Source organism: Marinomonas spartinae (assembly GCF_016461715.1).
GTDB lineage: Bacteria > Pseudomonadota > Gammaproteobacteria > Pseudomonadales > Marinomonadaceae > Marinomonas > Marinomonas spartinae_A.
In genome coordinates, this window is the sequence record NZ_JAEMUI010000012.1 from 1 (window position 1) to 115,343 (window position 115,343).

Sequence of the window (115,343 nt, forward strand, 5' to 3'; positions counted from 1 at the left end):
AAGTGATACAAAAAAAATTAAAAAAAACATTGAACTGTGTCTCTTTTTGGTTCATCTTATAATGGCTGATCATGACTTAGATCAATGTATCGCGTCTTTAAGGCTGACAAATAAAAAAATAAACCGTGCGTTAAACAAATAGTGAGTTAGGTCAAATGTCCAATAGTCTATATAGCATGCTAGATGTTCATTCACCGGCCAATGGTGTACAGCAAATTCAGTTACATCGTCCTGAAGCGCTAAATGCATTGACAACCGCCATGCTGGGTGAGTTGGCGCTGGCATTAGATGAAGCTGAAGCGAATGAGTCAGTGAAAGTTGTCGTACTAACTGGTTCTGCCCGTGTGTTTGCGGCAGGGGCAGATGTAAAAGAAATGGCCGAGCGAGATATGGTGGGGATTCTAAAGGACCCTCGTCAACAAAGCTGGCAAAGTATCAGTCGTTTTCCTAAGCCCCTTATTGCAGCCATTAATGGTTACTGTTTAGGGGGTGGCTGCGAACTCGCAATGCACGCCGATATTCTTATCGCCGGAACCGATGCCAAATTTGGTCAGCCAGAGATTAATCTAGGCATCATGCCCGGAGCTGGTGGTACCCAACGCCTTGTACGCGCCGTCGGTAAATCCCTTGCCATGCAAATGGTACTGACAGGCCAGCCGATTAACGCGCTTCAAGCAAAAGAGGCGGGTCTTATTAGTGAAATTACCCAACCAGAATTAACCCTTACCCGAGCGATGGAAGTCGCCTCCCAGATTGCTAAGAAAAGTCCATTGGCATTACGTCTTGCGAAAGAGTCCATACTAAAAGGCATGGAGACAGACCTCAGTACGGGTCTACGTTTCGAAAGGCATGCTTTTACGGTATTGGCTGGCACCAAAGACCGTGAAGAGGGCATTGCTGCTTTCTTAGAAAAACGTCCTGCCAAATTTACGGGTCAATAATTTAGAAGAGGCCTTTGCACTACGCCGTGTTCAAAGTGTCCAACTATAATAATAGGAGCGTTATCTTAATGAGCTTCCAACATATCTTATATTCAGTGGACTCGGGTGTGGCATTGCTTAGCCTGAATCGTCCTAAATCACTTAATAGTTTTAATGAGGCCATGCACTTAGAGGTGCGTGAGGCGTTTAAACAAATTAAAAGTGATAAACAAGTGCGTGCCTTGGTTTTGACTGGGGAAGGTCGAGGATTTTGTGCCGGACAGGATTTGTCTGATCGCAATGTGGATCCCACTGCTGATGCACCCGACCTAGGTCTCTCAATCGAGAAATTTTACAACCCTCTGATTAAAGCCATTCAAGCCTTGCCTATGCCTGTTATCTGTGCGGTGAACGGTGTCGCAGCGGGGGCCGGTGCTAACCTTCCTCTAGCCTGTGATCTGATTATTGCGGCGCGTTCAGCCAAGTTTATCCAAGCGTTTTGTAAAATTGGGCTGATTCCAGACTCGGGTGGTACTTGGTTTTTGCCGCGCTTAGTAGGGATGGCAAAGGCAAAAGAAATGGCGTTATTGGGTGAACCAGTCAGTGCCGACGCCGCGTTGGAAATGGGATTAGTCAACCGCGTTGTGGATGATGAATTACTTCGACAAGAAGCCTTAACCCTGGCTCAGCATTTGGCGACGCAACCTACAAAAGGGTTGGCTTATATTAAGCGGGCGTTAAATCAGACATTTGATCATGGCTTTGAAGAGCAATTGCTTTTAGAGCGTGATTTGCAGCGCTTAGCGGGACAAACCCAAGATTATCGTGAAGGGGTGGCTGCTTTTATGGCGAAACGTACTCCTGAGTTTAAAGGAGAATAATGATGGCTGCTTTAGACAAATCAATGATGATTGGTGTGATTGGGGCTGGTGCCATGGGCGCTGGCATTGCCCAAGTAGCGGCTCAATCAGGTCATATTGTGAAGCTTTATGATAATCGTGCTGATGCTGCAAAAGAAGCCATCGCTTCCATTGAAAAGCAACTGAAGCGCTTAGTCGAACGTAAAAAATTCACCCTAGAGCAAGTTCAGCAAACAGTCGCCAACCTACAAGTAGCAAATGAATTAGCGGATTTTGAACATGCTGGCCTAGTGATTGAGGCGATTGTTGAAAATAGGGACGTGAAGCAAGCGGTCTTTGCGGAACTAGAGTCTATTTGCTCTGCACAATGTATTTTAGCGACAAACACCTCGTCTATTTCCATTACCCGTTTAGCAGCGGGAATGAAACATCCAGAGCGTATGGTGGGAATGCACTTCTTTAACCCCGCCCCGATTATGAAGCTGGTGGAAGTGGTCTCAGGTTTGGTTACCTCGAAAGAGATCGCGACAACGGTATTTGATACAGCAGCCGCTTGGGGGAAAGTCCCTGTGTATGCGGCATCGACACCGGGGTTCATTGTGAATCGAGTGGCACGTCCATTTTATGCAGAAAGTCTGCGACTAAAGCAGGAACAGGTAGCCGATTGTGCGACGTTAGATGCCTTAATGCGCGAGGCGGGAGGCTTTCGAATGGGGGCCTTTGAACTGACTGATTTAATTGGTCAAGATGTTAACTATGCTGTGACCTGTTCGGTTTTTGATGCTTATTATGGTGACTTTCGTTTTCAACCTTCCTTGATTCAAAAAGATTTGGTCGATGCCGGTTACCTTGGTCGTAAAAGTGGCGAAGGCTTTTACTCTTATAAAGAAGGTGCGGTAAAACCTGAGCCGCATTGTGTTCCTCCTTCCCATCATCCTGCGCCTTCATGTGTGGCTATGGGGAACCTTGATGCTCTGTCTGCATTAGTTATGCGTCTCAGTGGTGCGGGCATTACCATCGAGCAAAACCCTTCATCAGCGCTTAATGCTTTAAAAATCGGCGATGCGACAGTGGTATTGACCGATGGACGCATGGCAAGCGAGCGAGCCAATAGCGAGTCGCTAGAGAATTTGGTGCTAGTGGATCTGGCTTTGGATTATCAAAAGACAACACATCTTGCTTTATCACGTGCTCACAATACGCCAGATGATGTTTTTCAACAGGTCGTTGATGCGTTCTTTGCCGCAGGGATTAAGGTTTCCGAGATAACGGATTCTCCTGCTTTGGTGGTGATGCGTACCGTTGCCATGTTGGCGAACGAAGCAGCGGATGCCGTACTAAATGGTGTGTCCAGTGTGGAAGGGGTCGATAACGCGATGCGCTACGGCGTGAATTATCCACTAGGGCTACTGGCATGGGCTGATCGGATTGGTATTGACCGTGTCCAGCAGGTGCTTAATGCCTTGCAATCTTCTTACGGGGAAGATCGTTATCGAACCTCTCTACTGTTGAAGCGATTGTCAGATCAAGGGAAAGGGTTTTATGAAAACAAATAACGATACTCAAACCGATGCACTTGTGCTGGCAAAAGAGTGCGCTCAGGAACTTTATCGCCGTGATGTGGCAACACAACATCTGAACATTGAGTTGCTGGATTCGGCACCTGGCGAGTCTTTGGTCAAAATGACCGTGCAAGACTTTATGCTGCAAGGGCATAAAACCTGTCATGGTGGCTATATGTTTACCTTGGCGGATTCGGCCTTTGCGTTTGCTTGTAATACCTATAACCAACCGACCGTTGCCCTTGGTTGTTCCATTGATTATGTCGCTCCCGCTTTTCAAGGGGATGTACTGACAGCAAGATGCCATGAGAAAAGTCGTGGTGGCCGTACCGGAAATTACGATGTCGAGATTCATAACCAACAAGATCAATTGATCGCTCTATTTCACGGTAAATCTTACCGCCTTAAAGGTGAAATACTTTCACAGGAGAACGTAAATGACTGATGCGCTTATTATTGATGCTATTCGTACGCCAATCGGACGTTACGGTGGTGCGCTTTCTAAAGTCAGGGCAGACGATTTGGGGGCCATTCCTATTAGAACACTCATGGAACGAAACCCGACAGTGGATTGGTCAAAAGTTGATGATGTCTTGTATGGCTGTGCGAACCAAGCTGGTGAAGACAATCGCAATGTGGCGCGCATGTCTTCCTTGTTAGCAGGGCTGCCACATAATGTGCCAGGCTCGACGATAAACCGTTTGTGTGGTTCTGGTATGGATGCGGTTGGCGCGGCGGCCAGAGCCATTCGCGCTGGCGAAGCGGGATTGATGATTGCCGGTGGCGTGGAGTCCATGTCGCGAGCTCCGTTTGTTGTAGGAAAAGCGGATCAAGCTTTTTCTCGTCAAGCAGAAATGTATGACACGACCATTGGCTGGCGCTTTGTGAACAAGCTGATGAAGGAGCAATATGGCGTCCACTCTATGCCTGAAACCGCTGAAAACGTGGCGGAAGATTTTCGCATTTCCCGTGCTGATCAAGATTTATTCGCGGTGCGTAGTCAGCAAAAAACCGCAATTGCTCAAGAGAATGGGCGTTTATCGCAAGAGATTGTGCCCGTTGTTATTCCGCAACGTAAAGGTGACCCAGTCGTAGTGAGTCAGGATGAGCATCCTCGCGCAGACACTAGCTTAGAAGTATTGTCGAAGCTTGGAACGCCTTTTCGAAAAGATGGCAACGGATCCGTTACCGCAGGAAATGCGTCGGGTGTGAATGATGGGGCTTGTGCTTTGTTGTTGGCAAGTGAAGCGGTCGCTAAGGCCTACGGCTTAAAAGCCCGTGGACGAGTATTAGGGATGGCGGCGGCGGGGGTTGAACCGCGCATTATGGGAATCGGTCCCGCTCCGGCGTCTAAAAAGGTGCTCGAACAAGTCGGTCTTACCCTAGCAGATATGGATGTTATTGAATTAAACGAAGCCTTTGCATCGCAAAGCTTGGCGGTATTGCGTGAACTGGGTTTAGCCGATGACGATGCTCGAGTCAATCCAAACGGTGGTGCCATTGCATTAGGTCATCCACTGGGAATGAGCGGTGCGCGACTGATCACAACGGCGTTGAATGAGTTGGAAGTTAAACAGAAGCGTTATGCCTTGTGCACTATGTGTATTGGTGTAGGGCAGGGGATAGCAATGGTGATTGAGCGCTTAAATTAAGGCTCTGTTCGTGACGTCGTGGCGTTGTGGGCCACGCCGTAGTCGTAAAAAATTAATGAATCTAGACGTCAAAATCATGAGGTTGTATTACCAAGAGTGAATGCAACCGTGAAGACTGAATTCTAAAAATAATAAATAGAGAGAGTGTAATAATGGATATTCGTAGCCGGTTTAATCCAGATCAACTTGACCCAATGGAAGTTGCTAGTATTGATGAGTTGCGAGCCCATCAATTAGAGCGTTTGCAGTGGTCGGTGAATCATGCCTATAACAATGTTCCTATGTATAAACAGCGTTTTGATCAGTTGGGGTTGCACCCAGACGATATTAAAACCTTGGACGATCTTGCCAAACTTCCTTTCACTACCAAATCAGATCTACGTGATAACTATCCATTCGGAATGTTTGCCACACCCGTGAATCAACTGGTTCGCCTTCACGCTTCAAGTGGTACAACGGGTAAACCAACGGTCGTTGGATACACCCAAAATGACATCGATAATTGGGCCAATATTGTGGCTCGCTCGATCCGTGCTGCGGGCGGACGCAAAGGGGATATTTTGCACAATGCCTATGGTTACGGTTTGTTTACTGGGGGCCTGGGGGCACATTATGGTGCCGAGCGTCTTGGTTGCACGGTAATCCCTATGTCTGGTGGGCAAACCGAAAAGCAAGTGCGTCTGATTCAAGATTTTCAGCCTGACATTATTATGGTGACGCCATCTTATATGTTGAATTTGCTGGATGAAATGGAAAAACAAGGTATTGATCCCCTCGGCCTTAAGCTACGCCTAGGCATTTTTGGTGCTGAGCCGTGGACGCATGAGTTACGCCGTTCAGTTGAAGAGCGAGCCGGTATCCGTGCCATGGATATTTATGGCTTGTCGGAAATTATGGGACCAGGGGTGGCGATGGAATGCGCAGAAAGTCAGGATGGACCAACGGTATGGGAAGATCATTTCTATCCTGAAATTGTTGATCCAAATACGGGTGAAGTATTGCCAGATGGTGAGATGGGAGAATTGGTGTTTACCAGCCTCAGTAAAGAAGCTCTGCCAATGATTCGTTACCGTACACGGGATTTAACTCGCTTATTACCGGGCACCGCTCGTCGCATGCGCCGCATTGACAAAATTACTGGCAGAAGCGATGACATGATGATTATTCGTGGGGTGAACGTTTTTCCAACGCAAATCGAAGAAGAAGTGATTAAAGTAAATCATTTTTCAGAGAGCTATGAAATACATTTGTATCGCAAAGGGAATATGGATGGTATGGATGTGCATGTTGAACTGCGTCCTGAATGTGCGGATTTTGATGAGCAAAAAATCAACGACGCAATCAATCAGTTGCGCCACCATGTGAAGTCGTCTGTGGGCATTAGTATCAACGTTAAGCTCAGAGAAATAGGCACTATTGCTCGTTCAGAGGGTAAGGCCAAACATGTTTATGATGAGCGAGCGTCCGCTTAACGATCTTTTTCTTGTTTGATAGTAGAGAGTTGCCTCTTTTGAGGAAGAAAGAGGCTTTATTATCGATTATTATGATACATTAATTTAAAAAAATATTGTTTTATTGTGTCGTTAATGTATTCTTATAAGAAAGCAATAGAGTTCATTGCTACGACTTTGCGGAGGTTTGTATGTATGCACAACAAGTTGAAACAGGGGTGAAAGCGGTAAAATCCTTGGCTGAAATGGGGCCAGAAGAAAGGGCCTTTCAGGAAAAAATTGATGCCGAGATTAAAATCGAGGCAAAAAACTGGATGCCAGATAACTATCGTAAGACCTTGATTCGTCAAATTTCGCAACATGCTCACTCAGAAATTGTGGGAATGTTGCCAGAAGGTAACTGGGTCACACGTGCCCCAACCTTGAAACGTAAATTGCAACTGATGGCGAAAATTCAGGATGAAGCCGGGCACGGTTTGTATCTGTATAGCGCAATGGAAACCTTGGGCGCAGATCGTGATGAAGAGATCGAAAAGCTTCATTCCGGTCGTGCTAAATACTCCAGTATTTTTAACTATCCCACCTTAAATTGGGCGGATATGGGAGCCGTGGGTTGGCTAGTCGATGGTGCTGCTATTGTCAATCAGGTGGTGTTGCAGCGTACGTCCTATGGTCCTTATTCACGTGCCATGATTCGTATTTGTAAGGAAGAAAGTTTCCACCAGCGCCAAGGTTACGAAATCCTTTTGCATATGATGCGCCACGGCACGCAAGCGCAAAAAGACATGGTGCAAGACGCAATCAATCGCTTGTGGTGGCCATCGCTAATGATGTTTGGTCCAAGTGATGCGGAGTCGCCAAACTCAGCCCAATCCATGGCATGGAAAATCAAGCGTCACACCAATGATGAACTGCGTCAACGCTTTATCGATCAGACGGTTCCTCAGTTAGAAATATTGGGTTGTACAGCGCCAGATCCAGACTTGAAGTGGAATGAAGAGCGCGGTCATTACGACTTTGGAGAAATCCAATGGGAAGAGTTCTACGAGGTACTGAAAGGTAATGGGCCTTGTAATCGCGAACGCTTGGAAACACGCCGAAATGCCATCCAAGACGGAGCGTGGGTACGTGAAGCGGCGGTCGCTCATGCCAACAAAAAACAAAAACAACAGGCTGCAGCCTAACGAATTTGAGGTATTTACCATGTCTGAATGGACACTTTTTGAAGTCTTTATCCGCAGTAAGCACGGTCTTAATCACAAGCATGTGGGCAGTGTGCATGCAGCCGATGCTGAAATGGCCATTGAAAATGCACGAGATTTGTACACACGCCGCAATGAAGGTGTGAGTATTTGGGTTGTGCCATCCGCCGCCATTACGGCAACGGCGAGTGATGAGAAAGAGCCTTTGTTTGATCCAGCAGAAGACAAAGTCTACCGTCATGCCAGTTTTTATGAATTGCCCGATGAAGTCGGACATATGTGAGGTGGTTATGACACAGTACGATGAATTAACCGAGTTTTTACTGCGCCTCGGCGACAGCGCCTTGATCCAAGCTCAGCGCTTGTGTGAATGGACAGGCCGCGCCCCAGCTATTGAAGAAGAAATGGGGATGATGAACGTTGGGCTTGATTTGGTAGGCCAAGCGCGCAATTGGTATGAATATGCGGCTGAGCGTATTAACGATGGCACCGATGCCGATGTATTAGCGTTTCGTCGTGATGAGCGTGCGTTCCGCAACTTGTTATTAGTTGAACAACCAAATGGTGATTTTGCCGTCACCATGACAAAGCAGTTTTTTTATGACGCTTGGCAATTTCACCTACTGACAATACTTAAAGACGCAAAAGACGAGCGCATTTCAGCGATTGCCACAAAGTCATTAAAAGAAGTGATCTACCATTTGCGTCGTTCTTCTCAATGGGTTGAGCGTTTAGGAGACGGTACTGACGAAAGCCATCAACGCATGGAAAAAGCGATTGATGCGGTTTGGCGCTTTACTGTTGAGTTGGTTGAGAAAAACGCTGCCGAGATGGCTTTAGCTGAGTCGGGTGATATCCCATCCCTTGCCGAGCTGCCTGAGCAATGGTTAGCGACAGTCAATAAGGTCTTCGCTAAAGCGACCTTGACGGTTCCTGATGCACCAAGCACTTTCTATTTGAGTGCGCGAACTGGCATGCATACTGAGTATTTGGGCATCTTATTAGCAGAAATGCAATTCTTACAACGAGCATATCCCGATGCGAGCTGGTGAGTTAATTACCACCGACCAACAGGGTCGTTCTGGAGGCGAGGCCGATATCCAGCAAGCCTACAAGGTGCTGGAAGAGGTAATGGATCCAGAAGTGCCGGTGGTGAGTGTCATGGACCTTGGTATCGTGCGGGACGTCAGTTGGGTTGATGGGCACCTTAAGGTGGTTGTGACACCAACTTATTCAGGCTGTCCCGCGACGGAATATATCGAAACATCGATACGGGATGCGCTGCAAGAAGCGGGTTTTGCTCATCCGAAAGTATCCCAGCGCTTAGACCCTGCTTGGACAACGGATTGGATTAACGAACAAGGTCGAAATCGCCTTAAAGCATACGGCATCGCTCCCCCAGTTGGGAGCTCAAATAAGCGCTCTTTGTTGTCGGGAATAACACAAGTTGAATGCCCACATTGTGGCAGCAAAGACACGGAGCAAATCAGTGAATTCGGCTCGACAGCCTGTAAAGCGTTATATCGCTGTAAGTCCTGTTTAGAACCGTTTGACTATTTTAAATGCATTTGAGCCATAGATAACAATAATTTGGCCGTGGAGACACAGATGAATCAATTTCACCCACTTACTGTTTCAGATTTACGCCGTGAAACGCGGGACTCTATTTCCCTAGCTTTTGACATCCCTGCGGATTTAGCAAAGGCCTATCAATTTAAACAAGGTCAGTATTTAACATTACGCACTCATCTTGATGGTCAAGAAGTGCGCCGTTCTTACTCCATTTGCAGTGGTGTTCACGATAATGAAATGCGGGTGGCCATTAAGCGCGTACCTGATGGACTGTTTTCTACGTTTGCGAATGACTCGATTAAAGTGGGTGATGTTATTGAGGTCATGCCTCCGTTAGGGCATTTTTATTCAGAGCTTGATCCCGCTCGTCATGGTGACTATTTATTGGTTGCCGCAGGCAGCGGTATTACCCCGATCCTGTCCATTGCGAAAACCACCTTGGCCACCGAGCCGCACAGTAAAGTCACCCTGTTATATGGTAACCGCTCCACGTCTTCTACCATGTTCCGAGACCAACTTGCCGATCTCAAAAACGCTTATATGGATCGCTTGAATTTGATCTTTGTATTGAGCCGTGAACAGCAGGATATCGACTTGTATAACGGCCATATTGATGCGGATAAATGTCGTGTTCTATTTGATCGTTGGCTGGATGTGAAAGCGCTAACAGGGGCGTTTATTTGTGGCCCTCAATCCATGACAGAAACCGTTCAGGATGTCTTGAAAACGTTAGGTATGCCAGACGAAAACATTCACTTTGAACTGTTTGCCGCCGCTGGCAATGAGCGCAAACGAGAAAAACGTGCTCAGGCTGCCGCCCATGCAGATATGTCAGAAATCACCGTTATTCGTGATGGTCATGGGATGACTTTTGAGTTGAAACAAAATACCGAGAACTTGCTGAATGCGGGCAACGAACACGGTGCAGACCTACCGTTTTCATGTCGAGCAGGCGTGTGTTCTACCTGTAAATGCAAGGTGGTTGAAGGCGAAGTGGACATGGACATTAGTATTGGTCTTGAAGACTACGAAGTGGAAGCCGGTTACGTGCTTTCTTGTCAGTCTTACCCTGTGTCCAAAAAGGTTGTGTTGGATTTTGACCAAATCTAATTCAGCTTGATCGTTCGTCTTATTGCATAGAAAGCATAAAGACAGTTAACAACCGAACAATACGATCAGTACATCATAATAACAAAGATGACGGTGGTACTAAGCCACCGATGGAGAGAGAACATTATGAGTCAAAGTCCTATCTTACAAAGTTTTATTGCAGGCGAGTGGTTAGGTAACCAAGCTGGACAAGCGTTAGTTAGCCCTGTTAACGGTGAAACGATTTATCATACCCACGCTGAAACCATTGATTTTGGCTGCTCCCTGAAATTTGCTCGTAGCAAAGGTCGCGCTGCTTTGATGGCGATGGACTTTCAGAGTCGGGCGTCTTGTTTACGAGATTTAGGTAAATATTTACTCGAACACAAAGAATCATTGTACGCGATTTCTTTATTAACCGGTGCCACTCGGACTGATAGCTGGGTAGACATTGAAGGCGGTGCGGGGACGTTATTTACCTACGCGAGTTTAGGGCGACGAGAATTGCCATCAGGCAACCTGATTCATGAAGACAATGCCTTTCCGTTAGGCCGAGAAGGACAGTTCTATGGCTCCCATATTTTGGTGCCACGTCACGGTGTGGCCGTACATATTAACGCCTTTAACTTCCCTGTTTGGGGCATGTTAGAAAAGTTTGCTGCCAATTTCCTCGCGGGGATGCCCTGTATTGTTAAGCCTGCTACATCCACTTCCTATTTGACCGAAGCGTGTGTGCGCCTGATGCAAGAGTCTGGTGTATTGCCAGAGGGCAGTCTACAGCTGGTAATAGGTCGTACCGGTGATTTATTGGATCGTTTGGAGGGGCAAGATGTGGTGACCTTCACCGGATCTGCAAGCACTGCCGCCAAGTTGAAAGCCACACCGAACTTAATTAATAACGGCATTCCTTTTAACGCCGAAGCGGATTCACTGAACTGCGCTATCTTAGCGCCGGACGTATCAGTCGACAGTCCTGAGTTTGATCTTTTTGTTAAAGAAGTGGCGCGGGAAATGACCGTGAAAGCGGGGCAAAAATGTACGGCGATTCGTCGTGTCTTGATCCCTGAAAATCAAGTTCAGGCGGTATCTGAACGTCTAACCGCCCGTCTTGCCAAAGTGTCGATTGGTGATCCCCATTTAGACTCGGTACGCATGGGTGCATTGGCGTCTTTTGAGCAAAAAGAGGATGTGTTATCTCAACTCAACCTGTTGTTAGAAAGCAGTCAGGTCGTTTATGGTCATAATGCCTCTTTTGAATGTCTTGGCAACGGCTCTGAAAAGGGGGCGTTTGTACAACCTACCTTGCTACTGAGTAATGACCCAGATGCCGAAGGCGGAGCGCACGACATAGAGGCCTTCGGTCCGATTAGTACGTTAATGCCGTATAAAGATCTTGATCACGCTATTGCGCTTTCTGCGCGCGGTAAAGGCTCTTTGGTCACAACCTTAGTCACACAAGACCCAGATGTTGCCAGAAAAGTGGTGCCTGCTTTGGCTGCGTATCATGGTCGAGTGCATATCTTGAATGAGGCCTCCTCAAAAGAATCCACCGGACACGGTTCGCCATTGCCCATGTTAAAACATGGTGGCCCTGGACGTGCTGGTGGCGGTGAAGAACTGGGGGGAATTCGTGGTGTAAAACATTATATGCAACGTGCTGCTATTCAGGGTTCACCGACCATGCTATCCGCTGTAACGGGAGAGTACGTTCGTGGTGGCGAGACCTATGAGACCGATGTGCATCCTTTCCGTCGTTATTTTGAAGACCTTCGCATTGGCGAGTCTCTACTGACTCATCGACGTACGGTCACGGAAGCCGACATCGTGAACTTCGGCTGCTTGTCTGGCGACCATTTCTATATGCACTTCGACGATATTGCCGCACGAGATTCTCAGTTTGAACAGCGTATTGCTCATGGCTATTTTGTGCTATCCGCTGCCGCGGGTTTATTTGTCTCTCCGGGCGAAGGCCCTGTATTGGCGAATTATGGCTTGGATACGTTGCGCTTTATTACACCTGTTCCAATGGGCGACACCATTCGTGCGCGTTTAACCTGTAAACGCAAAATTGATCAAGGCAAACTAAGTCCTAAAGGTGAGCCACAAGGTGTCGTGGTGTGGGACGTTCAAGTCACCAACCAGCGCGATGAGCTGGTTGCCAGCTATGACATTTTAACCTTGGTTAGAAAAGCGGGCTGATTGGTGGAGAATTTTAGCATCGTTGGCTAGGAAAGGATGATCTCATGTAATCCCGTGTAATTGAGTGATGGTGATGTTTTTTTTATCTTTCCTCTTGGGACAGATAATTGGCTTACGTTTCACTCAAATACACAACAAAGGGAATATCATATGTCATCCTTCCGACAGCTATATGCACGTTTGGCCTTAGATACGAGTACTCAACGCTCACTATTTACCGCATCATTTTTTGATGCTACAACGTTGACATTAACGCTAGATCCTTCAGCAGAAGGGACGGCTAACTTTGCTATTTTTCAAAACAAAAAAGCGGTTGTTGATAAAAGAGTCACCGCAGGGGAGTCCGTTACCTACACGGGTGGGGGGTTAACCTTTTACGTTAATTATTATGATGGGTCGGATTTGCCAAGGGTGAGCGTGACGGCAAATGCCTAGATAAAGGGAGTAAGAGGAGAGCGTTCGAAGCTTTCCTCTTACCTTTAAGTTGTTCTCAAGTCGTGACTATTTTACCACCTTATAAACCGCTGCGATGTCTTCATCTGCAAAACCTGCTTTCATGGCTTGTTTGAAGGCTTCGTTGGCAATAGCGGCCGTTGGCAGAGGCTGATTAAGCTGATCCCCTAACGCAACCGCAAGTCGCATGTCTTTTTGCATGTGTTTAAGAGGAAAGCTGGTCGTGTAATCTTCATTCAACAGCATGGCCCCTTTGCCTTTAAACATGGGGTTCGCCATGGCGCCAGCATCAAGGATGTCTAAAATCTGCTGGCCGTCTAATCCTGCTTTTTGGCCTAAAGACAGACCTTCGCTGAAGATGCTCAACATGCCGCCCATCATCATGTTCACCACAAGTTTCATGTTGGCCCCTTGGCCGACTTCGCCAAGATAGGGGGACATTTTACCCATCACGTCAAAAGCGGATTTGGCATCGTCATACAGGGATTGATCACCCGCCGCTAAGATGATTAACGTACCGTCTTCTGCGGGTTTTTTGGTACCAGACACGGGGGCTTCTAAAAAGCGGCCGCCTGCTTGAGTAATTAAATGCGCGATTGTTTTTGATGTGCCGTCATCTACGGTCGACATATCAACATAGCCACGACCTGAGCCAATGCCAGCAGCAACGCCATCTGGCCCTTGGCAAAGTGCCAAAGCGGCGTCTGGATCTGAGACCATGGCAAAGGTAATGTCACAGTTCGCAGCAACGTCTTTCGGTGAGATACCTTGATGGGCACCCTTAACGACTAATTCAGTACATTTTTCCGGGTTGCGATTCCAAACCGTCACATCAAATCCGGCGTTGAGTAAATTTAACGCCATCGCTTTACCCATAATGCCCAAACCTAAAAATCCAACACTAGCCATAAAACCCTCTTTCTTAGTGATATTTCCACCATTGTAACAAATAGAAAAAGGCAGAGTTTGTAAATAATGTTCTAACTGGAACCTTTGCACGATGTCGCGAGCGACGCTAAGATGCGGCAAAAACAGACGGCTTTATTCAACGCGGTCATTCCCTTTATAAACCGAGTGGAAGTCAGTACGTTGGCGAGGGGCGTTGCTAGCCTCCTGACTTTGTGTGTCTTAACGTTTATGGTTTCTCGCATAATGACGACATTCGACGATGCAATTGAGAATACGCGGGTCTCGTTCTCGACTGGCAAGGCACACCATGACCACGTGTTGCTTCATGTCTGGCATATTTTCTATCGACAAGAGTTTGATTTTATTATCAAAAACATGTTCTACGCGGCGCGGTAAAATGGCGTAACCAACGTTGCCACTGACCATGCTCATTAGCGAGAATATATCGCCTACTTCCATCACGACATTGGGTTGTATACTGGCACGCTGGAACACTTTTTGGGTGTCCTCTGCCGTAGCAAAGCCACTTGAAAGGGTGACAAAATTTTCGTTCTGAAACGTTTCTAACTTGATGCTGCGCTGCTTGGCAAGAGGCGAATCACGACTGACCGCCAGCATCAGCTCATCTTCAAACAAGGGCAGAGAGGTAAATTCGTCATCCTCCAATGTTTTTTCCGACGAAATAATGATGACATCGAGCTCGAAGTTCCTCAGTTTACTTAGCAAAGAGGAATTTGATCCGAGTGACAGTTCTATATTTAAGTCACTTTTGCGTCGTTTTAGCCCTGCAATCAGTTGCGGCAAGGTATTAATGGTCAGCGAGTATAAGGCACCTAACTTAAATTGATTGGAATAGATGCCCGCCACTTCCCGGGTGCTGGTAATGCCATCTTGTAAATCATTGAGCACTTGAGTGACTCGTTCTTCCAGCACTCTAGCGCTGGGCAGCGGCGTGAGCAGGCGTCCTTCTTGGCGAAACAAAGGGCATTTTAAGCCTTCCTCTAAGGAATGAATGGCTCTGTGTACACTGACAGAGCTCAGTTGCAATTGGTTGGCGGCTTCAGACAAGGTGCCTACTTTCATAAAAGTCAGAAAAATTTCCAGCTTTTTCAATGTAATCATTTCATCAAACATAAGGCATCCTAAATCTTGTAAGAGTGTTCTAGAGGAGAGAGTTGACTCTCTGTGGGCTGTTTAAACGATTATTAGCATGAGAGTAATGAAGCTTCAAGCAGCTTGATTGATGGCATCGTGTTTCCTTCATACTGTAAAAGAAAAAACAGGATGAAATGCGATGCAAATGAACACTGATTCTGAACGCAATTGGTTCAGTCGCCGTCAGAACAAAGAAAGTCGTATGTTAGAACTGAGTGATCTAGTCGACGGTTCTATCATTCCTACATCAAACATAGTCGCCGCCATGGAGCGACTAATAAAACCGAGCGATAAGGTGGTGCTTGAGGGGAATAACCAAAAACAGGCCGATTTTCTTTCTCGCTCTTTAGCGAGCGTCTCTCCCGAAAAAATCCATAATCTGCATATGATTATGCCCAGCGTCAGCCGTCCCGAACATTTGGACCTTTTTGAGGCGGGTATCGCGCGTAAATTAGACTTTTCTTTCTCTGGTCCACAAAGCCTACGCATCGGTCAATTGATGGAAGATGACCTTTTAGAGGTGGGGGCAATACATACGTATATTGAGCTGTATGCGCGTTTGTACGTTGATCTGAATCCCAATGTGGCGCTGTTGGCGGGTTTTAAGGCGGACAAACTAGGTAATATCTACACTGGGGCCAGTACAGAAGATACGCCTGCCTTGGTGGAAGCAACGGCCTTTCGTGATGGCATCGTGATTTTTCAAGTCAACGAGATCGTTGACGATGCCTCTGATTTACCCCGAGTGGACATTCCGGCCTCTTGGGTAGACTACATTGTACAGGCCGATCAACCTTTCTTTATCGAGCCTCTTTTTACACGGGATCCACGTTTAATTACGCCATTGCAAGTGTTGATGGGCATGATGGCGATCCGTGGCATTTACGAAAAACATCAAGTGCAGTCCCTTAATCATGGCATTGGTTTTAATACTGCGGCGATTGAATTGTTACTGCCAACCTATGGTGAGTCCTTAGGGCTAAAAGGCAAAATCTGTCGACACTGGACGTTGAACCCTCATCCGACTTTGATACCCGCCATTGAAACTGGCTGGGTCGAGAGTGTGCATTGCTTTGGTACGGAACTGGGCATGGAAGATTACATTGCCCAGCGGCCAGATGTTTTCTTTACCGGAAAAGACGGTTCTATGCGCTCCAACCGCGCTTTTTGTCAGCTAGCAGGGCAGTACGCGGTGGATATGTTTATAGGCTCCACCTTGCAAATCGATGGGGATGGCAATTCGTCTACCGTAACGCGCGGGCGTTTAGCTGGCTTTGGTGGGGCACCGAATATGGGCCACGACCCTGGCGGTCGTCGTCATTCCTCCCCCGCATGGCTGGATATGAAAGCAGACGACTCCTTGCTAACAAAAGGCCGCAAGCTGGTGGTGCAGATGGTGGAAACTTACCAAGACAGTAGTAAATCGACTTTTGTTGAAGAACTGGATGCTTTGGCAATGGCCCGAGATTACCGCATGCCCTTGGCGCCAGTGATGATCTATGCCAGTGATGTGACCCATGTACTGACCGAGGAAGGGATTGCTTATGTATACAAAGCCCAATCCTTGGAACAACGAAGAGCCATGATTGCCGCTGTGGCAGGGGTAACACCACTTGGGCTCAGCCAAGACCCGGAAGTAACCGCGCAATTACGTCGCGATGGTTTGGTTGCTTACCCGCAAGATTTAGGGATCAGGCGCAGTGATGCCAGCCGGGATTTACTGGCAGCTTCCAGTATTGCGGATTTGGAAACTTGGTCAAACGGGCTTTATAAGCCACCTGCAAAATTCCGGAGCTGGTAATGGGAAGCTATTTAAAAAAAGACACACAGCAAGGCATTGGTGGGATCTCGTTAAGGCGTCTTGACGCGGTGGATCTCGCTCACCTTGCTTACAACGCATTAGTGCAAGAAGCCACGCTAACGCCTAAACCTGCGTTGGTGGATCGTCGCGGTTCCGGTGCTCATTTGGATATGGACATGGCCCTGTTATTAATATCGGCCCGTTGTCTTCAACCTTACTTTTGTGAGATGGCGGATAAGGCGCTCGCATACCCCATAGGTCCTGAATTGCGTCGGCATATTGGTGCCATTGGGCGGGATGCTGAAAAGGCCATGTTACAAGAAACAAATGGCGTTAATACCCATAAAGGCGCTATTTGGGCGCTGGGATTATTGGTCTCAGCGGCAACACAAGCCAACACCCTTGATGAGCTGTTTGATCATGCCGCGCACTTAGCGATGCTACCAGACTCAGGCCTTAATACAGTCTATTTAAGTAATGGTTTACAGGTACGTCACCAATATGGTCTATCCGGCGCCAAAGAAGAGGCCCAATTAGGGTTTCCCCATGTGAAAGAACTTGGTTTGCCCATGTTGTTACAGAGTCGAGCCCGAGGCGATAGCGAATCCCATGCACAACTCAATGGGCTATTAGCCATCATGACGAGACTGTCAGACACCTGTGTAGCATCTCGTTCAGGGCTGGAAGGATTAGAGGCGATGCAGCAAGGCGCCAGTGCCGTGCTTAATGCAGGCGGCGTAGGCACCTCGTTGGGTCGTCAGTTACTAAGCGATTTAGAACACACACTCTTGTCATGTAATGCCTCGCCTGGTGGTGCCGCCGATTTACTGGCAGCCACGCTTTTTATCGATGGTCTGTTTGATCGACAGCCTGCTCAAACATCAAGCGAACCGCTAATTTAGGAGCTTCTATGAATACTTTTCATTTTACTCGTCCGGCCCGTAACGTGCCAATTGATCGAGCCCTAGTTGGCTATGTGGGATCAGGAGACCTAGAAGTCATGATCGACAACAGCGATCAGCCCCAAGCGGATATTTATATTCATTCATCCGCTGAGCAGGGAGAGCAACGTTGGTTAAGCATCATTGAGCGTCTTGAAGTGGCACATCCATTACCTGCAATGCGCATGGATATCCATGATTTTTCTGCTACACCGGGGGTGATTCGTTTGCGTTTAGAGCAGGCTTTAGAGCAAGCCTTAGCCAAGGAGTTGTCTTATGAGTAATGGAAATGATCCAAGATTGGCCATCAGTTTTGTTGAGCAAAGTGCGAGAAAACGCGTTGAACACATACTGGATGCGGGTTCCATGAGGGAAATGGTGACGCCGTTCGATCGTGTCACCTCTCATTGGTTAGAAATGCAAGGTATAGTGCCGCAGTTTGATGATGGTGTAGTGACGACTCGCGGTTCGATTGATGGAAAATCGGTGGTGGCCATCGCCGTCGACGGCAGTTTTCAGGGCGGTAGCTTGGGGGAAGTGGCCGGGGCAAAAATAGCTGGCACACTTGAGTTAGCGGTCGAGGCGAATCAAGCAGGGGAATCCATTGCAGCGGTACTGATATTAGAAACCGGTGGCGTGCGGCTTCAAGAGGCCAACTTAGGCTTGGCGGCGATTGCTGAAATTCAATCGGCGATAGTTGCCTTGCGTCAGTTTCAGCCAGTTGTCGCTTTGATTACAGGCCCCGTGGGTTGCTTTGGTGGCATGTCTATTACGGCAGGCTTATGTAGTTATCTATTAATGACCCGCGAAGGTCGCCTTGGTTTGAATGGGCCTCAGGTGATTGAGCAAGAAGCAGGAGTCAGCGAGTACGACTCTCAGGATCGCCCCTTTATTTGGGGATTAACAGGAGGTGAACAACGCGATGCTACGGGCTTGATTGACGATTTTATTGACTCGGATGTCATCAAAGTTCGCCAAAAAGTCCAAGAATATCTGAGTAAAGGTGTGCCGAAGGCATTTCGTAGCGAAGCAATTCAATCCTCTTTAGATCGACTGAAAAAGGTGGACACCCGCTCACAAATAACAGCGGAAATGGCCCGTGCGATCTTGTCTAAGGAGGCGTCCCTATGAATATATTGGCATCCCATCGTGGCCGTATTTGGTTTGATTTGCTCGCAGCACAAATGACCGTCAAAGAAGGTGCGGTGCCTTCTCTTTTGATTGGTGAGGGTGAGCTATCCGGACGAACCTGTTCTCTATTGTTGATTCAGCCCGATGCCCATAATCGCTATCCGCGAGCACGTCATGGGGAAGTGGGGCTGTTAGAAGGCTGGGCTTTAGCAGAGGCAGTTAGCCATATTGTGTCGCAAGAAGCGACGGTTGAGCCAGTACATAAATCGGCCATTATCGCTATCGTTGATGTGCCTAGCCAAGCTTATGGGCGTAGAGAAGAAGCATTGGGCATTCATCAAGCCTTGGCTGGTGCGGTATCCGCTTACGCCCAAGCGAGGCAAGCAGGCCATCCGGTTATTTCTCTATTAGTGGGGAAAGCCATGTCGGGGGCATTTTTAGCACACGGTTATCAGGCCAATAGTATTTTGGCGTTGAATGACTCAGGCGTCATGGTGCATGCCATGGGCAAAGCGGCCGCCGCACGCATCACTATGCGTTCGGAAGACGCGCTGGACGAACTGGCCAAAACCGTACCACCTATGGCTTACGATCTTAAAAGCTTTGCCACCTTGGGGCTTATCGACGACTTTATCGATGTTAGCAGTGCCATTGCTCCCTCACCTGAAGACATTGAGTTAGTACAAAGACAATTGGTTCAAGCGGTGAAAAACCTTGGTGGTGACACCCAAATCACTAAGCGATTGCAAGGGGAAAATCGAGGGGCATCCCGTTTGGTACGTGAACGGCTTCGTGCCCAATGGAAAAGCGCGGCACCAAAATGATGACTTGGCAGGCGCACGATTTACTTTGGCTTGATCGTTCTTCGTTGATTGCCAAAGACGAAACACAAGGCTTGCCTTATTGGGTAACCGAGGGAAATGGCCCTGTTGTCGTGCGCCGCGAAAAAATGGCAACAACCACGTTGATTGCCGTTGGTGTGCGTGGTGCCAATAAACGCCAGCGTTACGCCGCCTATGCGTCTGTGGGTGCTGTGCAATCAAGCATCACACCCTATGACATAGCCAAGGGGCAAGCTTGGATGGAGCATCCGGATCGATTCACCATGCCCGTGTTGCAGGCGTTGGCAAGCGTCGCCCCAGTGCTGGATGGATACGATTTACCATGGGGAATAACGGGCAGCCTTGGCTATGAGCTAGCGACAGGAGAGCAGCAAATACACGCGGACAGTGATCTTGATTTAGTGATCCAATCCCCTGAGCCATTAACCAAATCTTGCGCTCGGGACATATGGCAAAACTTCGGTGAATTACCCTGTCGCTTGGATATTCAAATCGAAACCCCTACGGGGGCCATCGCGTTATTGGAGTGGGCGGGGCAGAGTCAAACAGTGTTGCTGAAATCGGAAACTGGCCCTTTTTTGGTGAGGGATCCTTGGCGAGAAGAGGTGAGCTTATGACCACGGTATTTACTTTTCCCGGACAGGGGGCGCAGCGGCCATTGATGCTGCAACATTTACCCAAGCATTCACAAGTGAGGGAGGTGATTGAGCAAGCAGAAGAGGGGTTAGGTGTTTCGTTAGGCGCTCTAGATTCTGCTGAGGCATTAAAAGACACCGTGAATGTACAGCTGAGTTTGCTTATCTGTGGGGTTGCTTGGGGGCGTTACCTGCAAGCGAATGACATCACCCCCGCCTATGTTTTGGGCTTATCCATTGGTGCCTATCCTGCCGCTGTTGTGGCTGGCTGTTTGCGTTTTGCTGATGCCTTATCTTTGGTGAAAACGCGAGGAGAATTAATGAAAAGCGCTTATCCGTCTGGCTATGGCATGCTCGCCATCACAGGTACGGTGTTTGAACAATTGCAAGCGGTGGTAGAAGTACTCCAAAATCAGGGCAAGCGTATTTATCTAGCGAACTTAAATGCTCCGAAGCAATTTGTGTTAGCAGGCGATCAAGCATCACTCAAACAAGCGGCAGAGAGGGTTCGTAAAAAAGGTTCGGGGACCAGCTCGCTGCTTGATGTGGCCGTCCCGTCTCATTGCCCTTTACTCAGTGAGCCATCTCAGCAGCTGTTGGAAACATTTCAGCACATCGAGCTAAACGAGCCTGTTGTACGTTACGTCAGCGCCGCTAAAGCCAGAGTTATCAAACAAGCGAGCGCCATAAAGGAGGATTTAGCGCTTAATATGGCGCAACAACTGCACTGGCATGATAGCTGCGAAATGCTCGTCGAACGCGGTGTGAGCAAAGCCATTGAAATGCCGCCAGGGAGCACATTAACCAGTTTGTTTCGTAACACGCTTCGTCACGGTGTGTGTTACAGCGTCGAAAATACCAAGTTGAATACTTTATATTTTGGAGGAAGACAGTAAATGGAGGGAGAAAGCAAAGATAAACGGTAATGGACTCAAGATAAGGTAACGAAGAAGAAAACCTTTTTATCCAGTAAAACAAAAATTACAAAATTGGAGAGCAGTATGATTATTTATGGAGTGGCATTATTAGCAATCTGTACGTTAGTCGGTATCAGTATCGGGCAGGTGTTAGGGCACTTATTGGGCCTTCCTGCTAATGTGGGTGGTGTCGGCATCGCGATGATTTTATTGATTCTGTCTGGCAGTTATCTCAATAAAAAAGGGGTGATCGATCCAAAAACGGAACAGGGTGTTGAGTTTTGGAGTGCGGTGTATATTCCTGTCGTGGTGGCGATGGCGGCAAAGCAAAATGTATTTGGAGCCTTTAGTGGCGGTGCCATGGCGATTAGTGCAGGTGTGACCGCAGTTGTTCTTGGTTTTGCCTTGGTGCCAGTGCTCGATCGTATGGGCAAAGAGAAGACGCAAGCGTCAAAGTCCATTTCGTCTCCCTCTACTGACCGCGTCTAAGGTGGCACTATGTTTGAGTCTTTATTGTTAGTGAGCACAAAATACAGCTTAATCGTCGGTTTTGCCGTGATCGGTTTGACCATGTGGTTTTCTTACTGGCTGTCCGCAAAGTTCACCCGTGGACGGGTTCATGGCTCCGCCATCGCGATTCTCTTAGGTTTAACCATGGCGTACTTCAGTGGTGCCTTTACGGGTGGGCACAAAGGGGTGGTGGATGTTCCCCTGTTGTCAGGGATAGGTTTGCTGGGTGGCTCGATGCTGCGTGACTTTGCAATTGTCGCGACCGGTTTTGGCGTCAAAATAGAAGAAATCAAACGCGCAGGGAAAAGTGGCGTATTGGCACTTTTCTTTGGCATCTTTTCTTCTTTTATCGCTGGGGCAGCCATTGCCATGGCGTTTGGTTATACAGATGCCGTTAGCATCACAACCATTGGCGCGGGGGCGATTACTTATATAGTGGGCCCAGTGACAGGGGCGGCTATTGGCGCTAGCTCCGAGGTGATGGCGCTTTCCATTGCCGCTGGTTTGGTTAAATCTATTTTAGTGATGGTGGTGACGCCGTTCGTTGCTCCCCTTATTCAACTTAATAACCCAAGAACGGCGGTGATCTTTGGTGGTCTAATGGGCACGTCGAGCGGTGTGGCAGCCGGATTGGCGGCAACAGATGCGAAACTGGTGCCTTATGGCTGTTTAACGGCGGCTTTCTATACTGCTTTGGGCTGTCTTTTAGGGCCTTCTGTGTTGTTCTTGGCGGTAAGAGCTTTATTGCCAGGTTAGGTCTATCCTCTTTTAATGTCTGTGTTGTTATTGACACACATCATCTTTAAGCCCTTTGAAAATCCTCTCAAAGGGCTTTTTTGCAAAAACGCTAAACCAAAACAAAAAAAGATAATACTTCTCGTGAAAGCATCAATTTACAGTCTGCTTACTCTCTTATGGAGATCCTTCAATGAATAAAAATAAAAGGAATGAAGACGATGAAAAAGATCCTTTCTATGAGTTTGATTGCCAGTTGCCTCGTTGCGTCTGTGCCAGTGATGGCGGCAGGTGAAAAGATCGGTTTGCTGATGTCTGACTTGCGTCTTGAACGTTGGCAAAAAGACCGTGATTTTTTTACCACAGAAGCGGAATCCTTAGGAGCTAAGGTATATACCCAATCTGCCAATGGTGATGCCACTACCCAGATCTCGCAAATCGAAAACATGATATCACGGGGTGTGGATGTCCTAGTGATCGTGCCGCAAAATGGCGAAGTGCTAGGCAGTGTTCTTTCTGAAGCCAAAGCGGCAGGCATCAAAGTACTCGCCTATGACCGACTGATTAAGTTTGCTCACGTTGACCTGTATGTGTCCTTCGATAACGTTCGTGTGGGAGAAATGCAAGCGCAAGCCTTGTTGAATCGTGTCCCTAAAGGTAACTATTTCTTACTGGGCGGCTCCCCAACGGATAATAACGCCAAAATGTTCCGTGAAGGACAAATGAAGGTGCTTCAACCGTCTATCGATGATGGCAATATCAAGATTGTTGGAGATCAATGGGCCACCGGATGGTCGGCGCAAGCGGCAATGAACATCATGGAAAATGCGTTAACCGCTAATAATAACAAGATTGATGCGGTGGTTGCTTCCAATGACTCAACGGCGGGCGGAGCGGTTCAAGCACTTGATGCACAAGGCTTGGCGGGCAAAGTGGCGATTTCCGGTCAAGATGCCGATTTAGCTGCAGTGCGTCGTATTGTTGCTGGTACGCAAACCATGACGGTTTATAAGCCCATTAAAAAAGAAGCGACCATCAGTGCCGAGCTGGCGGTGAAACTGGCAAAAGGTGAAAAAATCAAAACCACTGGTACAGTGAATAACGGCAAAATGAACGTGCCCTCCGTCTTACTCACCCCTATCGCAGTGGATAAGAGCAACATCGACAGTACCGTTATTGCTGACGGTTTCCATTCTCATAAAGACGTTTACAACCCTTAATTTATTGATGATAAGGCGCTCATCTGGGCGCCTTTGCTTTCAAGAGAGTGTCGATATGAAACAACCCCTATTGGATATGCGCGATATAGTGAAGAGTTTTTCCGGTGTGCGGGCGTTAAACGGTGTCAGCATAACCCTTGGCGAAGGCGAGGTATTGTCGGTTTGCGGTGAAAATGGTTCGGGCAAGTCGACCTTAATGAAAGTGTTAAGTGGTGTCTGGCCCTATGGTTCCTATGAAGGCGAGATCTATTTTCAAGGTAAACTTATTCAGGCAAACGGTATTCGAGATACCGAAGCTTTAGGCATTGTGATCATTCACCAGGAACTAGCGCTGGTCCAAGAACTTTCCGTGATGGAGAATATTTTTTTAGGCAATGAAATCGGCTCGTTTGCACGTTTGAACGACGAGGCCATGCATCATCGCGCCAGTGAACTATTAGCGCGTGTGAAGCTAGACATACAACCCGATACCTTGGTGCGTGAGCTAGGTGTGGGCCAACAGCAGTTAGTCGAAATTGCCAAGGCACTGAACAAAAACGTCAAACTGTTGATTTTAGATGAACCGACGTCCTCTTTGACCAGTGCTGACATTCGCATTTTGCTCAATATTGTTGGTGAGCTGAAAGCCCAAGGGATTGCCTGCATTTACATTTCCCATAAATTGGATGAGGTGTTGGCATTGTCTGATTGGGTGGCGGTGATTCGAGATGGTGACCACATTGCCACCAAGGCGGCTTCTGAGCTAACGCAACACGACATCATCGCGATGATGGTGGGACGTCAGCTAGAGGAGCTGTTTCCCCGTGAGGATCATGAAATAGGCGAGGTGGTATTACGAGTTAATAAGGCCACTGCAATACAAGCTGGTGCCTTTCGACCGCAAGTTGATGAGGTCAGTTTTGAACTGCATCGTGGGGAAATTCTGGGCATTGCGGGTTTAATTGGTTCCGGTCGAACCGAGTTAATGCAGTGCTTATATGGCTGCTATAACGGTCAGTATCGAGCCAGCATTGAGTTAGAGGGGCAGACAAAACAGATTCGTTCCCAGCGTAGTGCCTTGGCGGCGGGTATTGCCATGGTGCCAGAAGATCGCAAGCGTCACGGCATCGTTCCCATTATGAGCGTTGGACGCAATATGACCTTGTCAGTATTGGATAACTACAAGGCGAATCATTTCAGCTCTGTGTTTGGGAGCGTGGATGAAGACAAAGAATATCAAGACATAGAAGAGTACATTGCTCGCTTAAAGGTCAAAACGGCCTCTCCTGAACTGGCCATCAAACATCTCAGCGGTGGCAATCAACAAAAAGCCATCATTGCCAAATGCCTGTTAACCCATCCCAAGATTTTGATTTTAGACGAGCCGACGCGTGGCATCGATGTGGGGGCGAAGTACGAAATCTACAAGTTGATGTATTCACTGGTGAAAGAGGGCGTGTCCATCATCATGGTGTCGTCTGAGTTACCGGAAGTGATCGGTATTAGTGATCGCGTGTTGGTCATGCACGAAGGGAAATTAAAAGGGGAATTTGATCACCAAGGGTTAACTCAAGAAATCATTATGAATTGTGCTATCAAAGAAGGTGCCTAGGATGTTTATAAAAATAAAAACCAACCAGCTACAGCTGTTCGCCATGGTGGCGGCGATTTTGTTTATTGTCGTGTTTTTTACCGTCATGACCGATGGGTCTTTTATTTCTCCTCGTAATATTTCCAATTTACTGCGTCAAACGGCCATTGTCGGCGTACTTGCGATTGGCATGGTATTTGTCATTGTCAGTGCGGAAATCGATTTGTCCGTCGGTTCCATGATGGGCTTGTTGGGCGGTATTGCCGCGATTTTCGATGTTTGGTTTCACTTTCCCATTGTGCTTACCATTTTGTTGACCTTGGGAATCGGTTTGCTTCTGGGGCTATTTAACGGCTGGTGGGTTGCCTATCAGCGGGTGCCATCGTTTATTGTGACCTTGGCAGGCATGCTGGCTTTTCGTGGTGTCCTAGTTGGTTTTACCGATGGCGTGACGGTGGCGCCGACATCCAGCGCCATGTCTGTGATTGGTCAAAGTTATATACCATTTAGCTGGGGCATCAGCGTGGTCAGCCTATTATGTTTGGGGCTATTGGCAAGGGTATATTCGCGTCGTAAGGCTAAACAACAGCACGGTGTGCGCAATCAATCCGCCAAGTTTGAATACAGCAAAGCCATTGCTATGGTGGTGGCACTACTGGCTTTAGTCTTTATTTTGGACCATTACCGGGGCATTCCAACGCCTATTTTGCTTATGGGTGGTTTGATCATAATCCTGACCTATGTTGCCAAACGTACGGCTTTCGGTCGTCGAGTCTATGCCATTGGCGGTAATATCGAAGCGACACGCATGTCTGGTGTGAATGTTGAGCGCACTAAAATGTTGGTGTTTGGGCTAAATGGCATCATGGTGGCGGTGGCCGCCTTAATTTTAACCTCTCGCTTAGGGGCAGGCTCGCCAGCGGCAGGAAACATGGCAGAGCTGGATGCCATTGCTGCGTGTGTGATTGGCGGAACCAGCTTGGCGGGCGGAGTTGGTACCGTCTTCGGTGCCATTATGGGGGCGCTTATTATGTCGAGCTTGGATAACGGCATGAGTATGTTAGATGTGCCAACTTTTTGGCAATTGATCGTGAAAGGGGCGATTTTATTATTGGCCGTTTGGCTGGATGTAAAAACCAAAAAAGCCCGCTAAGCCACGTTTAACTATTTGAGAAGAGAGCACAATTATGTATTTAGGAATCGACCTTGGTACCTCCGCCGTTAAAGTGATTTTATTGACAGAAGCAGGGCGTGTCGCCGCGAGTTACTCCGCCCCATTAAGTGTCTCAAGACCCCACGCCTTATGGTCTGAGCAAAACCCAGAGGCTTGGTGGCAGGCTACTGATGACGCCATGCTGGCCCTGGCGGCTGAACATAATTTGCAGGAGGTTAAATCCATTGGCCTGTCGGGACAAATGCATGGAGCCACTTTGCTAGATAAAGACAATAGGGTGCTAAGGCCTGCCATCTTATGGAACGATGGCCGTTCCTTTGACGCCTGCCAACGATTACTGCAACACTGTCCCGATGTTCAGGGGATTACTGGCAATCTAGTCATGCCAGGCTTTACTGCACCGAAATTGCTTTGGGTTAAACAGCATGAGCCGGAGATTTACCAACAAACCGCGAAGGTATTATTACCCAAAGATTATTTGCGCCTGCGCATGACAGGGGAATTTGCCACAGATGTGTCGGATGCCTCTGGCACCCTCTGGCTAGACATGGAGCAGAGAACTTGGAGTAAGCGCATGCTGGCGGCAACGGGTCTTACAGTAGAGCAGATGCCAAAAGTATTTGAAGGGCCAGAAATCACCGGAGAGTTAGATAAAACCTTGGCCCAGCGTTGGTCTTTACCCGTGGTGCCCGTGGTCGCTGGAGGAGGTGACAATGCCGCCGGCGCGGTGGGCATGGGCGTGGTGTCAGAGGGACAAACCATGTTGTCTCTGGGTACCTCTGGGGTGATCTTCTCTGTGAGTGATGGTTTTACGGCGAACCCTGCAATGGCGCTTCACAGCTTTGGGCATGCGTTACCCAATACATGGCATACTATGTCGGTGATTTTAAGTGCTGCCAGCTGTATGGACTGGGGCGCAAAACTCACAGGTTTTACGAGTGTGCCTGGGGCATTTCAAGCCCTAGAAGCACATCAAGGGGCTTTTCGCCCAGTAACGTTTTTACCTTATTTGAGTGGCGAGCGAACGCCCCATAATGACCCCAATGCTAAAGGCGTGTTTTGGGGGATGACTCACGAAACTGAGGCGCTGGATCTGGTCAATGCCGTATTAGAAGGCGTGACTTTTGCCTTACTGGACGGTCTGGATGCCGTGCGCTCGGTACAAAGTATTGGGGACAGTATTGATGTGATTGGGGGTGGGGCAAAAAGTGCCTATTGGTTGCAACTGCTAGCGGATATATTGGCTGTGCCCATGGATTACCGGCAAGGGGGTGACGTTGGCCCGTCTTTAGGAGCAGCCCGTTTAGCGGCACTGGGTGTGCAAGGCTTGGCGTCTGTTCATGAGGTTTGCTTTCAGCCGGAATTGATAAAACGTTATGAACCCCGTGTTCATATGCTGGATCAATACGAGGAAAAACGGGCTCGTTTTCAGTCTTTATATCAAGGAGTAAAAGGACTCTTATAAGTTTGCTTTAGCTGAGAAATTCAACTATCTATCACCGACGTTAATAAAAATAAGAGATGGAATATGTTTGAAAAACGTTATCGACTTAACTTGGTTTTTAATGCCAATAAGGTATACGACAGACAAGTAATCGAAGGGATTGGCGAATATTTGCAAGCGGCTCAATGTGATTGGGACGTGTACTTTGAAGACGATTTTCGTTATCGCTTAGATGGGCTCAAAAACTGGCAAGGAGACGGAATTATTGCTGATTTTGATAATCCAGAAGTGGAAGAACTCCTTAAGGACACAACAATTCCGATGGTCGCCGTGGGTGGCTCCTACCATCACAAAGAAGACTATCCACGTTTTCCTTATGTGGCGACCGATAATGGAGCCTTGGTCAAGCTGGCTTATGACCACTTAAAGCGTAAAGGTTTACCTCAGTTTGCTTTTTACGGCGTACCGAGTACCCCGTTTACCCGTTGGTCCAATGAGCGGGAATACGCCTTTGTTGAGCAGGTCAGTGCGGATGGCTTTGAGCCTTATGTGTATCAGGGGCTTTGTACCTCGGCGGAGTGTTGGCAAAGCGCCCAGCAGGATTTAGAAGGCTGGTTAATGAGCTTGCCAAAACCCATTGGCATCATTGCTGTTACGGATTCCCGTGCCCGTCATCTATTACAAGCCTGTGATCACCTGAATATTCTTGTACCTGAAGAAGTGGCGGTGGTCGGCATAGACAACGAAAACATGGCCAGATATTTAAACCGTACGGCTTTGTCATCGGTGCAGCAGGGTTGTAAGCAAATGGGCTACGAGGCCGCCAAAATACTGCATCGAAACTTGCAAGGATACGCCGCTGAAAAGGCGCTCGTGGTGGTCAGCCCTGTGGGCATAGAAGATCGTCAGTCGTCGGATTTTCGCGCATTAAAAGACCCTTATGTCATGCAAGCGATGCACTTTATTCGTCATAATGCTTGTCGAGGGGTGAAAGTTGCACAAGTCGTCGACTTTGTGGGCATTTCCCGTACCAACCTAGAAACCCGCTTTACTGAGGAAATAGGCTGTTCTATGCATGAACAGCTGCACATGACCAAGTTTTACCGCGCTTGTGAACTGATTACTTCCACCGATTTGCCCTTTGATGAAATCGCCCGCACCTGTGGTTACCCTTCCGTGCAATACATGTACACAGTCACAAGGAAAAACCTTGGCATGACGCCAGGAGAATACCGTGTGTCGTCGCGGCTTGCTAAGGAGTAAAGACATAGAGCAATTAGGAAGCGGTTTCTAATCCTCTGCGTGACTTAGCTGACACTTGTTTTCTCAAAGTCGCTTTGACCGCTAGTATGCCGATATCAGTGTATGCCAATGCGCAGCCGATAATGAAGATTGCAGAAAGCGTTAAATTTATTCGTTTTTCGTATTGGATGTCGGGGCTTGGAAATCTCCGTTCTTTGCTTATAAGTCATGCTGCTGACTCGTTTGATTGCTCGTGTTAGACGCGCTTTAACCTCTAAATAAGACTACTTCCTCCGAGTCATCCAATAGGTACAATCTACGCTTACGGATCGTCGTCTATATAAGCGAAACCGGAAAAATGACTTTATACCAACCCAAGTGACCCGAACAATATATTTGATCAAAATTGATCATCAACATCATGAGTCTAGATGACTTCGCGTCATCATCAGACTTCGTAAAATTCCTTCCACTCCTGTCAATTCAAGGCTTCCGTCAATTGGCATAGCCTGTGCTTATTGTCTTCTGCAGCTAGTGAAGTGTGCTGGCTAAACTCAATAAAAATAATCAAAGAGGCCACTTTTATGTCCAATTCCAAAGAGTCAAATATCGTCCAGCTTCCCGTCGACCCCAATGCCGCCATTATCGATCGCTACGGCTTAGAGGGCGGTCATATAGGTATCGGAGAAGACGAATCTCCGTGGGTTCCGTTTGGCGATAGCGCAGCAATTCGTCATCTCAGCTTCGATGTACGTACCGGAAGTGTATGCAATATCCTCTGGGTTAAAGGCGGGGGCAAAATCGGCACCCACCGCCATCGCTCGGCAGTATCGGCGGTGACCCTAGAAGGTAGTTGGGGATACTACGAATACGACTGGGTTGCGCGCCCTGGCAGCTATGTCTACGAACACCCTGGCGCAGCCCACACCCTCTATAGCGATGACCCTAAGGGCATGAAAGCTCTGTTTTGGATACACGGCCCCATCGAATTTTTTGATGATAATGGCGTGTATACCGAAACCACCGATGTATTCTGGTTCATCAATCACTACATCAGCCACTGCGAAAAACACGGATTAGCGATCAATAAGGCACTGTTTTTATGAGTAAGATGTGGACTCAACCAAATAAGGAGAATGGTATGAAATTTTGGCAGAGATTCTCAGTAGAGGGGTTGAGCTGTGTGGTTACGGGCGGTGCCAGTGGCATCGGCCTAGCCTATGCCGAAGTCATGTGTGATGCTGGCGCGCGGGTGACCTTGCTGGACATCGATGCCACGTCGTTACAGGAGCAGGTTCAGCGACTAACGAAAGCAGGCTACTCAGTTGAAGGGGAAGTGGTTGATGTCACCGATCGCGCCGCAATGTATGCCAGTTTTGCCCGCATCGGTGAGCGCTATGGCGGCCTAGACGTGGTATTCGCCAATGCTGGTATCGACGCAGGACCAGGTTTTCTTGACAGCGAAGGCCAGCGCTCCACTGATGGAGCCTTGGAAAACCTCACAGAGGAACACTGGGATAAAGTCCTTGCGATTAACCTCACGGCAGTTTTTATCACCCTGCGTGCTGCTACGCGCTTAATGAAACCCCAGGGACATGGCCGCATCATTGTCACCACCTCTAACGCTGCGATTATCAATGAAGCCATTGTTGGCACGCCGTACATGCCAGCCAAAGCTGGCGCAGCCTCACTGGTGCGGCAGGCAGCCATGGAATTGGCACGCTATGGTATTAATGTCAATGCCATTGCTCCCGGGCCATTTGTTACCAACATCGCTGGCGGCCGCCTGCACAATGAGGCCGACCGAAGCGCGTTCGCCAAGCGCGTACCGCAACATCGGATCGCTTCTACGGAGGAAATCAAAGGCCTCGCGTTGTTCCTCGCCTCGCCCGCCTCCAGTTACGTGACTGGCGCACAAATTGTTATCGATGGCGGGCAGATGCTCGGCCTAGTCGACTAAGGAGATTCTATATGCAAGCTATTGTATTCAACGAGCTACACACTCCCTTGCAGCTGGCTACTGTCGCGACACCACAACCGGCTGCCGACGAGGTGCTGATTGAAGTGTGTCGGTGCGGTATTTGTGGTAGCGACCTGCACATGACTGAAGATCCGTCGTTTGGAATCAGCCCCGGTAGTATTCTTGGTCACGAGTACTGCGGTCGTGTTGTGGAATGCGGCAGTGCAGTAGACCGCCTGCGGGTCGGCGACCACGTTGCTGTCGCGCCGTTACGCGGTTGTGGCCATTGCATTAGTTGCCTTCGAGGCGAACCAGCGTGGTGTAGCGAATTCAGTTTGCAAGGAGGTGGGTTCGCCCAGTTAGCCACTGCTAAGGTACATCAATGCGTGACTCTACCTGCGGGGGTGGGCTTAGCGAACAGCGCTTTGGCCGAACCATTGGCGGTAGCCTTACATGGTGTCATGCGTTCGGGACTGAAGCCTGGAGCCAAGGTGCTTATTCTGGGAACTGGGGCCATCGGCTTGGCTGTCGCTTTCTGGGCCAGACGATTAGGCGCAGCCAAAGTGGTCATTACCGATTTGGGCGAATGGCAGCGCGAGCGCGCTTTACAGTTGGGTGCGAGCGACTTGCTAGTGGACGATGCCAACCTGCCACGGCGCATTAATCAGCAGCTTGATGGATCGCCTGATATTGTCTTTGAGTGCGTTGGCCTGCCGGGGCTGATATCCCAGGCGATAGAGTACGTCAAGCCTCGAGGCAACGTGGTGATTCTTGGGTTGTGCACGGTAGCGGATAGTTTCATACCGTTTCGAGTGTTATCCAAGGAGGTCAATTTGCTGACCTCGGCGTTCTTCAACCATGCTGAATTCTGCGCTGCTATCGACGCACTGGAGGGCCCCCACGCAACACCCTTGGCATTGGTTAGCGACACCGTAAGCTTGGCGCAAATGCCTGAGGCTTTTAGCGCATTACGTCATCGTACCCAGCAATGTAAAGTGCTGGTAGCGCCATAATCAAATTTTTATCCTAGCAATTGCTACGCGCACTGTGCCGTCTCATAAATGTCCCATACAGGAGAACAACAATAAGTATCTTTACCCATATGGTCTAGTCGCAATAAATTGTTTGATCTGTGATTAGCAACCTCCCGCTACGGCGGGAGGTTGGATTGGCAAATTTGTTCAAACTCAAGCATTACCGTGAGTTTTCAATCGGTAGGCCAATTGCGGACGGGTAATCCCCAACTGCCGAGCTGCCGCAGAGAGGTTGCCCCCGCATTCTTGAAGCACTTGCAGGTAATGCTCCAATTGCTGACTGTGAATCGAGTGCTTGAGTTCTGTCATTGGCGGCACCGGTACATCGAGGTCGGCGCTATGTCCGTTCGCTGGGCTACACAAGCTACCGTCGCCACCAACACTCAGACCAGACCGAGGTGACTGTTCGCCATTGGGGAACATATGTTGGGAACGGATGCAGTCATTGTTGGTCGCGGCGATCACTCCACGTTCGACCAAGTTCTGTAGCTCGCGAATGTTGCCTGGGTAGTCATAGTTAAGCAAAGCTTCCACCGCCCGTGCGCTGAACCCCGTAACTTGTTTGTCGTACAGTTTGGTGAAATGCTTGAAGAAATGCTCCATCAGCAAAGGAATGTCGTCGCGGCGCTCGCGCAAGGGGGGCAGGTGAATGGGGAAAACATTCAGACGAAAAAACAAATCTTCCCGAAAGGTTCCCTGAATAATAGCCTGCTTCAGATTGCAATTAGTCGCCGCGATCACCCGCAAATCAACCTTGATCGGCCGGTTACCACCAACCCGTTCGATCTCGCCTTCCTGCAAGGCGCGCAACAACTTACTCTGGGCGCTCAGGCTCAAAGCTTGGATTTCGTCGAGAAACAGTGTGCCGCCCGAGGCTCTCTCAAAACGCCCAGCACGGCTTTGAGTGGCCCCAGTATATGCACCTTTTTCGGCGCCGAATAGCTCGGCCTCCAGCAAACTTTCAGGCAGTGCCGCGCAGTTAACGGCAACTAAAGGGCGGTCAGCTCGAGAACTGAGCTGATGCAGGCATTTGGCAAAAACTTCTTTTCCGACCCCAGATTCACCGCTGAACAGTACGGTCGCGCGAGTGGGTGAGACTTGTTCGATTTGATGACGTGCAACACTGAAGCCCACTGATATTCCAACCATATCGTCTTGTATCGGTAAACTGTTTGAGGTAGAGGCCAAGTGTGCCTGAACATGCTCTGGTGGTGACCAGTTTGAGTTCATTTGTATGAAATAGGATGGATCCCAGTAGCGCAATTCGGCATCTTGCTCGTCGTCAGATAAGCAGTCAGCGGTGTCACCGACAATGCGACAAACTTTACCGCCCGCCGCCACGCACTCCACTTCACGAAACACCACCAGCTTGCCGATAAAGGAACTAGCGTAGCCCGCAGCATAACCCAGAGTCATCCAGCACACAGCCTCATCTCCGACGCCATAGTGGGTGATGTGTTCATGGGCTTCACGGGAGTCATGCCACAGGTATTCGCCATGAAAATAGCCGTTCTCTATGTCGAGGTCTAGTTTCACTGTTTCTACTCTCACCATACCTTGCAGCGCATGCAGTCGTCCACCTGCAATAAACGAACTGCGGTCGTCAGAGCCTGGCCAGCGTTTGCGAACCAATTCAGCGTCCAGAGAGCCAGCTGAGTAGCCTATGCGCATCATGATACATTTAGCACCCTCGACCCCTACACTCTCAATTAGCTCATGGCGTAATGCTCCGAATGCAGAAGAGCGCAGCATAACCATGCTCTGATCATCGAACCAAATACGAGCATCTTCGTCAGAGAAACGTAGATAACGCCGGAGGTCAGCGGGTGTTGGGGTGCTCGTTTCATATGCCTGAATGGCTCTAATAAAGGGCTCGACGACGGGGGTAAGGGTTGAATGGCTCATGCTTTCTCCTAGTTATTTTTTTTGTACGCAGCGATTGCTGCGAGAGGATGAGAGACATTAATTTTGATCATCAAACTTTCCCATGTTCATCAACAAAGATCAAGCTGACGTACGCTCGACTAAACTAAACTCTCGCAAATCCAGCCGTTTAGCGCCTTCCAATGTAACTGGCATGATGCTTGCCTTTTGAATAACTGCTTGACGAGACATCAAGGTCAGCGCCCTCTAATAACAATAATCGTACCGGGAGATTTGCTATGCGCCACTGGTTATCTCATTATGAAAATCGTTTACTATTAATCCTCAGCCTGAGTTTTGGCTTTGTCTTTTTTGACCGCAATGCTATGAGTTTTTTAGCCCCCTTTGTCGCCCGAGACCTGAAATTGAGCGATACGCAAGTAGGCATCTTGGTTTCTGCACTGTCCTTCACATGGGCACTGTCAGGGTACCTATTGGGCGCCCATTCGGATCGTAGTGGTCGACGCAAACCTTATCTGCTAGTGGCCGTCGTGGTGTTTTCAGCTTGCTCATTCGTATCCGGGTTGGCGGGCTCATTCTTTATGCTGTTGGCTGCGCGTTTGCTGATGGGGGCAGCCGAGGGCTCTATCCTGCCCATTTCGCAAACTTTGATGGCTATGAACTCCACGCAGACGCGCCGTGGACAGAATATGGGGATCATGCAAAACTTCGGGAGTAACCTGCTGGGGTCGTGTATTGCTCCGTTGGCGCTTGTTGCCATCGCCAGCCATTACGACTGGCATATTGCCTTTTTCGTCGCGGGCATACCTGGTTTGATCGCTGCTTACATGATCTGGAAGTATGTGCGTGAACCAGCCCCCACGATCATCACCCCAACTATTTCTCAAACTTCTCAAGCCGCGACGCCGAGCAGCTCACTGCTAGACCTGATACGCTACCGAAATGTCTGGCTGAGTATGGTTATTGCCTGTTTTTATGTGGCATGGATGGTATTGGGCTGGGCCTTTATGCCAATGTACTATATTAATGAACGCCATTTCAGCTCCAATGATATGAGCATTTTGATGAGCGTACTCGGGGCCAGCGCCACGTTTTGCAGCTTTATCGTCCCAGCACTGTCAGATCGCATTGGCCGTCGCACAGTGGTGGTGGTCTTTTCGTTGATCGGAGCGCTGACGCCGCTTACTGCGCTGTACTTCCAAGGGCCATTCTGGGTTTTTTGCTGCTTGCTGTTCATTACCTGGTCTGCCAGCGGTGTTGCTCCTATCTTCATGGCGACGATCCCGTCTGAAACGGTCCCCGCGTACCGAGTTGCTGCCTGCGTCGGTTTAGTCATGGGGATGGGTGAAATCTTCGGTGGCGTACTCAGCCCGATAATCGGTGGTTGGCTCGCCGACCTTCACGGATTGAGTGCACCGCTATTGTTGCAAGCTGGATGCGCAATCGTAGTGAGCATACTGGGTCTTTGGCTGCATGAGACAGCGCCACTTCTTCTAGCCAAAAACAACGCCGTCAATGGTTTAAAAGAAAAGGTCCCCCCGGCTCTTTAGTGAAGAACGGGGATCTCTAAGCCTCTATCACCAAGGCAATAGATTCGTAAATACATGATTTAAAATCCTTGTTGATGATGAAAAAGCGTAACTTGGGTGGATTGAAATATCACGTGTCGTCGCGGCTTGCCAAGGACGTTAAGTGGCATTCGGTCCGCTTTCTCTATAACCCTTTGGCTATAAAGAAAGCGGAGTCAAAGTTTATTATGAATAGAGAAGTATGGTGTATGTTTCTAATCAAGGATAAATATAACCATTGACCATGTTCTCTAACATCTCCTGACGGCCCGAGACAGGTTTAGGGTCGAGATCATGTTCAACAGCGTAGTTGGCAAGATCTTGTAGCGAGAGTTTGCCACTGAGAATGTTGCTGCCGAGTGTGTCGTTCCACTTGGCGTAGCGTTGCTCAACAAGCTTAGACAGGGTTTCCCCTTCGATCATCTTCACCGCACGTTGCAGAGACAAGGCGAGGGTATCCATGGCACCAATGTGTGCGTGGAACATGTCTTCAAGGTCAGTGGATTGGCGACGTAGTTTGGTGTCGAACATATAGCCACCGGTTTTAAATCCTCCCGCTTTGAGAATCTCATAAGTGACTAGGGTGTATTCTTCCACGCTGGTTGGAAATTGATCGGTATCCCAGCCCAGTTGCGCATCCCCTTGGTTGGCATCCACCGAGCCTAAAATCCCCAAAGAACAAGCGGTGGCGATTTCATGGTGGAAGCTGTGGCCCGCTAGGGTGGCATGGTTGGCCTCGATATTGACTTTGATTTCTTTCTCAAGCCCAAACTCTTTTAGGAAGCCATAAACCGTGGCGGTATCGTAATCGTATTGGTGTTTGGTTGGCTCAGCGGGTTTGGGTTCGATCAGTAAGGTGCCAGCAAAGCCTATTTTGTGTTTATGTTCGACCACCATTTGCATAAAGCGTCCCAACTGAGCCCTCTCTCGTTTTAGGTCGGTATTGAGCAGGGTTTCGTAGCCTTCGCGGCCACCCCATAACACGTAGTTTTCACCGTTAAGGGCATGAGTCGCATTCATCGCATGAAAGACTTGCGTTGCGGCATAGGTAAAAATGTCTGGATTTGGGTTAGAGGCCGCTCCTGACATATAGCGAGGATGAGAAAAGGCATTGGCAGTGCCCCACAACAGCTTTAAGCCTGTTGTTTCTTGTTTGGCTTGTAGCACTTCTACCATCTCGGAAAAATTACGAATGTATTCTTTTAGAGATGATCCTTCTGGGCTAACGTCCACATCGTGAAAACTATAGTAACCAATGCCCAGTTTGCTAAAAAACTCAAAGGCTGCATCCGCTTTTAGCTTGGCTGCCTCCATTGGATTAGACGGCTTGTTCCAAGGGCGGTCAAAGGTATTCGCACCAAACACATCGCTCCCAGACCAACAGAAGTTATGCCAGTAACAGGCTGCCATTCTTAGGTGTTCCGCCATGCTTTTGCCCATGATGACCCTTTTGGCATCATAATGTTTAAAGGCAAAAGGATTGTGTGACTCGGTACCCTCGTATTGTACAAAAGGGATGTTTTGGAAGATCTCGCTCATGTTGAACTCCTGATGAATTTTTTGTTCTTATCTCATCTTCATCATTGTTTTTTTGAGCGGTGGCTTCAATTACGAAATTTTCTCTAGGGATTATTGATTTTCAGTATTGAGTAGGGTGGAGTAATGGTCGGGCTTGACCGTTCAGGGCAATAGCTTGGCTATCACAAAGCCAGTAAATAAAGCGATGCTCATGGAAAATAGTGAGCCTAGCATAACGTATTCGGTAAACTTCCTATCGTGGGCTTCTCGTAGGTCTCCCATACGAAAAATGGACTTAGCCGCGAGCACAAATCCAACCGCCGTGTATTGACCGTTTAACACAAAGGTCAGGACTAACACGCGCTCAATGTAACCTAAATATTGGCCTGCGTTGGTTAAGGATTCTGCTTTTTTGTCATGGGTGATGGCGCCAGTGGTGTTTAAATCAGCCGACCATTTAGACAGTATTTCACCGACCACAATAGAGGCAGGTTTGAGCATCATCACATAAGCTAAGGTGATAAGGAAAAAGTGGTTGTAATCGACTTTATCCGCGAGCAGGGAGAGTTGCGAAAACGCGTTCGCGTATAGATAGAGCCATACGAACACAAGGGTGACGATATGGAGAAACTGGTCAAGCAGGAACCAGCGAAAACCTCGGCCTATTTTGATTTTTGCGTAATCGATCACTCCATGGGCGAGGGCAATGATGATACCGATAAAGAGTGAAGCTGAGAGGCTGGTAGTGGTCGCGCATGCCAAGATCAGCAACACAATCACCCCATGAACAAGGGCATGACAGTACAAAAAGCGCGAGCGGCCTTGACGCACGTTTTTATCTTTCACCCAAGAATCGGGTTGTAAAAAGAAATCGCCAAGCACATGCCCAAGCAACAACATTAGCAACACAGACAAACCATCGACCTGAAGCATCCCAATCTCCTTTATAAGCCAGTTTCTAATACCGCCAAGGTGTCTAGTATCAAGGTGGCATTCGCCCGTTGCAACCGTGTCGCGAACGAGTGACGATGAGAGTCTATTTTTCACTTGGCCCAGTTAGAATACAACCTAAGTGTCGGATTAATAAGTTTTTAAGTAACCTATTTGGTTGAAACATATCAGAACACGCTGTTTTTTCAATACAAGAGAGTTTAAAGATGAAGTGGAATGACTAGATTAATAAACAAACTTGACGCAATATTAGACAATATGGAAGGGTTGACGCTCATAGAGCTTAAAAACTATAGGTCTTGTATCTTTTAAAGGGTGAGAGCTGGGTCTTGATAAGGGGAAGGGTTTTTATGAAAGATTTAGAGAGTATCCTGGTTTTTTGGAAAAATACTCATAGGTTTTTCTGTAATTTTATAAATGATGAGCATAAATCTCGATTTGACAGAATATTTTTTGATGCTGTAGCTAACTTCAAGCCTAACAACACTGACAGTATTTTTAGAGAATTACTCCATTGTTTGAACGATGCCCATACCGATGTATTTAAAAAGAATCGAAATGAGACAAAGAACTACGGTATTAATGTAAAGTTTCATGATTCAAAATTTATTGTTTTAGGTGTGTCAGACCGTTTAAAAGGAACAATATCGATTGGCTCAGAAGTATTGAAGATAAACAATAAAGACTTGCTGAGTGTCGTGGATGAAAATATGAAAAGAGTTTCATATTCACGTCGAGAACATGGGATATCACGTGCTCTTAAGTTCATTTTTAGTGACAGACACTGCAACAATCCAGTCATTACAATCACTGAACCAAATGGAAACCGTAAGGATGTAAAGCTTAATGAGTTATATGGTTTAAATGAGTTTTCTTTAAACGGTAGTATTCCATCCTTTACGTCTAAAATGAATAGATTTAATAGAGATACGGCTTACATACATCTTTCATCTTTTACTAATGAAACTGAAATTAATGATATTTCAGATAAACTTAGAAGTCTTTCTGTGACGTCAAAGCTTATCATTGATTTAAGAGGTAACAGTGGAGGAAATGGACTTTTCTGTATGAAGCTTTTATCCTCGCTTACGAGTAAAAACTTACATGGTGCCCGTTGGCGAGCTTTAGCATTTAATGCATTCTATACGGCGTATTTTAATAATATTGATCCTAAGCAAAATATTTCAAATAATTCAGATTGGTATGAGGGGGAATCTGAGATTGTTTTTCCAAATCAACCGATATCGGTTAAAAATATTTGTATATTGATTGATAGTGAAACAATCTCAGCAGCAGAAGACTTTCTTATATATGCTAAGCAAATGGATAATTGCGTAATAATTGGTGAAACATCTGCTGGTAGCTCGGGTTTGCCAATCAATCTGGATCTAGGAGGAGATTATTGGTGCCAAATTTCAGCGAAACATGATTTCATTTGCCAACCAAATGATTTTATTCGAGTAGGAATAGCGCCTGACTATACTATACGCCATTCACCAGAAGCCCTTAACAAGGGAATTGACGCTCCACTGGAGTTTGCACTCAATCTCACTTAAGTTTTAGCTGCAAAATTTAAAAAGTATGTGTCACTTATTTCTGACTGATATGATCGTGGTTTCTAATACCGCCAAGGTGTCTAGTATCAAGGTGGCATTCGCCCGTTGCAACCTTGATGCGAGTGATCGGCGATGAATGCCTGTTTTTTCTGACAACGCATCTTGAGTTAAGTCGGGGTAGAGGAGGCGAGGGAACAAGACTTCAGCCTGTTTTTCACTCAGTCCAGTGAGAATAGAGTCTAAGTAGCGTACCAATAATTCATCGCTGGGGTTAATATTATGGGTTGTGGGCAAAGAGATTTTGAGTCGCTCTTCTTTCATGTCTTTTAACGCTCTGCCAGACAGTTGAAAGGCTTCGCCCTTGGCAGTTTTTCTCAGTTCGCTTTCGATCTGTTTATAGCCACCAATGCCAACAGAGACACGGGCGTCTGCACCTTTAACGGATTTCATCAGGGTGAGCCTTAATAGCACTGCACAGCGTAAGGCATCTTTTGGGTTGGGGACAAATACTTGGAACTCATCGCCGCGAAACACGTCGCCTTGGGCGTGAAAGGTTTCCTGCAAAACAGCAATCGTCTGCTCAATTTGCTGCAAACACGCTTGATGCTCCGCATCTGATAGGGCACTGGAATTGACAATGTCTCCCGTGATCACCCCACCTGTACACATACCATAAGCTGTATTATTGACGGTTCCAACACTGTTTAGCGATGTCATCGAACTCTCCTCCTATGACAAGCTCTAACATGGCAAAGTCTTAACGGCTTTTCATATAGACTATCAAAACATAAATTATTGACCAAAGCTAGTTTGGTCAATAAACAGTGACCAATTTAGCTTTGGTCACTGTTTATTGGGGGAGGAAGCTTTTGTCTGATTGACAAGCAGCGTGCGTTCTTTCAAAAACAGGGTAAAGAAAATAGTGAACATGAATAGGCTCATGCCACCAGCGGACCACCATAGAACCGTGGGTAGCCCGAAGATGCATTGCACTAGAACAATCCCTGCGGCGGGTCCGATTAAGAACAGCGCCATGGCGCGTAATCGCCATAACGCTTGTATGCTAGGAGATGATGATCTTAGGGAGGCCATTAGAATAGCCTCCCTACCGTTACATTAGTCGTGGTCACCATAGCCTGCCAATTTGCCAAGACGAGCACGGAAAACCCAAGCTTGATAGAAATTGTACGAAAGCATAACGGGAATAAAGAACAGCATCGAATAGGTAAACGCACCCGTTGAGTTGGATGGATTAGCCGCATCGAAAATCGTTATGGTATTCGGTACAAACCAAGGGAAGATCGTGATCATCATGATAGCAAAGTTAATGAAGACAATGATTGCGAGCCAAACCATAGCTGCCACATCTCGTTTTTGATGTGATGCACGACGCATAGACCAAGTGGCAAAAAGGACCACAGCACCAGAGAGGACAAAGAACCACCAGTAAGGTCCAGCCCATTTACTTTTCGCCCATGGAAACTGAACGAATGTCCAGATGACGGTGCTAAGAATGGCGACTAAGGCTAAATAGAACATCAAATTAGTCCATTTCAGGGCCTTATGGTAAGTGTCACTGTTTCGCTCAAAGCGAGCACGAATGTAAACGCCGCCTGCCAGTGATGCGGCAATCGTCGCGGTTACCCCAGTCCAAAGACTAAAGGGGGATAAGAACTCTAAGTAGCTACCACCAAATGTGGGTACTTCGCCCTTCGTCATTGGGAAGCCTTGCAGGAATGCTCCTAACGAAACGCCCGCAAAAAATGCCACCATCAGACTGCCAATCCCAAAACCCCAATCCCAATACTTTCTACTGGTTTTTGAGTAGTGATGAAACTCTAAAGATACCGCTCGGAGGATGATTCCCCAGAGTACAAACATCAAAGGAATCATTAAATAGTGGAATACCGAACCATAAACCATAGGGAAGGTGCCAAAAAGAGCCCCCCCTACAATAACGAGCCAGGTTTCATTGGCATCCCAAGTCCCTGCCATCGAGGCCATAATGGCCCCTTTTTCTTTACTGTCCGAATGGAATAAAGAATAGATGCCAGCTCCCAAGTCGGAACCATCAAGAATAATGTAAATCACGACAAATATACCAATTAGAGCCCACCAAACAAGGGTTATCCAATGGTCGCCGTTTGTAAAGTCCATAACATGTTGCATATTAATTCTCTTCTATGTCTATTAGAGGGTAGGACGCTCAAACAAAGGTTTTCCTTCAGCCACTTCTTCGTGGGGCATATCACCCAAATGCATGGGTTCTGGTGTGATACCATGGATAACCTCAGCATTCATGTCAGGCCCTTTACGGATAACTTTGGAGAAGAAGTACCAAGCCCCGAACCAGACAAGAATATCGAAGAGCATGAAACCAATAAACCAGACGATTTCTGCGCCAATGCTCATTTGACTTACCCCTTCAGAAGTGCGCATTAATCCATTAATAAGCCAAGGTTGGCGTGCAACTTCACGGGTCCACCATCCGGTCCAAACGGCAAGATAAGGTAGAATAGAACTTAAGATAACAATGCGTAAAAACCAAGGGCGACTCTGTAGCTTTTCGACAGTAAATTGTCCTCGAAGGCGTAAGTAGAGAGCCCAAAAAGCCACTAACATGAGTGCCGCTCCAGCCGCAGCCATAATACGGAAGGAGTAAAATGGAACTACGACAGGAGGGCGATCTGCTTTCTTAAATTGATCAAGGCCTGGCACTGTACTCACCCATTTATGGTCTTCGAGTAGGCTAAGAACATGAGGAATGGCAATTTGAAAATCGTTTGTTCCTTTCTCTTCATTAGGCCAAGCAATGACATTCCAGCTTGTATTTGGGGTGCCATCCGCATTATAAGTATGCCAATGTCCTTCCATTGCGGCTAAGGCTGCGGGGTCATATTTAGCGACGGTTCGTCCTAGTGTATCTCCCATGTAGACCTGTAATGGCGCGACAATCACTAATGCCATAATGGAAGCGGTCAAAGTGCGCATAAACATTTTGGCGTGGCGATTTTTATAAATCATCCAAGCCGAAATAGACGCCACAAAGAACAGCCCAATTTCAAAACAGGCAATCAGCATGTGAGGGAATGCAGTCAAGAAATTAGGGTTGAAAATGGCATGTGTCCAGCTATCTACTAGAAATAAGCCTTTTTCTAAGTGAACACCGGTTGGTGTTTGCATCCAAGAATTGGCCACCAAAATCCACATGGCAGACAGCATAGAAGAAAACGCCACGTTAAATGTCGCGAAAAGGTGCATCTTCTTACTGATTTTGCCCCAACCAAAAATCATCAGGCCAATGAAGCCAGCCTCATACATAAAGGCGGTAATGGTTTCGTAACCAAGAATATTGCCAAAAAACGGCCCAGCCGCCTGAGAAAAGGGCGCAAAGAGAATGCCAAAAGACATTTCCATGGTAATCCCTGTGGCGACGCCTGCCCCAAAGTTAATGATGAAGAGTTTTTCAAAAAAACGTGTGAGTCGATACCATTCGTCATCGTTCGTTTTAAGCCATCGCCATTCGCTAAAAAATAGAAAGGTGGCCAAACCGATTGTCAACGGCGGGTAAAGGATATGCATCGACGTGATCCAAGCAAAATCAAGTCTTGCAAGGTCAGTCATGAGTGATGGATCTATCATTTTTTTCTCCAGAAGTTGGAAGCTAAAAAACTGTCCTGAGGCAGCGTGAAAAGGGGTGCATTGGTCATATTGAAACCAGAGCAAACGTTAATCTGTATAGACTTATTATACGATATAGCTATAACCTTATGACTATAATTCATATTATATTCATAAAGTTTTCTATTCAGTGTTTAAAAAGTCACTTGTCTTCCTAAACACGCTTATCGCAATGTACAAAATTAAAATTACAAAACGATGTGGCCGTTATCCATCATCAAGCGATGATCCGCGAGTGTCAGTAACTGCGGACGGTGCGTAATGATGATAGCTGTACGACCCTGCAATAATCTCGCCAACGCTTGGGTTACTTGCTGTTCTGTTGCGGCATCGAGACCTTCTGTGGGTTCATCCAAAATGACAATAGGAGCGTCCTTAAGGAGCGCTCTAGCAATGCCGATGCGCCTGATTTGTCCACCTGATAAGCGCGTGGCAGCTTCGCCTACTTCGGTATCAAACCCATCAGGCAAAGCCAAAATATCGTCAAGGATCGCTGCGGCACGACAAGCCTCAACCAATTCCTCATGGGTGGCATTGGGTTTAGCAAGGCATAAGTTTGCTGCCAGAGTGGTGTTAAACAAATGAACTTGCTGAGACACGACGGAGCAGAGTTTGCGGACCGTGTCGCCACTTAATTCTTCTAGGTTCGTTGCACCGATGGATATCTGTCCGCTATCGGCTGCCCAAAATTTCAGTAATAGTTGTGTCAAGCTGGTTTTACCTGAACCACTTGCCCCTTGAATTGCCAGCTTTTCTCCTTGCTTTAAACGGAAGCTGACTTCGCGAAGTGCAGGTTGCGTGTTTTGCGGATAGCGAAAACAGACAGCATCAAATTGTATGTCAAATTGTTCAGGGGCTGCGCAAGGGTGAATAGGGTCGCTAACCGCAGGCTCTGCATCGACTAGGTCCAAAATGCGCCGAGCGGCACTTCGAGTTTCGCCCAAGGCAAGGAAAGCGGCAGGCAAGGTCGTAACCGCTTCAAAGCTGGCCATGCCAAAAAAAGCCAGCATGACCAGTTCTGGACCATCAAGCTGCCCACTTTGTACCAAGGGAATAGCAATGACGATCATCGCTAGCCAAGTTAATTGACTGAACAGCCCATTCAAAGAGGTGCTGCTGGCATTAATGCGGTTTTGTTGCCTTTGAGGCGCAACTAGTTCCTTGTTCTCTTGTTGAATACTGTCGATACGCTGTTGGCTGTCGCCATAAAGGGTTATTTCAGCCAAGCCTCGTACGGTTTCACTGACGCGTTGTCGTAATACGGCTCTTGCTTCAACAATTCTCTTACCACTGTTTGCTCCCCAATGCAGGGCAGCCCAAGGCAACACTACGCCAACAATCATTAGCCCCACAAGGTTGGTTAAAGCGATAGCCGGGCTCCAAAATAAAAGGAACATGATCATTAAAAAGCTAGCAAGCAGTGCCGCTAAAGAGGGAGTGAATAACCGCAAGTAGGCATTTTCTAAACTATCAATGTCAGCCCGTATGCGGCTTAATAAATCGCCCCCTTGATAATACTGAAGGCGTGCCGGCGCTAAAGGTTCCAGTTTTTCAAAAAACCATTGGCGTAACCCTGCGAGCAAGCGAAACGTCGCTTCATGGGTAATCAATCGTTCAAGGTATCTCCCCGCAGTTCGTAAAATCGCTAAGCCACGAATGGCGGCAGCGGGAGTGAAATAATTGATTGCAGCCCCTGTCAAGCCACTAATTGCCATGGCGGTAATAAACCAGCCAGATACCGAAAGCAAGGCGACATTGGCAAGAATTACCGTGGTGGCGAGCAAAACCCCAGCCATCATCCAACCAAGGTAGGGACGGCTGATATTAATAAGCCAGCGGAGCTCTCTATTATTGCGTTTACGCTTCATAATCCGGCCTTGAGATACTGGTTATAGCGCTCTGTGTAAGCTCCATTTAACGCCATTAATGCATCGTGCGATCCTTGTTCGATGATTTTTCCACTGTCCAACACCACAATTTGATCACTCTGCTCAATAGTCGTTAGCCGATGGGCAATGGTGAGTAGGGTACGGCCAACCGCTAGCCTCGCGATGGCGTCGGTAATCAGGGTTTCACTATGAGGGTCCAAACTGGCTGAAGGCTCATCAAGCAGTACGACGGGGGCATCTTTGTAAAACGCACGAGCCAAGGCAATTCGTTGAATTTCACCTCCAGACAACCCTTGTCCACGGTCTCCTACGACGGTCTGAAACCCTTGCGGAAGGCGATTAATAAAGTCCAATGCGTGTGCATCCTCTGCCGCTTGCTGTAATGCGGCCTCGTGACCTTCTAGACGAGGTGATAGGGCAATATTTTCTTCAATAGTGCCATGAAATAAGGTGGGATTTTGTGGTAGCCATGATACATGCTGATACCAACTGCTTGGGGCAATGTGTGCTAAGGGCGTTTCATCAATCATGATGTCACCTTGCGTCGGATTCAAAAAGCCCAGCAACAATTGTCCTAATGTGGATTTCCCCGCGCCGCTCACACCAATAATTGCTGTACGACTACCAGCTGGCAGACTAAGGCTAACACCGCAAAGCACAGGATCACGATTTGGATAAGCAAACACAAGGTTGGAAAGGGTAATATTTGGTGCCTGTTTCAGGCACAACTCAAGATTACCACTATGTTCAGTAGGGGGTTGAGTATTCAGGAGCTCAATGATGGGTTCAACGGCACCTAATGCATCCATTCGAGCATGAAACTGAGTGCCCATACTGCGTAAAGGCAGATAAAACTCGGGCGCAAGTAATAGGACAAAAATACCGTTAAGGTAATGGATATCGCCGTACATCAACCGGAAACCAACATACACGGCGACCATGGCAATACTAATGGCGGCAAAGAACTCCAACACCATGGAAGAAAGAAACGCAATGCGTAACACCTTCATGGTCTGAAGACGATAATCTTCGGCTATTTGACCAATAAAGCGAGCTTCTTTTTGAGCTGCATTGAATAACTTGAGCGTTGTCAGACCCTCAATCATGTCAAAAAAGTGGGCGCCCATACGTGTCAGGCTGCGCCATTGCTGACGATTCAGCTTTTCTGTCTGACTTCCTATGATGATCATAAAGATGGGTAACAAGGGGGCGGTGATGGCCAAAATAAGCCCAGATACCCAGTCAAATGGAAAGACAAAGACTAAAATAGCCACAGGAATAATGATAGCCAGCTGCTTTTGTGGCAAATATAGGCTGAAGTACTTTTCTAGCTCCTCGACACCATCCACCAACTCGGTTGCACGAGCACCAGAGCGTTGTTCCCGGCTCCATGCTGGCCCTAAATGATGAATATGATTGAATAGTTTTGCTCTTAGATCCGTACGCAGTCGGGCAGCCGCTTCAAAAGTGAACCGTTGGTTGCCGTAATTGAGAATAGCGCGAACAAGAAATACCCCGACAATCCCAGCCAAATAGGGCCAAACCGCCATAATAGGTTGGTGTTCGATGGCGGTGGCGTTCAGCACATGGGCCAACAGCCAGCATTGAGCGATTAAGAAAAAGCCATTAACACTACCAAGCGAGATAGCGATATTGAGCGGGTTTTTAACAGCTTTAGCTTGATTTTTGAGCCAACGATCCAGTTCGAGAGTGTGTTTTCTATCTCGTAAGGGGATAGGGTTGGCCATTGATCAATATCCTTCATGTTCGGACTACTTCTTGGAGAGGGCTATAAAATACTCCAATTTTGTAAAAGAATCATAACAAGAATGCTCTTTACGAATATTTAACGAATATTTAACGAATGTTTCACGAATATTTTGTAAATATTTAATGAAGGCTTCATGAGTTGAGCGGGGCCAGGTGACATTTCTTTATGTTTGCGCTCAGGAAATTATTCGAGACTCATACGTTGCTAAGTGAATCAGTGATATGCTCTCCCAGAATTTATGAATTTGCTAACCCCGTGGTGCATTTAGATAGTTTTCGTAAACTATAAAGCAAATGCATTGACCCCTTATAACCCCCTCCCAGCCTCCCCCTTAGTAAGGGGGAGTCGTGGGGGAGGAGCCTTTTATTGAGACATTTCCCGTTCACTCCCCTTATTTAAGGGGAGGGTTAGGGAGGGGTTGAAGAAATGAGGGCGTTTATATTCCTTTTATCTTGCGTTTTGTCATGCAAATACACCACAGGTTAATTTACTAACACTTTTTGTTTAAGGAACCGCCAATGAATGGCCTGATTATCGCTGTCTTTGTTGCCGTTTATCTTGGTATGGCCCTGGGCCGCTGGCCGGGTTTTGCCATTAACCGTACTGGGGTTGCTATGATCGGCGCCGTGGTGTTGATGGTGACACAGGCCTTGTCCGGCTCTCAGGCCCTTGAATCAATTGACTTTTCCACTCTAGCGGTGTTACTTACCCTGATGGTGCTGTCCGGTCAGTACGCCGCCAGTGGTTTCTTTGACTGGGTGGCCGACCGCATCACACATATGCCTTTATCATCCCGTTATCTATTAGGTGTGGTAATTGTCATCGCTGGTGTGTTGTCCGCCTTAATGACGAATGATGTAGTGGTGTGGGCCACCACGCCAGTGCTGATCCGAGGCCTACTGGAAAGAGGGCTGGACCCCAAACCCTATCTGATTGCTCTAGCTTGTGCAGCCAATGCCGGCTCAGTGGCTACCATGATTGGTAATCCGCAGAATCTGCTGATCGCCCATGTGGGGGATCTGCATTTTCTGACCTTCGTAGGACGCTGTATTGTACCGGCCTTGTTAGCCATGGGGGTGGTGTATCTGGTGATCGGCCGTTCTAGGTTCATGGATGCTAACCACGCGATTGCACCAAGAGAACACAAATCGTCTCAGCCATGTCAGCTTAAGCCACGTCTGTTGCTGAAAGCCGTATTGGCGACCATAGCGCTCATTGCGATTTTTATTTTCGTAGAAGATAGGGGGAGCTGGTCATTGCTGATTGTGGCGTTGTTATTGCTTAACCGAAAGCTTGGAACCGAGCGCCTGCTGCAACAGGTGGACTGGCAGCTACTAGCGCTCTTTACCTGTCTGTTTATCGTTACCGGTGCCTTGGCCAATGCACCGACGCTAGCTGGCGAATTTCAGCATCTGCTCAGTGCAGTGAATATTGATCATACCGCTGTGCTGGCGGGCCTGTCCCTAGTGGGAAGTAATACCATCGGTAACGTACCCTGGGTCATGTTGCTATTGCCCATGGGGCATTGGCCGGATCATCTGCTTTACAGTCTGGCTATTTTCAGTACTCTGGCGGGTAACTTGCTGATCGTCGGCAGTGTGGCCAATATTATTGTGATTGAGCAAGCCAAAGCTCATGATATTCATATTAGCTTTGGCGAGTTTGCCCGCATTGGTGTGCCAGTTACCCTGATAAGCTTTGTGTTGGCAGGCATCTGGGTGATGCTGGCAATGTAAGTTTAAAGTCTTGATAAGTTTATTTGACTGCTCTTTTTTTGCCTTCCGACAGCCAGATCCCTGCCAATACCATGGCCAAGGCGATAGCATGGTAAAAATGGAATGTCTCGTGTAGCAGTAGTACCGCTAAAATAGGGGCGAAAATCGGCACAAAATTAATAAACACTCCGGCTCTGGCAGGGCCGATCAACTCCACTCCACGCATAAAAAATACCTGAGAAATCAGAGAGGGAAAGAACGAAATATACAACACAATCAGCCAGCCTTTCGGAGTGGGCCAGTAAGCCGCTCCAGTGGCTATTTCATAGACCAGCGCGGGCAGCGCCGTGATCGCACCGATAGAGGACAGAACCGTAAAGAACACCATGGCGGAGACGTTTGGTTTACTACGTAGGGCCAGAGTGTAAATGGCATAACAGAGGCAGGCTATCAATATATAGCCGTCCCCCGGATTAATGGACAGCTCTAACAGTTTGGTTAAGTGACCTTGGGTGGCCACTAGAGTTACTCCCAGTAAGGTGAGAATAATGCCAATTGCCTGCAAAAGATGGACTTTTTCCCGAAACAGCAACATGGCTCCGAGCAGGACCAATACTGGCACACTGCCTTGAATGATCCCAATATTAATGGCGGTGGTCTGGTAAGCGGCAATGTAAAACAGGGAGTTAAAACAGGTGAAGCCCAAGGTCGCCATCAGTACCATTTTTAACAAATGGGGACGTATTATGTGCCATTCCTGACGTACTTGACGGCCATAAAATAACCACATCACGGCACTCACAATCAGCCAGCGTAGAGACACCACGGACAGTGGTGAGACCTGAGCAATCGCCAGACGGCCTGCAATGGTATTCCCACCCCAAAACAGAGTGCATAAAATCAGTAAGATATAGGCATTGGAGTGAATGCGGGTAGTGAAGAAGCTCAACAAAGCGGTCATTATCAATCCTTAAAGTGGTACAGCGGATCCCAATTTATTTTTGCTTACCAGCATACCCATGCTGGCCTAGGGAAGAAAGCAGAAACTCATCATTCACCGTTGGGTTTTTCTATGACTAGTGTGATTTTGGGGGATTGTGGAACTGACCCTCACGTATTTGAGAGGCGCTCCGAAGGCGCAAACTAATAAGCTTAAGAGTAAAAATGCAAAACCGCACCAGAGCCAAACATAAGTAGGCCACTTGTCATTAACCAGTAAAAAGCAAAGATAAACCATCGCTGGATATGTTTAGGCACCTTATCTCTTTTCTCCAACATACCAAAGCGTTTAGCGTGAAAGCGGCATAGGAACACAGTGGCGTATTGAAGAACGCCTTGCCCAGCAAAGAATAAGCCTAAACTGCTGAAAGTGCGACAGCCATTATCCAATATATCTTCTAGTTCAGAGAGCCATTTTTTCTTTAAATAAATGACGATTCCAAGCCAAATGAAAGTGCCCAGGCAACCAACGAAGAATAAGTAACTGGCTATTAGAGGAATGATGATACTCATGTCTTCCATATACTCTTTATTAAGCCCAGCTGTCGGACAGTGCCTCAGCTTGTTCTAGCACTAAGCGAATGGCTTCATCAGATCTGTCTGGCGGATATTTAAAACGACGCAGCAGACGACGTACGAGATTTCTCATACGAGCGCGAACGCTGTCTCGTTTCGACCAATCAACCGTTGCAGATTTTCTTAGCTGGTGCGTGAGTTCAATGGCGAGTTTGCGCAAGTTGTCATCGCCTAATTCTCTGACAGAGGCTTCATTGGCAACTAAGGCGCGATAGAAGGCGATTTCATCAGCTGTTAGATTCATTTTCTTCATCATCTCAGCATCAGCTTGCATTTCTTTCGCCCATTGGATCAGCTCTTCAATGACCTGTGCCGTTTCGATGCTGCGATTATGATATTTCTGAAGGGTTGCCATGATCCGGTCGGAGTACTTTTTCTCTTGTACTTTGTCCGTTTTCATTCTGGCTTTGACTTCATCCCGAAGAAGCTTCTCTAATAATTCAACGGCGAGGTTCTTCTCTTTCATGTGTTTCATGTCTTCTAAGAACTCGTCAGACAACAAGCCAATATTGGGCTTGTCTAAGCCAACTGTTGAAAAAATATCATCCACGCCATCAGAAACAATGGCGTTATTTAAAATCTGACGAAGGGCTGAATTACGTAATTCATCACTGCGTTTTTGATCCACTGAAGAGTGCTTTAAAAACGCCGTTTTAACGGCGCCGTAAAAGGCAATTTCACTTTTATATGGTTCGACTTCGTCAAGGGTATTACATAAGGAATAAGCTTTGTTTAGCTGTGCCATCGCATCAAGAAAGCGGCGCTTTCCGTCACGTACTTCTTTGCCTTCTCGGTTAGTGTGGCTCAAACCGGATATATGGTTTACCGCCCCTGGTAATAGCTGAAGAGGCTTACTTTCGTAATCGTCAAGATAGGAGAAGACGGAACCGTTATCAGACGGTGTGGCAAACATGCCACGGATGATATCGATGCGCTCTTCTAGGTAAGCGAACGCCTCTGCGGTATCAACGGTAGGCTGGCCTTTACCTTTGCTATTGGTATAGGTTTTTAGTGCATCTTTCAGGTCGTTGGCAATGCCGAGGTAATCCACTACTAAGCCACCGGGTTTGTCTTTAAAAACGCGGTTTACACGCGCAATGGCCTGCATCAGATTATGGCCTTTCATTGGCTTGTCGATGTACATGGTGTGACAACAAGGCGCATCAAAGCCAGTGAGCCACATATCCCGCACAATGACGAGTTTTAGCTCATCGTCTGTATCTTTAAAGCGCTTTTCAAAGAGCTTTTTGGTTTTCTTATCATAGATATGCGCCTGCATCTTTTGGCGATCCGATGCTGAGCCTGTCATGACAATTTTAATGGCGCCTTTGTTCGGATCCTCATCGTGCCATTCTGGTTTAAGCTTAATAATGGCATCGTATAAATCGACACAGATTTCACGGCTCATGCCAACAATCATCGCTTTACCAGGGAAGGTTTCGCAGCGAGTGGTAAAATGCTCCACAAGGTCTTTTGCTACTGCATCAATGCGCGGTTGCGCACCGACCAGTTTTTCGAGAGCAGACCATTGGGATTTAATTCTCTCACGGCTAGCGGTTTCTTCTTCCTCACCGATTTCGTCTTCCACTTCATCGTTCAGTGCTTCTATCTTGTCTTGATTGATATCGAGCTTCGCTAAACGAGATTCGTAGTAAATCGGCACAGTCGCGCCGTCGTCTACGGCATCTTGAATATCATAAATCGAAACATAATCACCAAAGACACTTCGAGTGTCCTTGTCATCTTTATCAATTGGTGTTCCAGTGAAACCGATAAAGGATGCATTGGGTAGGGCATCACGCATGTACTTGGAATAACCGTAAACATAACGCTTGCCAATGACGTCACCTTTCTCGTCTTTTACATCGACTAAGCGCGCCTTGTTACCATATTGGCTACGGTGGGCTTCATCTGAAATGACAATAATGTTTGAGCGTTCAGAGAGCCTTGGATGCTCCGTTTCTTTTTCCAACAACGAGAACTTTTGAACCGTGGTAAAGATAATGCCACCGGATTGGCGGTCTAGTAGCAATTCACGCAATTCGTCGCGTCCATCGGCTTGCAGCGGCGTTTGTTTTAAGGTTTCACTTGCCATGGAAAAGGTGTTGAAGAGCTGACTATCCAAATCATTACGATCCGTTACCACCACAAGCGTTGGGTTATTAAGCTCGGGCTGTTGTAACAATTTGCTGGCATAACACACCATAGAGATGCTTTTACCGCTGCCTTGGGTATGCCAAACTACCCCTGCTTTACGGCTACCAGGTTTGACTTTTTCAAGGTAAGTGGCGCGACGCTCACCAAGCCCCGTTTGACTATCTGCCGCGATGACGGTTGCTTTAACCGCGGCACGAACAGCGTGGAATTGATGATAGCCAGCAATCTTTTTGATTACTTTGTCGCCATCGTTCTCAAACAAGATAAAGTATCGTAGATAATCCAACAAAAGCTCAGGTTTGAAAAAGCCTCGTATCAAGGTTTCCAATTGAAACTCTAATAACGGTTTATCGTCTTCGTTATTGATGGCTTTCCAAGGTAAGTAACGCTCTTGATTCGCGGTAAGAGAACCAACACGTGCCACCCAACCGTCACTTACCACTAAGGCTTCGTTAAAGACAAACAAGTCTGAGATTTCGTCTTTATAGGTTTGCAGTTGGTTGTAAGCATTCCAAATATCGGTTTGTTCGTTGGCGGGGTTTTTAAGCTCGATCACCGCCATTGGCAGACCATTGATAAACACGACAATATCTGGGCGACGGTTGCCTTTAGTCCCTATAATGGTGAACTGATTAACGACCAAGAATTCGTTGTTATCTGGCTCATTAAAGTCGATCAAGCGAACATGAGTATGCTTAGTAACCTGCTCGCCATTTTGTTCAATGGAATATTCAAGCGGCACGCCTTCGATCAAATACTTATGAAAGATACGGTTGTTTTTAATGAGAATAGGTGTTTCAGGGGTTGCCACTGTTTTAGCGACTTCTATTAGATTATCGTAAGGCAAAAAAGGGTTTAGCTTTACCAGTCGATCAAGTAAACGCTGGTGCAAAGTGACTTGCTGAAAGTCTTCTCGTTCAGGAGAAGTGCCATCGGGCGCGATGTCATAGCCATTCACATATTGGTAGTTAAGCTCTTTAAACCAATCAAGGCACAGCTGTTCTAATTGATCTTCGTTGATCATTATTGTTTTTCCCCATACAGGCGATGCATGTCTTTACAGAAAGCGACAAAAGACGCGCAATTGAGTAGCGCTTGTTGGAGTTCTGTCATCTGCTGGAAAAATATGTCACTTTGTTGTTCAAGTGTGGTCGCATTACCAATAAAGTCTGTGAGACCTTGATAAATAATAAGAGGGTGCCATGGGTTTTCGTTCTTATTTTTAGTAGTACGGTCACTGAAATGCCAACCCTTAGGTAAAATGAGTTCATTAACTAAGGACTTATAATAAACATTAGAGTTCATTGCTGGGTGTAGCGGTTCATCAATGTCCATAATTAAAACGGCTAATGGCTCTGTTGACATAAGGTCATTTATGCAGTGATCCTCATCATCAATGACAAAACCGCAGAAGAATCCGGGAGCCCAACCTCCTTCTTCGTATTCTTCAGTGACATTGTTAAATTCTAAGCCAATACGGCCCCAAGCGTCGTACCTACCGATCCTTTCGTTTATACCTACCTTACGTTGAAGTGCTACTTTATTGTATGAAATATGTTCATCAGCTAATTGCTGGATGGGCCAGCTTTTGTTTGCCGTTCTTATGGCGATATCATAGAGCTGCTTATCTAGTTTTTTTACATCGTTGTAGTAGGATATAGAAAGGGGATTGATCGGTGACATATCTATTAACCCATTACTTTTTAAAAGGTTGATAAACTCTCCTCGAACCCATTTTTCCTTGTCATTACCGTCTTTGACTTTTTCGATTTCTTCGGCGATTTGATACCAACATAGCGCTAAATCTGGGCTTTGTTTGTGTTGTCCTATATGAGCAGTGATCAGCACAAGAGCATAAGCTTCGTAGAATTTTTCTTCGGCATACTTACGGTAGTTATCTAGCTGCTTATCGTGAAGCTCTGACCAAATCTTATGTTCAAAAATAATGCGAAAAGAATGGTCTTTAGACTCCCAGCACATATCTGGATACTTACCATTGAAATTAACTTGGGTATCAATGCGCCCTGAGTTTCCAACGAGTGGGATTTCTAAACTTTGTTCTTTTGATTTGTTGTGTAAGAACGTAGCGATGGCTTCTCTTACTGAACCGTCGTTACGTAATAACCAAGCAAAAGCTTCTGTTATAAAGTTTTCAATAGGAGAGTTTTTGTCGCTTGCTGCATATTTACTGATGTTAACAAGTAAGCTTTCGTACATATATAAATCCCTTTTATAATTAGTTCTATTGGTTCCAAGCTTGTTCTGTGATTGTACATGTTTGGGTGTAGATGCCAACTTGCGTAACATAGTGGTGAAAGTCTATGTTCTCCGCTATTTCTGCGGGATAACGAATGAAAAGCACCTTTGCTAACTCCCAAGCGGTAAACTTCTGATCGGGGATTATCTCTTAAGATTTTAATAATTATCTTAACTCGGGTGTTTATGGTGATACCTCAGTCAAATCTTGGGCTTGGTCTAATGAAAGTTCACCGGATAATAATTTAGGTAGTAGGGTGTCTCGTAGTTCATCTAATTGTTTCTTTTCCTCTTTTAACGACTTTTGGAGCTTGATGAGAGGCATTACCTGAGCTACAAACACTTCTTGAACATCGTTAGGCGCGATACAAAACTCGAGATTAGAGATAGCCTTAAAAGTAATTTGCGGAAACGTACCAGAGCGAGAGTCAGCTATTACATTAAATTCATCAATGGTGTTTTGACGAGTCAAAATCATATATAACAACCGAGGGTGGATTTTTTCGTTTGTCTGAATAACCATGAACTTAGTTGATACAACATAATCACTTACATTGGAATCGACATAAGCATATCGCTTGTTCTTTGGTCTAATCTCACTGTAGAGAATATCTCCCTCCTTGATAGCTTTTTTTGCTTGCCCAGGTAGCTCTTCAACAGAAGAATAGTCATTGTGTAGAAAATCTCCTTCCAAAACATCCCCAGTATTTACGAAAATGACTTTAGTAACATTTTTCAAATTATATGATTGAGAATGATTTTTACAGATGTCTGATAGTTTCCTAACAGCCCACCCCTCCGGTATCAGCCCTAGTTCACTCTCAACAAACTTATCTGGAAAAAGCGCTGCTGTTGCTTCGTCCATACCGACTGGCTGCTGACCGTTTATCTTGGCTTTGACGGGATCAAAATCGACAAACCATGATTTAAAAATGGCTTGCGCCATTTCTTCTAGGGTTTGGTTTGTTTGCAGGTTTGATTGAATTTTCGAATCAAATGATGAAAGTATATTTGCTATTTTTCGTTGTATTGCTAAGTTGGGTAAAGGTATAGGGAGCCCCTTCACAGTTGGAATATTTGTATATCCTTGTACTGAACCAGAATTATGATTAGCATGAATATCTCTAAACTGCCTGCTTCTCATGACATAAAACAAATATTTTGAATCAAGTAATTCGGGATCTGGTCTTAGAATTCCTATCGAACTTGAAAATCCAAAGTGATCTGATTTTTTATAAAGATACGTATTGCCAAATGAACCGATAATTCCAAACAGCACATCTCCTGCTTGTGGGCGACGTGTAGCCCTACTAGCTACTGGAAAAAGCTTTCCAAAAGACTCTTCTGATATAAAATCCAATTTGTCTAATTTGAGCACACCTTCGCCAATGTTTTTAGATGTGAGGTACGGAATTCCAGACTCTACTCTTTGAACTTTAGCGTGAGCCCCATCACCGACAGAACATACTTCACCTAAAGTTTTAGTCTCAAAGCTCATAACCCAACCCCGCTAGGTTCTTTTTAATCTCCGCTTCTAGTTTGGCGGATTCGGCAAATTGTTCGCTGAGTTTTTGCGTTAGGTCGGCCATTTTCTCTGCAAAGGGAATGCCGTCATCTTCCACATTCGCAGCGCCCACATAGCGGCCTGGCGTTAGGACGTAATCGTGTTTTTGGATGTCGGCTAGGGTAGCGGATTTACAGAAACCAGCGATATCGGAATAGGGCGTAAGGTCGCTTCCCTCGTCGCTTATTGCTCCTGCATTTTCAATATTTCCACCATCCTTGGTGGTCTTCCAAGCGTGGAAAGTATCGGCGACTTTGCGAATGTCGTCCCAAGTAAAGTCGCGTAGTACGCGGTCTTTCATATAACCAAGGTTACGAGCGTCGATAAATAAGATCTCTTCCGAGCGGTCACGTAGTTTGCGTCCGGCTTTGTCGGTACGCATGCCTTTGTTTTTGGTGAGGAACCAAATACAAGCGGGGATTTGTGTGTTGGTAAAGAGCTGGCCGGGTAGGGCGACCATACACTCCACAAGATCATTTTCGATCAGCGCTTTACGAATCTCCCCTTCGTTATTGGTGGTGGAACTCATCGAGCCATTGGCAAGCAATAGGGCTTGGGAGCCATCCGCCGCAAGGTGATGCAGCATATGTTGTAGCCAGGCGAAGTTGGCGTTACCGGCGGGTGGTGTGCCATATTTCCAGCGTGGGTCGTTATCGTCTACGCCCGTGTTCCATTCCTTCATATTGAAGGGCGGATTCGCCATGATAAAGTCAGCACGTAAATCGGGGTGCTGATCATTGGTATAGGTACTGGCTGGCTCTTTACCGAAGTCATAGTCTAAGCCACGAATCGCCATGTTCATGGCCGCCAGTTGCCAAGTGGTGTAGTTGTACTCTTGGCCATAGATGGAAATTTTCTGCTTTTGTGTGATCGGGTCGATATCGTATTGATTGGCATAACGTTCGATAAACTTTTCCGATTGCACAAAGAAACCACCAGAACCCATGGCAGGGTCGTAGACGCGACCTTCGAAGGGCTCGATCATTTCTACAATTAAGCTAACAATAGACGCAGGCGTATAGAACTGACCGCCTTTTTTACCTTCTGCTAGAGCAAATTGACCGAGGAAGTACTCGTAGATATGGCCTAGGATATCTTTGCTGTTGAGCGATTTGTGGTTAAACGGAATGGTGGCTATCAGGTTGATCAGCTCGTTAAGCTTGGCTTGATCAATTCGCAGCTGAGCGTAATGTTTGTTCAGCACTCCTTTGAGCTTTTTGTTTTCGCGCTCAATGCCTTCTAATGCGCTGTCTATTAAGTGACCGACTGAGGTGATTTTTTTGGTTTTACCGTCGATTTCTAGATCCGCACCACCGATCACCACTGGGCCATTATCTTGAAGGAACGACCAACGCGACTCGGTCGGTAGCCAAAAGACGTTTTTCTCGATGTAGTAGTCCCGCTGCTCTAGCTCGATGGCGATTTCTTCGGCCAATTCTTCCGCGCTAAAGCCTTCTGGGTCTAAATAGTATTCGTGTTCTGGGTTGGCAAGGTCGGCTTTGATCTCTTCCTGACGAATGGTAAAGGCATCAGACACGTATTTAACGAATATCAGTCCAAGTACGGCGTGTTTATATTGTGAAGCATCTAGTGAAGCACGCAATTTGTCGGCGGCGTTCCAGAGTTTTTTCTCTAACTCTTTTAAGTATTCCTGTTCTTGGTTGTTCATATAGGTCTTCTAATAAGTGCGTGATAATTTAAATGTCAAAAATTCTGATGCTATAGCTCTTCGGTCTTAAACTCGCTGTAGCCTTCGTAGTAGTAACTTACGTCTATACCTTTCATAAATAACGCACGGTCGTGGATTTTGTCGGTTAGGGCTTGTTTGAGTAATACTTTAATTTCAACGTCTTTGACGACGCTGCGCTGCATGGAAGAAAGGTAGTCGTCTTTATCGACGGCATTCCAGTCGATGACCTGTTGGATTTCTTTTTTGAGTATAAGATCAAGCCAGATGCGGGTGGCGCGGCCATTGCCTTCTCGAAATGGGTGGGCGATGTTCATTTCGACGTATTTTTCGATGATCTCATCGAAATTGTTCTGAGGCATGGCGTCGATGTGTTTGAGTGATGGCTCTAAATACATAAGAGGAGCAAATCGGCTTATATTTTGAAGATCAGCCCCTTTGGCAATATTAACCTCGCGAATTTTACCCGCAAAGTGGTAGATATCCTCAAACAAGTAGGCATGGATATAGGCGAGGCCTTTAAAGGTGCCGATCTCAATTTTTTCTATGTCATTGGAGTCAAATAGCTGCTTGGCTTTTTGCTTACTGATTTTTTCCTCTGCTTTCGAGAGTTCTATTTGGTCAGTAATATTGAGTTTATTGTCCAATAGCATCTTGAGTGCCCTTAATCTTATACTGTTGCAATGACGGTTTAAACTTGGTCAAAAAATTCTTCGTCTATCTTTTTGATCTGTAAGGTCTGTTCGTTTCGACTGCCGATATTGTAACGCAACATAAGCTTAGCGAGTTCATTTCCATTGATTAAAACAATGCGTGTATTCAGGCGTTGGGCGGTTTCTACGGCAGAGGTGGTAAAGTCTGAAGTGGTGATAAAAATACCTTTCTGAGCATTTTTTAGGTTGAGTGCGCCGAAGAAGTCGCGAATGTCGCCAGAGCTGATGTTATTGCCTTGTTTATAACGTTTGGCTTGGATATAGATTTGATCTACGCCGAGCGGGTCTTGGTTGATAACACCGTCTACGCCATTGTCTCCTGACTTGCCCAACGCGTGGGCTGTGCCTTCTTCTGTGCCGCCGTAACCCATGGCAATAAGTAGATCGATAAGCAGTTGTTCAAAGAAAGCCGGCGTGACGTTACGAGTACGCTCTAGAATGTCTTGGGCGAGGGCATCGTTGATGGTTTTGTAGGCATTACGCAATACTTCGTCGGGGGTGTCGTTTGTTTCGACGTTTTGTTGTTCTAGTGGTGTGGCATCGTTTGTTTTTGCACTGGTGCTTGTGAAGTCGATGAATTCTTCAAACTGTTTTAAATATTGGGTATTAATCTCTACGTTTGGGTCACTTAGGGCGTTTAATCCGCGTTGAGTAATTTGAAAATGGGCGCGGCGTGGGCTGTCGATTAAACCGGCTTTGCTCAGATAGGTGCGAGCCCAACCCACACGGTTGTCGATGATGGGTTGTTTGCCGCTGGGCAAAGGCTCAAAGCGTTCCGCTTCTGAAAGTTGGAAATGATCACTAATGGCCGTAATGATGTCTCTTAATTTTACTTCCGCATCCGATGCATTGTTGACGGCTTCCAAAAAAGGCCTCATGCAGTCTTGGTAGTTAGGGATCATGCTCTTCCTTAATGCTGGCAAACTTTTGTTTATTCTACCGTAAAGTGCTCTTAGGCTTCATTTTTATTTTTGGATAAGATGTGGTGCTTGAGGAGGGAGCTTGCTATTGGCTTTCTCTGTTTTCCTTATTGCTGGCAAATTTTATACGGTTTACAGTAAAATGCTCCTCAAATTCATTTCTTAGTGGGTGGCTTTTCGACGGAACGGTAAGGTCTCTTATTTTCGTTGTTGGCGTTTTCGGGCGCTTTGTATTTGGCTAAAAGGTAAACAGTATGAAGAAGTCTTATTTTCGCCGTAGTGTGGTGGTTGGTGTTTTCTCGGTAGCGGTTTTGGGTATGTCTGGTTGTGCGCAGATGGGTTCTAAAGAGGCGTCTGCGGCGCCTACTATAGCGTGTACAGTGGGCGATCAAATGCAGCAGACAACCTTGTATTTTGGTATGAGTCGTCCTGCGGGCGGGGTGGTTACTGAGGCTCAGTGGCAAGGGTTTGTTGATAAAGAAGTCACACCGCGTTTTCGTGATGGTTTAACGGTGTTTGCAGCGAAAGGTCAATGGTTGGGAAATGACGGTAAGGTGGCGAAAGAAGACAGTCGTGCGCTGATGTTGATTTATCCTACCAATGACAAAGCCAGCAATGAAAAGATTGAAGCGCTGCGCAATTTGTACAGAAAGGAATTTCAACAAGAGTCTGTGATGCGTGTGGATTCACCTGAGTGTGTGTCTTTTTAATCGCGTTCTCGTTCTAGTGCGTTTCTTCTAGAGTCGGGTCAGTGTCATCTGTCTTCTAGTTGGGTCTGTAATGGTAAACGCTCTGGTTATCTGTAAATATCATAATGTATTTATCAAAAAAAAGAGGTCGCTTGACCTCTTTTTTTAATGGTTTTTTGTGTCTTTATTATGGGCAGTTATAAAATCGCGCCCACCACAGCAGCAGACAACAAGCTCACCAGCGTTGCACCGTAAACAAGACGGAAGCCAAAGCGAGACACCACATTACCTTGTTCTTCACTGACACCTTTGATCGCGCCAGCCACAATGCCGATGGATGCAAAGTTGGCAAAGGAGACTAGGAAGACAGATAGAATGCCAAGGCTACGGGGTTCAAGTTGTGTGGCAATTTTCTGAACTTCTAGCATGGCGACAAATTCGTTGGACACCAGTTTGGTTGCCATGATGCTGCCAACTTGCAACGCATCGTGTGCAGGGATGCCGATGACCCAAGCAAGTGGGTAGAACAGGTAGCCCATGATGTCTTGAAAGCTTAAGCCGAACAGGCTGCTAAATATTGCGTTTAGTAGGGCGATTAAGGCGATAAAACCAATTAACATGGCTGCGACAATCATGGCCACACGGAAGCCCGCTAAAATGTAATCGCCAAGCATTTCAAAGAAAGTTTGCGATTCATGCATGTCGTTTAGTTCTGGTTCTGGCTCTTCGTGTGGGCGGTATGGGTTGATAATAGAAAGAATGATGAAGGTACTAAAGAGGTTAAGAATAAGTGCCAGTACCACGTATTTGGGTTCTAGCATGGTCATATAGGCCCCTACGATGGACATGGACACAGTCGACATGGCGGTTGCAGCCATGGTGTACATGCGACGAGGTGACTGTTTGCTCAAAATGCTTTTATAGGCAATAAAGTTTTCTGATTGACCAAGCAATAATGAGCTAACGGCGTTAAAGGATTCCAGTTTCCCCATGCCATTCACTTTAGACAAAATCGTACCGATGATGCGAATAATCCAGGGCAAGATTTTAAAGTGTTGCAAAATACCAATGAGTGCCGAGATAAAGATGATAGGGCAAAGCACATTGATAAAGACAAATGCCAAACCTTGTTTGTTCATATTGCCAAAGACAAAGTCGGTGCCTTCTCCGGCAAATTTCATCAATTTCTCAAACGCTGTGGCAACGCTTTGAATAGAGGCTAAGCCGTATGATGAGTTGAGCAGAAACCAAGTAATGGCAAGCTCAATAATAATCATGAGGGCGATGTATTGAAAACGGATCTTTTTGCGGTCGTAACTGACTAATGCGGCTAAAGCAAAGATAACCAGCAACGCAAAGATAAAATGAAGTATCGGAAGCATAGTCTTTCCACTGATAATTTATGAAACCCAAGCACATTCGCTAATACGGAATATAGGATAATCCTGTCTTAGTGGTTGCTTGGCATGTTACTGGCATTAGGGGGAGTGCCATTTAAAAAATCTACGAGACTTTTGCACGACGACTGCGCTTGCAAATACTTTGTTAAAAACAGACTCAAAATGCCCATTTATAGCGATAAACTCCGCTTTCTCGTCTGTTTTTGCCGCGTCTTGGCGTCGCTCGTGGCATCGTGCAAAGGTCTCTCTACGTTCGTTGTTTTGCTTCCATACAACAAGAACCCTGACCTTATGGGCAGTATTATGCTTAACTTTATACTGTTTTTCCATGGTTAGAAGTGAATCGTAACGATTCCCTTTTCTATCTCAATCGATTGGTTGCTTACTCTTTCCGATAGGTGATGGCGCTAAGCGTGATCCATTACTTCTTTTTGAAACAAAACGACTTGGTTTCTGCCTTGTTTCTTCGCCAGATAGAGTGCGCTGTCAGCCAGCTGGTAGATGTGGCGAAAGGCTTGATCGTCACAAGGTGTAGCTTGGCAATACAGACCAACACTAATGGTGATATGGGTGCTGGTATTGTTGATCGGAATGTTGGTTTCTTCGACGGCCTGTCGGATATCTTCACAAATAGCGTTGGCTTTTCTTTCTGAAATATTGGTAAACAATATACAGAATTCTTCGCCACCAAGACGTGCTGCAACATGAGGCGGTGTAGTGTATTGCTTGATAATGTTGGCGATGGCCTTGAGCGCTTCGTCTCCTGCTGGATGGCCAAATAAATCGTTTACTTTTTTGAAGTGGTCCAGGTCTAAAATGGCCAAGCCAATAAAATCTGGGTTGCCTGATAGGATCTCCTGGGCTTTTTCTGCAATAAAACGTCGGTTGGGTAATTGGGTAAGGTGATCCTCATTGCTTTGTATGGTGAGTTCTTCTCTTTTGGAATACAAATGCGTAATGGCAATGCATAGGGCGAACAGGGTGCAAAGGAACGCAAAGACTAGTCCCCAAATCAGCAAGGTTAATTTGTTTTTTAAGCGGCGTTCGATGTCTGAGTTGACCTGGATAATTGTGTGTAATTCGTTATAAGCGAAGCTCATATTGACATCAAATGTCGTTAATAAAGCGACAAGAGAGGGTTTGGTGCTTGGGTCTTTCTGGAAGCTATCAATACGTTTGGCCAATTCTGGGAGTAACCCCTTTAATGTCTGTAGTTTTTCTATATAAGGCATGTAGGTTTCTGGCTCAAATGAACTGTTGCGCATTTTTTTATCAATGATAGGAAAGCGATATTGCAACCTTAAACGAATAGCTTTCAGCTCATTGCTATCAAAATAGGGACTGTTGCTTTTTAATTGCATTAGGGCGCGTTTTAATAAGTGAGAATCTTCTTCAGCTTGCATTACGTCGATAACCAGCGCCGTAAAGTTAGAGCCCAGTAATTGGCGCGACTGTTTTTGGAAGTATGACAAGGATCCAATACATAACATTAAGAAGAAGATAAAAACCAGCCAGACAATGACGCGCATTTTTTTTGCGGAAGTGGCGATTTTCATTGGGCGATTATGGTATGAAGGGCCCAAATCCAGCGGCTTTTGGATTCAGCTTGATTAACTGGGAGGTTGAGATCATAGGGGATAAGAAGCATCAATGGGCCCAGATTATCCGCTGTAATGGGAAGGTTGTTTAATCGAGTGGCTAAAAAATATTGTCGCTTTTTGCGGTTTGCTTGATCGATAAAAACTTCGTACCCGTCTAATGCGGTAAAACGCAGCCGTGGTGCATTCTCAAGATGGTATTTTGCTAACAGGTCATTCAGCCAGACACCATAGAACTGACCAGAGGGGCCATCAAAGTGGTTCATGTTGTCCGTTTTGTATAGCGGCAAGCTTTCAATATCCGCCATGGATACAAGCGTTGTATGTTCTGGAAACCCCAGTTCTAAAATAGGGGTGGTGTCTGTCGATGGAGCTTCGTAAATCGCATGGACGGTCATGGCACCTGCACTTGGTGATGATAGCGTCATGGTGATGGTTAAGATGGATAATAATGTGATATAAATTTTGTTTATATTGTTATTGTGAGATATGGTCTTTTGATTACAACGTACTCTGTCCATGACAACCTGCAAAACTAAAGAAACTGCAAAGAAGTAGTATAGACTTGGTTTTTAGTTGAGTCACTCATTCTATCGGTTATTTTTCGAACAATCGGTTAAGAAAAACAAGAGTTTAGGCGTTTTTTTTCGGTTAAGTAGAATTTAAGATATGTCTATGGGTTATGGGTAGATTGTGTAGAGAGGGATAACACTGCGTTATAAAGGCTTAACGGCCTTTATAACGCCTGTTTTTTGGTGCTGTGGTCGAGCCTTTACCTTTAGTAGGCGCAAAACATCTAAAAGACGAGGCCTAATTTCTTGTGTTAAAGGCAGTATTTTGGTTTTGATCGACGCTGTAAATGGTCCAGCGGAGGTTGTTGGCTTTTTGTTTCGCAAAGACTTCAGCAACCACTCGGCGATTACGCTCCCTTCCTGCGGCGGTGTCATTGGAAGCAATAGGGTTGTTCTGACCATGCCCAATGGCTTCTACTCGCATTGGAGAAATGCCAAAAATATGAATCAATACATCGGCGATGGCAGAAGCTCGTTGTTGGGATAGGTTTAAGTTGTAGGCTTGATTGCCAATATTATCCGTGTAGCCTTCAATATTTACCGTGCTTTTCGGGTATTTTTTTAAGAAATCGGCCAGCTTTTTGACTTGCGGATAAAATTGCGGTCTGACAACGGCTTTGCCTGAGTCAAATAGGACTTTCATGTCTAGACTGAATAGTTTAGAGGATTGAATAGAGCAGCCATCATTGTTAACGACAGCATTGGGCGGCGTATTCGGGCATAGGTCACGTCCATCGATGACGCCGTCTCCATCTTGGTCATTGAGTCTTGTTTGAATCGCGCTGCTGTAGAGTCTGGCATTGTTGTTGTAGACACTGTCTTTGGGGAACGGTTGAGCATTTGTCTCAGCAAAGACATTCTGTACAAGAGCAAATAAGCTGGTCATGGCACAAAGCGTCATAAAACGATAGCGGTTCATTAGAGTCTCCTAACTGACTAGGCTCATATATTTTGAGTGTGTTTTTTTAGCTTTTACGAGAAGAAAAAAGCACTGCTCAACTTCTGACTGTATACAGGTTAGGAGATTTAGGTGGGCTGGACTGTAGTGCAAATGTAGTAGGAGCCTGTTACAAAACATTTTTTGTAATCAAATGTAAGTAAAATAAATGTTTTGTAATCAGGCTGTTTATTCAAATAGGAATGTTACCAAGAGCCGGTGTTTTCCATGGATAACCAAGGCTCAGCGGGTTCCAGGCTGCCATCTTTTTGCAATAGCTCGATGGAGATGTTGTTTGGGTCTTTGATAAATGCCATGTGGCCATCCCGTGGGGGACGCAAGATGGTGACGCCCATGGATTGTAAGTTGGCACAGACGTCATAGATATTGTCTACTTCAAAAGCAAGGTGGCCAAATTGATCACCGCCGCTGTAAGTTCGATCATCCCAGTTGTGAGTAAGTTCCACTTCTGGTGCACCTTTTTCTGTCGCGTAATAGATAAGCGAAAATTGTCCTTTTTCACTGTCCATGCGGCGCGTCTGGATAAGCCCTAGGCCTTGGGTGTAGAAGGTATGGCTTTCTTCCGGTTTGTCGGTTCTGATCATGGCATGTAGGTATCGTGCTGACATGAGTACTCCTTATTGATCGCTTTTAAGATGCCCATATATTGAGATATATCGATATAATAAAGGTATTGGGCCATGAAAAACACCTCAAGGGAAATATTTGCACTATTCTTCCCATACCCAGCGTATCGGTTCGCCAAAATCGTCGTAGATGATTTTCTTTTTAGGGCGTTTCTTAATACTGGATGATTTGTTTTTTGGGTGTTTACGCTCATCTAGAGCGGCCACAATGTGATTTAGTGGTGTACGCTCTTTTTTGGGCTCGGTAAAGCCTATGTGGCTCGTGTTATACTTGCCGTCAACAAGACCAGATTCTCCCATCTCAACTTGCTGGATCTGTCCTTTAGCTTTGATGAATTCCTCGACGAGAGAATCAATCTCTTTGCGTGTGTCTTTCTTTGTGCTTTTAGGTTTGATCATAAGTCGTGCTATCGGTGTTGAATTGCCTTTTCTAAGGGCGTGGTCATAATCTATTCATACTAAACGTAAGAGGTTGCTGGTGTCTATTACCAACTTAATTGTGCATGAAATTCAAAAGCATGAAGGTGAACGTAAAGCAATATTGATTGCGCGTCCTAATGAAAATCCGGTCGATATGCAGGCCCAAGCACTTTCTGAGCAGGTCATTAATTTGTTTAACCGCTCAGGTATGAATACGGGGCGCTTTTCGAATCCACATGGCAGTGAGGAGGGATCACAATTGCCTGCACTGCTGACGAAGCATTTTAAAGATGGTGCGTTTTTGGATTTTGCTGGATTTTCTAAAGAGTGTGCTGCTGAGTATTTAAAGTACTTAGAAAATGTTGAAGAAGCGGAAGGCGGGTTGTTGTGGTTTAACCATTATGAGCTGCATGACGCGCATTTTTTATACATTGTATTGTTAAAACGCAAGCAAGGCATTGGTCTTGGGGCGGATTTGAGTTTGTCGCAAGTTGAGCAAATTGAAATAGAAAAGCTTCATATGGCGTTGCGTATTAATCTTAGTGCTTGGCAGGCGGAGGATGAGGGACGCTACATAGCCTTTCGTTTTGGTCGCGCGCCTAAATTTGAAAGTGAGTACTTTACGCAATTTATTGGTTGTGATGAGCCAAAGGCGGCAGCCAAAGAAACCCGTAAGTTGGTGGATTTGACTTCTGCATTTTGCCAATCTGAAGGCTTACCATCGAAACAGGCAAATGATTTTAAACGTGTTGTATCGGAGCATTGTCAAAGCAAAGCGGAAGAACGGGAGCCGTTGGAGATTAAGGACATTGCTCGTGAAGTGGAAACTCGCTTTTCGGTGGAGCAGGCCAATAAGTTTCTGGAAATCGCCGATTCAGACAGTTTTAAAATGGAAAAAGAAATTTTCGTGGAGAAGGCTGGGTTGAAAAAACTAACGCGCCTTTCTGGGAGCTCACGAGCATTAACCATGAGTTTTGACAGCGATCTGCTTGGCGAGTCCATTCACTTTGATGCAGACACTGGCACTCTTACTATTAAAGAGTTGCCAAAGAGTCTGCTAAAGCAATTAAAATCCATGAGCTAATAGGTCTTTTTACTGGTTTGGCGAGCAAGAAGCGCCGCCAAACTAGTGTAAACCGAGCAGCTTTTCGAGTTCTTCCATGGTGTTAAAACAAACCGTTGCGCCAGCGGCGGTTTGTTTGTTAGCGGATAGTGTTTCGCTAAAGGCAAAAACACGCATGCCGGCGGCTCGCCCTGCGGTAATCCCGGCAATGGAGTCTTCAATGACAATGCAATCTTCCGGGGCAACCCCCAATGCCGCGGCGGCTTTTAGGTAGAGGTCGGGAAAAGGTTTACCATTGGCCACATCATCAAAGCTAAAACGAGTTGCAAAGCGTTCTGCTAGGCCAATTTTTTGGAGTTTGAACTCCATTTCATCCCGTCGGGCATTTGTTGCCATGGCGATTGGTACTGTTATTTTGCTTAATAACTGGCAAACGCCATGAATAGGCTCTAAATGATGGTTAATGGTGTCTTGAAACTCTTCTCTGAACTCTCTTTCAAATGACTCTGGTAAAGCCTTACCAAGCATTTGTTCTGCTGTCTCAATGTTCTTTTTGCTGCTATAGCCTGAGAAGCGCTCGTGCAGCATGGCATCGTCAACGATGAGGCCATATCGAGCAAATTGTCTTTTTAATATTCGGTTAGAGATGTTTTCTGTGTCAACAATGACACCGTCGCAGTCAAAAAGAATGGCTTTGTATTGATCAGTCATAAAAAAACAATTTAGGTTATGTGTGAGCTTGGATGATAGCGAATTTCAAAGTATGAAAGAAGGTGTAAGGTTAAGATAAAAGGTGTGGTGAGGGTGTGAGGGTAACGAAGAGGAAGGGAGGGGGTTTTATTGTTTTTCTCCCCTTAAAATGTATCAAATAGGTTATACTGTTACCCGATAATTGGGTCTAAGTATTATTATTTGTTTCAATGTGCTGTTCAGCATTAGTGGCTTGTTGCGTGTGAACGTGGTTTGCGAGCGTGAAGAATCATATCCTTACAAAAAGATAAGACAATTTTGGCTACGCGAGCAATTTTTTCTCGACGTGCTTGGCGTTCTACACTGCGGTCTTCAAACCCCCATGCTTTTAATAGTGCTTCGTATTGGTCTTGAGAATCCATAATGGTACTCCTTTATTGAGTGTTTTTAATGAGCACTTGCTAGCGCTCTTGGTTCAAAATGTTGTTTTATTACAACAATTATAATAATAGAGGGGGATTGGCTTACAAACAAACGATCCTTTTTCATCTATTTGGTTAGTTTTTTTCATCATTCACGGTTTACGAAGGAAATAATGGCACACACATCGTTAGACAGTTTTTCAAAGAGTTGGATTTTTAGACGCGAAGATCCGAAGGTCGCGGTGCAGGATCTTGCAGAGATTCGCTTGCTGGATGAGCAAAGCGCGGCATCGGTGTGGCGCGACTATATTAGTGATAGCCAAATCCACCCTGATCATTTTACGGAGCAAGATTGGCCGAATGCCGTTGAGCGACAAGTGATGAAAGTGGCATGGGAAAAACGTTGGGACGCCACCGAGGAGGCGTTGCCTGAGGAGATTTTGGCTCATTTTGCTGCTTGGGGAGAGGAGACAAAAGTCTTTTTCTGCTGTCATAACGAGCTGGTATTTGAAATGCCTTGGGCGGTATTTAAACGCACTTGGAAGGCTTTTCTATTTCTGGATAATGGCCCGATTCTCGTGGGGCGCAAAAAGAATCAAGCGGTACAATTTCATTCTGATGGCATGGCGACCTTGTTATTACGCCGTTAAGTCGTCTGTCTTTTCATTGCTTCGTTTTCGACTGTTAAGACAATGTGTATTGAATACATTGTTATAAGTTAGCAGTTTTGCGGCTTCTTGTTGGTACCCTAGGCTGTCCATCAATAATGCGACCACTTCAGCGGTGGCAAATTGCATGCGATGGCTGGAGTGTCTGACTAAAAAAGACCGTTGCGCTTCACTGTTGATTTCGAGATGGGGAATGGCTTTTAACCATTCACTTTGATGAAACATTTTGCTGGCCTGTTTCCAAGTTCCGTCTAGCACAATAAAGGTATGTTTGCTGCCCTCTTCTGGGGTGGGCAGTGGCAAGGGTTGTGGTGGTCGATTTTGTGACTGTGCGGTCGGGGTGTTGGGAAACAAGATGGAGCAATGTCCCTGGATGGCTTTAAGCTGCTTTAGAAGGGCGGCAGGGGGCTGCGTTCTGTGCCAAAGAAAAGCCTGCGTGTCGTTCGGGTACAAATCGGCAATCAGTCTGCCACTGTTGGTTGGTTTATGTATCTCATCACGGTGGAAGAGTAAAATAAACTGGAAGGGGGCGTCGCTGGTTTTTCTATGTTGGCAAAAACAGGCAAATTCCGCCATCAAACAAGAGGGACAGCGAATGGCATTGGCGCCACGGGCGATAAAAGGGCGCATCGCACTTTCTTGACATTGTTGGCGCAGTTTGTCAACGCAGTGAGGTGGGTGTTTTAAGGGCATAATGTGTCTTTGGGCTGCATTGAGGTGTTTTTTTTCGAGGGCAGTATTTTAGCGTTTTTTTTGGCAGAGTCATTGAAAATCAATAACTAGGATGATTTTTTTGCAGCAATTTGCGTATATATTGACGAAAAATAAGCAAATATTGAGGAATAAGATCTAAAGGTTAGGCGTTGTTCTGTTCGAGGCGGCGTTAGCAGGCTAAGGTGTGAGTCATATATCTGTTATCTGAGTATTTTATGAGTCGCTACATCTCGCCCGTGTTATATGTACTCCTGATGTTGGTAGGTTGTTTAGCTTTTATATCCATCGCTGGTGTTAGAGTCGGGCTTTTTGACCCTGTTACAGGTTTTTCGTTATTAAAAAAGAGTGTCATTTCTTCTCTTGTATTGTCTTTTTTGGCAGTGATTTCTTTGATTGTCTGCCGTAAAGAATGCAATGCAGCGACGAATCGCTTCTTTTATTTGGTGTTGGTGTTAACCGTGTTATACAGCGCCATGTGGATTATCTTTTATGTGCAACGCTCCGGATTGCCAGATATTAACGATATCACAACGGATACTGTGACCCCTCCTGCCTATATAAACATCAATTTTTTGCGACACTCTGGTGAAAATAGCCTGACATATCATAAAGAATGGGCGAGCATTCAGAAAAAGTTTTATCCCAATGTAAAGCCTCTTGTGACCAGCAAGAGCAAAGAGGTTGTGTTTCAAAAAGCCTTGAAGCTGGTGTTGGATAATGATTGGCTGTTGGTCGCCTCCTATCCAGAAGTCGGCTTGATCGAAGCGACGGCAAGAACCCCCGTCTTTGGTTTTCGCGACGATGTGGTGATACGTCTGATGACGACAAAGGATGGCAAGACTCGTGTGGATATGCGCTCTTGTTCGCGTGTTGGTAAAGGGGATTATGGTGTCAACGCAAGGCGCATTGTTAAGTTCATGTCGGCGTTGTCAGAAAGCCTTAATTTAGATCAAATGCAGCGTTTGCGTTTTCTCAATTAATACGAAGGCTAGGCGATAAATTGTTTTTGTCGCCTTTTGAGTGAAAAATAGACTCGTGTTCATAATTGGGACAGGATAAACTCCAAGGCGTACCGTTACCAAGAGGGATGTTTTGTGAGCTTGCGTCAAACTCAAAAGGCCAATACTCGCGCCAAAATTAAACGTATCGCCAAACAAGCGTTTTTAGACAATGGCATAGAGAATACGAGTACGCGTTATTTAAGCGCTCAGGCGGGTGTGTCAGTTGGCACCTTATTTGTTCATTTCCCTGATAAACTTTCCCTCGTTAAAGATATTTTCTTCGATGAAATGGATGTCGCCCTTCGTGAGGCGGCGGACGCACAAACACATTCTCAATCCCCAACCGATTACTTGCTGCAAATGGCTCAGGTTCTCTTCGCTTTTTATGATCGATACGCTGAGTTTGCCCGTTTGGCTTTGTTTGACAGCTTGGCTCATGGTGGCTTTCACAGTAAACAGCTGTCCGTGATGACGGAGGGGGTCACTAAGCGTTTTAAACGCGTAGGAGTGGATGAAAAGACTGCCGTCATTTTTGCTGAAAACATGGCGGCGAATTTTTGTATGGTGCTGTTTGACGGTTTGCCTTCTGGCGTATTAGGGACGAAAGCGCTTGAGCGTTTGAGTAATTTAAACTTGCCCTTTGATGTGTCGTTTAAAAATGCGCAAAAAAAGGCCGGTTAGTGGGATTCGTTTGCTTTTCGATAAGGCCCTTGGTAATCAAATAATCGTTCACTGACTTGCCAGTGATTTTTCTGTTTTTTAGCGATGACAAAGTCTGGCGCAGGAAAATAGGGCTCAAACTTTATGGCGTCTTCTGGCGTGTCAAACGTCAATGGCTGAGTGCCGTTGGCAATGCGCCTACCAAAATGCTCGTTAAAGCGTTGTTTGGACTTTTTCTGGTTAAAAAAGAAAGACTCACTGAGCGTGCTACCGTCTTCGTCGTGGTAGGTCACTTTGATGGCGTGCTCAGCCTTTAATAAGGTGAGTGTGATGCCGGAGCAGCGCAAGACTTTGTTGTTTTTTAAGTTGAGCGCGTTACGCAGTTGGTCGTCTGGATCGATTAATCGTTCATGGCAATGAGTGCAATGACGTGCTGCGATATCGTTTTCTTCATTACAGTGCGGGCAGCGTTTGAAAGTAAATCGATAGGTGCACGCTTCTTCACCGTGTGGCGTCTCCATCAAGCCGTGACAGCGACGTCCAAAGTGCTCAATGATATTACCCTCGCTGTCTTTTCTTCCCCAAAATATGTTGGCAAAGTCGCATTCAGGGCAATGCACTAGTACGGCTTCTGAGTCTTTGGTGGGTTTCTTTTCGCCCACTTCTGGTTGAAAAATGTTGTAGCCATTGTTGGTGTAATCCAAAATCAAACAGTCTTTTTTGCCAGGACTTAAGCGCAGTCCTCGGCCGACGATTTGTTGAAATAAACTAATGGATTGGGTCGGACGTAAAATGGCGATGACATCCACATGGGGAGCATCGAACCCTGTGGTCAGGACCGATACGTTCACCAAATATTTAATTTTTCTGGCTTTGAATTCGTTGATTAATCGATCCCGTTCTTTGTTGGGGGTTTTGCCTGTGATAAGGGCGACAGACGGTTCTTTTGTCGGGTCTGCCTGGTTGTCTTCTAAATGGTTTAAATACCCTAGAATCTCAATGGCGTGTTCGATGGTGGAGGCAAAGATCATCACGCCTTGGCGATCCTGACTTAGCTGCACGATTTGTTCCGTAATAGCCTGTGTGACTCGCGGGTGTTTGTGGATGAGTTCATTTAGCGCAATGGCATCGGTGTCTTGTTCGCCATCTAAGCTTTCGGTGAGCAAGCTAAAGTCGTAATGGGCAATGGCGGCATCGTAGTGAATGGGTTTGGTTAAATAACCCTGTTTGACCATGTGTTGGAGGGGGAGTTCATAGATGCAGCGTTTAAAAAATGTATTGTTGGCATCGCGGACAAAGCCGTGATAATGACTTTGATAAATCCAACCAGAACCCAATCGATAGGGCGTGGCAGTTAACCCCAGTATTCTGGTGTTGGGGTTTAATGCCAAAAAATGAGCGAGGGTTTTTTGGTATTGGCTGCCTTCTTCCATTTCAACACGGTGGCATTCGTCAATAATGACAAGACTGGCGGGTTGCTGAAAAGCATCCAGATGAGCCGAAATAGACTGAATGCTGGCGAAGGTGGTTTTTTCCGTAGTGTTCTTTTGGTTTAGTCCCGCAGAAAAAATGCCCGCTTGCAAACCCGTCGCAAGAAACTTGGCGTGATTTTGCTCGACTAATTCTTTGACGTGGGCTAAACAAATCACACGGCCGCGTGCTAGGCGACTGAGTTCGGCGATCACTAGGCTTTTGCCTGCCCCCGTCGGTAAGACGATAACGGCTGGATCGGCACTTTTTCGAAAATGGGATAAGGTCGCGTTGACTGCTTGTTGCTGATAATCGCGAAGAACATAAGGCTGTTTCATGGCTGCGAAAATAGCATGTCTCAGCGTTGTTGGAAAGCATGACGCGAGTCACTTATCAGTAACGAAATTCGTGTGTTCTGAGGCGTGCTACAGTATCATTAATGCTTTGGCAATGATGCCGTTGTTGATGTGAATGAAATTGATATGACCTGTAATACGACGCTTTCCCCGTTTGATGCTACTGAGCTGCTGCCAGATGACTTGCCTGAAACTTTATTACCTGCGTTTAGCCGCATTGAGCCGTTCGCTCTGTTGTTGAACGATCTGCAGACAAAAGGTTGGAGTATTCAGGACGATTTTTTTTCGCAGGCGTTTACGGAAAAACTGATGGAAGAGGCAGAAAGCATTCGTAATGTGGCCATGTCGCAGGCGGGTATTGGCCGTAAACAGGATCACCAAGTCGCCTTGGATGCCCGCCGTGATTATATTCAATGGATTGACCCAATCAATGCTACTCGTAAAACCTTTCTGGATGAAATGGAAGCGCTGCGCGTTGTGCTGAATCGCCAGTTTTTCTTAGGTTTGTTTGATTACGAAGCGCACTTTGCTCGTTATGAAAAAGGCGCGTTTTACGAAAAACATCTTGATGCCTTTAAAGGTAAAAGCAACCGCGTATTGTCTACGGTTTTGTACCTTAATGACGATTGGCAAGAAGGGGATGGTGGTGAGCTTGTGGTGTATGATGAGCATAATCCTGATGTAGAAATTGGGCGTTTTTTCCCGAAAAAGGGGCGGTTGGCGGTGTTTTTAAGCGAAAATTTTTACCACGAGGTGAAAGTTGCGCAGCGCACGCGTCACAGTATTGCTGGGTGGTTTCGTGTTAATAATACCACTGCGAAGACCCTCGACCCGGATCAATAACCATTTTCTCTTTTGTGTCGCCTAGGTCACCCCGTGCACGAAGCCGCAAATCAGACTCGAAATATCCTGAAAAAATCTCTATAATGCGCCGCTTGTTTAATTGCTCTGGTTTTACGTTCCAGACCGCATAGGAGAAAGAAAGTGTCTAAAGTTGTTGTTTGTGCGCTCTACAAATTTGTTGAGCTGCCCCATTTTGAATCTTTACGTGAACCGCTACAGACGGTGTTAGAAGACAATGGGATTCGCGGTACCTTATTGCTGGCTAGCGAAGGCATTAATGGTACGGTGGCGGGTTCTCGTGAAGGAATCGATGCGATGTTGGCGTGGTTGGATCAACAACCTGGCTTAGAAAACATTGGCTATAAAGAATCTTTCGACGACAGTATGCCTTTCTATCGCACTAAGGTGAAGTTGAAAAAAGAAATTGTCACCATGGGGATTGAAGGCATTGACCCTAAACGTGTGGTGGGGACGTACGTCAAACCAACGGAATGGAACAATCTTATCTCTGATCCGGATGTGGTGTTGATTGATACCCGTAACGATTACGAATACCAAATCGGTACCTTCAAAAATGCAGTGAACCCGAAAACGGATACTTTCCGTCAATTCCCAAGTTATGTGGAAGAAAATTTAGACCCAGCTAAACACAAAAAAGTGGCCATGTTTTGCACGGGGGGAATTCGTTGCGAGAAATCTACCGCTTTCTTAAAAGAAAAAGGCTTTGAAGAGGTTTACCATCTTGAAGGAGGTATTCTTAAGTATTTAGAAGAGGTGCCGCAAGAAGAGTCCCTATGGGAAGGCGATTGTTTTGTGTTTGATAATCGCGTTTCAGTGAATCATAGCTTGGAAAAAGGGCAATATGACCAGTGTCATGCCTGTCGTATGCCGATCACTGAAGAAGAAAAGCAAGACGAGCGTTACCAGCAAGGAGTGAGCTGCCCACACTGTTTTGATAAATACACAGATGAACAGCGTCAGCGTTTTATTGAGCGTGAGCGCCAAGTGCAGCTGGCCAAAGAGCGTGGCGAAGCCCATATTGGAGCGGAAGTCATGGGCGCCGTGGAAAAGCACCGTCGTGAAAAAGAGCTAGAGCGTGAGCGCCAGCGTAAAATTCATGAGTCAAAGGTAAATTAATTGTCTATGGCTCACTCAGCGCATCTGGGTGAGTCAATTGATTAAATGCTAACCTACTGATCTGTAAAATGATATTTTTAATATTATCCCCGTTTTAACGCTGCAAAACTTGAGTTTGAATGGTTTCGAAATTGCTCGGACTACCGTACAATAAAAAATCGCTTTTTATTAGCCAGTATCTATCATGAGTTATCAAGTTTTAGCACGTAAATGGCGTCCGCAGACGTTTCTTGAAATGGCTGGGCAAGACCATGTCCTTCAAGCGTTGGTCAATGCTTTACGCCAGCAGCGTCTTCATCACGCTTATTTATTTAGTGGCACACGCGGTGTGGGGAAAACTACTATCGCCCGTATTTTTGCTAAATGCTTAAACTGCGAAACCCATGGTATTTCTCCTGAGCCTTGCGGCACGTGCGACAGCTGTGTCGAAATTGCTGAAGGGCGTTTCGTCGATTTGATTGAGGTCGATGCGGCGTCTCGAACCAAGGTCGAAGATACCCGCGAACTTCTGGAAAATGTGCAATATGCGCCCACTCGCGGCCGCTTCAAAGTCTATTTGATCGACGAAGTGCACATGCTCTCGACCCATTCTTTTAACGCCTTGTTAAAAACCCTGGAAGAACCGCCGCCACATGTTAAATTCTTATTAGCGACGACGGATCCACAAAAGCTTCCTGTGACGATTTTGTCGCGCTGTTTGCAGTTTAATCTGAAAAATATGTCGCCACAGCGAGTGGTGGACTATCTACAAACGGTACTGAATTCCGAACAAGTTTCCTTTGATATGCCTGCGTTATGGCAAATCGGTCAAGCTGCGAACGGCAGTATGCGCGATGCGTTAAGTTTGACGGATCAAGCCATAGCCTTTGGCAATGGCACTATCACAGAATCCGGTGTGACGGCCATGCTGGGATTGGTGAATCAATCTCAAGTGATGGATTTGCTGGAAAGTGTGGCCGCTAAGAATGCTGCTGACGTGTTACAGCGAGTGGAATTGCTAGCAGACTATCAGCCGGATTTTTCCGCCATTTGTGGCAGTTTATTGGACGTCTTGCATCGTGTGGCGATTGAGCAGCAAGTGCCAGGTGCTTTGTTGGATCAGTTGGGCGATCTTGCTCGTATTCAGCAGATTGCTGCTACGGTCAGCCCTGAAGAAATTCAGATGATGTACCAAAGTTTATTGATTGGTCGCCGTGATTTGCACTTGGCACACACCGCGCGCTCTGGCTTTGAGATGTTGATGCTCCGCTTGATCGCTTTTCGCCCAGCACCGCCTATGAGGGTGAGTCATGCTGCCCCCCCTCAATCGTACCAGACAGAGGTTGCTCAGCAGGCGGCCGTTGCAGATGCGCCGACTCAAGCGCATTCGCCAGTGTCTCCAGAGGCTGACTTGTCTGAACAGCGTACTGTGCAATCTGAAGACAGAGCTGAGTTGTCTAGAAATAGTCCTGAATTGACCGAAGACAGGTTTGAATCGGCTAGAGGCGACGCTGAGTTGTCCAATCCTATCAGCGAGTCAGTGCCTGAATCTGAGCGTCCCCCTTGGGAAGACTCTCCTGAACTGGGGCCGCTGGTCCCGCAAGATGATGAGGTTTCGTCGGTATCTGATGTCGATAATACCACCAGTGAGCATGCTCAAATAAAAACGGATTTCTCCTCTGAGCCCGTCATGGAACCAGAGCTGGGAAATGATACAGACGAAAGTCAGACGCAGGATGCCATACCACCATCGAGCAAGCATATTGAAGCGGTCGTTGAAAAAGTAAAAGCTGCCGCTATAGAAGAGGATGAGGACGACGAAGAGGATGAAGAAGAGGCGGAAGAACGAGCCATTGCCGATGTGTCTGATCCTTTTAATCCAGCGGCGGATTTAGTCGAAGCCCTAGGCCATTCCGATAGTGATGAACCTTCTACTGAGGTGGAAGAGGCTGAGGCGGAAGAAGCCGAGGCCAATGTGCCCGCCCATAGAAAACAAGATACGGTGTCTCAGCCAGCATTAGGGATACCGCTGCCCGAGATTGCTCATTATCAGGATCTCTCTATGGAGCTTTGGTGGCTGGTGGCCCCAAGGTTGCCATTAACGGGGCTGGTACAAAATATACTAATGAATTCGAGTTTGGTTGACGCCAGCGAGCAAGGAGTTCGTTTGGAAGTGCCATTAGAATATGGTCATATGTTGAACCAAACACGCTATGAGCAAATACAAGGCGCCTTAAGCGACTTTTTCTCTCTGCATGTCCCTTTGATCATTGATACGGTCGAAGATACTAGGGGAGTCACTGCTGAGGAGTTTGCCGCCAGCAAGCGCGCAGAAGCGTTGCAAGTGGCGATTGATCATCTTAATTCGCACCCAGTTGTGCAAGCTCTATCGCAGACGATGGGCGCACAACTGATTTATGATACTGTTAAAGTCAAAGCTTAATTGGAGACGACTATGTTTAAAGGTGGAATGGGTAACATGATGCGCCAAGCGCAGAAAATGCAGGAAAACATGCAAAAAGCCCAAGAAGAAGTGGCTAATATGGAAGTTGAAGGCCAAGCAGGTGCAGGCCTTGTGAAAGTGGTTATGACTGGCCGTCATGATGTCAAACGTGTTTCCATCGACGATTCTTTGTTTGAAGACGACAAAGAAATGCTAGAAGATTTGGTGGCCGCCGCGATGAACGATGCCGTTCGTAAAATCGAAGTGGGTCAAAAAGAAAAAATGGAAGCGGCGACTGCGGGCATGTCTCTGCCACCTGGTTTCAAAATGCCCTTCTAGGAGAAGCGTTTGTTTAGTCCCTTAATTAAAGAGCTGATTGAATCATTACGGTGCTTACCCGGTGTTGGCCCCAAATCGGCTCAAAAGATGGCGTTATATCTTTTAGAACGAGAGCATCAAGGGGCGGATAGGCTAGCTAGTGCACTACGTAATGCTTTGGACAAGGTCGGCCGCTGTTCTAGCTGCCGCACCTTAACAGAAGAATCCGAGTGCAGTATTTGTCGTGATGAAGAGCGCGATCCCAAGAGACTGTGTATAGTGGAAACACCAGCCGATGTGATTGCGATTGAGTCAGCGGGTACGTTTGATGGTCGCTATTTTGTCTTACTTGGGCATCTGTCTCCCATTGATGGTATTGGGCCGGAAGAGCTGGGCCTCGATCATTTGGAAAAAATGGTCGAATATAACCAAGTGGAAGAAGCGATTATCGCAACCAATTCAACGGTCGAAGGCGAAGCAACCTGCCATTACATCGCTGAAAAACTTAAATCCAAAAACATCAACGTTAGTCGTATCGCTCATGGCGTGCCTATGGGCGGTGAACTGGAATACGTGGATGGCAACACTCTGGCTTTGGCGCTAGAGGGTAGGAAAAAACTCTAGCATGGATAACCAAGAACACACTTTAAATATTGTCTGGGTGGACGATAACGAGTCGCTGGCTACATGGTGTCAATATTGGGCTGAGTTGCCCGTTATTGCTGTGGATACGGAATTTATCCGTCGTACGACCTATTTTCCCATTACAGGGCTAATTCAAATCAGCGAAGGTGACAAGGCGGTGTTGATCGACCCGCTCACGATTGATGCGTGGGAACCTTTGCGAGAATTGATGGTCAATCCGTCTGTTATGAAGGTGTTCCACGCCTGTTCTGAAGATTTAGATGTGTTTGATCGTTTGTTAGGGGTATTGCCAGCACCTTTTTATGATACTCAAATTGGTGAAGCCTACGCAGGAGGGCAATGGTCTCTTAGCTATGTAAGGTTGATCCAAGAATACTTGCAAATTGAAGTGGCAAAAGATGAGACCCGTTCTGACTGGACTCAGCGCCCATTGACGGATGCGCAAAAACGCTATGCGGCGTTAGATGTTGTGTATTTGGCCGAGGTATACCCACTGCAAGTGGCACGTTTACAAGAAAAAAACATGCTAGATTGGGTGCTTGAGGATTGTGAATCCCTGAAATGGCAATACCAAATGAACGCCGATCCTGAGCAAAACTGGGACGGTGTGAAAGCCGCTTGGCGCCTTTCGCCTGAGGGATTAACGTTACTGCGCTTATTGTACATATGGCGGGACGAACAGGCGCGCAAGGAAGATGTTCCCAAAGGGCAGATCTTGAAAGACAGAACCTTATGGGCCTTGGGGAAAAATTTACCCGATCACCATAAGGCGATTGCTAACACGGAAGAGCTGACGGGGCGACAACACCGACTTTATGGTGATGAGATACTCAAAAAAGTCGCCATAGTTAAGAGTCTTTCCCGTGATGAGCTTCAATTTCCCTTAGAGATGCCGCTGCCTTCTCAAGCAGGGGAGTTGACCAAGGAGATTAAAGCTTTTGTGCGAGAGCGCGCTACTGAGTTACAGATTGCACCAGAAGCGATGATGAAACGAAAACTGTTGGATCCTATTGTGCGCCACTTGTTTGATGGAACACCAATCGATTGGCACAATCCTGCGATGAACGGATGGCGTCGTGAGGCGATTATTAATCCGATTCTAGAACGTTTTAAATCCGAAAAACCGTAACCTTGAGAACACTATGAAACAGCACTTAATCGTTGAAGTATTTCGCTCCTCTAAAAAGGATGGCATGTACTTGTATGTGGAAAAACGCGTTGGTTTAAAAGAGATTCCAGAAGATTTGATGAAGCGTTTTGGCACCGGTATTAGTGCCATGACGATGTTGCTGACCAAAGAAAGTAAATTGGCACGAGCCAATGCTGAAAGTGTCATTAAAGACATTGAGGAAAAGGGTTTCTATTTACAACTTCCACCAGCGAAAGAAGACTATCTGTTGGATTTGTACAAAACGCCGACTGAGGCGGTTTATTAACCATGATTGCCAAGCGTTATGAACCATTTTGGCGAACCACTTCGTTGTTTGATATGTCCAAAGACGAATGGGAATCCCTATGTGATGGGTGTGGTAAATGCTGTCTTCAAAAGTTAGAAGATGAAGACACCGGTGAAGTCGTGTATACCGATTTGGCTTGTGAACAGCTTGATATTGGTCGGTGCCAATGTAAAGTCTATGCCACTCGACAAGAGAAAGTAGCCTCTTGTATCACGTTGACGCCGGAACAAATTGACGAGTTCGATTGGCTGCCAGATACTTGTAGCTATCGAGTGTTAAAAGAAACAGGGGATTTGCCAAATTGGCATCCCTTGGTCGTAGGAAGTCAACGTGAGATGTTGCGCCAGGGACTGACGGTTCGTGATTATGCGATCAGTGAGAATAAGGTGGAGGAAGAAGAGTGGGAAACCCATGCAATTAAATGGGTTCATGGTATGCCGAAACCTTATGATGTCGCTTGATTATGGCGACTCTCTGTATGCTGGCACGCCGTGTCTTAGTACTGTTCGATTCGTACACTGACTTGGCTAAACGTGACCTGGTCACACTTGCTTAGTACGGTTTCATCAGTTCTGTTTTTGAGATCAGAGACTCAGCGAAATGATACGTTTATTGTGTTTATGCTAAGGAGTTACCAGACGTGAAATGGTTTAAAGTCTATGCAGTATTGACTCTTGTTGTTGTCTCGACGTGGTCTTCTCTTAGTCGAGCAGATACGCAATTTCGTATTCTGGTTGATGCTTCTGGCAGCATGCAAACCAGCGATCCCGACAGAATTACCCCAGAAGCGATTCAGCTTTTATCCCAGCTTGCACCAGAGGGAAAAGCGACGATTGGCGTTTGGCTTTTTGGTGAACAGCCAAGGGTTTTATTTCCTGAAACGGATGTTACGGAAGCCAGCCGAGTAAAATTGGCGAATTATCTTAAAAGCTATGTGACGCAAGACTTAAAGACAGATGTGGAGTCCATTCTAGATCTTTTACTGAAGACGCCCGCTGCAGGTTCGCTCAAGCCTGGGTTCCGACAAGATTGGATTTTAATCACCGATGGCAATGTCGATTTAAGCTTGGATGAAAGTGTGAACCAAGCTTCCCGTCAGCGTATTTGGACGGACATAACCAAACAGTTGGAAGAGCGAGGCATTCATCTTCATACCATCTCACTAACAGGGTATTCCGATAGAGCTTTATTGGATCACCTGTCTTTTAGAACCAACGCGACCCATACAGAAGCCGCCGTGCCAGAAAACATGCTGGATGCGTTTGATCGTATTTTCTCGCAGAGCATGCCTTATCAAGAGCTACCGCTTATCGATGACCATTTCAAAGTGGATCCATCCGTTAGTCAAATTTCCATTGAGTCACTTCACGAAGCGGGAGGATTGCCGACGATTGTACAGCCCAATGGCAAAAATTTAGTGTTATCAAACCGTTCCGATGTTTCAGTGAGCGAGGGTCCTCATTTTACGGTGATTACTATTACCAATCCGGCAGTTGGCGAATGGCACGTAGATGATGTGAATTTGTCCCGAGTGAAAGTGCGCGCGATTTCTGATTTGAATTTAAGAGTGACTAAAATCGCCCCTGTGACTTTTGTTAACGAGCCTATTCATTCAACGGCGTCTTTGTTTCGAGATGATCAGGCTTTAAAAGGCGCACAAATTCCCCGTGGTGATGTTGAACAGATATTGACCCGTCTGGTAGGTAGCAGCAAGGAAGTTATTTTTAAGACAGATTTGGATGCCTTAAAAGGCCGTTTTAAAAATCGCATAGAGGGACTATCACAACCGGGTGAGTATGTTTTAACAACGGACTTTATTGGAAAAAATCTGGATCGTAAAATGAGTCAATATTTTGCGATCCGCCCACCCGTTAACTTTACGATTAAAAGTAGCAGCGATAACTTAGTGACGGTCTCTGCTACCCCTTCTAATGGCAAACTGGATATTAAACGTTCCAATGTGCGTTTGGAATTAACCTTCGCGGATGGTACCAAACAATTTGATCAAATGGCTAAATTGAAAGATGGTGATTGGAATAAAGTGATTCCTGTTGCTAGCAATTCCAATATCAAGGCTCGGGCAAGATTAATAGGGTTTACCCAGTCCGGTACGCGTATTGAATACTGGACGCCCACTTGGACCATCCACCGCAATGGGTCAGACCCAGTTTATGTGGAAAAGGGCAGTGTTGCTTCGTCTACACCACCCACCTCGACAGTTTCAGTTGAGTCTGAACAAAATGTGGCACCTGTTTTGGTTGAGCCAAATGTTGAGTTAGTGGGCAATACTCCAACAACGGGTAATCAACAAGCGGCCAATGATACAGGCGGAAATAACCAAGGGGATGACAGCGCACAAGACGCAGAAACCTTTGGTGCCGACAGTTTGCTACTCTACTTGGGCATTGCTGCTGGGGTTGTCTTATTATTAGCGGTGATAGTTTTCGTAATTCGACGTAGCCGTCGCCGTAATCGCTACGACGACTTCCAGGATGATGATCTAGACGATGTGTGAGTTATTAGGTATGAGTGCCAATGTCCCAACGGACATTTGTTTTAGTTTTTCAGGCTTACGTGCACGGGGGGGCCGAACGGGGCCTCACAAGGATGGCTGGGGCATGGCAATGTATCGGGACGGACAAGTCTGGGCCATTCATGATCCGCGCCCTAGTGCCGATTCGGACATGGCAGAAGTGATGAGTAAAACGTCGCTTAAATGTGACATCGTGATCAGCCACATTCGTCAAGCGAACGTGGGCATGGTGAGCTTACCCAACACCCATCCTTTTTGTCGTATTTTATGGGACAAAACGTGGTCCTATGCTCACAATGGACAGTTAGAAGGTTTCCAAGGGTTGCCCGTTGGCATTCATCAACCCCTTGGCAATACCGACTCAGAGCGCGCCTTTTGTTGGATTGTAGAACAGCTCTCCCAGCAATTTGGCGATACCGAGCCAGAACTGGATGTATTAAGTGTCGCCATCTTTGAACTTGCCTCACAGCTTAAAGACAAAGGTGTCTTTAATATGATGCTGTCTGATGGCGTGCGTTTATATTGCTTTTGTACCACGAAACTGCACTGGATCACTCGACGAGCTCCCTTTAGAAAAGCGACCTTATCCGATGAAGATGTGATTGTTGATTTTAAAGAGGTTACCACGGACAAAGACGTTGTTACCGTGATCGCCACCCAGCCATTAACCCATGATGAAACTTGGCAACAAATGCTAGAAGGGGAATTATGCGTGTTTAAAGGTGGGGAAGTGGTTAGTCAGATCAAACCTAAAGACCTGTCAGATACTGCATAATCTAGGTTTCTTGTACTTTTTTTAGGGGAAGGGGGATCTGGTGTTGCAGATTTGATTGGGTTTTTCTGATTCGCTTGGTGTTTGCGAGTTCAGTTCCGCTCTGCTGAGCGGGTAACTTTTGTCAGTTGTTAGCTTCCATTCAATGAAAGAACTTCCGGGATTCATCCGCACTTAACAAGCGCATCAAAAATCCTTCCTCTTTAAATTAATCTGTGTAGTGGATGATGGTTTCGCCGTTAAAGGAGATCAACCAGAGCTAGCCATTTATTGCGGTAAAACAAAATACTTCTGAAATTCTGATTGTAGGGCGAAAACGCTATATGACAAACAAGCATTTCCAAGGTAAGTATGAAGTGGAGCTAAAGTTCTGCTTACACTCAAAAGCTGAATTTCTAAAGACATTGAGTGGCATTCCTCATGAAGTTATGCTGCAAGACAATATTGAAAGTGACTGGTATTTTGATCGTCCTGATAAGTCGTTAGAAGCGGATAATAAAAGTATCTGCATCCGTACCATGGAGCCGTCCGGCATTAAGTTATGGATTGTTAAAGGGCCAGAGCCCGATAGGTGTGAAGCCACCAATATTACAAATGCCTCAAATGCCATCAGCATGTTGGAAACCATGGGCTTTGAGGTTGTGTTAAAAGCTCAGAAAACTCGCAGTATTTATTTTGTCGGAGCGTTCCATATTACGGTGGATTCATTAGAGGGCATCGGGGATTTTGCGGAATTTGCCATTATGACCGACGATGAGTTGAAGCTGCCCGATTATAAAGCTCAGATCGAAGCTCTGGCGCAGCAATTTGGCTTAACCAAAGAGGCTTTACAAACTCAATCTTACAAACAGATGTTTATGGAAAAAGCCGCACTTAACAAGCGCATCAAAAATTGCCTTTAAGATTGGGTGTTTCTGATGCCCCTTTTATATAGACATTATATAAGCTCGCACAAATTAATATGGAGTCTAAATTTGAAAGACTATGATGTGTACTTGTTCGATATGGACGGTACTTTAGTGAATTCTGAGCCGCTAAAAGGAAAGGCGCTTGCCTTAGCTTGTGCAGAGTATGGAGTAAATGTTGATTACAGCATTTACAAAGACGTAATGGGAGAAAATTGGCAGGTGGTAACGGGCCACTTTTTTGAGTCAGCAAAGATTTCCCCTGACTTAACCGCGTTTAATAAATACTTTCGTAGTCACTATGAAAAAATGCTTCAAGAGCAGCTAGAGTTGAACAAAGGTGCAAGGGCTTATATTGATCGTTTAAAACAAACGGGAAAGAGGTGTGGTGTTGTCAGCTCTGCGGCTACTTGGATGGTAGACAATATTCTAGAGTCTCTCAATTTGAGAACCGTTTTTGACATCATAATAACTCAAGATCATGTTACTAAACATAAGCCGGATCCTGAGGCTTACGAACTAGCGTTATCTAAGTTATCAGCTTCCCCATATGAAACAATCATATTTGAGGACTCCACAGCAGGATTAAATGCTGGGCGAGCCGCTGGTTGCGAAGTCATTGCCTTTAGGCATAACTTTAATGTCAAAAACGATCTCAGTAGTGCAATAAAAGTCATCGAAAATTACGAAGAGATGTTTCTATAAGTCTTATTATCGTAATCCCAAACGACACCACTTATAAGCCATTTTGTCACGTTGTAGGATTATATATTACTGGTGTACCAGTGTTTGGATCGATGCGGTCAAGTGAGGGGCCAGCGTAACTATTATTTAATAATTCAACGGTAGCTTCACCATATTGGCTAAACCAAAAAGCACCTAGGTCTTTTAAACGGTTTATATTGCTTTGGCTAATATCGTCCATGGCATCGTCTGGGGGATTGGGCAAACCGGGTTGTGAGCGCATTTCTGCATTGACTCGAATATAATTGCCTGGGCGAGTTATGGTTATGGCTTGATAGGCGACTACCTTTTCATCGGATAGTAAATCAATCATGTTGCCTTTTAGCATCCATTGCACCGCCCCCCCATTTGCGGGATTCTGGTCCATTGATCTTTCGAGTAACGGTACCCGTGCCAATTGACAATACCCTCAGTTCATCCATCGACACGGTTGGCCATTCTCGTTTGGCTTCGGCAATAGCACACATAGTTGGGTTGTTTGCAACGACGCCACCATCTACTAACCAGTAATTTTCCTCGTCATAGGGGAAATAAGCTTCTACGGTGGGGAAATACGTTGGCGCAGCACTCGATGCATCAGCTACTTGGTAAGATGGTATATCGCGATAATAGTCTTTGGTGGATTTAAGAATAAAGGGCTTGCGTTTTTCTACGCCATAAGTAATGGCTAGTACATGTTTCCCCTCTTTGACATCACCTAGTTTGGCTTCACCCAGTTTGGCTTCACCCAGTTTGGATTTCAGTGTATTGGTTTTACCTGATGCCTCATATTTGGGGGCATTAACACCATCAATTTCAAGTAAACCGCGATTTTCTGTGAATATTTGTTTTGCCGTTTCTTCGTTATATAACTCATTAATATCTTGCATCGGCATATTGGTGTTTGCTAGTGCCAAGGCGATGATGCTGCCAGTACTGTTTCCAGCATAAAAGTCCACACAGTCACGCAGTGATTTTTGATATTTCTCGCCAAGCAGTTGATCAACTTGCATTAAAAATTGGGTGGTAGCAGCCCCACGAATTCCACCGCCATCTAAACAAAGAATGAGTTTCGACATTTACTATCTTCTGTATTAATTGAAATGCATTGGTTACTTAATACCAAAAATGGCACATAGGAATGTGTCTTGTTACATTATTCAATTTCAACATCCCTGTTGCTTATTAAGTATAGAAGAACCTCCACGAAGCAGCTAAAAATAGACAGAATGACAAGGTGGTGATATGTCGTTCTATTTTTATCGAACTTCGATAACTGTTATTCTGGCACCATTATTGATGTAATAGAGTAGTGATAATGATTAATGATAATGAAGTAATCGAAACCTTAGATGAGCTTGAGGCGTTTTTACGTTTGGTTGAATCGGGCAGTTTGGCGCTTGATAATGCGGCGGGGGTGGCTTTGGCGACGAATAACGCCAATGGTCGTCCATTTGTGGCCGTGCTGGATGATAATCAGCAGCTGGTGTTGGGGCGTTGGGTAACCAATGAGGTATTTGAAAACGGTAAGGATATGGTTCGCTACGGCCTTAAAAAGCCACATTAATGGAAGACAGTAACCCCTCCCTAACCCTCCCCTTGGAAGACATAAGGGGAGGGAATTGTTTGCCCCTCACCCTTGGGAAGGTGGCAGCAGAGTGGGGTTCTGGTTAATGACTATTGAACCAATTCATTGTCAGTGAATTCGCCTTCGAAAAGGGCAGTAGAAAGGTAACGTTCACCGGAATCAGGCAGTATCACGACGATCTTTTTGTCAGCAAATTCGTCCAGTTTGCTCAGGCGCTCTGCGGCAACCACGGCGGCACCGCATGAAATACCACACAAGATACCTTCTTCTCGCATCAGTCGACGTGCCATTTGAATGGCGTCGTCGTTTTCGACTTGTTCAACACGATCCACCAAGGAAAGGTCCAAGTTTTGTGGTATAAAGCCCGCACCGATACCTTGGATTTTATGAGGCGCTGGTGTCGGCGTGACACCATGAAGGGTTTGGCTGATAACAGGGGAGCTGGCTGGTTCAACCGCAACACTGGTAATGGGCTTACCTTGGACTTTCTTAATATAGCGTGTGACGCCTGTAATGGTGCCGCCTGTGCCCACACCAGCAACAAAAACATCGATTTCGCCATTGGTGTCTTCCCAGATTTCTGGACCAGTAGTTTTCTCGTGGATTTCGGGGTTAGCAGGGTTTTCAAATTGTTTCAGTAGGACGAAGTTGTCGTCTTGAGCAATTTCTTCGGCTTTTTCGATGGCGCCTTTCATACCTTTGGCAGGCTCAGTCAGAACGATAGTTGCCCCTAATGCTTTCATCACTTGACGACGTTCAACACTCATGCTGGATGGCATGGTGATGGTAATAGGGTAACCGCGCGAGGCTGCAACAAAGCACAGTGCGATCCCAGTGTTACCACTGGACGCTTCAACGATGGATTTGCCTTTGGTTAAAATGCCTTTTTTTTCAGCATCCCACACCATGTTCGCCCCAATACGGCATTTTACCGAGAAAGCAGGGTTGCGAGATTCTAGCTTCGCCCAAATATTACCCTTACCAATATGGTTGAGACGAACGAGTGGGGTGTTACCAATAGTCAATGAATTATCGTCGTATACTTGTTGAGACATGATGCTTCCTTATTCGTTGATCTGGTTATGGATGTGACACCGTAGTAGATGTGCGCTTAAGTCTGTTCACTATAACCCTTACTTAGCGATTGATGTTAGAATTTACAACTATATAGATAGAAACGGCGCGCCTTATTCACTGTTTTTGCAAGCTTTGTTGCTTTGCAAGTTATCATCTGCGCCCAGCAAAAGGATACTAGTTTACTTATCATGTCGACAAATGACGTAATGACGCGTGATCGTCATCTTATTGATCAAAAACACGCTCAGCTTCTAAAACGCCAAAAGGATGGTTTGCCTTTTGACCGGATGCAAGCTGAATTGAATACCATGATCGAGCAATCAGAAACCCTATATCAAGCTCGCATGGCACGTTTGCCGAAGGTCACCTATGACGAATCGTTGCCCGTGGCGGCGCGTTCTGAAGAGATTGTTGAGGCGATCCAGAATAACCAAGTGGTCATCATCGCAGGGGAAACGGGTTCCGGTAAAACGACGCAACTTCCGAAAATGTGCTTACAGGCCGGACGCGGTATTGCGGGGTTGATTGGACACACGCAACCAAGGCGTATTGCAGCACGCAGTGTGGCGCAGCGTATCAGTGATGAAATGCAGGTCACCTTGGGGGAACAAGTTGGTTTTCAGGTACGTTTCAATGATGAGAGCAATGATGAAACCCTGATTAAATTAATGACAGACGGTATTTTGTTGGCTGAAATCCAACAAGATCGCCTGCTTTATCGTTACGACACCATCATCATAGACGAAGCCCACGAGCGAAGCTTAAATATTGATTTTTTGTTGGGCTATCTTAAACGCGTGCTGGCTCAGCGTCCTGACCTTAAGGTCATTGTGACCTCTGCCACGATTGATGTGGAACGTTTCTCCAAGCATTTTAATAACGCGCCAATTATTGAAGTATCAGGCCGGACTTATCCGGTAGAAATCCGTTATCAGCCTTTGTTGAGCAAATCCGATTCGGAAGAGTTAGACGAAGACCAGAGTATGGAGCAGGGTATTCTTGATGCGGTGGAGAGTTTAATTCAAGAAGAGCGTCAATCCGGTTATCGAGGGGCTGGCGATATCTTGGTATTTTTACCGGGTGAACGTGAAATTCGGGAAACTGCAGAGATTTTGCGCCGCGCTGAGTTACGTAATACCGAAGTTTTACCTTTGTATGCGCGTTTGAGTGTGAGCGAACAACAGCGCATATTTAAGTCCCATTCTGGGCGTCGAGTGGTGTTATCCACCAACGTGGCGGAAACCTCCTTAACTGTGCCTGGCATTCGTTATGTGATCGATCCAGGTTTAGCGCGTATTAGTCGCTACAGTGTGCGCTCGAAAGTGCAGCAATTACCCATTGAGAAAATCAGTCAGGCCAGTGCAAATCAGCGAGCAGGGCGTTGCGGTCGTGTTGCGGATGGTATTTGTATTCGCTTATACGACGAAGCTGACTTTACCGCTCGTGCTGAATTTACCGACCCGGAAATTTTCCGTACCAACTTGGCCTCGGTCATTTTGCAAATGGCGAATTTACGCCTTGGTGCTGTCGATAAATTTCCTTTTGTTGAAATGCCAGAAAAACGCATGATTAATGATGGTTATCGTGCGTTGACCGAACTGGGAGCGATCAAAGGCGATAAAATGACGCCCATTGGCCGTCAGCTTGCTAAGCTGCCGATTGACCCCAAACTAGGGCGAATTTTAATTGCCGCTCAGCAGCATTCGGTGCTGAAAGAAGTCTCGGTGGTCGTCAGTGCTTTATCGATTCCAGACCCGCGAGAACGTCCGCAAGATAAAAAAACGCAATCGGATCAAGCTCACGCTCAAGACAAAGATGAAGACTCGGATTTTATCGTGTTCTTAAATCTTTGGGAGCGCTATGAGGAGCAGCGTCAAGCCCTCTCTCAAAATCAATTACGTCAGTATTGCCGTAAGCAATTTTTGAACTTTTTACGGATGCGTGAATGGCGCGATATTCACCGTCAGATCATTATCGCCTGCAAGCAATTGGGCTTTAAAGAAGTCAGCCATGAAAATCGAAATTACGAAGCCATCCACCGTTCTTTATTAGCGGGTTTGTTTACTCAGGTGGCGAATAAAATGGATGACAGTAAAGAGATGCTTGGCTGTCGTTCTCGGAAAGTATCGATTTTTCCTGGTTCTATGTTGTTCAAAAAACCACCGCAATGGATCATGGCGGCGGAGTTGGTCGAAACCAGTAAGTTATATGCTCGTGTATCGGCGCGTATTGATCCCGCTTGGATCGAAGAATACGCCGAGCCTTTTGTGAAGCGCCAATATTTTGATCCCCATTTTGAGCGTAATCAAGGCCGAGTGATGGCCAATGAGCAGGTGTCGTTATATGGGCTGATTATCGTTGCCAAGCGCCGTATTGATTACGGTCATGTTAATCAGCCAGAGGCCCGTGAAATTTTGATCAGACAAGGTTTGGTAGAAGGCGAGATGCGCTCCAAACAGGCCTTTTATCGAAAAAATAAGGCGTTGATTGAGCAGTTAGAAACACAAGAGGCCAAACTGAGAACTCGCGATATTCTGGTGGATGATGAAGCCGTTTTCCAGTTTTATGATCAACGTATCCCCAAAGATATTTATAATCAAAAAGGCTTGGAGTACTTTGCAAAAACCTCACCTGAGGCCTTGGTGATGACCCGTGAGGACCTAATTAATCAGGATGTGAACGTTGATGATATAGCGTTCCCGGATTCCTATGGTCTTAATGGTGTTGCGCTTCCGATTGATTATCGCTTTGAACCAGGTCAAAAGACCGATGGCGCCACACTAAAAGTGCCCGTTGGTTTGTTGCGTCAGTTAAGTTTAGAGGATTTAGGTTGGGCGGTGCCTGGTTTTATCAAAGAGCGCTGCGAAGCCCTTTTGAGAGCGCTACCAAAAGCCTTGCGTCGACGATTTGTCCCCATTCCGCAATTTGTCGAACGAATTTATCCCAATTTGTCTAAAGATAAGGGAGATTTGCTAGAACAGCTTAGTTTGCAGATAAAACGTGAAACCTTGATTGATATTCCCCTTAATGAGTGGAATTCGGATAAGCTGGACACACACTTAACCTTGAACTTGGAAGTGGTCGATGAGCGGGGGAAAGTGCTTGGTATAGGCAAAGACCTTGCGCAGCTGCAAACGCAATTTGGTGATTTGGTAGAAGAAAGCTTTGCTAAGTTCGGCACCAAACAGCACGAGCAAGAGAATTTAACCCATTGGCCTGATCAAAATATCCCTGAACGACAAGAGATCCAGCAGGCTGGGATTAAAGTCACCGCCTTTCCTGCCTTGGTGCCTCAAGGGGAAAGTGTGGCGTTGAAAATGTTTGACGATCAGCAAACGGCGGTCGAAACCCATCGCAAAGGGGTAATTACGTTACTCAAGCTCACTTTGTACAAAGACGTGCGCTATTTGCAAAAGAATTTGCCTAAGCTAAAAGAGTCCATGTTGATTTTTGCGCCCATTGGTAAAAAAGAGCTGCTATTAGACGATTTACTCAACGCTATTCTGGATAAAGTGTTTTTAGATGGTCGAACACTGCCGCGCCGTAAGGCTGACTTTGAAACATGCATTGCTGATAACAAACAGCAATTGGTCAGCGTCGGCAATGAAATGGCGAATCAACTGTATAGAGTGTTGTCTTCTTACCAAGGAGTTGCCAAGAAAATGAAAGGCAATATTCCATTACCGTGGACAAGGGTCTATGGTGACATTAAACTGCAGCTCGAAAACTTAGTCTATCCCGGTTTTATCGGGAATACACCCTTGTTTTGGTTGGGCCAACTGCCTCGCTATTTTAAAGGAATCGAAGTGCGTTTAGAGCGCTTCCAGAATCATTTGAATAAAGAGAACAGTTATGTGTCCCAATTAGAGGGGCTATGGCAAACCTATATTAAACAAAAGAAAGCCCATGATGAAAAAGCGTTATATGACCCTGAGCTGGTTAAATATCGCTGGATGTTAGAAGAATACCGTATTTCGCTTTTTGCTCAATCGGTAGGGACGCTGGAACCCATTTCGGATAAACGGCTTAGTAAACAATGGCAAGAAGTTAAAAAACTGGTTTAGGAAAGGTTAATGACAAATTCACTTTTGCAACGAGTGGGCGGCGTATTGATCGCTTGCCTTTTGGTTTTCTCCCAAGCCACTTTTGCGGCAGCAGATGAAAGCAAACAGGATCCATGGGAAAGTTGGAACCGTAAGGTATTTAACTTTAATACCACCCTAGATACCCATTTCTTTAAACCTATTGCCAAAGGCTATGTGGACTATACCCCCGTGATTGTTAGGCGAGGGGTGAGTAACTTTTTTTCTAACCTTGGTGAGGTGTCGAACATTACCAATAATGCGCTACAAGGCAAGAAAAATGGCTTTGTCGCGTCGACCTGGCGTTTCGTGATTAACAGCACCATTGGTATTTTCGGTCTGTTCGATGTAGCCAGTGCATTAGGGCTTCGTCAATACGATGAAGACTTCGGTCAAACCTTAGGATACTGGGGCGTTCCCAGTGGCCCTTATCTCGTTTTACCCTTCTTTGGACCATCCACCGTTCGAGATGCGAGCGGCATGGTTGTTGACTACAGTAATTACCGTCCACAAGATGAAGTGGGGCTGAACCGTGACCAACGTTGGGGTCTATTAGGCTTACAGGCAATCAATAAACGAGCCAGTTTGTTAGGGGCTGAAAACTTGATTGTGGGCGATCCCTATACCTTCGTTCGCGATGTGTACTTCCAAACCCATGATTATAACGTACATGACGGTAATCCACCGAACAACTCACAACCTGATGCAAGCGACAGTTGGGGGGATGATTCCACGACTGATAGCTGGGGCGATTCGAGTTCTTCTGAGCCTCAAGCAACAGATAGCTGGGGCGATCCTATTCCGGCTAAGCCTCAAGCAACGGATAGCTGGGGCGACCCAGTCCCTGCAAAACCCGCTGCAACTACACCAACTCAATCAACAGAACCTAAGGTTAAGGCTGATGCACAAAGCACTTCACCAACAAAGGCTGATAGCGCTAAAAAGTTAATACCGCAAAATACGGATAGTTCAAAAAATACTCAGAAATGAGGTTGTTGAGTGGGTACTTGAAGCTCAGTAGCGTTGTTAATCTATAGCCATCGGCGTGAGGGGTTAACAACGCTACTGATATATTTTATGGGGTATATCAGCGCTCTTGCTCTATCAAAGCATTTAAGTAAAACACGACGCTAAACGCTTATTAGTCTGAATCATTGTAGAGGCGTGACTTCTAATAACTTGCCTGAATCCGTTCCAATATAGAGGGCGCCATCTTTGCTTTCCGCCATGGAGCGTAAGCGTTCATGTAATGACTCAAGGTAGCGTGTTTCCTTTGTTTCATTATTGTCTTTCATCTCAATGCGATTGAGGTGTTTCAGCACTAAAGCTGTTGATAAAAAGCTGCCATCCCAGTCGGCGAATAAATTTCCCCGATAGCGAATAAGTGAGCTAGGGGCGATAGAGGGAATGTAGACTTTGAGTGGTTTGACAATGCCGTCTTTTTCCTTGGCCTCACCTACGGGATTGTTGTTGATGTACTCTTTGCCATGGGACACAATCGGCCAACCATAATTCGCGCCGCGACGAATTAAGTTGACTTCATCGCCCCCTCTAGGCCCGTGTTCGTTTGACCACAGTTTATGATCTTTTGTATCGTAATAAATACCCTGGGGATTACGATGCCCATAGCTCCAAATCTCATTTCTCACTCGGCTGTTGTTTATAAATGGATTGTCTGCTGGAACTTTGCCATCCAACGTTAAACGTAAAATGCTACCAGCATCATTGGTTAGATCCTGTGCGTTTTTTCTTATACCGCGATCACCAATGGTGAAAAAGACATGTCCCGCATCATCGAAGGCAATCCGTCCACCAAAGTGTCGGTTGGTTTTAGTGGCTGCATCGGAGATAAAAATATCTTGCCAGTTTGTTAGCTTATTCCCCACTAATTTGGCACGAGCCAAAGTCGTTGTTGCGCCTTTTGGTGTGGGTTTGGCATAAGTGAAATAGAGTAACTTGCTTTGTTCAAAGTTAGGTGCTTTCGCCACATCGAATAAGCCACCTTGGCCTCGATTATCCACCTTTGGCAATCCACTGAGGGCGTGTTTGGCGCCATTTTTTAGGTCAACTTTGTAAGCTTCCCCTTTTTTGATGGTGACAATGGCTTCTTTATTGCTAAGTAGGGCGATTCCCCAAGGAATACCGTTAAATTGGGTGACCTGTTTTACTTTGAGTGGGCCACTGGTGGTGACCATTTGCGCATCTACTTGCAAGCTCAACAAAAGTGAAATGCATAACAGCCAAGTTTTCATAACAAGTTAATCTCTCAAATATGTTCTCTGAGTATATATAAAAAATGGCATTATGCTGTTTGCACTGCTGGCGTTCCTCAATCATTGCCAATTACTTGCCTAGTAGTGAAATTTTTCATAGAGAAGGCGTCACCCTATATAGCGTTCGTTTGGTAAAACATCACGTCTTACCACGGCATTTGCTGCGATAATGGCGTTATCGCCGATGCTTACCCCTGGAAGTATTTTTGCTCCCCCACCAATCCAGACGTTATTGCCAATGGTAATCGGTTTGGCAAAGCACTTTCCGTCGGCTCTTGCTTGAGGGGCTCGTGGATGATCCACCGCATAAAGGTGGCAGCCTGGGCCAATCAGTACATCATTGCCGATATAAATGGCCGCGCTGTCTAAAAACACACAATTGAAATTAATATAGCAACGCTCACCGATGTGAATTTGCGTCCCATAATCACATTGAAAGCCAGGCTCAATGACGACACTGCCAAACTTAGCAAAGAGTCGGGTGATATGACGTAAATTGCCTTTGCTTGGGTGAGCGTTGTATTTAGCGCAAGCAAGGCGAGCGGCTTCTCGACGCAATCTAAGGTCTTTATCTAGGCCATTAAATGGTTCCCCGCTTTTCATCTTTTCAAATTCTGTCATAGCTGGTTAATCGCTCCCTGAGTAGGATTACTCATTGTTATAGAGACTGATGAATGGGACACATAAAAAACGCGACCGAAGCCGCGTTTTAGATAGTATTATCGTTAAGCCGATTGCTTACAGCATAGCTGCCAGCGTTTTTTCTAGCTTACGTTGGTCGGCCGCAAAATTGCGGATACCTTCCGCAAGTTTTTCAGTTGCCATAGCGTCTTCATTCATTGCCCAACGGAATGCCTGTTCAGTAATTGCTTCAGGCGCTGGTTTAATCTCTTTAGCAGGGATTAATTTACGCTCTAGCTTCCCTTCGTCTTTTTTCAATTCTTCAAGTAGAGCAGGGCTAATGGTCAATCGGTCACAGCCCGCTAGCTGTTCGATCTCACCAATGTTACGGAAGCTCGCGCCCATCACAACGGTGTTGTAGCCGTGGTCTTTGTAGTAGTTATAAATTTCAGTAACCGACACTACGCCTGGGTCCGTTTCAGCGGTGTATTCTTCGCCAGTAGACTTTTTGTACCAGTCAAGGATACGGCCCACAAATGGAGAGATCAGGAATACACCTGCTTCGGCACAAGCTTGCGCTTGAGCGAAAGAGAACAGTAGGGTCAGGTTACAGTTGATGCCGTCTTTTTCCAGTTGCTCAGCGGCTTTGATACCTTCCCAAGTCGACGCGGTTTTGATCAAAATACGGTCACGCGACACGCCGGCTTCTTCGTAGAGTTTGATCAAGCGATGGGCTTTTTCAATAGTAGCATTGGTATCGTAAGATAAACGTGCATCGACTTCTGTCGAAATGCGGCCAGGTACGTATTTTAGAATTTCCGTACCGACGATAACCGCTAGCTTGTCGCTGGCGTCGATCAATTGTTGCTCTTTGTCGTTACTTTGCTCTTTAGCCCATGCAACGGCTTGATCTAGAAAAGGTGCGTATTCAGGAATTTGAGACGCTTTTAGCATCAAAGAAGGGTTCGTAGTGGCATCTTCTGGCAAATACTCTTTGATTGCCGTGATATCACCCGTATCCGCTACAATGGTCGTGAACTCTTTTAATTGAGATAACTTATTGCTCATTGCTCTTATCCTTTACGTTGGTGTTGTTTGACCAAGTCAATGGCCTCTAATAATACGTCTATATTTGCGTCCGCTTTATGACCTTTCTCAGAAAGGTAGCGGCGAAATTGTTTACCGCCGGGCTCGCCTTGGAAAAGGCCTAAAATATGGCGAGTGAGATGCATCAAACGCTCGCCTTTGGCGAGTTGCTGTTTCGCATAAGGCACAAAGGCCATCAATGCATCAAAGCGGTTATCGAAACGGTCATTTTGGCCGAATAGGCAGCTGTCTACTTGGCTCAGTAACCAAGGGTTTTGATACGCCTCGCGACCCACCATGACACCATCGACAAATTGTAAGTGCTGTTCGCATTCCTCTAGTGTTTTAATGCCACCGTTTATAATGATTTCAAGGTCTGGGAAATCTTTCTTCAACTGGTACACATAATCGTACTTTAGTGGAGGAATCTCGCGATTCTCTTTTGGGCTTAAGCCCGCCAAAATGGCATTACGCGCGTGGACAATAAATGTCTTAACGCCCGTTGTCGCCACATCACCCACAAAGTCTCGCACCACGCTGTATTCTTCTTGATCATCGAGCCCGATACGATGCTTCACCGTGATCGGTAGGCTAGACGCATCCTGCATAGCACGCATGGCGTCTTTTACCTTGTCTGGATAAGCCATCAAACAAGCGCCAATTAAACTGTTTTGCACTCGATCACTCGGACAACCGACGTTTAAATTGACTTCATCGTAGCCGTAGTCTTCCGCCATCTTCGCGCATTTGCCCAGCGCTACCGCATCAGCACCGCCGAGTTGTAAGGCGATAGGATGCTCACATTCATTATAATGTAAGAATCTTTCAGGATTATTGCCCTGCAATAACGCCCCTGTGGTAACCATCTCAGTATAAAGTAGCGTATTTTTACTAAGCGTCCTAGCGAACACTCGATAATCGCTTGTGGTCCAGTCCATCATGGGTGCAACACTAAAGCGTCTATCCACTGAATCCATTGATTTTACTGGGTTTAACTCTGATTTTCTTGCTTTTTCTTGTAGCATTAATAAGGTCATTTTGGGTTAAGAATTGGCGTTTTAGGTGCTATAATGCTACAGAATTGCTACATTTTATTTTTGTAGCAAATAGCATTTTCGCTGGTTTCTAATTTTATTACAAAACTACCGCCTAGCGCCTATATATAGGTGCCTATTATGTCACAAAATTTCGGAATCTCTAACTGGTATGGCAACTTTTAAAATAAGAAAGAGAGTAGATGGGTCTGTTGTTCATGTAGCTCAAATTCGTATATCAAAGGCTGGGACGACAGTATTCAGTGAAGCCAAAAGCTTTCAGGGGAAAGGGGCTAGTACAACTCAACGAGCAAAAACAACTTCCCGCCACCTCGGCCGACACCGCCGTACTGGAAACCGAGAAGTACAAATTGATCAACAACATCGTCACCTCCATGAAACTCTCCAGCAACCCAGTCGTCCTCCCAGCCAGCGACCTAAACGACATGGTACAAGCCATCCGCATGTACCAACAGCAAATCGCACAGCTACGCACACCCGACTGGGTAAACGACAACGTCGACCACATCAAGGAATACGCCAACCGCACCTTCCTAGACGACTGGCCAATGCCCAAGCATAAGTAACAAACACAAAAAGCCCACCGAGCGTGGGCTTTTCGTTCGTGTAATAAGGTGTAATTGCTACGCTTACACTTAGTGAATAGTCTTGTTGGTGAAACCAGAAGTTAATTTCTTCATAGGATAGAATTTGGGGTCAGATGAAAAATAGTTTTTAATTTTCATCTGACCCCAATTGTCAGCTTTAAAAGGAAGAGTGATCTCACATATGAGAATGTTACAGAAGCATCCAGATCGAGTTAAAAAGTACTTTAAGCATAGGTCAATTTGCTATGTCGCTTAGCAGATATAAAACCCCGCTGGGTTAATACCAAAAGTGTCATTTCCTAGGTGGTTAATTGTTTTTAAACGGTAAGGAAATTTCGAACGTTAAAAGGAGTTATGTCAATGAGCAACACAGATCTTTCCACAAAAATAGTGCCATGGCTGGGGTCATATGAACTGGGATACGGTGTCGACTTTTTTTCAAAGCAAATTAGAAAATCAGCTATCAAAAATCCGAAATCGTTGCAAAGTAAGCCATCTACTGGGGATGGCCGAGGTTGGCAATCTGTCGTTTCTAACTATCAGAGAATTGAAAAAAAAGAGGAACTGATTAAGAATCTAACAATTGATTTTAATATTGCAGGTTCTAATCCATCTTCGTCATTTAGCTTCATTTCCCAGTTTGTCGACAATGTAAAGATAAATAAATTTAATATTTATATTACGCTCACTATAAATGTACAAAATTACGAAGAGGTTATTAGTAGTGATTTTGACATAATCAAAGTAGATGAAAACCTTACAGAAAATAATACAGAACGCCTATATGGTGACCATTTTATTAATGGTTATATTACAGGGGGGTTTTATCTAGCGATCATTGAAATTAAAACGGATACAGAAGAAAAAAAGCAGGAAGTTCTTTCCAAATTAAGTGCAAATCAAAAAGACCAAGCAAAAGACAAAAAAGACGCTGGGACAGCAAGTAAAGATGAAGATAAAAGCAAATCTGATTCAGACAGTGACAAAGAGTCGACTGGAAATGGCTTGAAATTTATGCTAGAAAAGGTCGCTAAATTAGAAAACGTAGAATTAAAAATAGATATTCGTCGAGTTGGTGCATCAGGAAAGCTCAATTTAACAGACCTAAAAGAGTTGCTCAAAGATGCCGATGACTTTCCTCAGAAGGTCGCGAACAACGGACGTCCATTGTTTGCGATAATTAAACCTTGGGCACTGACTGATTTTACTTTTCCTTCAATACAATCAAGTTTAGTTAAGCAATACGAGCTTTTTTCTTTACAAATTCACAGGCGAATTCAGCGATTTCTGTCTCTTCAGGAAGACATTCAGTGGGCAATAGATCATCACTCTAGTCAAACATTTGTTGAGAGCAAACAGAGTCTAATTGATATAAAAGCCGACATCATAAAACGATTGAATTTATCAAACGGACTATTAGAAGCATTGCATTCAAATCCTAAGGCTTTTTTAACCGCTTCGCCAGATACTGATCAGCTTGGAATACACTTGTTACCGCAGTTGATGGATTGGACAGCGATTCCTGACCGTATCTTAAAGACTCAAAAATATCTGATTCAGCCATCGATATCTGAAAACCCATATAGTTTAGTTATCACTCTTCAGCCGTTATTGTCTGGTTTAGGCAAGTTTCATACTGACGTTAAGCACGCAATAAATACGCTAGTAGAAAATGTTATTGAGACTTACAGAGGATTATCGGAATGCATCGAAAACGTAATTTTAACGTTTGAGTCAGTGGACATGGATGTGGCTGAAACGTTACTGAATAAAGAAGTAACATTATTGCTTGAAGATTTATCATGCAAATGGAAGTTAGAATTCACCACGCCATTAGTAACTTTGCAAAATTTTCTAGAACCAAATATCTCAGGTGAAGGATTATTAGGCGCGGGAACAAGTGATTTCTCTCAAAGAGATATAAATTGCGTTAATCAATTACTTGCCTATTTAAGTCCAAATATATCCTCATCCGATTCCCTTTTGGGTGGGTACTTACAGTTGTTTTCAGAACTTCAAAAAGAGTTTATCAATGCCAGCAGAACAAATGTGGATATGTTTGAGACCGCTGAACTTGATACTGCAGCATGGCGTGAGTTGCAAACTCTTTTTTGGGAGTCCAGTGTAAAACTAATTAAGTTGAATGTAGTTAAATAAATGGAGATGAAGTGATGAGTGACCAAAGTGAAAAAGTTTTTATGGCAGATCTAATAGCTCTTGGGCAGAAAGAAAGTGAGTTATCCAAAGCGATGCTCGATATTAGAGCTAGATTACATAGTTTAAGACATTTTGAAGCCCCTAAAAAAAATACAATCAATTACGACTCATGGCCAAGTTACAATATGTGGTCATATCAGGATGATGTAAATAAGTTTGGTGAATATTACAAAGATAAATTTACCATTGGTTTTTGTCAGCATGCTAAAGACTACGGTGATATAGCCAATATCTGTATTACACTTGCAGAATCGATAAAAGAGGCGTGTGATAAGGATTCGCTCGATACTGATGACATGGCAGAAGTGGAAGATTTCTGGAAGGAATTAGGAAACCAATTAGCTGATGGTAAGAAATCCTGTGATGACCTAACGGCATCTATTCTTATCGCTCAGGGCGAAATTGGTGATTTATTGGAGAGTGCGAAAAAAGTCAAAACGTCACACAAAGAAATAATTGCGTCTCTTGTCCGAGACGAATATTCAAAAGAAATAAGAGAAGGAAAAGACCCTGAGCAAATTATTAAAGACAAAACGGAGTCTGTGAACAAGAAGATTAAAAAGCTAGAGTCCAAATTAGATGATTTGAGAAAAGCACGAGACTGGACATTCGGTGTGGCTGGAGGCTCTACCATACTGGTTGTGACTATACCGTTTTCTCCCTTATTGGCTTTAGCCGGCAGTGGTATTGCACTTGCGATAGATGACTATAAAGGAAACTTGAAAGAATTGTATTCAGAGCATGACAAACTGGGTAACCTAGAGAAAACAAGTGGATTTTTGAATAGTCTTGATAAATTAATAAATCAGGCTAACAATGATTTAAAAACACTTAGTGAAGATATTGCTCTCATCAGATCGAGTTTTGAAAATATCAGTAAAAACTTTTCAACAAGCGGTAAGCTAAATAAGTTGATTTTTGATACAAAACAGCAGTTGAGAGTCACTTTCATTGATAAGATTATTAGTAAACTTAAGGAGATTGAAAAGACTGCTGATGAATATGTAGAAATCGCTGATAAGATGGATTTTATCTTAATTGATAGTTATGACGATTTGGTTAATATTGCCGCTTAAAAAACTAGGTTCGCAACTTTGTGCGATCATTGCGATGGCAACTTTCAACTGTTAGCTGCCTTGAATAGTATCTACGGGGAACATTAGTGTTTCCATTAAACTGAACTTTGCAATATCAGTTTAATGAATGATGATGTCCCCGGTTAATTATCAAAGCCAAAGAATGCAGCACTACTTAAGTGTAGTTGTATTAGTCCCGACTAGACCTGACACATCTTCTTGAAAAGTAGCATGGTCTTAACAGGACAACCACCTCTCAACCCCATTCATACCAAGGGTTTTAAATTTGGAATCAGACAAAAAACACCCTTTAACCTCTTAATATAACCAAACCAAACACCCCCAAGCCCATCCTTCCGATGGGCTTTTTCGTTTCTGTCCTTCCATTTTTATCTAAGGAGTAATCATGCGTCAGATGATGTCGCTCGGTGGTTTTGTGTTTTCGCTGAGCGGAGGCACGCCATATGAGGGTTTGCAGCGCACTAGCGACGGCGGTTGGGTCGCGGTGGCGCGATACGGCCAAAAGCCCATGAGCCAAAACACGGGCCAACAGTTGGAAAACATCACCGTCACAGGGACGTGGTTTCAAGGCGATGGCATGGCGAATCTCAACGCCTTACGCGCCTTACAAAACCAGCGAGCGCCTTTGGTGCTGGCCGATGGCTACGGCAATAACTTAGGCCAATGGACCATCAAACGCTTGCAAGAAAAGCAAGACAAGATCATCGACGACGGCACCGCCTTCGTCCTCGCCTTCACCATCGAGTTAGAGGAATACGCCAATGACCACCATTCGTAGCCGTGACGGCGACACCATTTCCAACATCCTGTGGATCGCCCTAAAACGCAACGATGACGAGGCGGAAGAAGCCTTGTTCGAACTCAACCCCGGCTTAGAAGCCTACGGGCCAGTGCTTCCCGCTGGCGTTATTATCGAAATCCCCAACTTGCCAAACAAAGCAGCCGAGACGGTGACCAACATATGGGACTAAACAACCAACCCAACTACTTACCAAGCGTGCGCGTGAGCGGAGCGGGTGAGCGCATCGACGCCGCAGGCACCCAAAGCGACCAACTCACCATACACATCGACACCACAGGGCAAACATGCTTGCCAAAAGAGGGCGCGGTGCTCACATGGCTAGAAGGCTACGGCGACAACCTCATCGACAAAGACCAATTCAAAATCACCCGCATCGTGCCGAAACTGTTTCCGCCCAGCGTCACCATCGTGGCCACCGCCGCGCCGTTTCAGGTGGAAGACAAGACCGGCTTTAAAGAGCGCCGCACACGCACCTTCGAAAACGTCAGCCTTGCCGACCTGTTCCGCCAAGTCGTCACGCCCCACGGATTCAGCCCACGGGTGGCCAAAGAGTTTGAAAGCATCGTCCTCGAGCACATGGACCAAACCGACGAAACCGACAGCGCCTTCCTAACCCGCCTCGCACGGGAACGGGACGCCATCGCCAAACCCGTCAACGACCTGTACGTCCTCGCCAAACGCGGCCAAGTGAAGACCATCACAGGGCAAACCATGCCCCCCGTCGTCGTCAGCTTACCCAGCCAGAACACACCGAGCGAAGGCCAATTCATCAACTGCCAACTCGACCGACCCAGCCGTAGTGCCATCACCGGCGTCAAAGCCAACTGGACAAACCACAACACAGGGGAAGAACACACCGTACAGGTCGGCACCGCACCGTTCAAAAAACTCCGCCAACCCAACCACCGCCCAACAAGCCTGCCAAGACGACCTCATCAAATGCCAACGCCAAGGCTCCAGCGTCACCCTCGACGCTCTTATTGACTAGATACGGGCAATCAAACTCGTCGCAGAAGGCATCCTCACCTTAAACGACACCTTCCCACCCGAAATGAAAGGCAACTGGTCCATAGACAAAGTCACCGCCCGAGGTGACAGCAAAGCAGGGTTTCGGTGTACCGTGGTAGCGAGTGAAGTGGTTTGTTTTTTTTGTTGGAAGAATGCGAGAAAGTGTTTAGTATCAAGGAATAAGGATATCCGCATCACACATTTAAACTGTACGTATACGTGACTCTGTGTTGGTATATTACTCCTCAGTTTTTTAATTATAGAATTAAAATATGACCAATTATCTAGAGGCTGGCATCAGAGAGCTAGTCGAAAAATTCCAATCTAATGGCAAACCTTGCCCTTCAACGCAAACAATCGCTGATCGTCGTGCTGGCTATATTAGCAGTGTCGCCTTAGCTGGTGAGAGTCCCAAAGTAGAAAGTGAATTCTTAGATATAGTTAATGGTATTCAGATTAAAGTTTATAAGCCAACAAAAGAGACGAACTTACCTATTACGGTTTATTTTCATGGCGGTTGTTTCGTCAGTGGTGGCTTTGAAACACATGATGTTCAGTTAAGACAAATTGCACTTCTGTCCAATTCGATAGTTATTTGCATTAAATACAGGCTTGCACCGGAACATACTTATCCTGCAGCACATGATGATGTATACCAAGCTGTACTTGGTATTAAAGACAATGGTCACAAGTATGGTGGTGACCCAAAGTGCTTAGTATTTGTTGGTGATAGTGCAGGAGGGCAATTAGCTTTAGCTACGACGCTCAGGCTAAAAAAGTTACAACACTGGTTGCCACGCCAGCAAATTCTTATCTACCCAATGTTGGAACCTACAGGTAATTCACAGAGTTACAGAGAAAATGGTTCGGATTATCTTATCACTGCAAATATGCTTCTTTCTGGTTTTGATTTATATGCAAACAGTGATTCTAGAATAATTATAGAACCAGAACTTAATCTTTTAAGTAGTGACTTCAGCGGGTTGCCTGTTACGACTATTATCACCGCAGAGTTTGACCCGTTGCGTGACGAGGGTGAGCAACTTTACAAGTTAATGCTTTCACAAGGGGTTGAAGCATACTGCGAGCGTTATTTCGGAGTCATCCATGGCTTCTTTCAGCTATCCGGTATCAGTGGCTCAGCAAAGCGTTGTATCGCTACAATCTCAAACCAAATAAAGGAATTTGGGCGTTTGGGGGCTGAGAGAATAGTCTTGCCTTAAGAGTCGAATCGCGCTAAAAAAGTAAGAAATTAAGATCAAAATAGCGGCGAACTCAGGTCATCTGGCAAAGATGCTTAGATTAATCTTGGTTTTTAGCGACAGAATATAACAGGGAGGTCACGCCATGAAAAAGCACACTCCCTATATAAAGTACTCAGCCGTTCAACAGTGGGTTATAGCCGCAGCTGTATTACCCTTGATTGTTATATTCTTAGGAGAAATCAATTGATTGAAACGATAAATTACGAAGGATTCCCTCAAATAGCGGGTTCATATCTACATGCGAAAAAGCATAATAAAACGCCTTATATATCTGGATTTGATGCATGCGGAACAGGTGCACAATCATCGGGTTTAGTAGTGTAAAGTACTGAAATTCTGGGTCAAATAGCTGCAATTCTTGAATGTGAACAGCGGTCAAGAGTGATTTAATAAAACTCATAATGTTTGTAAGAGATATTGGCTTGTTAGTCTCAATCCGAGAGCAACTTTTTCGATTCTACGATGGATGTCTTCCGGCTTGCTCACTTATTGAAGTATCAAAGTTAATTCATCCAGATTGGCAAATAGAAATAGAAGTCGTGGTGACGCTTTAAGTTCGCACATACAAGGCGCTTAAGACGGACAGCAAGCGCGGGGCGGCTTTCGTTCAAATCAGTTTTATGTGTTTACGGTGGTTATGTTAGGTTTAGTGGGGCGTTTGCAGCCACTGAGCTTAATGTTATGTGTCAGTGTCCATATAATTGGAGAGTATGAATGCAGTGGATTGCTATTCTTGCCGCTTTAGGCTGGAGTTTACTACAGGTTTTTATTTTGTTTTTATCTACCCAATGTATTTTTAGTCTTATAGAGTATAAATCTTCAACTGAAAATATGTGTCAAAAATTACTGTCACATTCTATTATATGTCTTTTTTACTCTTTATTTATATTACCATTTATTTCATTGGGATTATTTTATTTTGCAGTTATAAATATCACTGCTTGGAGTGAACTTGAACCTGCATTTTGGGTGTTTGCAATTTGGTGGGGGGTATTGTTCACTTTTTCTTTCTTGTTATCGGTAAAAAATCGTATGTAAAATCCAATAAAAGGAAATAGATAACAAACAACATAAAATGTGGGCTGATCTGGGTTTATAGCACGCTCTCAAGGTCAAGGGTTCCAAATTGAACTGAACGGGATGGACTGCCCCTCGTTATCGTGTCGGACAGAACGAAGACAGTAAGTTTCAGACTCTTGTTCATGAGCTCTCCAACTTAATCATTAACACGAATGACCAATGTGAGATGCCGTAATCTTGCACTACAGAGTCCGGCACTAGCAAAGTCCAACGCGGACTGCAAGGCTTTTATTTCTTGGGTTGCGAAAACACCCCACCAAACAAAAATGTCTCTTCACCAGTGATGTAAACGAAGGGGTGCAAGCCATCATTATTGAAAAGTGGCTGTCAGATCATCTAATTTCCTTAAAAAGCCGATTTGATTTTACTCGCCCCCCATCTATCACGGATAATTCCCGCTAATGACTCACCCTAGCCGATAAACGGTGTTGGGTGAGCAACTCGCATACAAAAAGTGGAAACCCTGTTTAATGGAAATCAAAGTTAATTTTCTCGACAATTTGAGACTTGAAGCCAAGTTTGATGATTTTACCGTGATCACCGATCAGCCGATTCGCTACAAAGGGGATGGTTCTGCGCCAAGCCCATTTGATTACTTTTTAGCGTCTTCCGCGTTGTGCGCGGCATATTTCGTTAAGGTGTATTGCAAAGCGCGTGATATCTCGACGGATAATATCCGCTTGTCACAGAATAATATTGTCGATCCAGAAGACCGTTACAATCAAATTTTCCAGATTCAGGTTGAGTTACCGGACGATATATCCGATAAAGATCGCCAAGGAATTTTACGTTCTATTGAACGCTGTACTGTTAAGAAGGTGGTGCAAACAGGGCCGGAATTTAAGATTGAAACCGTTGCCAATCTGGATGCCGATGCTAACGCGATGTTAATGGGGCAGCCTGATGGTTCGTCCAACACCTTTATTCCTGGGAAAGACTTACCGCTAGAGCAAACTATTGCCAATATGACGGCGCTGCTGGCAGACCTTGGTATGAAGATTGAAATCTCATCATGGCGTAATATCGTGCCCAATGTGTGGTCGCTGCATATTCGTGATGCCGCATCGCCAATGTGTTTTACCAATGGTAAAGGGGCATCGAAAGAGAGTGCATTATGCTCGGCTCTTGGTGAATTTATCGAGCGTTTGAACAATAACTTTTTCTACAATGATCAATTCTTTGGGCTGGAAATCGCCAACAGCGAATTTGTCCATTACCCCAATGAAAAATGGTTTGCACTAACAGAAGACGACGCTCTGCCAGAAGGCATCTTAGATGATTACTGTCTGGACATTTATAACCCAGATGACGAACTGCGTGGTTCCCATTTAATCGATACCAATTCAGGTAATAAAGAGCGTGGTATTTGTGCCATTCCTTATACACGCCAGTCTGATGGCGAAACGGTGTATTTCCCGTCAAACCTGATCGAAAACTTGTTTCTAAGTAATGGCATGAGCGCGGGTAATAACCAACAAGAAGCACAGGTTCAGTGCTTGTCGGAGATTTTAGAGCGTGCCGTTAAACGCCAAATTATCGAAGACGAAATTGTTTTGCCTGATGTGCCTATGGAAGTCTTGGCGAAATACCCAAGTATTCTGGCAGGAATTCAGGCTCTGGAGGAGCAAGGCTTTCCCATCCTAGTGAAAGACGCTTCCCTAGGGGGGCAATTCCCGGTAATGAATGTGACGCTGATGAATCCTAAAACGGGTGGTGTCTTTGCCTCGTTTGGGGCGCACCCAAGTTTTGAAGTGGCTTTGGAGCGTAGCCTAACGGAATTAATGCAAGGCCGTAGTTTCGAAGGTTTGAACGACGTACCTAAACCCACATTTAACAGCATGGCGGTGAGTGAGCCTGAAAACTTTGTTGAACACTTTATCGATTCTACTGGTGTGATCTCTTGGCGTTTCTTCAGTGATAAGCAGGATTACGAGTTCTGTGAGTGGGATTTCTCTGGCACCAGTGAGGAAGAGTCCAGTGCACTGTTTGGCATCTTGGAAGGCTTAGGCAAAGAGGTGTATGTTGCACAACTCAGTGACTTAGGTTCGTCCGCTTGCCGTATTTTGGTTCCAGATTATTCTGAAGTGTATCCAGTGGAAGATTTAGTCTGGGATAACACCAATAAGGCTTTGGATTACCGTGAAGATATTCTCAATCTGCATTCGTTAAGTGACAAACAGCTTGCCGACTTAGTGACGCGTTTAGAAGACAGTCAGCTCGATAACTACACCGACATTGCTACGCTGATTGGTATTGTGTTTGATGACAATACGGTGTGGGGCCAGTTAACCATCATTGAACTGAAGATACTGATTTATTTGGCCCTGGGTGAACACGAAGAGGCGTTAGAGCTAGTTGGTGAGTATCTACAATTTAATGACAACACCGTAAAACGTGGCCTCTTCTATCAAGCCATGAATTGCGTGTTAGAAGTGACGTTAGACGATGAGTTAGCGTTGGAAGACTTTATTCATAGTTTTAATCGCATGTTTGGCAAAGAGGTGATGGAAAACGTCGTTGGCTCCGTGACGGGTGAGGTGCGTTTTTATGGCCTGACAAAAACCAGCATGCAGCTTGAAGGCATCGAGCCTCATTTACGCTTGATTGAAAGCTATAAAAAACTTCATCAAGCCCGTCAAGCGAACGCAGGGAAGGTATCGTAGCGATTGGGGCGATTAAATAGCTTTGTGTACAAAAAGCGTTTCAAATGAGACGCTTTTTTTGTGTGCTGGTGAAATATTGACTTAGATCGCATCAAAGTAGAGGATGTATGGGACACTCATTTATGTACACAGCTAAGGCTCTAAGACTAAAGTTTAATAGACCTTCTCTTTTTATTGGCTATAGTTGCTCTTAGCATCCTCAAAACAACTTTAATAATGGAGCGGATCATGGAGTCATTGTCACCATCGCATTCAGTCGTAAAGAACGCAAACATCAGTGAGTCGGAGTTTAACGCTCGCTATCAAGAGTCAGTACAGAACCCAGATGCGTTCTGGGCAAAAGAAGGCCAACGTCTAGATTGGTTTACTCCCTACACCAAAGTAAAAAATACCTCCTTCGCACGTGGCAACGTGAGCATCAAATGGTTTGAAGACGGCGAGTTAAACGCGGCTTACAACTGTATTGATCGTCATTTGGAAAAACATGCTAATAAAATCGCCTACTATCTAGAAGGGGATGGCGAAAATGCCGATAAGAGCGCCATTACCTATCAAACATTACATGATGAAGTGGGTCGACTTGCTAATGTGTTGAAACGTCAAGGCATTAAAAAAGGTGATCGAGTGGCCATTTATATGCCGATGATTCCACAGGCCGTTTATAGTATGTTGGCTTGTGCCCGTATTGGGGCGATTCACTCCGTTATTTTTGGTGGCTTTTCAGCCAACGCCATTGCGGACCGCTTGAATGACAGTAGCGTTAAATTGGTAATGACGTCAGATGAAGGCCGCCGTGCAGGCAATACTATACCTCTTAAGCATAATGTCGATGCCGCTCTTGAGAACAATAAATGCCCTTCGGTTGAGTGTGTTCTGGTTTATCGTTATACCCAAAAAGACGTGCCTTGGGTGGAAGGGCGCGATTTGGATTGGGCCGCAGAAGTAGCAAAAGAGTCGACCTTATGTCCGGCTGAACCTATGAATGCGGAAGATCCTTTGTTTATTCTGTACACATCTGGTTCAACGGGCAAGCCAAAGGGCGTCGTGCACACCACGGGCGGCTATTTGGTGTACGCCTCTTTAACCCATGAGGTCGCCTTTGATCTAAAACCTGACGATGTCTATTGGTGTGCTGCGGATGTTGGTTGGATTACCGGACACAGTTATATGGTTTACGGCCCACTTGTTAACGGAGCAACCAGCGTCTTGTTTGAAGGGGTGCCCACTTACCCTGATTCTGGTCGCATTGGTCGTGTCGTGGATAAATACCAGGTGTCGCTTCTTTACACGGCGCCAACGGCCATTCGTGCCTTGATGGCAAAAGGGGATGAGCCAATCAGCAGCAGCCGACGTGATTCGTTACGTGTATTGGGCAGTGTGGGTGAACCGATTAACCCTGAAGCTTGGTCTTGGTATTTCACTCAGTTTGGTAAGAGCAATTGTCCGATTGTCGATACTTGGTGGCAAACGGAGACTGGTGGCATGATGATGACCCCCCGTGTTGTGCAAACCAATGCGAAGCCTGGGTCATGTACTGGGCCTTTGTTTGGCGTTCAGCCTGCTCTTGTCGATGCTCAAGGTGAATTACAGCAAGGCAATGGACCTGCTGAAGGCGGCTTAGTTATTGTCGATTCTTGGCCTGGTCAAGCGCGTACTGTGTATGGTGATCATGAGCGTTTTGAACAGACCTATTTCAGCACTTTTGAAGGCATGTATTTCACTGGTGATGGTGCTTCCCGGGATGAAGATGGTCATTATTGGATTACTGGTCGCATGGACGATGTATTGAATGTCTCTGGCCATCGTCTTGGTACCGCTGAGATAGAAAGTGCGCTGGTTGCTCATCCATCGGTTGCAGAAGCCGCACTGGTTGGTTATCCACACGACATCAAAGGGCAGGGTATTTATGTGTACGTGACCTTGGTAGACGGTGTTCAGCCAAGTGATGACTTGATGAAAGAGCTCAAGCAGTTTGTGCGTAGTGAGATTGGGCCTATTGCCACACCTGATTTGATTCAGTGGGCGAACAAAGGGTTGCCAAAAACTCGCTCAGGCAAAATTATGCGCCGTATTTTGCGTAAGATTGCGGCCAATGAACAGGATCAATTAGGAGACACAAGTACCTTGGCGGACCCAAGTGTGGTTGATGATTTAATCGATAACCGTTTAAATATGAAATCCTAATAACCTTTTACAAGGATTGTGAGTGATTTCACTTATTATCGCAGATGATCATCCTCTGTTCCGAAGCGCACTAAGTGGTGCGCTTCGTGCAGAAATAAACGGTATTACCATAGAAGAAGCAGACGACTTGGATTCGACATTGCGCTGTTTAAGCGAGATGGAGGAGGTCGATCTGCTTTTGTTGGATTTAAAGATGCCTGGCAGCGGCGAGCTGTTTGGCTTGATACGTATTCGTACCGATTTTCCTGATGTTCCTGTGGCGGTGATTTCTGGTAGCGACGATAGCGCAATGGTCGCGCAAGTCATCGAAGCTGGTGCGTTGGGATTTATCCCCAAAACCAGTGAACCAGCGGTTTATAGCCGTGCGATTCACGCCATTTTAGCGGGCGATATTTGGCTGCCCGATTATCTACAATCTGCATTACAAGACCAACCCACCCCGGATTTGAGCATGCAACACCGAGTAGCAGAGCTCACCCCTCAGCAATATAAGGTGCTTTGTTATCTTCATGAAGGGCTGCTCAATAAGCAAATTGCCCATGAATTATCCATATCCGAAGCGACGGTAAAAGCCCACATTACGGCTATTTTTCGCAAGCTTGAGATTAATAATCGTACACAAGCGGTGCTGGTGGCCAGTGAGTTAAAGCTGCAGATGTGATGCGTAACCTAGAGTTGATATGTTATGCAGGCTGATAAGGGCTTATTCATTGAGCTTGCTCACTGTTTGTGTCATATGGAGTTATCAATATATTCAAGGGCTTAGACAAAGGTGTTTGCTTGGCTTTCTCTTTGTTTATGGATGTGTTGAATCAAGGCGCGTAATTTTGCTGGTTTAGCCGGTTTAGCCATATAGATCACGTTATTCTCTTTACAGTGATCCACAAGCTCTGGTTCTCGCTGTGCTGTGATGAGTACCGCTGGGATATCCCTATTGGCCTTGTGGCGTAGCTCACGAATAAGCGATAAGCCGTCTTGCCCCTGTTCCAGTTGATAATCGACCAACAATAGTTCTGCTTCTCCTTCTGCTTGTCTGGCATCCGCCGCACTTTTAAAGGTTTGGCAGTCACATTGCCAGTGACTTAATAAAGAGGTCATCGCTGTGAGGTTATTTGGATCATCGTCGATGCACCAGACGTAACAGTGGGCGAGATGAAGAGGCTTGTCTGTCGATGTTAAGGGCAGGTTAAGGGCGCTTTTCTGTTTATGGATGGCATGAGGAATGCGAATCGAAAAACAGCTGCCTTTTGTTGGAGTAGAGCGTAACTGAGTTTCCAGACCTAATTTACTTTGCAGGCGTCGAACTAGGCCCAACCCTAACCCCATCCCTTGTTCTTTGGTGTTTTCCCAACGATAAAAATCGTCAAACACTTTTTTCTGTTCCGATTCGGGAATACCAATACCTGTGTCCCATACTTGCAGTAATACATAATCTTTTCGCTTACGTGTGCATAAAAGAATTCGTCCTTTGGCGGTGTATTTTACGGCATTGGAGACAAAGTTCTGAATGATACGGCGTAGGTAAATCGGATCGCTATGGACATGTAAGGGTAAAATACGAGTGGATAAGGTGAGGGATTTATTGTCAGCAATGACACCAAACTCCGCAATAATAGGTGACAAGATTTCTTCTAGATTACAATCGACTAAATTGGGTTTAATGGCCCCTTGATCTAAGCGTGCGATTTCCAATAGGGTAGAAATAAGGGATTCAGTTGATTCGAGAGAGTCGGATAATTTATCAACAACGTTTGCAGTATTGGCAGCCAATTCGCTGGATTGCAACACCCCCATATAGAGTTTTGCTGCGTTTAACGGTTGGAGAATGTCGTGACTGGCAAGGGCTAAGAATTCGGTTTTCGAGGCGTTAGCATGCTCGGCTTCCGCTTTGGCTTTTATCAAGGCTTTTTCCGCGATATTACGACGTTCTATCTCTTCCATTAAGGCTTGGTTGATGCCCTGTACTTCTACTGTACGGGCTTTAACGCGTTTTTCTAGATCGATATTGGCTTCTTTAAGGGCTTGCTGACTTTCAATGTGCTCCGTGACATCGGTAAAACTGGTGACAAAGCCACCGCCAGGCAGCGGGTTTCCGACCATTTCAATCACTTGTCCATTGGCTCGGCGTCGTAAAAAACGATGGGCGCAGCCTTTGCGTAAATAGCCTAAACGTTTGTTGACCAGATCTTCCACTTCGCCTACGCCACATTCTCCGCGCTCAGCATTATGGCGAATCAAGTTTTCAACGGGTAAGCCAATTTTCAACAGACCTTCTGGATAAGGGTAAAGTGTTAAGTAGGTTTTGTTCCAAGCCACCATGCGTAATTCTTTGTCGATCACACTGATGCCGTGGTCTAAATTGTCCATCGAAATAAACAATAAATTTTGATTAAACTGGATCGCCTGAGTGGTTTCATCTAGGTAGGTTACCATTTCTTCTACCTTGATACGCTTATCCACTAAGACCGAATTAATGATGGTCCTTGCCGATGAACCACCTAGAACGCCGCCTAAAATACGCTCGCAATAATCGATAAAATGGCTATCAGGGGGCATATTGGCAGAAAGGTGATGAGCGTGCTCAGTTTCAAAAGTGGTTAAGACTTGTTGGCATTTTTGGGCGCCTAAGAAGGTTTCCAACAGGACAAAAAGGTCACTGTTTAGGGCTTTGCTTTTAGGTTTGAAAAAACGGTGCTCAATCTCCGCAGTGGGGCTGACAAAAGCGGTGGCTTGTATCCGATCAATTAAACGCTCTGTCGATAAGAGAGAGCCGACGATATATCCTATGATATTGACGATTAAACTAATAAAAGCCCCATGGCTGAGCAACATGGACCAAGATTTTTCGTCATGTAATGTCCAGTTCATGTTGCCTGTGAGAGGCATCATGAGTAATACACTCCAACATAAAAAGCCCAGAATTAAGCCTGCGTAGACTCCGTATGCATGACCTCGCTTCCAATAAAGTCCTCCGATGACGGAGGGGAGTAATTGCAGTACCAAAGAAAAAGCAATTAAGCCTATTCCCGCCAGGGATTCGCTGTTTGCCATTTTCTGATAATACAGAAAAGACAGGGTTAAAATCCCCATCATGGCGAGGCGTCGAATGATTAAAATGCGACGCCTATAAAAGGGTAAGGCTTGTTGGGCGTTGCTGCGCGCCAGCATTAAAGGCAGCACCACATCGTTACTGATCATGATGCTTAAGGCAAAGGTTGAGATAATGACCATCGCGGTGGTCGCAGACATGCCGCCCAGAAAGATCAGCATTTTCAGGGGTAAATTATCCGATGCCAGAGCAAATTGAATCACATAGGTGTCGGCATTGATGTCACTTGAGAATAAACTTTGTCCAGCAATCGCAATAGGGGGAATAATCAGCGCAAAGATTAATAAATACAAAGGAAAAAGCAGACGTGCCATATTGGATTGGCGCTTATTCTGATGGTCGACTACCGTGACATGGAATTGTCTTGGTAAGCAAATCACCGCTGCAGCAGACATGAGGGTCTGCATCACAAAAGAAAAAGAAATAAGCTGATTCGAGTGCCATGCACTTAGGTCGAGGGTGATAGGGGTTAACTCTGGCAGGTTTTTTCTCATTGCGACGACGGCCACGACCCCCACACCGACAATCGCAATCAGTTTAAATAAAGACTCCGCCCCTATGGCCAACATCATGCCAGAGCGATACTCGGTCACTTCCACTTTCCGGGTACCAAATAACATCGCAAATCCACCAATCAAGATGGTTGCGATCAACACCACAAGGTTCGCCGAAGGCTCATCCTGATTGACAAATAAAGCGAAGTTAGAGCCCAGTGCTTTGAGTTGCAAAGCGATGTAAGGAATGATGGCCACCATGGCAATTAAAATCACCAGAGGTGCGGTTAATGGCCGTTTACCATAGCGAGAAGAGATAAAGTCGACAATGGAGGTGATATTCTGCTTGTGACTGACGGCAATCATCTTGCGGATAAAGGGAAAGGCAAACAAGTACAGCAAAATCGGGCCAAGTAAAACGGGTAAGTAATTCCAACCAGACCGAGAGGCTTCGCCAACCGCGCCGTAAAAGGTCCAAGCCGTACAGTAAATCGCCAGTGAAAGGCTGTAAACAACGGGGTGTCGAGTCAGCTTCTTCGCGGTTGGGCTTTCCTTATCTCCCCATAGAGCGATCCAATATAAACCCAGAATATAAAGTATGGCTAATAGGGCCCAAAAAAGCGTCATCGATTACATTACCTGTGCTAAGACTTATTATGATAATTCGCCAATGTAACATAGCTTATTCCAGAATCCTCTACGACTTAGGTCGAGATTCATCTCGACAATGACCCTTGACTAAAGTCCAGCCTATAAAAGTTCTAAGGTTTGGTAGGTCGTGCTTCAGCGCGATGTGGTTTGTTGTCAGGATAAATCTTGATTTTGTATGATGATCTTTAGGAACTAATGCTCACATGGGAATGTGAGCATTAGAGAAGGCGTAATGTCAGAAAGTGTGTTGACCGACTACTTTTGGTAGATCTCATCCCAAATTTGGGACATCCCTGCATACACTGCAGACGCTCCACAGATAAGTCCTTCGTAGCCTGCTAAATGCGCAATAGTCGCACTTCCTGTGTAATCACCCAGTGCGAGTAGGAAAAACAGAACGGTTAAGGTAGCGAAGACGACTTGCAGAGATTTGCTTAATCGCAGGGTGCCAATAAATAGACCGCCTGTAAACACTCCCCACAGGATAAGATAGGCGACCATCGATGAGCCTTTGGGCCCATCAGACAACCCCATTTTGGGTAAAGTGATTAGTGCAACGAGAGTCAGCCAGAAAAAACCGTAAGAGATAAAAGCGGTGGTACCAAAGGTATTGCCTTTTTTCCATTCCATAATGCCGGCAATCACTTGAGCCAAGCCGCCATAGAAGATCCCCATGGCCAGTATCATTGAGCCTAAAGGAAACAAACCAGAGTTATGTAAGTTCAACAAGATGGTTGTCATACCAAAAGCAAGCAGACCCAATGGGGCTGGGTTGGCTGACAAATCGACATTTTTGATTGAAGACGTGACGTTTTCCATAGATACCTTCTTATTATATTTATTTTAGTGATTGTATTTTTACCCAAAAACGTTTTAGCACCACAATCAGCTTTCGGAATCTAACGTATTTCCGATGCCTGATGTTGGCGTCTGATCTATAGTGTCTGGTTTCAGATCATTCGTCAGTTCGACTTTAGTCGTATACAAGCTGACTGGTATATCATGACAAAGGGGGAGCTAGTCTTAGTGATTGCTATTAGTGCTTTTTATGATCATTCTAGTGGCTACTAATAACAGGTTGGGAGTATGTGTTAATGCTTGGTCGATCAATCTTCTGTGTGTTGCTAACGTGTTGTTTATCTGCTTGCGCTGTTCAAGATGTGTACCCTAATGCCCGTGATCCGATTGATGTAAGCCAGGTGAAGGTCTTTAAACAGGCGCCGGATTTTTCTTATGAAGTCATTGGCATGATTAGCTCACCTGCCTTTGATACCTTTGATCGACATACCATTGTAGCGAGTGCCATCCATGGGTTGAAAAGAAGAGCAGCCGCACTGGGGGCAAATGGTGTCATTATTGGCAATACTGAGATGTTTTTAGCATCCTATATGCGAAGCCATACTGGTACCTATTTTTTTAGAGGTATGCCTTGGATGGGAGGAATGAATTATAGGCATAGATTTTACGGTTGCTGTGGATTCTATGGTTGTGATGGATTTTATGGCTGCGACGGTTTTCCACCTGTGCAATTAAGCGGCGAAGCAATTTTTTATCCTAAGAAAAAAGGTTCTCTTAAAAATGATGAGTAAAGAAGGGGGGGAGCCTTTTTAACGACTTAATGGCGTGTTTATCACCTTTTCGACGATGTTTAGGCTGAGAACACAGAATGGTATTTTTGCAAATAGGATCTTTGTGTGAAAGAGGGTCTTTGTGATGAAAAAAATTCGCTTGGCTATTCTCTATGACAAACCTTATTC

103 protein-coding genes are annotated in these 115,343 nt (G+C 45.8%); 65 read left to right on the forward strand and 38 right to left on the reverse strand.

Translation table 11 applies throughout. The annotated features are described in order from the left end of the window. The first annotated feature begins 155 nt into the window (after positions 1-155). The 13 genes from paaF (at position 156) to JHD45_RS11995 (ending at position 12,942) form a co-directional block, all read left to right on the forward strand. Positions 156-941 carry a 2,3-dehydroadipyl-CoA hydratase PaaF gene (gene paaF / locus JHD45_RS11935; RefSeq protein WP_233407788.1) on the forward strand — a complete coding sequence of 262 codons (786 nt, stop codon included), beginning with the start codon at positions 156-158 and terminating at the stop codon, positions 939-941. Positions 942-1,009: 68 nt separating this feature from the next. Beyond that, positions 1,010-1,801: a 2-(1,2-epoxy-1,2-dihydrophenyl)acetyl-CoA isomerase PaaG gene (paaG, locus tag JHD45_RS11940; RefSeq protein WP_199476749.1), complete on the forward strand. Its 792-nt coding sequence runs from the start codon at positions 1,010-1,012 to the stop codon at positions 1,799-1,801. Further along, positions 1,801-3,336, forward strand: coding sequence for a 3-hydroxyacyl-CoA dehydrogenase PaaH (paaH, locus tag JHD45_RS11945; protein WP_325097291.1), 1,536 nt, complete (start codon positions 1,801-1,803; stop codon positions 3,334-3,336). Before paaG ends, paaH begins: the two co-directional genes overlap by 1 nt. Then, on the forward strand, positions 3,323-3,787 hold the full coding sequence (gene paaI / locus JHD45_RS11950) for a hydroxyphenylacetyl-CoA thioesterase PaaI (RefSeq protein ID WP_199476750.1): 465 nt from the start codon (positions 3,323-3,325) through the stop codon (positions 3,785-3,787). Before paaH ends, paaI begins: the two co-directional genes overlap by 14 nt. After that, a complete protein-coding gene (gene pcaF, locus JHD45_RS11955; protein WP_199476751.1) occupies positions 3,780-4,994 on the forward strand; it encodes a 3-oxoadipyl-CoA thiolase in 1,215 nt (404 codons plus the stop codon). Before paaI ends, pcaF begins: the two co-directional genes overlap by 8 nt. 152 nt (positions 4,995-5,146) lie before the next feature. Then, positions 5,147-6,466 carry a phenylacetate--CoA ligase PaaK gene (paaK, locus tag JHD45_RS11960; RefSeq protein ID WP_199476752.1) on the forward strand — a complete coding sequence of 440 codons (1,320 nt, stop codon included), beginning with the start codon at positions 5,147-5,149 and terminating at the stop codon, positions 6,464-6,466. Positions 6,467-6,636: 170 nt separating this feature from the next. Continuing rightward, positions 6,637-7,629: a 1,2-phenylacetyl-CoA epoxidase subunit PaaA gene (gene paaA, locus JHD45_RS11965; protein ID WP_067017220.1), complete on the forward strand. Its 993-nt coding sequence runs from the start codon at positions 6,637-6,639 to the stop codon at positions 7,627-7,629. 19 nt (positions 7,630-7,648) lie between these two features. After that, a complete protein-coding gene (gene paaB / locus JHD45_RS11970) occupies positions 7,649-7,930 on the forward strand; it encodes a 1,2-phenylacetyl-CoA epoxidase subunit PaaB (RefSeq protein ID WP_199476753.1) in 282 nt (93 codons plus the stop codon). Between the two features lie 7 nt (positions 7,931-7,937). Then, positions 7,938-8,699 carry a 1,2-phenylacetyl-CoA epoxidase subunit PaaC gene (gene paaC / locus JHD45_RS11975; RefSeq protein ID WP_199476754.1) on the forward strand — a complete coding sequence of 254 codons (762 nt, stop codon included), beginning with the start codon at positions 7,938-7,940 and terminating at the stop codon, positions 8,697-8,699. After that, the gene (paaD, locus tag JHD45_RS11980; RefSeq protein ID WP_067017224.1) at positions 8,686-9,219 is read left to right on the forward strand and encodes a 1,2-phenylacetyl-CoA epoxidase subunit PaaD; all 534 of its coding nucleotides are present in this window, start codon (positions 8,686-8,688) and stop codon (positions 9,217-9,219) included. Before paaC ends, paaD begins: the two co-directional genes overlap by 14 nt. Before the next feature lie 36 nt (positions 9,220-9,255). Further along, positions 9,256-10,329, forward strand: coding sequence for a 1,2-phenylacetyl-CoA epoxidase subunit PaaE (gene paaE, locus JHD45_RS11985; RefSeq protein ID WP_067017226.1), 1,074 nt, complete (start codon positions 9,256-9,258; stop codon positions 10,327-10,329). 126 nt (positions 10,330-10,455) lie between these two features. Next, entirely contained in the window at positions 10,456-12,507 is a 2,052-nt protein-coding gene (gene paaZ / locus JHD45_RS11990) for a phenylacetic acid degradation bifunctional protein PaaZ (protein ID WP_199476755.1), read from the forward strand. Positions 12,508-12,657: 150 nt separating this feature from the next. After that, positions 12,658-12,942: a hypothetical protein gene (locus JHD45_RS11995; RefSeq protein ID WP_199476756.1), complete on the forward strand. Its 285-nt coding sequence runs from the start codon at positions 12,658-12,660 to the stop codon at positions 12,940-12,942. Positions 12,943-13,008: 66 nt separating this feature from the next. Here the strand turns inward: JHD45_RS11995 and JHD45_RS12000 are convergent, their stop codons facing one another. Together JHD45_RS12000 and JHD45_RS12005 are read right to left on the reverse strand one after the other, a co-directional pair. After that, on the reverse strand, positions 13,009-13,869 hold the full coding sequence (locus JHD45_RS12000) for an NAD(P)-dependent oxidoreductase (RefSeq protein ID WP_199476757.1): 861 nt from the start codon (positions 13,867-13,869) through the stop codon (positions 13,009-13,011). A gap of 219 nt (positions 13,870-14,088) precedes the next feature. Continuing rightward, a complete protein-coding gene (locus tag JHD45_RS12005; protein WP_199476758.1) occupies positions 14,089-15,003 on the reverse strand; it encodes a LysR family transcriptional regulator in 915 nt (304 codons plus the stop codon). A 160-nt stretch (positions 15,004-15,163) separates the two neighbouring features. Here JHD45_RS12005 and mdcA point away from each other — a divergent pair, with 160 nt between their 5' ends. The 17 genes from mdcA to JHD45_RS12090 all read left to right on the forward strand — a co-directional run bounded on the left by mdcA (position 15,164) and on the right by JHD45_RS12090 (position 32,159). Next, positions 15,164-16,825, forward strand: a complete 1,662-nt coding sequence (mdcA, locus tag JHD45_RS12010; protein WP_233407789.1) for a malonate decarboxylase subunit alpha — start codon at positions 15,164-15,166, stop codon at positions 16,823-16,825. Next, positions 16,825-17,727 carry a triphosphoribosyl-dephospho-CoA synthase gene (locus tag JHD45_RS12015; RefSeq protein WP_199476759.1) on the forward strand — a complete coding sequence of 301 codons (903 nt, stop codon included), beginning with the start codon at positions 16,825-16,827 and terminating at the stop codon, positions 17,725-17,727. Before mdcA ends, JHD45_RS12015 begins: the two co-directional genes overlap by 1 nt. An 8-nt stretch (positions 17,728-17,735) precedes the next feature. Then, positions 17,736-18,050, forward strand: coding sequence for a malonate decarboxylase acyl carrier protein (gene mdcC / locus JHD45_RS12020; protein ID WP_199476760.1), 315 nt, complete (start codon positions 17,736-17,738; stop codon positions 18,048-18,050). Then, complete coding sequence (locus JHD45_RS12025; protein WP_199476761.1) at positions 18,043-18,897, forward strand: biotin-independent malonate decarboxylase subunit beta; 855 nt, start codon at positions 18,043-18,045, stop codon at positions 18,895-18,897. The genes mdcC and JHD45_RS12025 overlap by 8 nt, the downstream gene beginning before the upstream one ends. Next, positions 18,894-19,721 (forward strand): biotin-independent malonate decarboxylase subunit gamma, encoded by an 828-nt coding sequence (gene mdcE / locus JHD45_RS12030; protein ID WP_199476762.1) that lies wholly within the window; start codon positions 18,894-18,896, stop codon positions 19,719-19,721. Before JHD45_RS12025 ends, mdcE begins: the two co-directional genes overlap by 4 nt. After that, positions 19,718-20,356, forward strand: coding sequence for a malonate decarboxylase holo-ACP synthase (locus tag JHD45_RS12035; RefSeq protein WP_199476763.1), 639 nt, complete (start codon positions 19,718-19,720; stop codon positions 20,354-20,356). The genes mdcE and JHD45_RS12035 overlap by 4 nt, the downstream gene beginning before the upstream one ends. Beyond that, positions 20,353-21,270, forward strand: coding sequence for a malonate decarboxylase subunit epsilon (gene mdcH, locus JHD45_RS12040; RefSeq protein ID WP_199476764.1), 918 nt, complete (start codon positions 20,353-20,355; stop codon positions 21,268-21,270). The genes JHD45_RS12035 and mdcH overlap by 4 nt, the downstream gene beginning before the upstream one ends. A 105-nt stretch (positions 21,271-21,375) precedes the next feature. Beyond that, on the forward strand, positions 21,376-21,780 hold the full coding sequence (gene madL, locus JHD45_RS12045; protein ID WP_199476765.1) for a malonate transporter subunit MadL: 405 nt from the start codon (positions 21,376-21,378) through the stop codon (positions 21,778-21,780). A 9-nt stretch (positions 21,781-21,789) separates the two neighbouring features. Further along, positions 21,790-22,557, forward strand: coding sequence for a malonate transporter subunit MadM (madM, locus tag JHD45_RS12050; protein WP_067343026.1), 768 nt, complete (start codon positions 21,790-21,792; stop codon positions 22,555-22,557). Positions 22,558-22,757: 200 nt separating this feature from the next. Beyond that, positions 22,758-23,756: a D-xylose ABC transporter substrate-binding protein gene (gene xylF / locus JHD45_RS12055; RefSeq protein WP_199476766.1), complete on the forward strand. Its 999-nt coding sequence runs from the start codon at positions 22,758-22,760 to the stop codon at positions 23,754-23,756. Positions 23,757-23,811: 55 nt separating this feature from the next. Continuing rightward, on the forward strand, positions 23,812-25,347 hold the full coding sequence (locus JHD45_RS12060; protein ID WP_199476767.1) for a xylose ABC transporter ATP-binding protein: 1,536 nt from the start codon (positions 23,812-23,814) through the stop codon (positions 25,345-25,347). Position 25,348: 1 nt separating this feature from the next. Then, positions 25,349-26,479, forward strand: a complete 1,131-nt coding sequence (locus JHD45_RS12065; protein WP_199476768.1) for a sugar ABC transporter permease — start codon at positions 25,349-25,351, stop codon at positions 26,477-26,479. Between the two features lie 34 nt (positions 26,480-26,513). Beyond that, the gene (gene xylB / locus JHD45_RS12070; RefSeq protein WP_199476769.1) at positions 26,514-27,965 is read left to right on the forward strand and encodes a xylulokinase; all 1,452 of its coding nucleotides are present in this window, start codon (positions 26,514-26,516) and stop codon (positions 27,963-27,965) included. 63 nt (positions 27,966-28,028) lie between these two features. Next, positions 28,029-29,207 (forward strand): XylR family transcriptional regulator, encoded by a 1,179-nt coding sequence (locus JHD45_RS12075; RefSeq protein ID WP_199476770.1) that lies wholly within the window; start codon positions 28,029-28,031, stop codon positions 29,205-29,207. Between the two features lie 563 nt (positions 29,208-29,770). Continuing rightward, positions 29,771-30,292 (forward strand): 2,4'-dihydroxyacetophenone dioxygenase family protein, encoded by a 522-nt coding sequence (locus tag JHD45_RS12080; protein ID WP_199476771.1) that lies wholly within the window; start codon positions 29,771-29,773, stop codon positions 30,290-30,292. Positions 30,293-30,327: 35 nt separating this feature from the next. Then, positions 30,328-31,146, forward strand: coding sequence for an SDR family NAD(P)-dependent oxidoreductase (locus JHD45_RS12085; protein WP_199476772.1), 819 nt, complete (start codon positions 30,328-30,330; stop codon positions 31,144-31,146). An 11-nt stretch (positions 31,147-31,157) separates the two neighbouring features. Next, complete coding sequence (locus JHD45_RS12090; RefSeq protein WP_199476773.1) at positions 31,158-32,159, forward strand: alcohol dehydrogenase catalytic domain-containing protein; 1,002 nt, start codon at positions 31,158-31,160, stop codon at positions 32,157-32,159. A gap of 174 nt (positions 32,160-32,333) precedes the next feature. On the opposite strand, the gene JHD45_RS12095 is transcribed toward JHD45_RS12090, so the two are convergent. After that, positions 32,334-34,085 (reverse strand): sigma-54-dependent Fis family transcriptional regulator, encoded by a 1,752-nt coding sequence (locus tag JHD45_RS12095; protein WP_199476774.1) that lies wholly within the window; start codon positions 34,083-34,085, stop codon positions 32,334-32,336. Between the two features lie 257 nt (positions 34,086-34,342). Between JHD45_RS12095 and JHD45_RS12100 the strand changes: the two genes are divergently transcribed. Continuing rightward, positions 34,343-35,614: an MFS transporter gene (locus tag JHD45_RS12100; protein WP_199476775.1), complete on the forward strand. Its 1,272-nt coding sequence runs from the start codon at positions 34,343-34,345 to the stop codon at positions 35,612-35,614. A gap of 237 nt (positions 35,615-35,851) precedes the next feature. Here the strand turns inward: JHD45_RS12100 and xylA are convergent, their stop codons facing one another. Continuing rightward, positions 35,852-37,171, reverse strand: a complete 1,320-nt coding sequence (gene xylA / locus JHD45_RS12105; RefSeq protein ID WP_199476776.1) for a xylose isomerase — start codon at positions 37,169-37,171, stop codon at positions 35,852-35,854. Between the two features lie 141 nt (positions 37,172-37,312). Further along, positions 37,313-38,083, reverse strand: a complete 771-nt coding sequence (locus tag JHD45_RS12110; protein WP_199476777.1) for a DUF3307 domain-containing protein — start codon at positions 38,081-38,083, stop codon at positions 37,313-37,315. 368 nt (positions 38,084-38,451) lie between these two features. Here JHD45_RS12110 and JHD45_RS12115 point away from each other — a divergent pair, with 368 nt between their 5' ends. Continuing rightward, the gene (locus tag JHD45_RS12115) at positions 38,452-39,657 is read left to right on the forward strand and encodes a S41 family peptidase (RefSeq protein WP_199476778.1); all 1,206 of its coding nucleotides are present in this window, start codon (positions 38,452-38,454) and stop codon (positions 39,655-39,657) included. A 30-nt stretch (positions 39,658-39,687) separates the two neighbouring features. Here JHD45_RS12115 and JHD45_RS12120 read toward each other — a convergent pair whose 3' ends face one another. The 6 genes from JHD45_RS12120 to cydD all read right to left on the reverse strand — a co-directional run bounded on the left by JHD45_RS12120 (position 39,688) and on the right by cydD (position 46,975). Beyond that, positions 39,688-40,374, reverse strand: coding sequence for a hypothetical protein (locus JHD45_RS12120; RefSeq protein ID WP_199476779.1), 687 nt, complete (start codon positions 40,372-40,374; stop codon positions 39,688-39,690). A gap of 126 nt (positions 40,375-40,500) precedes the next feature. Further along, complete coding sequence (locus tag JHD45_RS12125; RefSeq protein WP_199476780.1) at positions 40,501-40,749, reverse strand: hypothetical protein; 249 nt, start codon at positions 40,747-40,749, stop codon at positions 40,501-40,503. Positions 40,750-40,773: 24 nt separating this feature from the next. Beyond that, positions 40,774-41,826, reverse strand: a complete 1,053-nt coding sequence (gene cydB / locus JHD45_RS12130; RefSeq protein ID WP_199476781.1) for a cytochrome d ubiquinol oxidase subunit II — start codon at positions 41,824-41,826, stop codon at positions 40,774-40,776. Between the two features lie 21 nt (positions 41,827-41,847). Further along, entirely contained in the window at positions 41,848-43,299 is a 1,452-nt protein-coding gene (locus JHD45_RS12135; protein ID WP_199476782.1) for a cytochrome ubiquinol oxidase subunit I, read from the reverse strand. A gap of 227 nt (positions 43,300-43,526) precedes the next feature. Continuing rightward, complete coding sequence (cydC, locus tag JHD45_RS12140; RefSeq protein ID WP_199476783.1) at positions 43,527-45,206, reverse strand: thiol reductant ABC exporter subunit CydC; 1,680 nt, start codon at positions 45,204-45,206, stop codon at positions 43,527-43,529. Further along, a complete protein-coding gene (cydD, locus tag JHD45_RS12145) occupies positions 45,203-46,975 on the reverse strand; it encodes a thiol reductant ABC exporter subunit CydD (RefSeq protein WP_199476784.1) in 1,773 nt (590 codons plus the stop codon). Before cydD ends, cydC begins: the two co-directional genes overlap by 4 nt. A gap of 541 nt (positions 46,976-47,516) precedes the next feature. On the opposite strand from cydD, the gene JHD45_RS12150 reads away from it, so the two are divergent. Beyond that, entirely contained in the window at positions 47,517-48,734 is a 1,218-nt protein-coding gene (locus JHD45_RS12150) for an SLC13 family permease (protein ID WP_199476785.1), read from the forward strand. A 19-nt stretch (positions 48,735-48,753) separates the two neighbouring features. Here JHD45_RS12150 and JHD45_RS12155 read toward each other — a convergent pair whose 3' ends face one another. The 8 genes from JHD45_RS12155 to JHD45_RS12190 all read right to left on the reverse strand — a co-directional run bounded on the left by JHD45_RS12155 (position 48,754) and on the right by JHD45_RS12190 (position 59,567). Beyond that, positions 48,754-49,674: a DMT family transporter gene (locus JHD45_RS12155; protein WP_199476786.1), complete on the reverse strand. Its 921-nt coding sequence runs from the start codon at positions 49,672-49,674 to the stop codon at positions 48,754-48,756. 191 nt (positions 49,675-49,865) lie between these two features. After that, positions 49,866-50,225, reverse strand: a complete 360-nt coding sequence (locus JHD45_RS12160; RefSeq protein WP_199476787.1) for a hypothetical protein — start codon at positions 50,223-50,225, stop codon at positions 49,866-49,868. 19 nt (positions 50,226-50,244) lie between these two features. Beyond that, positions 50,245-53,469, reverse strand: a complete 3,225-nt coding sequence (locus JHD45_RS12165) for a type I restriction endonuclease subunit R (protein WP_233407790.1) — start codon at positions 53,467-53,469, stop codon at positions 50,245-50,247. After that, positions 53,469-54,662, reverse strand: coding sequence for a PD-(D/E)XK nuclease family protein (locus JHD45_RS12170; RefSeq protein WP_199476788.1), 1,194 nt, complete (start codon positions 54,660-54,662; stop codon positions 53,469-53,471). The genes JHD45_RS12165 and JHD45_RS12170 overlap by 1 nt, the downstream gene beginning before the upstream one ends. Before the next feature lie 223 nt (positions 54,663-54,885). Beyond that, on the reverse strand, positions 54,886-56,199 hold the full coding sequence (locus tag JHD45_RS12175) for a restriction endonuclease subunit S (protein WP_199476789.1): 1,314 nt from the start codon (positions 56,197-56,199) through the stop codon (positions 54,886-54,888). After that, positions 56,189-57,934, reverse strand: a complete 1,746-nt coding sequence (locus JHD45_RS12180) for a type I restriction-modification system subunit M (RefSeq protein WP_199476790.1) — start codon at positions 57,932-57,934, stop codon at positions 56,189-56,191. Before JHD45_RS12180 ends, JHD45_RS12175 begins: the two co-directional genes overlap by 11 nt. A gap of 50 nt (positions 57,935-57,984) precedes the next feature. After that, complete coding sequence (gene fic / locus JHD45_RS12185) at positions 57,985-58,605, reverse strand: protein adenylyltransferase Fic (RefSeq protein ID WP_199476791.1); 621 nt, start codon at positions 58,603-58,605, stop codon at positions 57,985-57,987. A 38-nt stretch (positions 58,606-58,643) separates the two neighbouring features. Then, positions 58,644-59,567 (reverse strand): restriction endonuclease, encoded by a 924-nt coding sequence (locus tag JHD45_RS12190; protein ID WP_199476792.1) that lies wholly within the window; start codon positions 59,565-59,567, stop codon positions 58,644-58,646. Positions 59,568-59,839: 272 nt separating this feature from the next. Between JHD45_RS12190 and JHD45_RS12195 the strand changes: the two genes are divergently transcribed. Then, positions 59,840-60,295 (forward strand): DUF3574 domain-containing protein, encoded by a 456-nt coding sequence (locus tag JHD45_RS12195; protein ID WP_199476793.1) that lies wholly within the window; start codon positions 59,840-59,842, stop codon positions 60,293-60,295. A gap of 176 nt (positions 60,296-60,471) precedes the next feature. Here JHD45_RS12195 and JHD45_RS12200 read toward each other — a convergent pair whose 3' ends face one another. The 6 genes from JHD45_RS12200 to JHD45_RS12225 all read right to left on the reverse strand — a co-directional run bounded on the left by JHD45_RS12200 (position 60,472) and on the right by JHD45_RS12225 (position 65,827). Beyond that, positions 60,472-61,656: a NupC/NupG family nucleoside CNT transporter gene (locus JHD45_RS12200; RefSeq protein WP_199476794.1), complete on the reverse strand. Its 1,185-nt coding sequence runs from the start codon at positions 61,654-61,656 to the stop codon at positions 60,472-60,474. A 425-nt stretch (positions 61,657-62,081) separates the two neighbouring features. After that, positions 62,082-63,230, reverse strand: a complete 1,149-nt coding sequence (locus JHD45_RS12205; protein WP_233407791.1) for a GGDEF domain-containing protein — start codon at positions 63,228-63,230, stop codon at positions 62,082-62,084. Further along, positions 63,227-63,793 (reverse strand): hypothetical protein, encoded by a 567-nt coding sequence (locus JHD45_RS12210; protein ID WP_199476796.1) that lies wholly within the window; start codon positions 63,791-63,793, stop codon positions 63,227-63,229. The genes JHD45_RS12205 and JHD45_RS12210 overlap by 4 nt, the downstream gene beginning before the upstream one ends. A gap of 289 nt (positions 63,794-64,082) precedes the next feature. Then, positions 64,083-64,763 (reverse strand): OmpA family protein, encoded by a 681-nt coding sequence (locus JHD45_RS12215; RefSeq protein ID WP_199476797.1) that lies wholly within the window; start codon positions 64,761-64,763, stop codon positions 64,083-64,085. Positions 64,764-64,987: 224 nt separating this feature from the next. After that, complete coding sequence (locus tag JHD45_RS12220; protein WP_199476798.1) at positions 64,988-65,410, reverse strand: VOC family protein; 423 nt, start codon at positions 65,408-65,410, stop codon at positions 64,988-64,990. A gap of 102 nt (positions 65,411-65,512) precedes the next feature. Next, positions 65,513-65,827 (reverse strand): hypothetical protein, encoded by a 315-nt coding sequence (locus JHD45_RS12225; RefSeq protein WP_199476799.1) that lies wholly within the window; start codon positions 65,825-65,827, stop codon positions 65,513-65,515. Between the two features lie 79 nt (positions 65,828-65,906). On the opposite strand from JHD45_RS12225, the gene JHD45_RS12230 reads away from it, so the two are divergent. Continuing rightward, positions 65,907-66,932, forward strand: coding sequence for a nucleoid-associated protein (locus JHD45_RS12230; RefSeq protein ID WP_199476800.1), 1,026 nt, complete (start codon positions 65,907-65,909; stop codon positions 66,930-66,932). Between the two features lie 42 nt (positions 66,933-66,974). Here the strand turns inward: JHD45_RS12230 and JHD45_RS12235 are convergent, their stop codons facing one another. Together JHD45_RS12235 and JHD45_RS12240 are read right to left on the reverse strand one after the other, a co-directional pair. Then, on the reverse strand, positions 66,975-67,622 hold the full coding sequence (locus JHD45_RS12235) for an HAD family hydrolase (protein WP_199476801.1): 648 nt from the start codon (positions 67,620-67,622) through the stop codon (positions 66,975-66,977). A 224-nt stretch (positions 67,623-67,846) separates the two neighbouring features. After that, positions 67,847-68,023: a hypothetical protein gene (locus JHD45_RS12240; RefSeq protein WP_199476802.1), complete on the reverse strand. Its 177-nt coding sequence runs from the start codon at positions 68,021-68,023 to the stop codon at positions 67,847-67,849. Positions 68,024-68,196: 173 nt separating this feature from the next. On the opposite strand from JHD45_RS12240, the gene JHD45_RS12245 reads away from it, so the two are divergent. Next, the gene (locus JHD45_RS12245; RefSeq protein WP_199476803.1) at positions 68,197-68,673 is read left to right on the forward strand and encodes a DUF2947 family protein; all 477 of its coding nucleotides are present in this window, start codon (positions 68,197-68,199) and stop codon (positions 68,671-68,673) included. Here JHD45_RS12245 and JHD45_RS12250 read toward each other — a convergent pair. Continuing rightward, positions 68,662-69,384 (reverse strand): tRNA-uridine aminocarboxypropyltransferase, encoded by a 723-nt coding sequence (locus JHD45_RS12250; protein WP_199476804.1) that lies wholly within the window; start codon positions 69,382-69,384, stop codon positions 68,662-68,664. The genes JHD45_RS12245 and JHD45_RS12250 overlap by 12 nt on opposite strands. 236 nt (positions 69,385-69,620) lie before the next feature. Here JHD45_RS12250 and JHD45_RS12255 point away from each other — a divergent pair, with 236 nt between their 5' ends. Together JHD45_RS12255 and JHD45_RS12260 are read left to right on the forward strand one after the other, a co-directional pair. After that, positions 69,621-70,385, forward strand: coding sequence for a DUF1499 domain-containing protein (locus JHD45_RS12255; RefSeq protein WP_199476805.1), 765 nt, complete (start codon positions 69,621-69,623; stop codon positions 70,383-70,385). Between the two features lie 114 nt (positions 70,386-70,499). Beyond that, positions 70,500-71,087, forward strand: a complete 588-nt coding sequence (locus tag JHD45_RS12260; protein WP_199476806.1) for a TetR/AcrR family transcriptional regulator — start codon at positions 70,500-70,502, stop codon at positions 71,085-71,087. On the opposite strand, the gene JHD45_RS12265 is transcribed toward JHD45_RS12260, so the two are convergent. Next, entirely contained in the window at positions 71,084-72,874 is a 1,791-nt protein-coding gene (locus JHD45_RS12265; RefSeq protein ID WP_199476807.1) for a DEAD/DEAH box helicase, read from the reverse strand. The genes JHD45_RS12260 and JHD45_RS12265 overlap by 4 nt on opposite strands. Positions 72,875-73,018: 144 nt before the next feature. Between JHD45_RS12265 and JHD45_RS12270 the strand changes: the two genes are divergently transcribed. The 12 genes from JHD45_RS12270 (at position 73,019) to JHD45_RS12325 (ending at position 84,629) form a co-directional block, all read left to right on the forward strand. After that, complete coding sequence (locus JHD45_RS12270; RefSeq protein ID WP_199476808.1) at positions 73,019-73,735, forward strand: 2OG-Fe(II) oxygenase; 717 nt, start codon at positions 73,019-73,021, stop codon at positions 73,733-73,735. Between the two features lie 141 nt (positions 73,736-73,876). Next, on the forward strand, positions 73,877-74,872 hold the full coding sequence (locus tag JHD45_RS12275; protein WP_199476809.1) for a rhodanese-related sulfurtransferase: 996 nt from the start codon (positions 73,877-73,879) through the stop codon (positions 74,870-74,872). Positions 74,873-75,056: 184 nt separating this feature from the next. Continuing rightward, the gene (gene dnaX, locus JHD45_RS12280) at positions 75,057-77,294 is read left to right on the forward strand and encodes a DNA polymerase III subunit gamma/tau (RefSeq protein WP_199476810.1); all 2,238 of its coding nucleotides are present in this window, start codon (positions 75,057-75,059) and stop codon (positions 77,292-77,294) included. A 12-nt stretch (positions 77,295-77,306) separates the two neighbouring features. Continuing rightward, positions 77,307-77,633 (forward strand): YbaB/EbfC family nucleoid-associated protein, encoded by a 327-nt coding sequence (locus JHD45_RS12285; RefSeq protein ID WP_067017341.1) that lies wholly within the window; start codon positions 77,307-77,309, stop codon positions 77,631-77,633. A 9-nt stretch (positions 77,634-77,642) separates the two neighbouring features. Beyond that, positions 77,643-78,236: a recombination mediator RecR gene (recR, locus tag JHD45_RS12290; RefSeq protein ID WP_199476811.1), complete on the forward strand. Its 594-nt coding sequence runs from the start codon at positions 77,643-77,645 to the stop codon at positions 78,234-78,236. A 1-nt stretch (position 78,237) separates the two neighbouring features. Further along, positions 78,238-79,386, forward strand: coding sequence for a ribonuclease D (gene rnd / locus JHD45_RS12295; RefSeq protein ID WP_199476812.1), 1,149 nt, complete (start codon positions 78,238-78,240; stop codon positions 79,384-79,386). 13 nt (positions 79,387-79,399) lie between these two features. Then, the gene (locus JHD45_RS12300) at positions 79,400-79,693 is read left to right on the forward strand and encodes a YcgL domain-containing protein (protein ID WP_199476813.1); all 294 of its coding nucleotides are present in this window, start codon (positions 79,400-79,402) and stop codon (positions 79,691-79,693) included. Between the two features lie 2 nt (positions 79,694-79,695). Beyond that, positions 79,696-80,175, forward strand: a complete 480-nt coding sequence (locus JHD45_RS12305; protein ID WP_199476814.1) for a YcgN family cysteine cluster protein — start codon at positions 79,696-79,698, stop codon at positions 80,173-80,175. A gap of 179 nt (positions 80,176-80,354) precedes the next feature. Further along, positions 80,355-82,229, forward strand: coding sequence for a vWA domain-containing protein (locus tag JHD45_RS12310; protein ID WP_199476815.1), 1,875 nt, complete (start codon positions 80,355-80,357; stop codon positions 82,227-82,229). Then, the gene (locus JHD45_RS12315; protein ID WP_199476816.1) at positions 82,222-83,022 is read left to right on the forward strand and encodes a class II glutamine amidotransferase; all 801 of its coding nucleotides are present in this window, start codon (positions 82,222-82,224) and stop codon (positions 83,020-83,022) included. The genes JHD45_RS12310 and JHD45_RS12315 overlap by 8 nt, the downstream gene beginning before the upstream one ends. 320 nt (positions 83,023-83,342) lie before the next feature. Then, positions 83,343-83,921 (forward strand): class IV adenylate cyclase, encoded by a 579-nt coding sequence (gene cyaB / locus JHD45_RS12320; protein WP_199476817.1) that lies wholly within the window; start codon positions 83,343-83,345, stop codon positions 83,919-83,921. 72 nt (positions 83,922-83,993) lie between these two features. Next, positions 83,994-84,629: an HAD family hydrolase gene (locus tag JHD45_RS12325; protein WP_233407792.1), complete on the forward strand. Its 636-nt coding sequence runs from the start codon at positions 83,994-83,996 to the stop codon at positions 84,627-84,629. Between the two features lie 46 nt (positions 84,630-84,675). Here JHD45_RS12325 and JHD45_RS12330 read toward each other — a convergent pair whose 3' ends face one another. Both JHD45_RS12330 and JHD45_RS12335 read right to left on the reverse strand, forming a co-directional pair. Further along, the gene (locus JHD45_RS12330; protein WP_233407793.1) at positions 84,676-84,981 is read right to left on the reverse strand and encodes a hypothetical protein; all 306 of its coding nucleotides are present in this window, start codon (positions 84,979-84,981) and stop codon (positions 84,676-84,678) included. Beyond that, positions 84,974-85,726, reverse strand: a complete 753-nt coding sequence (locus tag JHD45_RS12335; RefSeq protein ID WP_199476819.1) for a patatin-like phospholipase family protein — start codon at positions 85,724-85,726, stop codon at positions 84,974-84,976. Before JHD45_RS12335 ends, JHD45_RS12330 begins: the two co-directional genes overlap by 8 nt. 239 nt (positions 85,727-85,965) lie before the next feature. Here JHD45_RS12335 and JHD45_RS12340 point away from each other — a divergent pair, with 239 nt between their 5' ends. Then, positions 85,966-86,214 (forward strand): hypothetical protein, encoded by a 249-nt coding sequence (locus JHD45_RS12340; RefSeq protein WP_199476820.1) that lies wholly within the window; start codon positions 85,966-85,968, stop codon positions 86,212-86,214. 110 nt (positions 86,215-86,324) lie between these two features. Here JHD45_RS12340 and cysK read toward each other — a convergent pair whose 3' ends face one another. Then, positions 86,325-87,290, reverse strand: a complete 966-nt coding sequence (cysK, locus tag JHD45_RS12345) for a cysteine synthase A (RefSeq protein ID WP_199476821.1) — start codon at positions 87,288-87,290, stop codon at positions 86,325-86,327. A gap of 210 nt (positions 87,291-87,500) precedes the next feature. On the opposite strand from cysK, the gene hrpA reads away from it, so the two are divergent. Both hrpA and JHD45_RS12355 read left to right on the forward strand, forming a co-directional pair. Then, positions 87,501-91,376 carry an ATP-dependent RNA helicase HrpA gene (gene hrpA / locus JHD45_RS12350; RefSeq protein ID WP_199476822.1) on the forward strand — a complete coding sequence of 1,292 codons (3,876 nt, stop codon included), beginning with the start codon at positions 87,501-87,503 and terminating at the stop codon, positions 91,374-91,376. A 9-nt stretch (positions 91,377-91,385) separates the two neighbouring features. Beyond that, entirely contained in the window at positions 91,386-92,384 is a 999-nt protein-coding gene (locus tag JHD45_RS12355; protein WP_199476823.1) for a VacJ family lipoprotein, read from the forward strand. Positions 92,385-92,545: 161 nt separating this feature from the next. Here the strand turns inward: JHD45_RS12355 and JHD45_RS12360 are convergent, their stop codons facing one another. The 4 genes from JHD45_RS12360 to dusA form a co-directional block, all read right to left on the reverse strand. Beyond that, positions 92,546-93,646, reverse strand: a complete 1,101-nt coding sequence (locus JHD45_RS12360; protein WP_199476824.1) for a PQQ-dependent sugar dehydrogenase — start codon at positions 93,644-93,646, stop codon at positions 92,546-92,548. Positions 93,647-93,775: 129 nt separating this feature from the next. Further along, positions 93,776-94,288: a sugar O-acetyltransferase gene (locus tag JHD45_RS12365; protein WP_199476825.1), complete on the reverse strand. Its 513-nt coding sequence runs from the start codon at positions 94,286-94,288 to the stop codon at positions 93,776-93,778. A 117-nt stretch (positions 94,289-94,405) separates the two neighbouring features. Next, complete coding sequence (gene tal / locus JHD45_RS12370; protein WP_199476826.1) at positions 94,406-95,356, reverse strand: transaldolase; 951 nt, start codon at positions 95,354-95,356, stop codon at positions 94,406-94,408. Between the two features lie 5 nt (positions 95,357-95,361). After that, entirely contained in the window at positions 95,362-96,399 is a 1,038-nt protein-coding gene (gene dusA, locus JHD45_RS12375; protein WP_199476827.1) for a tRNA dihydrouridine(20/20a) synthase DusA, read from the reverse strand. 272 nt (positions 96,400-96,671) lie between these two features. On the opposite strand from dusA, the gene JHD45_RS12380 reads away from it, so the two are divergent. The 11 genes from JHD45_RS12380 (at position 96,672) to JHD45_RS22540 (ending at position 109,993) form a co-directional block, all read left to right on the forward strand. Further along, entirely contained in the window at positions 96,672-96,995 is a 324-nt protein-coding gene (locus tag JHD45_RS12380; RefSeq protein ID WP_199476828.1) for a hypothetical protein, read from the forward strand. A gap of 381 nt (positions 96,996-97,376) precedes the next feature. Continuing rightward, on the forward strand, positions 97,377-99,173 hold the full coding sequence (locus tag JHD45_RS12385; protein WP_199476829.1) for a hypothetical protein: 1,797 nt from the start codon (positions 97,377-97,379) through the stop codon (positions 99,171-99,173). A 14-nt stretch (positions 99,174-99,187) separates the two neighbouring features. Then, positions 99,188-100,309: a hypothetical protein gene (locus JHD45_RS12390; protein ID WP_199476830.1), complete on the forward strand. Its 1,122-nt coding sequence runs from the start codon at positions 99,188-99,190 to the stop codon at positions 100,307-100,309. Positions 100,310-100,727: 418 nt separating this feature from the next. Further along, positions 100,728-101,108, forward strand: coding sequence for a phage tail protein (locus tag JHD45_RS12395; protein ID WP_267905975.1), 381 nt, complete (start codon positions 100,728-100,730; stop codon positions 101,106-101,108). Further along, positions 101,092-101,301, forward strand: a complete 210-nt coding sequence (locus tag JHD45_RS12400) for a tail protein X (protein WP_199476832.1) — start codon at positions 101,092-101,094, stop codon at positions 101,299-101,301. Before JHD45_RS12395 ends, JHD45_RS12400 begins: the two co-directional genes overlap by 17 nt. Next, positions 101,292-102,116 (forward strand): contractile injection system protein, VgrG/Pvc8 family, encoded by an 825-nt coding sequence (locus JHD45_RS12405; RefSeq protein WP_233407795.1) that lies wholly within the window; start codon positions 101,292-101,294, stop codon positions 102,114-102,116. The genes JHD45_RS12400 and JHD45_RS12405 overlap by 10 nt, the downstream gene beginning before the upstream one ends. A gap of 296 nt (positions 102,117-102,412) precedes the next feature. After that, on the forward strand, positions 102,413-103,363 hold the full coding sequence (locus JHD45_RS12410) for an alpha/beta hydrolase (RefSeq protein WP_199476833.1): 951 nt from the start codon (positions 102,413-102,415) through the stop codon (positions 103,361-103,363). Positions 103,364-104,119: 756 nt separating this feature from the next. After that, the gene (locus tag JHD45_RS12415; protein ID WP_199476834.1) at positions 104,120-104,443 is read left to right on the forward strand and encodes a hypothetical protein; all 324 of its coding nucleotides are present in this window, start codon (positions 104,120-104,122) and stop codon (positions 104,441-104,443) included. Between the two features lie 512 nt (positions 104,444-104,955). After that, complete coding sequence (locus tag JHD45_RS12420; RefSeq protein ID WP_199476835.1) at positions 104,956-107,148, forward strand: OsmC domain/YcaO domain-containing protein; 2,193 nt, start codon at positions 104,956-104,958, stop codon at positions 107,146-107,148. A 228-nt stretch (positions 107,149-107,376) separates the two neighbouring features. Then, the gene (acs, locus tag JHD45_RS12425; protein WP_199476836.1) at positions 107,377-109,332 is read left to right on the forward strand and encodes an acetate--CoA ligase; all 1,956 of its coding nucleotides are present in this window, start codon (positions 107,377-107,379) and stop codon (positions 109,330-109,332) included. A gap of 22 nt (positions 109,333-109,354) precedes the next feature. Beyond that, complete coding sequence (locus tag JHD45_RS22540; protein WP_199476837.1) at positions 109,355-109,993, forward strand: LuxR C-terminal-related transcriptional regulator; 639 nt, start codon at positions 109,355-109,357, stop codon at positions 109,991-109,993. Positions 109,994-110,094: 101 nt separating this feature from the next. On the opposite strand, the gene JHD45_RS12435 is transcribed toward JHD45_RS22540, so the two are convergent. Both JHD45_RS12435 and JHD45_RS12440 read right to left on the reverse strand, forming a co-directional pair. Further along, positions 110,095-113,562, reverse strand: coding sequence for a PAS domain-containing hybrid sensor histidine kinase/response regulator (locus JHD45_RS12435; protein WP_199476838.1), 3,468 nt, complete (start codon positions 113,560-113,562; stop codon positions 110,095-110,097). A 279-nt stretch (positions 113,563-113,841) separates the two neighbouring features. Then, positions 113,842-114,405: an acetate uptake transporter gene (locus JHD45_RS12440; protein WP_233407796.1), complete on the reverse strand. Its 564-nt coding sequence runs from the start codon at positions 114,403-114,405 to the stop codon at positions 113,842-113,844. A 275-nt stretch (positions 114,406-114,680) separates the two neighbouring features. Here JHD45_RS12440 and JHD45_RS12445 point away from each other — a divergent pair, with 275 nt between their 5' ends. Beyond that, on the forward strand, positions 114,681-115,175 hold the full coding sequence (locus JHD45_RS12445; RefSeq protein WP_199476839.1) for a hypothetical protein: 495 nt from the start codon (positions 114,681-114,683) through the stop codon (positions 115,173-115,175). Positions 115,176-115,343: the final 168 nt, after the last annotated feature.

What these genes read in the sequence shown, in the direction of transcription:
- paaK (WP_199476752.1), top strand. Translation starts at nt 5,147, where the DNA reads ATGGATATTCGTAGCCGGTTTAATCCAGATCAACTTGACCCAATGGAA.
- paaA (WP_067017220.1), top strand. Translation starts at nt 6,637, where the DNA reads ATGTATGCACAACAAGTTGAAACAGGGGTGAAAGCGGTAAAATCCTTG.
- JHD45_RS12405 (WP_233407795.1), top strand. Translation starts at nt 101,292, where the DNA reads ATGGGACTAAACAACCAACCCAACTACTTACCAAGCGTGCGCGTGAGC.
- JHD45_RS12270 (WP_199476808.1), top strand. Translation starts at nt 73,019, where the DNA reads ATGACCTGTAATACGACGCTTTCCCCGTTTGATGCTACTGAGCTGCTG.
- JHD45_RS12220 (WP_199476798.1), bottom strand. Translation starts at nt 65,410, where the DNA reads ATGTCAGCACGATACCTACATGCCATGATCAGAACCGACAAACCGGAA.
- JHD45_RS12115 (WP_199476778.1), top strand. Translation starts at nt 38,452, where the DNA reads ATGAAAGATTTAGAGAGTATCCTGGTTTTTTGGAAAAATACTCATAGG.
- paaD (WP_067017224.1), top strand. Translation starts at nt 8,686, where the DNA reads ATGCGAGCTGGTGAGTTAATTACCACCGACCAACAGGGTCGTTCTGGA.
- mdcC (WP_199476760.1), top strand. Translation starts at nt 17,736, where the DNA reads ATGAATACTTTTCATTTTACTCGTCCGGCCCGTAACGTGCCAATTGAT.
- paaZ (WP_199476755.1), top strand. Translation starts at nt 10,456, where the DNA reads ATGAGTCAAAGTCCTATCTTACAAAGTTTTATTGCAGGCGAGTGGTTA.
- dnaX (WP_199476810.1), top strand. Translation starts at nt 75,057, where the DNA reads ATGAGTTATCAAGTTTTAGCACGTAAATGGCGTCCGCAGACGTTTCTT.
- JHD45_RS12340 (WP_199476820.1), top strand. Translation starts at nt 85,966, where the DNA reads ATGATTAATGATAATGAAGTAATCGAAACCTTAGATGAGCTTGAGGCG.
- JHD45_RS12080 (WP_199476771.1), top strand. Translation starts at nt 29,771, where the DNA reads ATGTCCAATTCCAAAGAGTCAAATATCGTCCAGCTTCCCGTCGACCCC.
- xylF (WP_199476766.1), top strand. Translation starts at nt 22,758, where the DNA reads ATGAAAAAGATCCTTTCTATGAGTTTGATTGCCAGTTGCCTCGTTGCG.
- JHD45_RS12200 (WP_199476794.1), bottom strand. Translation starts at nt 61,656, where the DNA reads ATGCTTCCGATACTTCATTTTATCTTTGCGTTGCTGGTTATCTTTGCT.
- rnd (WP_199476812.1), top strand. Translation starts at nt 78,238, where the DNA reads ATGGATAACCAAGAACACACTTTAAATATTGTCTGGGTGGACGATAAC.
- JHD45_RS12240 (WP_199476802.1), bottom strand. Translation starts at nt 68,023, where the DNA reads ATGGATTCTCAAGACCAATACGAAGCACTATTAAAAGCATGGGGGTTT.
- paaC (WP_199476754.1), top strand. Translation starts at nt 7,938, where the DNA reads ATGACACAGTACGATGAATTAACCGAGTTTTTACTGCGCCTCGGCGAC.
- JHD45_RS12015 (WP_199476759.1), top strand. Translation starts at nt 16,825, where the DNA reads ATGGGAAGCTATTTAAAAAAAGACACACAGCAAGGCATTGGTGGGATC.
- JHD45_RS12225 (WP_199476799.1), bottom strand. Translation starts at nt 65,827, where the DNA reads ATGATCAAACCTAAAAGCACAAAGAAAGACACACGCAAAGAGATTGAT.
- paaF (WP_233407788.1), top strand. Translation starts at nt 156, where the DNA reads ATGTCCAATAGTCTATATAGCATGCTAGATGTTCATTCACCGGCCAAT.
- JHD45_RS12090 (WP_199476773.1), top strand. Translation starts at nt 31,158, where the DNA reads ATGCAAGCTATTGTATTCAACGAGCTACACACTCCCTTGCAGCTGGCT.
- JHD45_RS12095 (WP_199476774.1), bottom strand. Translation starts at nt 34,085, where the DNA reads ATGAGCCATTCAACCCTTACCCCCGTCGTCGAGCCCTTTATTAGAGCC.
- JHD45_RS11995 (WP_199476756.1), top strand. Translation starts at nt 12,658, where the DNA reads ATGTCATCCTTCCGACAGCTATATGCACGTTTGGCCTTAGATACGAGT.
- JHD45_RS12075 (WP_199476770.1), top strand. Translation starts at nt 28,029, where the DNA reads ATGTTTGAAAAACGTTATCGACTTAACTTGGTTTTTAATGCCAATAAG.
- JHD45_RS12300 (WP_199476813.1), top strand. Translation starts at nt 79,400, where the DNA reads ATGAAACAGCACTTAATCGTTGAAGTATTTCGCTCCTCTAAAAAGGAT.
- JHD45_RS12190 (WP_199476792.1), bottom strand. Translation starts at nt 59,567, where the DNA reads ATGATCCCTAACTACCAAGACTGCATGAGGCCTTTTTTGGAAGCCGTC.
- madM (WP_067343026.1), top strand. Translation starts at nt 21,790, where the DNA reads ATGTTTGAGTCTTTATTGTTAGTGAGCACAAAATACAGCTTAATCGTC.
- mdcA (WP_233407789.1), top strand. Translation starts at nt 15,164, where the DNA reads ATGCAAATGAACACTGATTCTGAACGCAATTGGTTCAGTCGCCGTCAG.
- JHD45_RS12065 (WP_199476768.1), top strand. Translation starts at nt 25,349, where the DNA reads ATGTTTATAAAAATAAAAACCAACCAGCTACAGCTGTTCGCCATGGTG.
- mdcH (WP_199476764.1), top strand. Translation starts at nt 20,353, where the DNA reads ATGACCACGGTATTTACTTTTCCCGGACAGGGGGCGCAGCGGCCATTG.
- JHD45_RS12335 (WP_199476819.1), bottom strand. Translation starts at nt 85,726, where the DNA reads ATGTCGAAACTCATTCTTTGTTTAGATGGCGGTGGAATTCGTGGGGCT.
- JHD45_RS12060 (WP_199476767.1), top strand. Translation starts at nt 23,812, where the DNA reads ATGAAACAACCCCTATTGGATATGCGCGATATAGTGAAGAGTTTTTCC.
- JHD45_RS12150 (WP_199476785.1), top strand. Translation starts at nt 47,517, where the DNA reads ATGAATGGCCTGATTATCGCTGTCTTTGTTGCCGTTTATCTTGGTATG.
- JHD45_RS12305 (WP_199476814.1), top strand. Translation starts at nt 79,696, where the DNA reads ATGATTGCCAAGCGTTATGAACCATTTTGGCGAACCACTTCGTTGTTT.
- JHD45_RS12330 (WP_233407793.1), bottom strand. Translation starts at nt 84,981, where the DNA reads ATGATTGATTTACTATCCGATGAAAAGGTAGTCGCCTATCAAGCCATA.
- JHD45_RS12445 (WP_199476839.1), top strand. Translation starts at nt 114,681, where the DNA reads ATGCTTGGTCGATCAATCTTCTGTGTGTTGCTAACGTGTTGTTTATCT.
- paaB (WP_199476753.1), top strand. Translation starts at nt 7,649, where the DNA reads ATGTCTGAATGGACACTTTTTGAAGTCTTTATCCGCAGTAAGCACGGT.
- JHD45_RS12435 (WP_199476838.1), bottom strand. Translation starts at nt 113,562, where the DNA reads ATGACGCTTTTTTGGGCCCTATTAGCCATACTTTATATTCTGGGTTTA.
- hrpA (WP_199476822.1), top strand. Translation starts at nt 87,501, where the DNA reads ATGTCGACAAATGACGTAATGACGCGTGATCGTCATCTTATTGATCAA.
- madL (WP_199476765.1), top strand. Translation starts at nt 21,376, where the DNA reads ATGATTATTTATGGAGTGGCATTATTAGCAATCTGTACGTTAGTCGGT.
- JHD45_RS12420 (WP_199476835.1), top strand. Translation starts at nt 104,956, where the DNA reads ATGGAAATCAAAGTTAATTTTCTCGACAATTTGAGACTTGAAGCCAAG.
- JHD45_RS12210 (WP_199476796.1), bottom strand. Translation starts at nt 63,793, where the DNA reads ATGGACAGAGTACGTTGTAATCAAAAGACCATATCTCACAATAACAAT.
- JHD45_RS12110 (WP_199476777.1), bottom strand. Translation starts at nt 38,083, where the DNA reads ATGCTTCAGGTCGATGGTTTGTCTGTGTTGCTAATGTTGTTGCTTGGG.
- JHD45_RS12400 (WP_199476832.1), top strand. Translation starts at nt 101,092, where the DNA reads ATGACCACCATTCGTAGCCGTGACGGCGACACCATTTCCAACATCCTG.
- cydB (WP_199476781.1), bottom strand. Translation starts at nt 41,826, where the DNA reads ATGCAACATGTTATGGACTTTACAAACGGCGACCATTGGATAACCCTT.
- JHD45_RS12415 (WP_199476834.1), top strand. Translation starts at nt 104,120, where the DNA reads ATGCAGTGGATTGCTATTCTTGCCGCTTTAGGCTGGAGTTTACTACAG.
- JHD45_RS12175 (WP_199476789.1), bottom strand. Translation starts at nt 56,199, where the DNA reads ATGAGCTTTGAGACTAAAACTTTAGGTGAAGTATGTTCTGTCGGTGAT.
- JHD45_RS12155 (WP_199476786.1), bottom strand. Translation starts at nt 49,674, where the DNA reads ATGACCGCTTTGTTGAGCTTCTTCACTACCCGCATTCACTCCAATGCC.
- JHD45_RS12205 (WP_233407791.1), bottom strand. Translation starts at nt 63,230, where the DNA reads ATGAAAATCGCCACTTCCGCAAAAAAAATGCGCGTCATTGTCTGGCTG.
- JHD45_RS12365 (WP_199476825.1), bottom strand. Translation starts at nt 94,288, where the DNA reads ATGACAGAATTTGAAAAGATGAAAAGCGGGGAACCATTTAATGGCCTA.
- JHD45_RS12125 (WP_199476780.1), bottom strand. Translation starts at nt 40,749, where the DNA reads ATGGCCTCCCTAAGATCATCATCTCCTAGCATACAAGCGTTATGGCGA.
- cysK (WP_199476821.1), bottom strand. Translation starts at nt 87,290, where the DNA reads ATGTCTCAACAAGTATACGACGATAATTCATTGACTATTGGTAACACC.
- JHD45_RS12085 (WP_199476772.1), top strand. Translation starts at nt 30,328, where the DNA reads ATGAAATTTTGGCAGAGATTCTCAGTAGAGGGGTTGAGCTGTGTGGTT.
- JHD45_RS12410 (WP_199476833.1), top strand. Translation starts at nt 102,413, where the DNA reads ATGACCAATTATCTAGAGGCTGGCATCAGAGAGCTAGTCGAAAAATTC.
- dusA (WP_199476827.1), bottom strand. Translation starts at nt 96,399, where the DNA reads ATGCTACAAGAAAAAGCAAGAAAATCAGAGTTAAACCCAGTAAAATCA.
- JHD45_RS12395 (WP_267905975.1), top strand. Translation starts at nt 100,728, where the DNA reads ATGTCGCTCGGTGGTTTTGTGTTTTCGCTGAGCGGAGGCACGCCATAT.
- cyaB (WP_199476817.1), top strand. Translation starts at nt 83,343, where the DNA reads ATGACAAACAAGCATTTCCAAGGTAAGTATGAAGTGGAGCTAAAGTTC.
- JHD45_RS12170 (WP_199476788.1), bottom strand. Translation starts at nt 54,662, where the DNA reads ATGTACGAAAGCTTACTTGTTAACATCAGTAAATATGCAGCAAGCGAC.
- acs (WP_199476836.1), top strand. Translation starts at nt 107,377, where the DNA reads ATGGAGTCATTGTCACCATCGCATTCAGTCGTAAAGAACGCAAACATC.
- cydC (WP_199476783.1), bottom strand. Translation starts at nt 45,206, where the DNA reads ATGAAGCGTAAACGCAATAATAGAGAGCTCCGCTGGCTTATTAATATC.
- JHD45_RS12165 (WP_233407790.1), bottom strand. Translation starts at nt 53,469, where the DNA reads ATGATCAACGAAGATCAATTAGAACAGCTGTGCCTTGATTGGTTTAAA.
- JHD45_RS12285 (WP_067017341.1), top strand. Translation starts at nt 77,307, where the DNA reads ATGTTTAAAGGTGGAATGGGTAACATGATGCGCCAAGCGCAGAAAATG.
- JHD45_RS12385 (WP_199476829.1), top strand. Translation starts at nt 97,377, where the DNA reads ATGAGCAACACAGATCTTTCCACAAAAATAGTGCCATGGCTGGGGTCA.
- fic (WP_199476791.1), bottom strand. Translation starts at nt 58,605, where the DNA reads ATGCTATTGGACAATAAACTCAATATTACTGACCAAATAGAACTCTCG.
- paaG (WP_199476749.1), top strand. Translation starts at nt 1,010, where the DNA reads ATGAGCTTCCAACATATCTTATATTCAGTGGACTCGGGTGTGGCATTG.
- paaI (WP_199476750.1), top strand. Translation starts at nt 3,323, where the DNA reads ATGAAAACAAATAACGATACTCAAACCGATGCACTTGTGCTGGCAAAA.
- JHD45_RS12315 (WP_199476816.1), top strand. Translation starts at nt 82,222, where the DNA reads ATGTGTGAGTTATTAGGTATGAGTGCCAATGTCCCAACGGACATTTGT.
- xylB (WP_199476769.1), top strand. Translation starts at nt 26,514, where the DNA reads ATGTATTTAGGAATCGACCTTGGTACCTCCGCCGTTAAAGTGATTTTA.
- paaH (WP_325097291.1), top strand. Translation starts at nt 1,801, where the DNA reads ATGATGGCTGCTTTAGACAAATCAATGATGATTGGTGTGATTGGGGCT.
- JHD45_RS12265 (WP_199476807.1), bottom strand. Translation starts at nt 72,874, where the DNA reads ATGAAACAGCCTTATGTTCTTCGCGATTATCAGCAACAAGCAGTCAAC.
- JHD45_RS12160 (WP_199476787.1), bottom strand. Translation starts at nt 50,225, where the DNA reads ATGAGTATCATCATTCCTCTAATAGCCAGTTACTTATTCTTCGTTGGT.
- JHD45_RS12180 (WP_199476790.1), bottom strand. Translation starts at nt 57,934, where the DNA reads ATGAACAACCAAGAACAGGAATACTTAAAAGAGTTAGAGAAAAAACTC.
- JHD45_RS12005 (WP_199476758.1), bottom strand. Translation starts at nt 15,003, where the DNA reads ATGTTTGATGAAATGATTACATTGAAAAAGCTGGAAATTTTTCTGACT.
- JHD45_RS12035 (WP_199476763.1), top strand. Translation starts at nt 19,718, where the DNA reads ATGATGACTTGGCAGGCGCACGATTTACTTTGGCTTGATCGTTCTTCG.
- JHD45_RS12360 (WP_199476824.1), bottom strand. Translation starts at nt 93,646, where the DNA reads ATGAAAACTTGGCTGTTATGCATTTCACTTTTGTTGAGCTTGCAAGTA.
- pcaF (WP_199476751.1), top strand. Translation starts at nt 3,780, where the DNA reads ATGACTGATGCGCTTATTATTGATGCTATTCGTACGCCAATCGGACGT.
- JHD45_RS12235 (WP_199476801.1), bottom strand. Translation starts at nt 67,622, where the DNA reads ATGACTGATCAATACAAAGCCATTCTTTTTGACTGCGACGGTGTCATT.
- xylA (WP_199476776.1), bottom strand. Translation starts at nt 37,171, where the DNA reads ATGAGCGAGATCTTCCAAAACATCCCTTTTGTACAATACGAGGGTACC.
- JHD45_RS12255 (WP_199476805.1), top strand. Translation starts at nt 69,621, where the DNA reads ATGAGTCGCTACATCTCGCCCGTGTTATATGTACTCCTGATGTTGGTA.
- JHD45_RS12250 (WP_199476804.1), bottom strand. Translation starts at nt 69,384, where the DNA reads ATGCCCTTAAAACACCCACCTCACTGCGTTGACAAACTGCGCCAACAA.
- JHD45_RS12135 (WP_199476782.1), bottom strand. Translation starts at nt 43,299, where the DNA reads ATGATAGATCCATCACTCATGACTGACCTTGCAAGACTTGATTTTGCT.
- JHD45_RS12025 (WP_199476761.1), top strand. Translation starts at nt 18,043, where the DNA reads ATGAGTAATGGAAATGATCCAAGATTGGCCATCAGTTTTGTTGAGCAA.
- JHD45_RS12100 (WP_199476775.1), top strand. Translation starts at nt 34,343, where the DNA reads ATGCGCCACTGGTTATCTCATTATGAAAATCGTTTACTATTAATCCTC.
- JHD45_RS12440 (WP_233407796.1), bottom strand. Translation starts at nt 114,405, where the DNA reads ATGGAAAACGTCACGTCTTCAATCAAAAATGTCGATTTGTCAGCCAAC.
- JHD45_RS12390 (WP_199476830.1), top strand. Translation starts at nt 99,188, where the DNA reads ATGAGTGACCAAAGTGAAAAAGTTTTTATGGCAGATCTAATAGCTCTT.
- paaE (WP_067017226.1), top strand. Translation starts at nt 9,256, where the DNA reads ATGAATCAATTTCACCCACTTACTGTTTCAGATTTACGCCGTGAAACG.
- JHD45_RS12355 (WP_199476823.1), top strand. Translation starts at nt 91,386, where the DNA reads ATGACAAATTCACTTTTGCAACGAGTGGGCGGCGTATTGATCGCTTGC.
- JHD45_RS12245 (WP_199476803.1), top strand. Translation starts at nt 68,197, where the DNA reads ATGGCACACACATCGTTAGACAGTTTTTCAAAGAGTTGGATTTTTAGA.
- cydD (WP_199476784.1), bottom strand. Translation starts at nt 46,975, where the DNA reads ATGGCCAACCCTATCCCCTTACGAGATAGAAAACACACTCTCGAACTG.
- JHD45_RS12120 (WP_199476779.1), bottom strand. Translation starts at nt 40,374, where the DNA reads ATGACATCGCTAAACAGTGTTGGAACCGTCAATAATACAGCTTATGGT.
- JHD45_RS12195 (WP_199476793.1), top strand. Translation starts at nt 59,840, where the DNA reads ATGAAGAAGTCTTATTTTCGCCGTAGTGTGGTGGTTGGTGTTTTCTCG.
- JHD45_RS12215 (WP_199476797.1), bottom strand. Translation starts at nt 64,763, where the DNA reads ATGAACCGCTATCGTTTTATGACGCTTTGTGCCATGACCAGCTTATTT.
- tal (WP_199476826.1), bottom strand. Translation starts at nt 95,356, where the DNA reads ATGAGCAATAAGTTATCTCAATTAAAAGAGTTCACGACCATTGTAGCG.
- mdcE (WP_199476762.1), top strand. Translation starts at nt 18,894, where the DNA reads ATGAATATATTGGCATCCCATCGTGGCCGTATTTGGTTTGATTTGCTC.
- JHD45_RS12000 (WP_199476757.1), bottom strand. Translation starts at nt 13,869, where the DNA reads ATGGCTAGTGTTGGATTTTTAGGTTTGGGCATTATGGGTAAAGCGATG.